General features: G+C 73.7%; 106 protein-coding genes and 1 pseudogene (1 of these 107 running past the window's edge). 42 read left to right on the top strand and 65 right to left on the bottom strand.

What is annotated here, in order from left to right; all coding sequences use genetic code 11:
• Positions 1-451 carry the 5' portion of a hypothetical protein gene (locus AB0I67_RS19465; protein ID WP_357925157.1) on the bottom strand. Its footprint begins 26 nt before the window's first position, so 451 of the gene's 477 nt are visible here — the first part of the coding sequence; its start codon is at positions 449-451; the stop codon falls past the left edge of the window.
• Positions 452-695: 244 nt separating this feature from the next.
• On the opposite strand from AB0I67_RS19465, the gene AB0I67_RS19460 reads away from it, so the two are divergent.
• Positions 696-1346, top strand: a complete 651-nt coding sequence (locus AB0I67_RS19460; protein WP_357925155.1) for an FMN-binding negative transcriptional regulator — start codon at positions 696-698, stop codon at positions 1344-1346.
• An 84-nt stretch (positions 1347-1430) separates the two neighbouring features.
• On the opposite strand, the gene AB0I67_RS19455 is transcribed toward AB0I67_RS19460, so the two are convergent.
• Both AB0I67_RS19455 and AB0I67_RS19450 read right to left on the bottom strand, forming a co-directional pair.
• Positions 1431-2093 (bottom strand): DUF1707 domain-containing protein, encoded by a 663-nt coding sequence (locus AB0I67_RS19455; RefSeq protein WP_357925153.1) that lies wholly within the window; start codon positions 2091-2093, stop codon positions 1431-1433.
• A gap of 134 nt (positions 2094-2227) precedes the next feature.
• Positions 2228-2686 carry a hypothetical protein gene (locus tag AB0I67_RS19450; RefSeq protein ID WP_357925152.1) on the bottom strand — a complete coding sequence of 153 codons (459 nt, stop codon included), beginning with the start codon at positions 2684-2686 and terminating at the stop codon, positions 2228-2230.
• Positions 2687-2775: 89 nt separating this feature from the next.
• Between AB0I67_RS19450 and AB0I67_RS19445 the strand changes: the two genes are divergently transcribed.
• Positions 2776-3456, top strand: a complete 681-nt coding sequence (locus AB0I67_RS19445) for a hypothetical protein (RefSeq protein WP_357925149.1) — start codon at positions 2776-2778, stop codon at positions 3454-3456.
• A gap of 16 nt (positions 3457-3472) precedes the next feature.
• Here AB0I67_RS19445 and AB0I67_RS19440 read toward each other — a convergent pair whose 3' ends face one another.
• From AB0I67_RS19440 to AB0I67_RS19390, 11 genes are read right to left on the bottom strand one after another with little or no spacing between them, the layout of a single operon-like run.
• Positions 3473-4918, bottom strand: a complete 1446-nt coding sequence (locus AB0I67_RS19440) for a carboxylesterase family protein (protein ID WP_357925146.1) — start codon at positions 4916-4918, stop codon at positions 3473-3475.
• A 21-nt stretch (positions 4919-4939) separates the two neighbouring features.
• Positions 4940-5875, bottom strand: a complete 936-nt coding sequence (locus tag AB0I67_RS19435; RefSeq protein ID WP_357925143.1) for a hypothetical protein — start codon at positions 5873-5875, stop codon at positions 4940-4942.
• Positions 5876-5892: 17 nt separating this feature from the next.
• The gene (locus AB0I67_RS19430; RefSeq protein WP_357925142.1) at positions 5893-6834 is read right to left on the bottom strand and encodes a UDP-glucuronic acid decarboxylase family protein; all 942 of its coding nucleotides are present in this window, start codon (positions 6832-6834) and stop codon (positions 5893-5895) included.
• On the bottom strand, positions 6819-7676 hold the full coding sequence (locus AB0I67_RS19425) for a glycosyltransferase family 9 protein (RefSeq protein ID WP_357925140.1): 858 nt from the start codon (positions 7674-7676) through the stop codon (positions 6819-6821). The genes AB0I67_RS19430 and AB0I67_RS19425 overlap by 16 nt, the downstream gene beginning before the upstream one ends.
• The gene (locus AB0I67_RS19420) at positions 7667-8338 is read right to left on the bottom strand and encodes an SDR family oxidoreductase (protein WP_357925136.1); all 672 of its coding nucleotides are present in this window, start codon (positions 8336-8338) and stop codon (positions 7667-7669) included. Before AB0I67_RS19420 ends, AB0I67_RS19425 begins: the two co-directional genes overlap by 10 nt.
• Entirely contained in the window at positions 8339-9706 is a 1368-nt protein-coding gene (locus tag AB0I67_RS19415; protein ID WP_357925133.1) for a PfkB family carbohydrate kinase, read from the bottom strand.
• Positions 9703-10254: an SIS domain-containing protein gene (locus AB0I67_RS19410; RefSeq protein WP_357925130.1), complete on the bottom strand. Its 552-nt coding sequence runs from the start codon at positions 10252-10254 to the stop codon at positions 9703-9705. The genes AB0I67_RS19415 and AB0I67_RS19410 overlap by 4 nt, the downstream gene beginning before the upstream one ends.
• A gap of 2 nt (positions 10255-10256) precedes the next feature.
• Positions 10257-11447: a glycosyltransferase gene (locus AB0I67_RS19405; protein WP_357925128.1), complete on the bottom strand. Its 1191-nt coding sequence runs from the start codon at positions 11445-11447 to the stop codon at positions 10257-10259.
• Positions 11444-12451 (bottom strand): glycosyltransferase family 9 protein, encoded by a 1008-nt coding sequence (locus AB0I67_RS19400; RefSeq protein WP_357925125.1) that lies wholly within the window; start codon positions 12449-12451, stop codon positions 11444-11446. The genes AB0I67_RS19405 and AB0I67_RS19400 overlap by 4 nt, the downstream gene beginning before the upstream one ends.
• Entirely contained in the window at positions 12451-13389 is a 939-nt protein-coding gene (locus AB0I67_RS19395; protein WP_357925122.1) for a glycosyltransferase, read from the bottom strand. The genes AB0I67_RS19400 and AB0I67_RS19395 overlap by 1 nt, the downstream gene beginning before the upstream one ends.
• Positions 13374-15002 carry a carbamoyltransferase C-terminal domain-containing protein gene (locus AB0I67_RS19390; RefSeq protein WP_357925119.1) on the bottom strand — a complete coding sequence of 543 codons (1629 nt, stop codon included), beginning with the start codon at positions 15000-15002 and terminating at the stop codon, positions 13374-13376. Before AB0I67_RS19390 ends, AB0I67_RS19395 begins: the two co-directional genes overlap by 16 nt.
• Before the next feature lie 177 nt (positions 15003-15179).
• Here AB0I67_RS19390 and AB0I67_RS19385 point away from each other — a divergent pair, with 177 nt between their 5' ends.
• Together AB0I67_RS19385 and AB0I67_RS19380 are read left to right on the top strand one after the other, a co-directional pair.
• A complete protein-coding gene (locus tag AB0I67_RS19385) occupies positions 15180-16103 on the top strand; it encodes a glycosyltransferase (RefSeq protein WP_357925117.1) in 924 nt (307 codons plus the stop codon).
• A gap of 28 nt (positions 16104-16131) precedes the next feature.
• Positions 16132-17097: a TIGR03557 family F420-dependent LLM class oxidoreductase gene (locus tag AB0I67_RS19380; protein ID WP_357925115.1), complete on the top strand. Its 966-nt coding sequence runs from the start codon at positions 16132-16134 to the stop codon at positions 17095-17097.
• Between the two features lie 16 nt (positions 17098-17113).
• Here the strand turns inward: AB0I67_RS19380 and AB0I67_RS19375 are convergent, their stop codons facing one another.
• The gene (locus AB0I67_RS19375; RefSeq protein WP_357925113.1) at positions 17114-17848 is read right to left on the bottom strand and encodes a TetR family transcriptional regulator; all 735 of its coding nucleotides are present in this window, start codon (positions 17846-17848) and stop codon (positions 17114-17116) included.
• Positions 17849-17926: 78 nt separating this feature from the next.
• Between AB0I67_RS19375 and AB0I67_RS19370 the strand changes: the two genes are divergently transcribed.
• Positions 17927-18814 carry an alpha/beta fold hydrolase gene (locus AB0I67_RS19370; RefSeq protein ID WP_357925110.1) on the top strand — a complete coding sequence of 296 codons (888 nt, stop codon included), beginning with the start codon at positions 17927-17929 and terminating at the stop codon, positions 18812-18814.
• A 118-nt stretch (positions 18815-18932) separates the two neighbouring features.
• Here AB0I67_RS19370 and AB0I67_RS19365 read toward each other — a convergent pair whose 3' ends face one another.
• Complete coding sequence (locus tag AB0I67_RS19365) at positions 18933-20099, bottom strand: DUF418 domain-containing protein (RefSeq protein ID WP_357925107.1); 1167 nt, start codon at positions 20097-20099, stop codon at positions 18933-18935.
• An 83-nt stretch (positions 20100-20182) separates the two neighbouring features.
• Here AB0I67_RS19365 and AB0I67_RS19360 point away from each other — a divergent pair, with 83 nt between their 5' ends.
• Positions 20183-20788 (top strand): TetR/AcrR family transcriptional regulator C-terminal ligand-binding domain-containing protein, encoded by a 606-nt coding sequence (locus AB0I67_RS19360; RefSeq protein ID WP_357925104.1) that lies wholly within the window; start codon positions 20183-20185, stop codon positions 20786-20788.
• Between the two features lie 54 nt (positions 20789-20842).
• Here AB0I67_RS19360 and katG read toward each other — a convergent pair whose 3' ends face one another.
• The 3 genes from katG to AB0I67_RS19345 form a co-directional block, all read right to left on the bottom strand.
• Positions 20843-23110, bottom strand: coding sequence for a catalase/peroxidase HPI (katG, locus tag AB0I67_RS19355; RefSeq protein WP_357925101.1), 2268 nt, complete (start codon positions 23108-23110; stop codon positions 20843-20845).
• A 15-nt stretch (positions 23111-23125) separates the two neighbouring features.
• Entirely contained in the window at positions 23126-23557 is a 432-nt protein-coding gene (locus AB0I67_RS19350) for a Fur family transcriptional regulator (RefSeq protein ID WP_357925099.1), read from the bottom strand.
• A gap of 168 nt (positions 23558-23725) precedes the next feature.
• Entirely contained in the window at positions 23726-25018 is a 1293-nt protein-coding gene (locus AB0I67_RS19345; protein WP_357925096.1) for an alpha/beta fold hydrolase, read from the bottom strand.
• Between the two features lie 57 nt (positions 25019-25075).
• On the opposite strand from AB0I67_RS19345, the gene AB0I67_RS19340 reads away from it, so the two are divergent.
• The 9 genes from AB0I67_RS19340 (at position 25076) to AB0I67_RS19300 (ending at position 32448) form a co-directional block, all read left to right on the top strand.
• Positions 25076-25612 (top strand): helix-turn-helix domain-containing protein, encoded by a 537-nt coding sequence (locus AB0I67_RS19340; protein WP_357925093.1) that lies wholly within the window; start codon positions 25076-25078, stop codon positions 25610-25612.
• A 50-nt stretch (positions 25613-25662) separates the two neighbouring features.
• The gene (locus tag AB0I67_RS19335) at positions 25663-26157 is read left to right on the top strand and encodes an FBP domain-containing protein (RefSeq protein WP_357925090.1); all 495 of its coding nucleotides are present in this window, start codon (positions 25663-25665) and stop codon (positions 26155-26157) included.
• Positions 26158-26257: 100 nt separating this feature from the next.
• On the top strand, positions 26258-27286 hold the full coding sequence (locus tag AB0I67_RS19330) for a helix-turn-helix domain-containing protein (RefSeq protein ID WP_357925088.1): 1029 nt from the start codon (positions 26258-26260) through the stop codon (positions 27284-27286).
• Between the two features lie 26 nt (positions 27287-27312).
• A complete protein-coding gene (locus AB0I67_RS19325) occupies positions 27313-27699 on the top strand; it encodes a VOC family protein (RefSeq protein ID WP_357925086.1) in 387 nt (128 codons plus the stop codon).
• Positions 27696-28502: an alpha/beta hydrolase gene (locus AB0I67_RS19320; RefSeq protein ID WP_357925084.1), complete on the top strand. Its 807-nt coding sequence runs from the start codon at positions 27696-27698 to the stop codon at positions 28500-28502. The genes AB0I67_RS19325 and AB0I67_RS19320 overlap by 4 nt, the downstream gene beginning before the upstream one ends.
• 124 nt (positions 28503-28626) lie before the next feature.
• On the top strand, positions 28627-29607 hold the full coding sequence (locus AB0I67_RS19315; RefSeq protein WP_357925081.1) for a WYL domain-containing protein: 981 nt from the start codon (positions 28627-28629) through the stop codon (positions 29605-29607).
• 57 nt (positions 29608-29664) lie between these two features.
• Positions 29665-30783 (top strand): epoxide hydrolase family protein, encoded by a 1119-nt coding sequence (locus AB0I67_RS19310; RefSeq protein ID WP_357925078.1) that lies wholly within the window; start codon positions 29665-29667, stop codon positions 30781-30783.
• A 96-nt stretch (positions 30784-30879) separates the two neighbouring features.
• Positions 30880-31581, top strand: coding sequence for a hypothetical protein (locus AB0I67_RS19305; protein ID WP_357925075.1), 702 nt, complete (start codon positions 30880-30882; stop codon positions 31579-31581).
• A gap of 9 nt (positions 31582-31590) precedes the next feature.
• Positions 31591-32448: a helix-turn-helix domain-containing protein gene (locus AB0I67_RS19300; protein ID WP_357925073.1), complete on the top strand. Its 858-nt coding sequence runs from the start codon at positions 31591-31593 to the stop codon at positions 32446-32448.
• Here the strand turns inward: AB0I67_RS19300 and AB0I67_RS19295 are convergent.
• Positions 32424-33107: a TioE family transcriptional regulator gene (locus AB0I67_RS19295; RefSeq protein WP_357925070.1), complete on the bottom strand. Its 684-nt coding sequence runs from the start codon at positions 33105-33107 to the stop codon at positions 32424-32426. The two genes, AB0I67_RS19300 and AB0I67_RS19295, sit on opposite strands and share 25 nt — an antisense overlap.
• A gap of 91 nt (positions 33108-33198) precedes the next feature.
• Here AB0I67_RS19295 and AB0I67_RS19290 point away from each other — a divergent pair, with 91 nt between their 5' ends.
• Positions 33199-34374, top strand: a complete 1176-nt coding sequence (locus AB0I67_RS19290) for an erythromycin esterase family protein (protein ID WP_357925068.1) — start codon at positions 33199-33201, stop codon at positions 34372-34374.
• Positions 34375-34406: 32 nt separating this feature from the next.
• Here AB0I67_RS19290 and AB0I67_RS19285 read toward each other — a convergent pair whose 3' ends face one another.
• The 4 genes from AB0I67_RS19285 to AB0I67_RS19270 form a co-directional block, all read right to left on the bottom strand.
• Positions 34407-34976 (bottom strand): WHG domain-containing protein, encoded by a 570-nt coding sequence (locus tag AB0I67_RS19285; RefSeq protein ID WP_357925065.1) that lies wholly within the window; start codon positions 34974-34976, stop codon positions 34407-34409.
• A 29-nt stretch (positions 34977-35005) separates the two neighbouring features.
• A complete protein-coding gene (locus AB0I67_RS19280) occupies positions 35006-36274 on the bottom strand; it encodes a cytochrome P450 (protein ID WP_357925062.1) in 1269 nt (422 codons plus the stop codon).
• 141 nt (positions 36275-36415) lie between these two features.
• Positions 36416-37360 carry a hypothetical protein gene (locus tag AB0I67_RS19275; protein WP_357925060.1) on the bottom strand — a complete coding sequence of 315 codons (945 nt, stop codon included), beginning with the start codon at positions 37358-37360 and terminating at the stop codon, positions 36416-36418.
• Between the two features lie 228 nt (positions 37361-37588).
• Complete coding sequence (locus AB0I67_RS19270; protein WP_357925057.1) at positions 37589-38173, bottom strand: hemerythrin domain-containing protein; 585 nt, start codon at positions 38171-38173, stop codon at positions 37589-37591.
• Between the two features lie 220 nt (positions 38174-38393).
• Between AB0I67_RS19270 and AB0I67_RS19265 the strand changes: the two genes are divergently transcribed.
• On the top strand, positions 38394-38651 hold the full coding sequence (locus tag AB0I67_RS19265; RefSeq protein ID WP_357925055.1) for a hypothetical protein: 258 nt from the start codon (positions 38394-38396) through the stop codon (positions 38649-38651).
• A 29-nt stretch (positions 38652-38680) separates the two neighbouring features.
• Here the strand turns inward: AB0I67_RS19265 and AB0I67_RS19260 are convergent, their stop codons facing one another.
• A complete protein-coding gene (locus AB0I67_RS19260; protein WP_357925052.1) occupies positions 38681-39682 on the bottom strand; it encodes an NADP-dependent oxidoreductase in 1002 nt (333 codons plus the stop codon).
• A gap of 100 nt (positions 39683-39782) precedes the next feature.
• On the opposite strand from AB0I67_RS19260, the gene AB0I67_RS19255 reads away from it, so the two are divergent.
• Positions 39783-42884 (top strand): BTAD domain-containing putative transcriptional regulator, encoded by a 3102-nt coding sequence (locus AB0I67_RS19255; RefSeq protein ID WP_357925050.1) that lies wholly within the window; start codon positions 39783-39785, stop codon positions 42882-42884.
• Positions 42885-43020: 136 nt separating this feature from the next.
• On the opposite strand, the gene AB0I67_RS19250 is transcribed toward AB0I67_RS19255, so the two are convergent.
• Complete coding sequence (locus AB0I67_RS19250; protein ID WP_357925048.1) at positions 43021-45402, bottom strand: HEAT repeat domain-containing protein; 2382 nt, start codon at positions 45400-45402, stop codon at positions 43021-43023.
• A 76-nt stretch (positions 45403-45478) separates the two neighbouring features.
• On the opposite strand from AB0I67_RS19250, the gene AB0I67_RS19245 reads away from it, so the two are divergent.
• From AB0I67_RS19245 to AB0I67_RS19235, 3 genes are all read left to right on the top strand, one after another.
• Positions 45479-46474, top strand: coding sequence for a hypothetical protein (locus tag AB0I67_RS19245; RefSeq protein ID WP_357925045.1), 996 nt, complete (start codon positions 45479-45481; stop codon positions 46472-46474).
• 49 nt (positions 46475-46523) lie between these two features.
• Positions 46524-46844 carry a hypothetical protein gene (locus AB0I67_RS19240; RefSeq protein WP_357925042.1) on the top strand — a complete coding sequence of 107 codons (321 nt, stop codon included), beginning with the start codon at positions 46524-46526 and terminating at the stop codon, positions 46842-46844.
• A gap of 145 nt (positions 46845-46989) precedes the next feature.
• On the top strand, positions 46990-49251 hold the full coding sequence (locus tag AB0I67_RS19235) for a glycoside hydrolase family 3 C-terminal domain-containing protein (protein WP_357925040.1): 2262 nt from the start codon (positions 46990-46992) through the stop codon (positions 49249-49251).
• On the opposite strand, the gene AB0I67_RS19230 is transcribed toward AB0I67_RS19235, so the two are convergent.
• From AB0I67_RS19230 to AB0I67_RS19220, 3 genes are read right to left on the bottom strand one after another with little or no spacing between them, the layout of a single operon-like run.
• Entirely contained in the window at positions 49241-49810 is a 570-nt protein-coding gene (locus AB0I67_RS19230; RefSeq protein WP_357925037.1) for a helix-turn-helix domain-containing protein, read from the bottom strand. The two genes, AB0I67_RS19235 and AB0I67_RS19230, sit on opposite strands and share 11 nt — an antisense overlap.
• 24 nt (positions 49811-49834) lie before the next feature.
• A complete protein-coding gene (locus AB0I67_RS19225) occupies positions 49835-52486 on the bottom strand; it encodes a family 78 glycoside hydrolase catalytic domain (RefSeq protein ID WP_357925035.1) in 2652 nt (883 codons plus the stop codon).
• A 15-nt stretch (positions 52487-52501) separates the two neighbouring features.
• On the bottom strand, positions 52502-53449 hold the full coding sequence (locus AB0I67_RS19220; RefSeq protein ID WP_357925032.1) for an alpha/beta hydrolase: 948 nt from the start codon (positions 53447-53449) through the stop codon (positions 52502-52504).
• A gap of 94 nt (positions 53450-53543) precedes the next feature.
• Here AB0I67_RS19220 and AB0I67_RS19215 point away from each other — a divergent pair, with 94 nt between their 5' ends.
• The 5 genes from AB0I67_RS19215 (at position 53544) to AB0I67_RS19195 (ending at position 62218) form a co-directional block, all read left to right on the top strand.
• Entirely contained in the window at positions 53544-55064 is a 1521-nt protein-coding gene (locus AB0I67_RS19215; RefSeq protein WP_357925030.1) for an ABC transporter substrate-binding protein, read from the top strand.
• Positions 55061-55999, top strand: a complete 939-nt coding sequence (locus AB0I67_RS19210; protein ID WP_357925027.1) for an ABC transporter permease — start codon at positions 55061-55063, stop codon at positions 55997-55999. Before AB0I67_RS19215 ends, AB0I67_RS19210 begins: the two co-directional genes overlap by 4 nt.
• Positions 55996-59061, top strand: a complete 3066-nt coding sequence (locus tag AB0I67_RS19205; RefSeq protein ID WP_357925024.1) for a dipeptide ABC transporter ATP-binding protein — start codon at positions 55996-55998, stop codon at positions 59059-59061. The genes AB0I67_RS19210 and AB0I67_RS19205 overlap by 4 nt, the downstream gene beginning before the upstream one ends.
• Positions 59058-60296, top strand: a complete 1239-nt coding sequence (locus AB0I67_RS19200) for a hypothetical protein (protein ID WP_357925021.1) — start codon at positions 59058-59060, stop codon at positions 60294-60296. Before AB0I67_RS19205 ends, AB0I67_RS19200 begins: the two co-directional genes overlap by 4 nt.
• A 128-nt stretch (positions 60297-60424) precedes the next feature.
• Positions 60425-62218 carry a hypothetical protein gene (locus AB0I67_RS19195; protein WP_357925018.1) on the top strand — a complete coding sequence of 598 codons (1794 nt, stop codon included), beginning with the start codon at positions 60425-60427 and terminating at the stop codon, positions 62216-62218.
• A gap of 54 nt (positions 62219-62272) precedes the next feature.
• Here AB0I67_RS19195 and AB0I67_RS19190 read toward each other — a convergent pair whose 3' ends face one another.
• The gene (locus AB0I67_RS19190) at positions 62273-62809 is read right to left on the bottom strand and encodes a DUF5666 domain-containing protein (RefSeq protein WP_357925015.1); all 537 of its coding nucleotides are present in this window, start codon (positions 62807-62809) and stop codon (positions 62273-62275) included.
• Between the two features lie 213 nt (positions 62810-63022).
• On the opposite strand from AB0I67_RS19190, the gene AB0I67_RS19185 reads away from it, so the two are divergent.
• Positions 63023-63340 carry a hypothetical protein gene (locus tag AB0I67_RS19185; protein WP_357925012.1) on the top strand — a complete coding sequence of 106 codons (318 nt, stop codon included), beginning with the start codon at positions 63023-63025 and terminating at the stop codon, positions 63338-63340.
• 175 nt (positions 63341-63515) lie between these two features.
• On the opposite strand, the gene AB0I67_RS19180 is transcribed toward AB0I67_RS19185, so the two are convergent.
• Entirely contained in the window at positions 63516-64046 is a 531-nt protein-coding gene (locus tag AB0I67_RS19180; protein ID WP_357925010.1) for a helix-turn-helix domain-containing protein, read from the bottom strand.
• 191 nt (positions 64047-64237) lie between these two features.
• Here AB0I67_RS19180 and AB0I67_RS19175 point away from each other — a divergent pair, with 191 nt between their 5' ends.
• Positions 64238-65056: an SDR family oxidoreductase gene (locus AB0I67_RS19175; RefSeq protein WP_357925007.1), complete on the top strand. Its 819-nt coding sequence runs from the start codon at positions 64238-64240 to the stop codon at positions 65054-65056.
• A complete protein-coding gene (locus tag AB0I67_RS19170; protein WP_357925004.1) occupies positions 65053-65979 on the top strand; it encodes a DMT family transporter in 927 nt (308 codons plus the stop codon). The genes AB0I67_RS19175 and AB0I67_RS19170 overlap by 4 nt, the downstream gene beginning before the upstream one ends.
• Here AB0I67_RS19170 and AB0I67_RS19165 read toward each other — a convergent pair.
• Positions 65976-66704, bottom strand: a complete 729-nt coding sequence (locus AB0I67_RS19165) for a helix-turn-helix domain-containing protein (protein WP_357925001.1) — start codon at positions 66702-66704, stop codon at positions 65976-65978. The two genes, AB0I67_RS19170 and AB0I67_RS19165, sit on opposite strands and share 4 nt — an antisense overlap.
• A gap of 125 nt (positions 66705-66829) precedes the next feature.
• Here AB0I67_RS19165 and folE point away from each other — a divergent pair, with 125 nt between their 5' ends.
• On the top strand, positions 66830-67399 hold the full coding sequence (gene folE, locus AB0I67_RS19160) for a GTP cyclohydrolase I FolE (protein WP_357925636.1): 570 nt from the start codon (positions 66830-66832) through the stop codon (positions 67397-67399).
• 9 nt (positions 67400-67408) lie between these two features.
• Here folE and AB0I67_RS19155 read toward each other — a convergent pair whose 3' ends face one another.
• From AB0I67_RS19155 to AB0I67_RS19145, 3 genes are all read right to left on the bottom strand, one after another.
• Positions 67409-68392 carry a CU044_5270 family protein gene (locus tag AB0I67_RS19155; RefSeq protein ID WP_357924998.1) on the bottom strand — a complete coding sequence of 328 codons (984 nt, stop codon included), beginning with the start codon at positions 68390-68392 and terminating at the stop codon, positions 67409-67411.
• On the bottom strand, positions 68385-68975 hold the full coding sequence (locus tag AB0I67_RS19150; protein ID WP_357924995.1) for an RNA polymerase sigma factor: 591 nt from the start codon (positions 68973-68975) through the stop codon (positions 68385-68387). The genes AB0I67_RS19155 and AB0I67_RS19150 overlap by 8 nt, the downstream gene beginning before the upstream one ends.
• Positions 68976-69063: 88 nt before the next feature.
• Positions 69064-70323: an MFS transporter gene (locus AB0I67_RS19145; RefSeq protein WP_357924992.1), complete on the bottom strand. Its 1260-nt coding sequence runs from the start codon at positions 70321-70323 to the stop codon at positions 69064-69066.
• 120 nt (positions 70324-70443) lie between these two features.
• Between AB0I67_RS19145 and AB0I67_RS19140 the strand changes: the two genes are divergently transcribed.
• Positions 70444-70974 carry a CGNR zinc finger domain-containing protein gene (locus AB0I67_RS19140; protein WP_357924989.1) on the top strand — a complete coding sequence of 177 codons (531 nt, stop codon included), beginning with the start codon at positions 70444-70446 and terminating at the stop codon, positions 70972-70974.
• Positions 70975-70980: 6 nt separating this feature from the next.
• Here the strand turns inward: AB0I67_RS19140 and AB0I67_RS19135 are convergent, their stop codons facing one another.
• On the bottom strand, positions 70981-71673 hold the full coding sequence (locus tag AB0I67_RS19135) for a TetR/AcrR family transcriptional regulator (protein WP_357924985.1): 693 nt from the start codon (positions 71671-71673) through the stop codon (positions 70981-70983).
• A gap of 141 nt (positions 71674-71814) precedes the next feature.
• Between AB0I67_RS19135 and AB0I67_RS19130 the strand changes: the two genes are divergently transcribed.
• Positions 71815-74280: an MMPL family transporter gene (locus AB0I67_RS19130; protein WP_357924982.1), complete on the top strand. Its 2466-nt coding sequence runs from the start codon at positions 71815-71817 to the stop codon at positions 74278-74280.
• Positions 74281-74299: 19 nt separating this feature from the next.
• Here the strand turns inward: AB0I67_RS19130 and AB0I67_RS19125 are convergent, their stop codons facing one another.
• The gene (locus tag AB0I67_RS19125) at positions 74300-74500 is read right to left on the bottom strand and encodes an FCD domain-containing protein (protein ID WP_357924980.1); all 201 of its coding nucleotides are present in this window, start codon (positions 74498-74500) and stop codon (positions 74300-74302) included.
• Positions 74501-74577: 77 nt separating this feature from the next.
• Here AB0I67_RS19125 and AB0I67_RS19120 point away from each other — a divergent pair.
• Both AB0I67_RS19120 and AB0I67_RS19115 read left to right on the top strand, forming a co-directional pair.
• Positions 74578-74942, top strand: a pseudogene (locus tag AB0I67_RS19120) (aldo/keto reductase); the annotation flags it as partial.
• Between the two features lie 181 nt (positions 74943-75123).
• Positions 75124-75696, top strand: a complete 573-nt coding sequence (locus tag AB0I67_RS19115; protein WP_357924977.1) for a TetR/AcrR family transcriptional regulator — start codon at positions 75124-75126, stop codon at positions 75694-75696.
• On the opposite strand, the gene AB0I67_RS19110 is transcribed toward AB0I67_RS19115, so the two are convergent.
• Positions 75693-76088 carry a nuclear transport factor 2 family protein gene (locus AB0I67_RS19110; RefSeq protein WP_357924974.1) on the bottom strand — a complete coding sequence of 132 codons (396 nt, stop codon included), beginning with the start codon at positions 76086-76088 and terminating at the stop codon, positions 75693-75695. The genes AB0I67_RS19115 and AB0I67_RS19110 overlap by 4 nt on opposite strands.
• Positions 76089-76105: 17 nt before the next feature.
• Positions 76106-76930, bottom strand: a complete 825-nt coding sequence (locus tag AB0I67_RS19105; RefSeq protein ID WP_357924971.1) for an MBL fold metallo-hydrolase — start codon at positions 76928-76930, stop codon at positions 76106-76108.
• 623 nt (positions 76931-77553) lie between these two features.
• On the opposite strand from AB0I67_RS19105, the gene AB0I67_RS19100 reads away from it, so the two are divergent.
• Positions 77554-78909 carry an FAD-binding oxidoreductase gene (locus AB0I67_RS19100; protein WP_357924969.1) on the top strand — a complete coding sequence of 452 codons (1356 nt, stop codon included), beginning with the start codon at positions 77554-77556 and terminating at the stop codon, positions 78907-78909.
• A 102-nt stretch (positions 78910-79011) separates the two neighbouring features.
• Here the strand turns inward: AB0I67_RS19100 and AB0I67_RS19095 are convergent, their stop codons facing one another.
• The 5 genes from AB0I67_RS19095 to AB0I67_RS19075 all read right to left on the bottom strand — a co-directional run bounded on the left by AB0I67_RS19095 (position 79012) and on the right by AB0I67_RS19075 (position 84815).
• The gene (locus tag AB0I67_RS19095; protein ID WP_357924966.1) at positions 79012-80424 is read right to left on the bottom strand and encodes a PLP-dependent aminotransferase family protein; all 1413 of its coding nucleotides are present in this window, start codon (positions 80422-80424) and stop codon (positions 79012-79014) included.
• A gap of 40 nt (positions 80425-80464) precedes the next feature.
• Positions 80465-80827, bottom strand: coding sequence for a DUF1801 domain-containing protein (locus tag AB0I67_RS19090; protein ID WP_357924963.1), 363 nt, complete (start codon positions 80825-80827; stop codon positions 80465-80467).
• Between the two features lie 73 nt (positions 80828-80900).
• Positions 80901-82205 carry an aspartyl protease family protein gene (locus tag AB0I67_RS19085; protein WP_357924960.1) on the bottom strand — a complete coding sequence of 435 codons (1305 nt, stop codon included), beginning with the start codon at positions 82203-82205 and terminating at the stop codon, positions 80901-80903.
• A 139-nt stretch (positions 82206-82344) separates the two neighbouring features.
• A complete protein-coding gene (locus tag AB0I67_RS19080) occupies positions 82345-84135 on the bottom strand; it encodes an ATP-binding protein (protein ID WP_357924957.1) in 1791 nt (596 codons plus the stop codon).
• A complete protein-coding gene (locus tag AB0I67_RS19075; protein ID WP_357924955.1) occupies positions 84132-84815 on the bottom strand; it encodes a response regulator transcription factor in 684 nt (227 codons plus the stop codon). Before AB0I67_RS19075 ends, AB0I67_RS19080 begins: the two co-directional genes overlap by 4 nt.
• Positions 84816-84906: 91 nt before the next feature.
• Between AB0I67_RS19075 and AB0I67_RS19070 the strand changes: the two genes are divergently transcribed.
• Both AB0I67_RS19070 and AB0I67_RS19065 read left to right on the top strand, forming a co-directional pair.
• Entirely contained in the window at positions 84907-85656 is a 750-nt protein-coding gene (locus AB0I67_RS19070) for a L,D-transpeptidase (RefSeq protein WP_357924952.1), read from the top strand.
• A gap of 34 nt (positions 85657-85690) precedes the next feature.
• Positions 85691-85942 carry a hypothetical protein gene (locus AB0I67_RS19065; protein WP_357924950.1) on the top strand — a complete coding sequence of 84 codons (252 nt, stop codon included), beginning with the start codon at positions 85691-85693 and terminating at the stop codon, positions 85940-85942.
• 116 nt (positions 85943-86058) lie between these two features.
• On the opposite strand, the gene AB0I67_RS19060 is transcribed toward AB0I67_RS19065, so the two are convergent.
• Entirely contained in the window at positions 86059-86250 is a 192-nt protein-coding gene (locus AB0I67_RS19060) for a hypothetical protein (protein WP_357924948.1), read from the bottom strand.
• Between the two features lie 134 nt (positions 86251-86384).
• On the opposite strand from AB0I67_RS19060, the gene AB0I67_RS19055 reads away from it, so the two are divergent.
• Positions 86385-86972 carry a TetR/AcrR family transcriptional regulator gene (locus tag AB0I67_RS19055; RefSeq protein WP_357924945.1) on the top strand — a complete coding sequence of 196 codons (588 nt, stop codon included), beginning with the start codon at positions 86385-86387 and terminating at the stop codon, positions 86970-86972.
• Between the two features lies 1 nt (position 86973).
• Here AB0I67_RS19055 and AB0I67_RS19050 read toward each other — a convergent pair whose 3' ends face one another.
• The 7 genes from AB0I67_RS19050 to AB0I67_RS19020 all read right to left on the bottom strand — a co-directional run bounded on the left by AB0I67_RS19050 (position 86974) and on the right by AB0I67_RS19020 (position 94130).
• Positions 86974-87936 carry a hypothetical protein gene (locus AB0I67_RS19050; protein WP_357924942.1) on the bottom strand — a complete coding sequence of 321 codons (963 nt, stop codon included), beginning with the start codon at positions 87934-87936 and terminating at the stop codon, positions 86974-86976.
• Positions 87933-88778: an ABC transporter ATP-binding protein gene (locus AB0I67_RS19045; RefSeq protein ID WP_357924939.1), complete on the bottom strand. Its 846-nt coding sequence runs from the start codon at positions 88776-88778 to the stop codon at positions 87933-87935. Before AB0I67_RS19045 ends, AB0I67_RS19050 begins: the two co-directional genes overlap by 4 nt.
• Positions 88775-89176 carry a GntR family transcriptional regulator gene (locus tag AB0I67_RS19040; RefSeq protein ID WP_357924936.1) on the bottom strand — a complete coding sequence of 134 codons (402 nt, stop codon included), beginning with the start codon at positions 89174-89176 and terminating at the stop codon, positions 88775-88777. The genes AB0I67_RS19045 and AB0I67_RS19040 overlap by 4 nt, the downstream gene beginning before the upstream one ends.
• A 71-nt stretch (positions 89177-89247) precedes the next feature.
• The gene (locus tag AB0I67_RS19035) at positions 89248-90108 is read right to left on the bottom strand and encodes an alpha/beta hydrolase (protein ID WP_357924934.1); all 861 of its coding nucleotides are present in this window, start codon (positions 90106-90108) and stop codon (positions 89248-89250) included.
• Positions 90109-90119: 11 nt separating this feature from the next.
• On the bottom strand, positions 90120-91076 hold the full coding sequence (locus AB0I67_RS19030) for an alpha/beta hydrolase (RefSeq protein WP_357924932.1): 957 nt from the start codon (positions 91074-91076) through the stop codon (positions 90120-90122).
• A 60-nt stretch (positions 91077-91136) separates the two neighbouring features.
• Positions 91137-93362: a helix-turn-helix domain-containing protein gene (locus tag AB0I67_RS19025; protein WP_357924930.1), complete on the bottom strand. Its 2226-nt coding sequence runs from the start codon at positions 93360-93362 to the stop codon at positions 91137-91139.
• A gap of 93 nt (positions 93363-93455) precedes the next feature.
• Entirely contained in the window at positions 93456-94130 is a 675-nt protein-coding gene (locus AB0I67_RS19020) for a hypothetical protein (RefSeq protein ID WP_357924928.1), read from the bottom strand.
• A 118-nt stretch (positions 94131-94248) separates the two neighbouring features.
• Here AB0I67_RS19020 and AB0I67_RS19015 point away from each other — a divergent pair, with 118 nt between their 5' ends.
• A complete protein-coding gene (locus AB0I67_RS19015) occupies positions 94249-95559 on the top strand; it encodes an FAD-binding protein (RefSeq protein ID WP_357924926.1) in 1311 nt (436 codons plus the stop codon).
• 15 nt (positions 95560-95574) lie between these two features.
• Here AB0I67_RS19015 and AB0I67_RS19010 read toward each other — a convergent pair whose 3' ends face one another.
• On the bottom strand, positions 95575-96120 hold the full coding sequence (locus AB0I67_RS19010; protein ID WP_357924923.1) for an OmpA family protein: 546 nt from the start codon (positions 96118-96120) through the stop codon (positions 95575-95577).
• Entirely contained in the window at positions 96104-96628 is a 525-nt protein-coding gene (locus AB0I67_RS19005; RefSeq protein WP_357924921.1) for a hypothetical protein, read from the bottom strand. The genes AB0I67_RS19010 and AB0I67_RS19005 overlap by 17 nt, the downstream gene beginning before the upstream one ends.
• Before the next feature lie 104 nt (positions 96629-96732).
• On the opposite strand from AB0I67_RS19005, the gene AB0I67_RS19000 reads away from it, so the two are divergent.
• Positions 96733-97530: an NAD(P)-dependent oxidoreductase gene (locus AB0I67_RS19000; RefSeq protein WP_357924919.1), complete on the top strand. Its 798-nt coding sequence runs from the start codon at positions 96733-96735 to the stop codon at positions 97528-97530.
• Positions 97531-97548: 18 nt separating this feature from the next.
• Positions 97549-97968 (top strand): GNAT family N-acetyltransferase, encoded by a 420-nt coding sequence (locus tag AB0I67_RS18995; protein ID WP_357924916.1) that lies wholly within the window; start codon positions 97549-97551, stop codon positions 97966-97968.
• Between the two features lie 10 nt (positions 97969-97978).
• On the opposite strand, the gene AB0I67_RS18990 is transcribed toward AB0I67_RS18995, so the two are convergent.
• The 8 genes from AB0I67_RS18990 to AB0I67_RS18955 are packed head-to-tail and all read right to left on the bottom strand — an operon-like array spanning position 97979 to position 106367.
• On the bottom strand, positions 97979-98362 hold the full coding sequence (locus AB0I67_RS18990) for a VOC family protein (protein ID WP_357924914.1): 384 nt from the start codon (positions 98360-98362) through the stop codon (positions 97979-97981).
• Positions 98363-98410: 48 nt separating this feature from the next.
• On the bottom strand, positions 98411-99997 hold the full coding sequence (locus tag AB0I67_RS18985) for an AMP-binding protein (protein WP_357924912.1): 1587 nt from the start codon (positions 99995-99997) through the stop codon (positions 98411-98413).
• A gap of 1 nt (position 99998) precedes the next feature.
• Positions 99999-101336 (bottom strand): carboxylesterase family protein, encoded by a 1338-nt coding sequence (locus AB0I67_RS18980; protein WP_357924909.1) that lies wholly within the window; start codon positions 101334-101336, stop codon positions 99999-100001.
• Complete coding sequence (locus AB0I67_RS18975; RefSeq protein WP_357924907.1) at positions 101321-102616, bottom strand: M28 family peptidase; 1296 nt, start codon at positions 102614-102616, stop codon at positions 101321-101323. The genes AB0I67_RS18980 and AB0I67_RS18975 overlap by 16 nt, the downstream gene beginning before the upstream one ends.
• Positions 102613-103413: a carbohydrate ABC transporter permease gene (locus tag AB0I67_RS18970; protein ID WP_357924905.1), complete on the bottom strand. Its 801-nt coding sequence runs from the start codon at positions 103411-103413 to the stop codon at positions 102613-102615. Before AB0I67_RS18970 ends, AB0I67_RS18975 begins: the two co-directional genes overlap by 4 nt.
• On the bottom strand, positions 103410-104273 hold the full coding sequence (locus AB0I67_RS18965; RefSeq protein WP_357924902.1) for a sugar ABC transporter permease: 864 nt from the start codon (positions 104271-104273) through the stop codon (positions 103410-103412). Before AB0I67_RS18965 ends, AB0I67_RS18970 begins: the two co-directional genes overlap by 4 nt.
• Complete coding sequence (locus AB0I67_RS18960) at positions 104270-105496, bottom strand: extracellular solute-binding protein (RefSeq protein WP_357924899.1); 1227 nt, start codon at positions 105494-105496, stop codon at positions 104270-104272. Before AB0I67_RS18960 ends, AB0I67_RS18965 begins: the two co-directional genes overlap by 4 nt.
• Before the next feature lie 10 nt (positions 105497-105506).
• Positions 105507-106367 carry an alpha/beta hydrolase gene (locus AB0I67_RS18955; protein WP_357925634.1) on the bottom strand — a complete coding sequence of 287 codons (861 nt, stop codon included), beginning with the start codon at positions 106365-106367 and terminating at the stop codon, positions 105507-105509.
• A gap of 181 nt (positions 106368-106548) precedes the next feature.
• Here AB0I67_RS18955 and AB0I67_RS18950 point away from each other — a divergent pair, with 181 nt between their 5' ends.
• Positions 106549-107139 (top strand): TetR/AcrR family transcriptional regulator, encoded by a 591-nt coding sequence (locus AB0I67_RS18950; protein ID WP_357924896.1) that lies wholly within the window; start codon positions 106549-106551, stop codon positions 107137-107139.
• Here the strand turns inward: AB0I67_RS18950 and AB0I67_RS18945 are convergent.
• The 3 genes from AB0I67_RS18945 to AB0I67_RS18935 all read right to left on the bottom strand — a co-directional run.
• Complete coding sequence (locus AB0I67_RS18945; protein WP_357924894.1) at positions 107078-108973, bottom strand: hypothetical protein; 1896 nt, start codon at positions 108971-108973, stop codon at positions 107078-107080. The genes AB0I67_RS18950 and AB0I67_RS18945 overlap by 62 nt on opposite strands.
• Positions 108970-110568 (bottom strand): hypothetical protein, encoded by a 1599-nt coding sequence (locus tag AB0I67_RS18940; protein WP_357924892.1) that lies wholly within the window; start codon positions 110566-110568, stop codon positions 108970-108972. Before AB0I67_RS18940 ends, AB0I67_RS18945 begins: the two co-directional genes overlap by 4 nt.
• Positions 110569-110637: 69 nt before the next feature.
• Positions 110638-110954 (bottom strand): substrate-binding domain-containing protein (locus AB0I67_RS18935; RefSeq protein ID WP_357924889.1); only part of this gene is annotated, 317 nt, incomplete at its 5' end.

The raw sequence follows: 110954 nt of genomic DNA, 5'->3' as shown, positions 1-110954 counted from the left end.
CAGCCGGAAGCAGCCGGGGCACGAAGCTGTAGTCGACCTCCGGCAGGCGCCGGATGCCGCTCGCGCTCACCCAGATGAGGGTGATCCGGGCGGCGACCCCGGCCAGCCGGGGCGGGATGGCCAGGTGCCCGTCCCAGCCCTGCCGGCCGTCGGCGGTGAAGGGCCGCCAGGCGAGCAGGAAGGCCGGGTTGTCGCCCCTGGACAGCACCATCGGCGGCAGCCGTAACGGCCGTTCCTCGTCACGGGGGACGGCGCTGTAGTCGGCGCTTCGCAGGCGGGTCAGCTGGGCGGCGGGGGCCCACAGGTACTCCACGGCCGTTCCGGGCCGGGGGATGGCCAGGCGCCCCTCCCAGCCGGCCGCCGTGGATCGGCGCCAGGCCAGCAGGAAGGCGGGGACCTCGCCCGAGTGGAGCACCATGGGCGGCATCTGCAACGGTTCGACAGCGTCCATGCCCGGAGGGTAATCACGCCGACCGACAATTTCGGCGCGCCCCGCGACCTGTCGCGCGTGCGGCCGGCCGTACCCGGAAACCAGCAGGTCAGCGGGCTGACGGAGCGGAGCGCGGCGGCCCGGCCGATGACAGACGATGCGACAGCCGGCATCGAGAGAGCCTCTGGGCGGGGCACCGCCTCCTCGGGGCTCGGAGCTCGCGTTCTACCCTGGGGCCGCACGCGACCGACCGAGGAGGACCCCCATGTTCATCCAGCCCTGGGACGCCGGCCTGGACGAGGCCGAGTGGCAGACCTGGGTCGCCGAGGGGCACGACTTCGGGCAGTTGTGCGTGAACGGCCTGCCGGGGCAGGCGCCCGTGGTGGTGCCCACGCACTTCGCGTATGACGGGGGCGATCTGCTCGTCCATCTCGCCCGGCCGAACCCGGTCTGGAAGGCGATCGAGCACGACCCGGACGTCACGTTCACCGTGATCGGGGACTACGCCTACGTGCCGAGCACGTGGCGGGCGGCGCCGCGGGCCGATGTCGCCGACGGGGTGCCGACCAGCTACTACGCGGCCGTCCAGTTCACCTGCCGGGCGGTCGTGCTCGACGATCCCGAGGAGAAGGCCGAACTGCTGCGCCGGCAACTGGCTCACTTCCAGCCCGAGGGCGGGCACGCCCCGGTGGTCGTGGGCCAGGCGCCTTATGGGCGGATGTTGTCGGGGATTCGCGGGCTGCGGCTGGAGGTCGCCGAGGTGCGGGCCAAGTTCAAGTACGACGACCACAAGCCGGTCGAGCTCCGGGCCGAGGTCGCCGATCGGCTCACCGGCCGCGCCCAGGGCCTCGACGAGCCGACCGCCCGGCACCAGCGCCGCCGCCTCGACCGGATCGGCGCCTGGAAGCCGGCCTGAGCCACGGCTGGGCCGCAGCAGGTCGAGCGGGACACCGATCAACGGCCGGTGCGGGTCAGGGACGTGAACTCGTGCCGGTCCTGCTCATCGGCGTGGGGTCTGCCAGCGGGTCTCCAGGTGGCCGTGCCGGAGCCGGCCGACCAGGCGGACGCGGAGCGTCTCCGGGAGGGCGCCGCCGCCGGCGTCGCGGCTGATCATGACGTGGCTGTGCCGGGCGGACAGCTCGTTGACGTCCACGATCATGCCGGGCGCGAGGATGAGGTCCACCCGGCCGCCGCTGACCTTCAGCTCGATGACGAGCTCGGGCACGGTGCACACCGCTTCGCTCAGGTCGAGGTGCACGTCGCTCCACGAGGTGCGGAGCAGGAGGCGGTGCGGCAGGGTCCAGCGGCCCTCCCGGCGGACCGTGCCGTGGCTCTCCTTGATGGTGAGCAGCTCGGCGGCGGGCTCAGCGGAGTACGGCAGGGCGGTGGTGAGCCCGGCGCCGGGCCTCGGCACGAGGTCGGCGACCAGCGGGGCCAGCGCCTCGACGGTGCGGGCGGCCAGCGCGGCGTCCACCCGCTCGTCGAACTCGACCGGTTCGAGCCGACCGTCGGTCACGGCGGCGCGCAGCACGTCGATGATCCGGTCACGCTCGGCGTCGGACGCCCGGAGCGCGGGCGGACGAGAGGGGTCCACCGGTTCGGGGTGGGAGCCACGAAGCGCGGGGTCCAAGGGCGCGGGCGGGCGGGTGGGGTCTGCCGGCATCCGGCCTCCTCGGGGTGCGGCGGCGGAAGGGGCGTGCCGCCGGCGTTGCGGACAGAGTCGGCCCGGACCGGCGGCGCGAACCGCGCTCCTGTTCTATCTTCACTTGTTTGCGCCGTCAAAGTGGACCTCGACGGCTACCAGCGGTCGGTGCAGCGGCTGGTGCCCTGCTCGCCGGCGTAGGGGAACCAGCCGCACGCCTGGAACCGCAGGCTGGACTGGTTGCTGGTGGGCCACATCTGCGACCAGGCGTCGTACCCGTCGATGCCGATCCGCTGCAGCCGGGTGTAGCAGCTCTGGTCGCCCTTGTAGACCATCATGTAGACCTCGTCGCCGGCCCTGGTGGAGCCGGTGAGCCGGGCCCAGCCGTACTCCTTGCCGTTGAAGCGCCGGGCGTGGAGCTCGACCGCGCGGCCCTCGAAGTGCACGCGGCGGACCACCCGGCCGCGGACGTCGCCGGGCCAGGGGAGCTGGTCGCTGCACTGGGTGACGATCCTGGACTCGTAGGGCTCGGCCGGAGCGGGCGGGTCGGCGGCCGGGGCGGGGGTGAGGAACAGGGCGAGCAGGGCCGGAAGCACTCCGGGAAGCATGATCATGTCCCCGGCCTCCCCGGCCAATGATCATGAGAATCTGATCGCTGCTTCAAGATCGTCCAAGGGCGGTTCCTCCTGCTATGGTCGCCCGCATGCGATCGAGTTACCTCGCCTGGGACGACGCGGTGGCGCTGTTCGAGCGCCGGGGCCTGCCGGAGTCCACGTACGAGAACCTCTACGAGGAGGAGTACATCCTGGTCCCCGGCCCGGCGACGGTGAGCGGTGAGCTGGCGCTCGACGACCACAAGCGGACGCCGTGGCTCGACGGCACCCCCGAGGCCGCCACCGGGTACATCGTGGACGGCGACCTCGACGTCGACGGGAACGTCGTCGACCCCGACTACGGCGACGCCGCCCTGATCGTCCTCGGCGACCTGCGGGCGCGGAACCTCTACCTGGCCGGCGACGCGAAGCTCGTCGTGCGCGGGCACGTGACGGCCGAGGCCGTCGTCGGCGACATGACCGGCACCCTGGTGATGGTCCACGGCGACCTGCGCGCCACCGTCTCGATCTTCTGGAACGAGTTCTGCCCCGACCTGGTCGGCGGCACCCTGCGCGGCCGGACGCTCAAGCCCGGCTACCTCGACCTGGCCCAGGCGGAGATCGGCGGGCTGGCCGATCCGGCGCCCGATATTCCGCTGAGCCGCCTGCTCGTGCCCGAGCTGCTGGTCACCGGCACGCCGGGGCCGGACGACCTGGCCGAGATCGGTGTGCGCGGCGACGTCCTGCGCGAGCGGCTGCTGGCCGGGCTGCCGCTCGTCGTCGCCTCCTGAGCCGCACGCGACCGGGTCAGACCAGGTCGGGCCAGAACGCCGACTCCTCGCGCAGCGGATCGGCCTCCAGGCCGGCGTCCGGCACGTCGAAGACCCGGGCCGCCCCGTGCTCGCCGTACCGGGGCCAGCCGGGGTCGCCGGAGCGCACGAAGGCGGCCCAGGCCCCGTGCATCCGCGCCGCGAGCTCGGCCGGCGGGTGCGGGCCGCACATGCGCTCCACGCCGGGCGCGTCGAGGCAGTCGAAGACGAACGGCAGGTCCACGCAGTGCCCGGCCCCCGTCGCGCCGCCGTTGGCCGGGGAGCGCCAGCGGAAGTCGTACAGGTGCACCGGCCCGGGATGGGCCTGCGCCACCCGCAGCGTCGGCACGCGGAAGAGCCGGTCGGTCAGCACCTGGCCGAGCACCTCCAGCCCGGCCGGCCATCGCTCCTCGTAGAACTCGCGCTCCCGGGGGCCCACGTCGAGCGCCCGCAGCGCCTCGGCGTACTCGGCGGCCTCCAGCGGCCCTCGCTGCGCGCGCAGGACCTCGTTGAACTCCTCGGCCGCGCTGCCGACCAGCAGCGGCACCCCCGCCGCGGTCCCGGACCGGAGCACGTCTAGCGGGTCCCCGGCGACGACCTCGCCGTCGACGAAGGGGTTGAACCCGCGCGTGCCCTCGCCGAAGATCCGCCCCAGCACGCCCTCCCCCGGCCGTTCCAGCCCGGCGTGCGCCTCGGCCGTGGCGCGGGGGTCGAGCGCGGCGAAGGCCTCCCGCGTCGGCGGCACGCCGAGGTGCCCGGCGTAGCGGCGTGCCCAGGCCGTGGCCGACTCGGCGTCCTCCCACGCCACCGATCCGCCGCTCATGTCGATCACGCGGTGGAACAGCCCGGCCGCCGCGGGTACGGCCAGCAGCGTGACGGCCGCCTGGCCACCGGCCGACTGCCCGCCCACGGTGACCGCTCCCGGGTCGCCGCCGAAGGCCGCGATGTTGGCCGCCACCCATTCCAGCGCCCGCACCCAGTCGCGCACGCCGAGGTTGGCCGAGCCGCCGGCCAGGGGCAGGAAGCCCTCCGGGCCGAGCCGGTAGTTCGGCGTGACCAGCACCACGCCGGAGCGGGCGAAGCCGCCGCCGTGGTACCAGGGGCTGGCGTTGCCGCCCGCCGCGAAGCCGCCGCCGTGCAGCCACACCAGCACCGGCAGGCCGGACCCGCCGGGGTCTGGCGTGAAGACGTTGAGGTTGAGGTAGTCGTCGCCGCCGCGCAGGAGTTCGGGCACGCCTTCGTTGTAGTCGGCCGGTGGTTGCGGGGCCGCCGGGCCGTACGCGTGGCAGGGCCGCACGCCCGCCCACCGCGCCGGCGGGCGCGGCGGGCGCAGGCGCAGCTCACCGACGGGCGGCTCGGCGTACGGCAGGCCGAGGAACTCGGCCACGTCGCCGGCCCAGCGCCCGGAGACCCAGCCGTGCGTGGTGCGTGCCTGCGGATCCATGGGGTGTTCCTACCCCGATCCTCAACCCGCGAGGACCTCCGCGGCGGCGGTGACGGGCGGGGCGGCGGCCGCGCGGCGGCGGGCGGCGCACTTGGCCTCGATCAGGTCGAGGATGGGCCGGCGCACGTCGATGCCGTCGAAGCCGCCGAAGTTCGGGAAGGAGTTGGTCTCCAGGATCACCGGGCCGTCGGCGGTGCGCAGCAGGTCGGCGCTCATCAGGTCGAGTTCGGCGGCGCGGGCGGCCTGCTCGGCGACCGCGATCTCCGTCTCGGTCAGCTCGACCGGCCGCGAGACGTCGCCGGGTCCGTTGGAGCGGAAGTCGCCGGGGCGCCCGCGCTGCTCGGCGGCGGCGAAGAAGCGCCCGCCGACCACGAGCACGCGGTGGTTGCAGCCCGCGGCCTCGGCGTAGAAGCGCTGGACGAGCAGGGTGTGGCCGCGCTCGCGGATCGAGGCGGCCTTGGCCGGCAGCTCCGCCGCGTCGCGGGCGAGGGCGACCTCGGCGCCGCGGGCCCCGTCGGGCTGCTTGAGCACCACCGGGTAGCCGAAGGCGGCGGCGAAGGCCCGCAGCTCGCGGTCGTTCGGGCACAAGGCGGTGGCGGGCGTGGGCACGCCGTGGGCGGCCAGCCGTACGTGGGTGGCGAACTTGTCGGCCGAGCGCAACACGGGGTCGGCGGAGTTGAGGTGCGGGACCCGCTCCTCCACCGCCGCCAGGACGGCCAGCCCGCCGAGCGCGTCGGTGGAGAGCTGGTGGATGATGCCGTCGACCACCAGCGGGCGGCCGTTGGCGCACAGTTGCGGGCCGAACTCGTCGAGGCAGACGCTCAGCTCGGTCCAGGGCACCACCAAGGGCCGGTGGCCGCGCTCGCGGGCGCCGTCGGCCAGGTAGGTGATGTCACTGTTGGGCAACTCGGTGCCGTGCACGATAAGAAGAGCCAGGCTCTCGGTGTTGTGTTCCACGCTGGGTCGCTACCCGGTCACTTAGCGTGATATTCCCCGCGAACAGCCGAGAACCAGTCGATCGTTCTGCGCAATCCCTCGATCGGGTCGACCCGCGGCTCCCAGCCGAGTTCGAGCTTGGCCAGCGTGGTGTCGGGCCGGCGGACCATGGGGTCGTCCTCGGGCCGCTCGATGAAGCGGATCTCCGACGACGACCCGGTCAGCTCGCGGATCGTGGTGGCCAGCTCCAGCATGGTCAGCTCGTTCGGGTTGCCGATGTTGACCGGGCCGGCGAAGGTGCTGCGGGCCAGCCGCAGCACGCCCTCGACGGTGTCGTCCACGTAGCAGATGGAGCGGGTCTGCGAGCCGTCGCCGGTGACGGTGATCGGCTCGCCGGCCAGCGCCTGCCGGATGAAGGTCGGGATGGCGCGCCCGTCGTGCGGGCGCATGCGCGGGCCGTAGGAGTTGAAGATCCGCACGATGCCGGTGTCCACGTCGTGGGTGTTGCGGTAGGCGGTGGTCAGCGACTCGGCGAAGCGCTTGGCCTCGTCGTAGACGCTGCGCGGGCCGACCGGGTTGACGTTGCCCCAGTAGCTCTCCCGTTGCGGGTGCTCCAGCGGGTCGCCGTAGACCTCGCTGGTGGAGGCCAGCACGAACCGGGCCGCCTTCTGCCGGGCCAGGCCGAGCGCGTGCAGCGTGCCCAGGCTGCCCACCTTGAGCGTCTCGACCGGGTAGGCCAGGTAGTCGGCGGGCGAGGCGGCCGAGGCGAAGTGCAGCACCAGGTCCACCGGGCCGGGCACGTGCACGAAGCCGGTCAGGTCGCAGTCGATGATCTCGATCCGGCCGAGCAGCCCTTCCAGGTTGTCGGCGACGCCGGTCAGGAAGTTGTCCAGGCAGACCACTTCCAGGCCCTGCTCGACCAGCCGTTCGCACAGGTAGGAGCCGAGAAAGCCCGCTCCGCCGGTCACCACCGCACGCATGAGATCGCCTCCAGGACGTCCGATACCTCGATCCGCAGCAGCCCGGGGTCGACCGAGCGGCCGTGCGGATCTCCTTCCGAGCCTTTCCACAGCACCACGTGCGGCCCATCGGTCAGCGGGCCCCACCGGGCCGGCGGCGTGGGGCCGAACAGCAGCACCGACGGCGTGCCGTACGCGGTGGCCAGGTGGGCCACGCCGGTGTCGCCGCAGATCACCAGCCGGGCGCGCCGGACCAGGTCGGCGAGGGCGGGCACGTCGGTCTCCCCCGCCAGGACCTCGGCCCGCCCGCCGGACAGCTCGGCCACCTCGGCCGCCAGCGGGCGTTCGTCCGCGCTGCCGGTCACCACCACCTCGCCCGGCAGCGCCGCCACCACCTTCGCGAAGCGTTCGGCGGGCCAGCGCCGGGCGGGGTAGGCGGCGCCCGGGTGCACGACGATCGGCCCGCCGCCGAGGTGGGAGCCCAGCCGCAGGTCGAGCGGGTCGGCGGCCAGGCCGTACCACTCGAGCAGCTCGCACCAGCGCCGCACCTCGTGTACCTCCTCCCGCCAGGGCGGGCCGTCCTCGCCGTGGGTCAGCAACCGCCCCGGGCGGGTACGGCGCAGCGCCTCGACGCTCTGCGGCCCCTTGCCGTGCAGGTTGACCGCCACCTCCGGCTCCCGGACCGGGACCGGCCCCGGGCCGCGCACCTCCACCACCTCGTCCACCGGCAGCAGCGGCGCCAGCGAGGCCGGCCCGGCCAGCACGAGCCGCCGGCCCGGGAAGCCGCGCCGCAGCGCCCGCAGGGCGGGCACCGCAACCAGCAGGTCCCCCAGGCCGAGCCCGCGCAGCGCGACTACGGCCACGAGCTCTCCGTCGAGGGGCAGACCACGAGCTCCCGCACCTCGCACCCGGCCGGCTGCGACAGGGCGAAGACGATGGTCTGCGCCACGTTCTCCGGCTTGTTGAGCTTGGCGTCGGGCCCCGGCTTGTACTGCTCGGCGCGGTCGTCGAAGAAGGCGGTGGCCATCCCGCCGGGCACCAGCATGGTCACCCCGACCCGGCCGGCGAGCTCGGCGGCCAGCGCGCGGCTGAAGCCGACCACGCCGAACTTCGAGGCGCAGTAGGCGGTGGCGTCGCTCAGCGCCCGCAGCCCCAGCGTGGAGGCGCAGGTGACCACCCGGCCGTGCGAGTCGAGCAGGTACGGCAGCGCCGCCCGCACCACCGAGGCGGTGCCGAGCAGGTTGACCATGATCACCCGCTCCCAGGCGTCCGCGTCCACGTCGCCGAGCTGCCCGCAGGCGTCCACGCCGGCCGCGGTGACCACGCCGTCCAGCCCGCCCGCGCGCTCGGCCAGCTCGCGGACGGCCCGCTCGGCCTGGGCCCGCTCGGCCAGGTCGGCGACGGCGTGGTCGAACTCCTCGACCGGCCGCACGTCCACCACCAGCGGGCGCCAGCCCGCCTTGGCGACGGCCCGCGCGGTGGCCAGGCCCAGCCCGGAGGCTCCTCCGGTGATCAGCACGTTCATTCAACGCTCCTTCTGTGCGGCGGCGATCAGGTTGGTGGTGGAACGGCCGGGGACGCTGGACAGCACGACCGCCTCGGCGCCGATGCGGTCGAGCACCTCCTGCTCGGGCAGGCGGCGCTCGGAGTAGTCGCCGCCCTTCACCCAGACGTGCGGGCGCACCTGCTCGATCACCGCCTCGGGGGTGTCCTCCTCGAAGACCAGGACGGCGTCCACGCAGCCGAGCGCGCGCAGCACCTCGACCCGATCGCGCTGGCCGACCAGCGGGCGGCCCGGGCCTTTGAGCCGCCGCACCGACTCGTCGGAGTTGACGCAGACGATCAGCGCGTCGCCGAGCGCCCTGGCCCGGCGCAGCAGGCTGACGTGCCCGGCGTGCAGCAGGTCGAAGCAGCCGCCGGTGGCGATGAGCTGGCGGCCGGAGGCGCGAACCAGCTCGGCCACCTCGATGGCGGTGCGCGGGCGGTCGCCCATCTCGGCGCGTTTGAGCCGGATGGCGGCGGCTCCGCCCTCGGCCACGAACCGGGAGGCCTCGGCGACCCCGGCGGCCACCGCCTCCTCGGCCGAGCGGCCGGCGCGCAGGGCGAGCGCGGCGGCGGAGGCCAGCCGGTCCCCCGCGCCGCAGGCGTCCTGCCCGGAGCCGAGGGCGGGCGGCGGCACCCGGGTGTGGTGGCCGTCCGCGCAGGCCAGGCTCGCGCCCTGCGCGCCCATGGTCACCGCCACCGCGCGGGCGCGCAGCAGGTCGGTCAGGTGCCGCGCGGCCTGGTCCGGGCCGGTGTACGGCTCGCGGCAGAGCACCCGGGCCTCGGCCTCGCTCGGCGTGACCAGGGCGCAGCCGGGCACCGGGAGCGCGCCTCGGGGATGCGGGTCCCACACGACCGGCACGTCCAGCCCGGCCAGTAGCTCCCGGGCCGCCTCGGCGACGCCCCGGCCGTAGTCGGAGACCAGCACCGCGCCGGCCCGGCGGAGCACGGCGGCCACGGGCCCGTCGCGAAGCGCCGCGCGGGCCGGGTCGGCGCCGGCCGCCCGGCCGTCGCCGGTGTCGATGCGGACCAGCGTCTGCCCTCTGGCCCGCACCCGGGTCTTGCGCACGGTGGTGCCGCGCATCGGCACCCGGACCACCTCGACCCGCCCGGCGAGCAGGCTGTGCAGGGTACGGCCGGCGTCGTCGTCGCCGAGGGCGGTCACCAGGATCACCTCGTCGTCGTCGCGGGCGGCCAGCAACGCGGCCAGCCCCGCCCCGCCGGGACGCAGTTGCTCGCTCGTCCCCTCCACGACCGGCACCGGAGCGTCGGGGGCCAGGCGCGCGGCCTCGCCCTCCACATCCACGTCGAGCAGGCAGTCGCCCACGACGACCAGCGGTCCCCGCTTCATTGACACCCCTCCTCGACCGACTCGCAGAGCATGTGGATCATGGCGAGGTGCACCTCCTGGACGGTGGCGGTCTCGGCCTCCGGAACCGCCACGGCCTCGTCGCACAGCTCGGCCAGCGGGTTGGGCGCCGGCCCGGTCAGCGCCCAGGCGATCAGCCCGCTCTCCTGCGCGGCCCGGGCCGCGGCCAGCACGTTGGGGCTCGACCCGCTGGTGGACAGGCAGATCAGCACGTCACCGCGGCGGCCGTGCGCGCGCACCTGGCGGGCGTAGACCTCCTCGGCGCCGAAGTCGTTGGCGATCGCGCTGACCGTGGAGGTGTCGGCGTGCAGCGGGATGGCGGCGAACGGCTGGCGCTCGCCCTTGTAGCGGCCGACCAGCTCGGCGGTCAGGTGCTGCGCCTCGGCGGCCGAACCGCCGTTGCCGCAGGCCAGCAGGCGGCCGCCGTCGCGCAGCAGCACGGCGAGCTTGCGGCCCCAGGCCTCGACGGTCGCGGACTGGGCGTCGACCATCGCCAGGGCGTCTCGCAGTCTGGACAGGTGGGCGTGCATGCTCATCCTCCCGCCGGTGCCATGCGGAGCCGGGCTCCGCGGACGACTCGCTGGTAGATCTGCTCGGTGCGCTCGGCGACGCGGGGCCAGCCGTACCGTTCGGCGGCGCGGCGCGCGCCGGAGGCGCCCAGGCAGGCCCGGCGCTCCGGCTGTTCCAGCAGCTCGCGCAGGGCCCGGGCCAGCAGGTGCGGCTTGCGGGGCGGGACGAGCACCCCGTAGCCGGCGACGGTGTCGAGGTGGCCGCCGACCGCCGAGGCGATCACCGGCACGCCGCAGGCCATCGCCTCCAGCGGCACCATGCCGAACGGCTCGTACCAGGGCACGGTCACCAGCACGTCGGCCGAGCGCATCAGCTCGGGGACGCGGTCGCGCGGCACGCTGCCGATCACCTTGACCCGGCCGGTGAGCCCGAGGGTTTCGGCCAGCCGTACCAGCCGGACGGCCTCGGGGTCGGCGGCCGAGCCGCCAGCGATGATCAGCTCGGCGCCGGGCACCTCGCGCAGCGCCCGCAGCACGGTGTCCACGCCCTTGCGCGGGACCAGGCGGCCGATGCTGAGCACCCGGTGGATGCCGGGGCGGGGCGCGATGCGGCCCTGCGGGCGGAACAGGGACAGGTCCACGCCGCAGGGCACGATGCTGAGCCGTTCCTCGGGCACGCCCATGGCGGTCAGCTCGCCGATCTCGTCGTGGCAGGTGGCCAGGACCGCGGCGGCGGCGCGGCCGATCGCCGCCTCGACCTCGACGCGGCCGGCGGGGCTGGTGTCGTCGCGGCCCTGCCAGCGGCGCTTGACGCTGCCGAGCGCGTGGAAGGTCTGCACCACCGGGATGGCGCGGCCGGCGGCGCGCAGGGCGGCCTGGCCGCTCATCCAGAAGTGCGCGTGCGCCACGTCCGGCGGCCGTCCGGCCCAGATGCGGGCCAGTTCGCGGGCGAAGTCGCCCATGTGCGGGAGCAGGTCGTCCTTGGGGATCGGCGCGGCGGGTCCGGCGGTGATGTAGCTGACGCGGGCGCCGCCGGCCAGCGGCAGGCTGGACGGCAGGTCGGGCGAGTGCCGGCGGGTGTGCACGACCACGTCGTGCCCGCGGGCGGCCAGGGCTTCGGCGAGTGCGGCGACGTGCACGTTCTGTCCGCCGGAGTCGACGCCGCCGATCACGGCGAGCGGGTCGGCGTGCTCGGAGATGAGATCGATTTTCATCTGATGAGCTCCCTCACTGCTTTCACCACCTGCTCGGCCGACACGTCGGTCAGGCAGGGATGACCCGGAACGGGACACAACCGCGCGCGGCTGGCGCGGCAGGGGGCGTGCTGGTCACCCAGGAGCACGCTGGGCACTCCGTAGGGGGCCCAGCGTCCGGCGGGCACGACGGGGGCGAACAGGCTGACCACCGGCGTGCCCACGGCGGCGGCCAGATGCGCGGGGCCGGTGTTGCCCGAGACCAGGACGCCGGCGCGGGCCAGGATCCCGGCCAGTTCCGGCAGGCTGGTCCGGCCGCCCAGGTCGAGGCCGTGCGATCCGGCCACCTCGGCGGTCAGCTCACGTTCGCCGGGGCCGCCGGTCACCACCACGGCCAGGCCCTCCTCGGCCAGGGCGGCGACGGCTTCGCGGTGCCGCCCGGCCGGCCAGGCGCGGGCGGGGACGCTGGCTCCCGGATGCACGACCACGTAGCCGGGCGGGCCGGTCAGGTGGTCCGTCCCGGGCAGCGGACGGCGTACGGCGAGGCGGCCGTCGTCGCCGCCGGCGAGGGTGTAGCCCGCCGCCCGGGCGACGGCGAGCATGCGCTCGGCCTCGGGCACGTCGATGCTCTCGTCGACCTGGACCCGCACGTCGAGCAGGGAGCCCGGGTAGTCGTTGCTGATGGCGGTGATCCGCTCGACGCCGTGCAGGCGCAGCAGCAGCGCCAGAGGCAGCGCTGACTGGTGGAAGGAGGTGAGGATGATCGCCTCGTCCACCTCGGGCAGGCCGCGCATCAGCCGGGCCACGTGGTGGGCGCTGACCGGCGGGGCGGCGGCGTCGATCCACGGGGCCCGCCACTCGACGATCTCGGCGACGCCGGGCAGCAGCTCGGCCGCCGCCCGGCCCAGTGGTCCCACCAGCAGCGTCACCCGACCGGCCGTGTGGGCCACCGCTCGCACGGCCGGCCCGGCCAGCAGCACGTCGCCGGCGTTGTCGAGCCGGGCGACCAGCACGTGGCGGCCCATCAGGAGGCGACCTCGGCCGGTTGCACACCGAGGGCGGGCGCCGTCTCCAGCGCCGTGTCGGCCAGCCGGAGCCGCAGCTCGCCCCGGAGCCGGTGGAAGCACGCCGCGGGCGGGATGAGCGCGCTGGTGACCACCATGGTGGCGATCTCCTCCGGCGTGCGCGGCCCGGGCTCGATGCGTTCCCAGGCGAACTTGGCGGTCAGCGCCGCCCAGCCCAGGAAGGCCAGCCGGGACCGGCCGCTCAGCAGGAGCAGCAGGGTGGTCAGGGCGTGCCGCGGCAGCAGGCCGGTGGCGCCGATCATCGAGCGCCACTCGCGTCCGTGCAGGCGGCGCATCAACGCGTCGTCGGCGTTGCCGCGCTGGCGGTGCACGCTGGCGAACCAGCCGTCGTCCCGGACCGGGTGGACGGTCACCCGCTCGCCGCGGGCCAGCCGGAACCCGGCCTTGGCCAGCCGCAACGCGAGGTCGGCGTCCTCCCGGTAGGCGCGCGGGAACCGTTCCTCGAACCCGCCGACCTCCTCCAGCGCGGCGCGCCGGTAGGCGAGGTCCGCGGTGATCCACTCGGCCGTGGCCAGCCCGGCGGTGTTGCGCTCGGCGTCGGTGGGCCGGCGGTCGGTCGGCAAGGGCACCTCGATGCGGCCCTGGCTGCCGTCGATGCCGGGCACGGCCAGGTCGGCGGCCAGCCGTTCGGTCCAGCCGGGGCCAGGAACCACGTCGTCGTCGAGGAAGACCACCCATTCGGTGCCGGCCGCCCGCCAGCCCACGTTCCGGGCGGCGGCCGGCCCGCGCCCGCCCGAGCGCAGCACCCGCACGTGGGCGGGCACGTCGAGCGGCTCGCCCTCGCCGGGGCGGTCGTCGACCACGATCACCGGCAGCCCGTCCGGGATCGCCGCCCGCAGGGAGGCCCGGCCGACGGTCGGAATCACGACGGTGACCATGTGGCCCTCCTGATCACGAACGGACCCAGCACCAGCACGTCCACCGGCGAGGAGCCGAAACATTCGAGCGCGTCGCGCGGCGAGTCGACCATGGGGCGGCCGGCGGTGTTCAGGCTGGTGTTGACGACGACCGGCAGCCCGGACAGCGCCTCGAAGCGGGCCAGGGTGCGGGCCAGCAGCGGGTCGCCGTCCTCGGAGACGGTCTGGATGCGGGCCGTGCCGTCGACGTGGACCACGGCCGGGATCCGATCGCGCCACTCGGGGCGCACGTCGTGCACGAACAGCATGTACGGCGAGGGCATCGGCCCCCGGCCGAAGATCTCGTGGGCGCGCGACTCCAGCACCATCGGCGCGATCGGCCGGAACTGCTCGCGGCCCTTCACGTCGTTGAGCCGCTCGGTGTTGCGCGCGTGGCCCGGATGGGCCAGCAGCGAGCGCCGGCCGAGCGCGCGCGGGCCGTACTCGCTGCGCCCCTGGAACCAGGCGATGATCAGGTCGTCGGCGAGCGCCCGCGCCACCTCCTCGGCCAGGTCGGCGGGCCGGCTGTACGGCACGCGGGCCACGTCCAGCCAGGCGGCGATCTCCTCCTCGCTCCAGCCGCGCCCGAGGTCGGCCCCGGGCATCGGGGCGGCCCGCTCGCCGCGCGTGGCGGCCAGGTGCAGCGCCCCGCCCAGCGCGGTGCCCGAGTCGCCGGCGGCCGGCTGCACCCAGATCTCCTCGAACGGCCCCTCGGCCAGCAGCCGGGTGTTGGCCACGCAGTTGAGCGCCACTCCCCCGGCCATGGCCAGCCGGCGCTGCCCGGTCCGCTCGTGCAGCCAGCGGGCCAGGTCCAGGAGGACCTCCTCCAGCCGCGTCTGCACGGTGGCGGCCAGGTCGGCGTGCTCCTGCGTCCAGCTCTCGCCCTTGCGCAGCCGTTTGGCGTAGATCGCCCAGTCGATCGGCGCGACGTGGAAGCCGCCGTCGCCGGTCGCGGCCACCAGGCGACGGAAGTCGGGCAGGAAGCGCGGTTTGCCGTAGGAGGCCAGCGCCATGACCTTGTACTCGTCGCTGGAGCGCAGGAAGCCGAGGTGCTCGGTGACCTCCTCGTACATCAGGCCGAGCGAGTGCGGCAGCTCCTGGGCGGCCAGCGTGGTCAGCTCGCCCTGGACGTAGACGCCGGCCAGGTGCGAGACCGCCTCGCCGCGGCCGTCGCAGACCAGCACCGCGCACTCCTCGTACGGCGCGGCCAGCCCGGCGCTGGCGGCGTGGGCCACGTGGTGGGGCACGAACTCCACCTGCGCCGGATCGAGGCCGGGCAGCGCGGTGGCCAGGAAGTTGGGCGCGCGGCGGGCGTAGGTGGTGCGCAGGTCCTCCCAGGGTGCGACGGTGTCGCGGACGAGGGCCGGATCGTAGGAGTAGGCGACCCCGTCCAGGTCCTCGGGGCGCAGCCCGTGCGCCTCCAGGCACCAGGCGGCGGCCTGCTCCGGTAGTTCCCAGGCCGAGAAGGGCACCGGACGTTTGCCGTGTTTGCGGCGGCTGAACCTTTCCTCCTCTGCAGCGGCGACGATCTTCCCGTCGATGACGAGAGCGGCTGCCGGGTCGTGGAAAATCGCGTTGATCCCGAGAAATCTCACCGCGCACTCCTTGCTGGAGACCGGGATGGAGACCGGTTAGAAGCGCTACCCAGAGAAGCGCTTCTCAACCCAAGGCCTCCCGAAAAGTGCAGCTCACAGGCATGCAGACCTGCACGTTGTCACGGAGAGTAGTTTTCGCGCGGTTAGGACCCGCCGGGCGCGGGTAACCGCTGCCGTATGCCGGCTCCGCTGAACATCCTGTTCTGGCACGTGCACGGATCCTGGGCCACCTCCTTCGTCCAGGGCGCCCACTCCTACGTCGTCCCCCTGCTCCCGGATCGCGGGCCGTTCGGCCGTGGCCGGGCCCAGACCTTCCCCTGGCCGGACTCGGTGCGCGAGGTGCCCTGGGATCGGTTGCGCCACGAGCGCTTCGACGTCGTCGTCTACCAGCGCATGGAGGAACTCGACCTGGCCCGGGAATGGCTCGGCACCGTGCCGCCCGGCATCTACGTCGAGCACAACACCCCCAAGGGCGACGTGCCCGAGACCCGCCACCCGCTGGCCGGGCAGTCGGCCGTCCCGATCGTGCACGTCACCCACTTCAACGCGTTGTTCTGGGACAACGGGCAGGCGCCGGTGCGGATCATCGAGCACGGCGTGGTCGATCCCGGGCATCTCTACACCGGCGTCCTGGACCGGGCGGGCGTGGTGGTCAACGAGCCCGTGCGCCGCCTGCGGGTGGCCGGGACCGACCTGCTGCCGCACTTCCGGGTGCCGCTCGACCTGTTCGGCATGAAGGCCGGCGGCCTGCCGTACCCCGCCTACGACCTGTCGCAGCGGGAGATGCACGCCGCCCTCGCCGAGCGCCGCGCCTACCTGCACCCCTACCGCTGGACCTCGCTCGGCCTGGCGCTGATCGAGGCGATGATGATCGGCCTGCCGGTCGTCGCGCTGGCCGCCACCGAGGCCGTCGAGGCGGTGCCGCCGGAGGCCGGGGTGATCTCCACCAAGCTGCCGGTCCTCGTCTCCGCCCTGTCGGAGTTCGTCGGCGACCCCGCCCTGGCCCGCGAGTACGGCGAGGCGGCCCGCCGGGCGGCGCTGGCGCGCTACGGCATCGAGCGCTTCCAGGCAGACTGGGACGCCCTGCTCGGAGGGGCATAACGCCTGGTAAAGGGGTATGCCGAGGGGCATGACGCAATTCGGGTACACGATGTTGTGCGAGCAGACGCCGCCCAAACAGCTCATCACCGACCTCGTCGTCGCCGAGCGGGTGGGCTTCGACTTCTCGGTCATCTCCGATCACTACTTCCCGTGGATCGAGGCCCAGGGGCACGCGGCCTACGCGTGGTCGGTGCTCGGCGCGGCGGCCCAGGCGACCGAGCGCATCCCGCTGATGACCTTCGTCACCTGCCCGACGATGCGCTACCACCCGGCGGTGGTGGCGCAGAAGGCGGCGACGATGGGCGTGCTGTCCGACGGGCGCTTCACCCTGGGCGTCGGCGCCGGGGAGAACCTCAACGAACACGTGATCGGGCACGCCTGGCCGGCGGTCCGGGTGCGGCACGAGATGCTCGCCGAGGCGCTGGAGATCATCACCGCGCTCTTCACCGGCGACTACGTCTCCTACGAGGGCGACCACTTCACCGTGGAGTCGGCCAAGCTGTTCGACCTGCCCGACTCGCCGGTGCCGATCGGCGTGGCCGTCTCGGGCAAGGCGTCGGTGGAGATCGCCGCCGAGCTGGGCGACGCGCTGGTCGCCACCGAGCCTAAGGCCGAGCTGGTCCAGGCGTTCGACGCCGCCGGGCAGCCCGGCCGGCCCAAGTACGGCCAGATCCCGGTCAGCTACGACACCGACGCCGAGGCCGCCCGCGAGCGCGCCCACCGGCTCTGGAGCTGGGGGACGGCGGGCTGGAAGGTCATGGCGGAGCTGCCGGCGCCGGTGAACTTCGAGGCGCACGCGCAGACCGTCCGCGCCGAGGACGTGGCCGCCAGCGTCCCGTGCGGGCCCGACGTCCAGGCCTATGTCGAGGCGGTCCGCGCCTACGTGGACGCCGGCTTCACGCACGTGGCCCTCTGCCAGATCGGCGCCGACCGCCAGGAGGACTTCCTGAACTGGGCCGAGGCCGACCTGCTGCCCGCCCTGCGCGAGATCTAGGAACGCAGTCTCATAATCAAATCTCAGATTCTGAAGTTTTGAGATAGCGGTAGACGGTCGCCCTGGACACCTGGAAGCGGGCGGCGATCTCCTCGGCGGCCACGCCGTCGGCGTGCAGGGCACGGGCCTGGGCGGCCTGGGCGGGGCCGAGCAGGCTGGGCCGCCCGCCCCCGCGCCCCCGGGGCCGGGAACGTGCCGGGACCGGGGCCGGTGGCGCGGCCGGAAGCGGGTCGCCGAGGAGGGTCCGGGCCCCGGCCAGGATGAGGGCGCGCAGCCGCTCGGCCGGCTCGTCGCGGAAGAGCACCACGGGGTCGGCCAGGCCGGCGACCACCTGGCAGGCGCGGACCCGCTGCTCCAGGCCGCCGCCCGGGCCGGCCACCAGGTCGTTGGCCAGGGCGATCGCCGCGCGGAACCGGTCGGCGATCGGCGCCTGCACCAGCAGGGTCATGTCCTTGACCAGCATGGTGAGCGTGTGCCGGTGGCGCAGGTGGACGTCGACGTAGCCCTCGATCGCCCGCCACCGCACCCGCTCGGGGTCGTCGCCCGCCTCGGCCTCGGCCAGCACCGCCTCCAGCTCGTCCAGCAGCGGGATGGTGAGGTGCTGGAGCAGGTGCTCCTTGGAGTCGAAGTGGTAGTAGAGGGCGGCCTTGGTGATGCCGACCCGGTCGGCGATGGCCTGCATGGAGGTCGCGCGGTAGCCGCGGGCGGCGAACAGGGCGCGCGCCGCCTCCAGGATGCGCTCGGACGTCATCGGCTTCACTTACCTGCGGTCAGTTCTTGGGCTAGAGTCCCTACCGGCAGTCAGTCTAGACCGGTGGGGTTGATCCGTATGCGTACGAAGGTGTCCTTCCGTTCCGGCGGCGTCGAATGCGCCGGGTACCTGGTCCTGCCGGACGAGCCCGGCCCGGTGCCGTGCGTGGTGCTCTGCCACGGGTTCAGCGGGACCATGGACCGGCTCGTCGAGCACACCGAGCGCTTCGCCGCGGCGGGGCTGGCGGCGCTGGTCTTCGACTACCGCGGCTTCGGCGAGAGCGGCGGGGAGCCGCGCCAGGTCCCGGACATCGACGGCCAGCTCGCCGACCTGCGCGCCGCGGTGGCCTTCGCCCGGGGGCACAAGCGGGTCGATCCGCGCCGGGTGCTGCTGTGGGGCAACTCGCTGGGCGGCGCGCACGCCGTCACGGTGGCCGCCGGCGACCCGCGGATCGCCGGGGTCGTGGCGCAGATCCCCTTCAACGGCTTCCCGAAGAAGGTCGAGGGCCGCTCGGCCTGGGAGACGCTGCGCCTGCTGGGCGCGATCGGCTGGGACGCGCTGCGGGGCCGGCTGGGGCTCCGGCCCTTCTACATCCCGATGGTGGGCCGGCCCGGGCAGCTCGCGGTGACCGCGACCGCCGAGGCCGGGCGGCACATCGAGGCGCTCACCGGGGGCGGCTCCACGTCGTGGGTCAACATGGTGGCGCCTCGGGGGCTGCTCGGCATGATGCGGTACCGGCCCGCCGAGGCGGCCGCCCGGCTGGGCTGTCCTCTGCTGGTGTGCGCCGCGGCGGAGGATCGCGAGACGCCCCTGGAGAGCACCCGGGCCCTGGCCGGGAGCGCCCCGCTGGGGGAGCTGCGCGTCTATCCGGGGACCCACTTCAGCTTCTACACCGATCCGGAGTTGCGGGACCGGGTGGGGGCCGACCAGGTGGCCTTCTTCCACCGGGTCGCCGCGCCCGCGTGAGGCCGGCCCGCTCGGGACCGTACGTCAGCCCGCCCAAGGCCGGCCCACTCGGGACCGTACGTCAACCCGCCCAAGGCCGGCTCACCGGCGACCGTACGTCAGCCTGCACAGGTCCGGCTCACCGGCGACCGTACGTCAGTCTGCGCAGGGCCGCCTCGGCCGGTCCGCGCCGGCCGCGGCCGGACAGCAGCGCGGCCAGCAGTACGGTGACCAGCCAGGTGAGCACGGCGATGCCGGACGCGGCGGCGTCCCCCACCCGCGTGCCGAGCCCACCCGCATAGGGCGCGAACACCGCCACGAAGATCACCGACTGGAGCAGGTAGCAGGTCAGCGACCACTGCCCGCACGCCACGAGCGCCCGCACGACCGGCCCCGGCCGCCCGCGCCGCGTCCGGCCGGCGACCAGCCCGATGATCGCCGCGTAGGCGAGGCCACCGGCGATCCCGGTCACGCTGTGCAGGGCGTAGGCCGAGACCGCGACCAGGTCGGCCGGCGCCCAGAGCCGGGTGTCGATCAGCATCAGCGGCACCCCGCCCACCAGGGCCAGGGCCGTGCCCACCACGGCGACCCGGGAGAGCAGGCGCGGCTCGGGCTGCTCCAGCAGGCGGCGCCGCGCCGCCCAGAGGCCGAACAGGAAGGCCGGCACCACGCTGGCTGCGAAGTAGGTGGGCGTCATCCCGGACCAGCCGATCAGCCGCATGACGATCGCCTCCAGCGGGTCGGCGATGGCGGCCGGGGTGTCGCCCTTGGGCGCCGAGACGGTCAGGAACCCGAAGCCGAACAGCACCACGACGTGCAGCACGACGCCGATCACCGCGGCGCGCAGCACGGCCCGGTCCTCGCGCCGGACGAACCCGACCAGGACCAGCCCGATCAGCCCGTACGCGCCGAGGATGTCGCCGAAGAACAGCAGCAACGCGTGGCAGAAGCCGAAGGCCAGCAGCCACAGGCTGCGCCGGCGCAGCACCTTGCGCACCTCGGGCCAGCTCCGGCCGGTGGCCGCCTGCCGGTTGGCGAGCTGCACCAGGCCGTAGCCGAACAGGGCGGCGAACATGGGCAGGGCGCGCCCGTCCACCAGGAGGATCTGGATCCCGGCGACGAGCCGGTCGAGCCCGCTGCCGTCGAGGGCGTAGCCGCGGAAGCCCGCCTCGTGGCCGGAGAGGTACATGTGCGCGTGGGCCAGCGCGATGAGCAGCAACATGAGGCCGCGCGCCAGGTCGGGAGCCAGGGCGCGGCTGGCGACCGGGGTGGCCCCGGGGAGGGGTGCCGGTGGGGCGATGGACATGGGGGTCCCCTTGGAATTAGATACACGACTGTAGCTATCGGCCAAGGTAAGCTACAACCGTGTAGCTAAGCAAGGGGGTGTCGATGAACGAGCACAACGCCCGGCCGCGCCGCCGCGGTGAGGCACTGATCAAGGCCATCCACGACGCCGCGCTGGAGGAGGCACTGGCGGTGGGGCCGGGACGGCTGACCATGGACGGCATCGCCCGCCGCGCCGCCACCCCGCGCACGACCCTGTACCGCCGCTGGTCGGACCCGGTCGAGGTGCTGCTCGACGCGCTCTACCACCACCATCCCGTCGAGGAGCCCACCCCCGCCGCCGACGACCTGCGGGGCGACCTGATCCGGTCGCTGCGCCTGATGGCCGACTGGGCGCTCAGCCCGGCCGGGCGGGCGGTCAAGGCGATCCTCACCGACCCCAAGAGCATGGCGCTGATGTCGGAGGCGTTGTTCGAGCGCGTCTTCGCCGGCCGCGGCGGCACCTTCACCAGGACCGTGCTCCAGCACTACGCCGACCAGGGCCGCTTCCCCGCCGAGCGGCTCACCCCCGTCGCGGCCGACCTCGGCGAGGCCCTGGTCACCAAGCGCCTCATCGACACCGGGACCGCGCCGTCCGACGAGGAGCTCGCCGCCATCGTCGACCAGGCGATCCTGCCCGCCGTCGGCTTTCCCCCCGCAGCCCCCCGGTGACGCGAGAGCCCGGCCGGACCCGAAGGTCCGGCCGGGCTCTGGGGCAGGCGGAGATCAGCGGAGGTCGAAGCGGTCGAGCTCCATGACCTTCGTCCAGGCCGCGACGAAGTCGGTCACGAACCGCTCGCGGGCGTCCTGGCTGGCGTAGACCTCGGCCAGGGCACGGAGCTGGGAGTTGGAGCCGAAGATGAGGTCCACCACGGTGGCGGTCCACTTCAGCTCGCCGGTGCTCACGTCGAGGATCTCGTAGACGTGCTCCTCCGACTCCGACGCCTTCCACCGGGTGCCCGGGGAGAGCAGGTTGGTGAAGAAGTCGTTGGTGAGCACGCCGGGCCGGTCGGTGAGCACGCCGTGCCGGGTGCCGCCGTAGGTGGCGCCGAGCGCGCGCAGGCCGCCCACCAGGACGGTCATCTCCGGCGGGGTCAGGTTGAGCATGTAGGCCCGGTCGACGAGCAACGTCTCCGGCGGGGTCTTCTCCCCGGGGCGGACGTAGTTGCGGAAGCCGTCGGCGCGCGGTTCGAGCACCCGGAAGGACTCGACGTCGGTCTGCTCCTGGCTGGCGTCGGTGCGGCCCGGGTGGAAGGGCACGGTCACCGGCACGCCGGCCTCGCGGGCCGCCTTCTCCACCGCGGCCGAGCCGGCCAGCACGATCAGGTCGGCGAGCGAGATCTTCGCGCCGCCGGCCGCGTTGAACTCGCGCTGGATGCCCTCCAGCACGGGCAGGACCGCCGCGAGCTGCGCGGGCTGGTTGATCTCCCAGTTGCGCTGCGGCTCCAGCCGGATGCGGGCGCCGTTGGCGCCGCCGCGCTTGTCGGTGGCGCGGAAGCTCGCCGCCGAGGCCCAGGCGGTGGTGACCAGTTGCGCGGTGGTCAGGCCGGAGTCGAGGATCTTGGCCTTCAGCGCGGCGATGTCGTTCTCGCCGACCAGCTCGTGGTCGACGGCCGGCACCGGGTCCTGCCAGAGCTGGGGCTCGGGCACCCAGGGGCCGAGGAAGCGGCTGACCGGGCCCATGTCGCGGTGCAGCAGCTTGTACCAGGCCTTGGCGAAGGCCAGCGCGAACTCGTCGGGGTTCTCCAGGAAGCGCCGGGAGATCTTCTGGTACTCCGGGTCGACGCGCAGCGACAGGTCGGTCGTGAGCATCGTCGGCTTGTGCTTCTTCGCCGGGTCGAACGGGTCGGGGATGATCGCCTCGGCGTCCTTGGCGACCCACTGCTTGGCCCCGCCGGGGCTCGTGGTGAGCTCCCACTCGTAGCCGAAGAGGATCTCGAAGAAGCGGTTGCTCCACTGTGTCGGCCGGTCGGTCCAGGTCACCTCCAGCCCGCTGGTGATGGTGTCCGGGCCCTTGCCGGTGCCGTGGCTGCTCAGCCAGCCGAGACCCTGCGCCTCCAGCGGGGCGGCCTCGGGCTCCGGCCCGACGTGGTTGTCGGCGATGCCGGCGCCGTGGGTCTTGCCGAAGGTGTGGCCGCCGGCGATGAGCGCGACGGTCTCCTCGTCGTTCATCGCCATCCGGGCGAAGGTCTCGCGGATGAAGTGCGCCGCCGCGGCGGGGTCGGCGTTGCCGCGCGGGCCCTCCGGGTTGACGTAGATGAGGCCCATCTCGGTCGCGCCGACCTCGGGCGCCATCGAGTTGTCGGAGACGTAGCGCTCGTCGCCGAGCCAGGCGTCCTCGGGGCCCCAGAAGATCTCCTCGGCCTCCCAGACGTCCTCGCGGCCGAAGCCGAAGCCGAAGGTCTTGAAGCCCATCGACTCCAGGGCCACGTTGCCGGCCAGCACGAGCAGGTCGGCCCACGAGATCTGCTGGCCGTACTTCTGCTTGACCGGCCACAGCAGGCGGCGGGCCTTGTCCAGGTTGGCGTTGTCCGGCCAGCTGTTGAGCGGGGCGAAGCGCTGGCCGCCGTCGCCGGCGCCGCCGCGGCCGTCGTGGATGCGGTAGGTGCCCGCGGCGTGCCAGCTCATCCGGATCATCAGGCCGCCGTAGTGGCCGAAGTCGGCCGGCCACCAGTCCTGGGAGGTGGTCAGCACCTCGGTGATGTCCCGCTTGAGCGCCTCGACGTCGAGCTTGGCGAACTCCTCGGCGTAGCTGAAACCCTGCGGGAGCGGGTTGCTCTTGGAGGAGTGCGCGCGCAACATCGACAGGTCGAGCTGGTTGGGCCACCAGTCGCGGTTGGTGCGCGGCCGGCCGCCGGTCTTCGGGGTCGGCGAGTCGATCGCGGGGTTCTCGCTCTCGCTGCCGTGGGCGGTCACGGAGTCGTGCGCGACCGGGCAGCCGCCCGCTTCACCCGTGTTCTTGGTGTCAGGGAACGCGTCGTGGTTCTCGGTCATGGGAATCCTTCCGAATCAGCTCACGGAGGAACAGTTGCGGCACAAGCCCCAGTAGATGACCTCGGCCTCGTCGATCGAGAAGCCGTGGTCGTCGGAGGCGGTCAGGCAGGGGGCCGCGCCGACCGCGCAGTCGACGTCGGCGACGGCTCCGCACGATCGGCACACGATGTGGTGGTGGTTGTCGCCGACCCGCCCCTCGAACAGGGCCGGGCTGCCCGGCGGTTCGATGCGCCGGATGAGCCCCGCGGCGGTGAGCGCGTGCAGGCCCTCGTAGACGGCTTGGAGGGAGACGTGGCCGACCCGCTCGCGCACTCCTGAGGCGAGCGCCTCGACCCCGAGGTGGTCACCCTTCCGGACGGCCTCGAGCAGCGCGACGCGGGCGGCCGTCACCCGCAGGCCGGCACCCCGCAGTTCCTCGGCGGTGGTCGGCTGCTGAGATGCGGTCATGGTCCCACCGTACACGCTAATAAACATGAATGATTCAAGAAAGAGATTCGCACAAGTATCGACTCGTCATCGCTGCTCGGACGGCCTGCGTCCCCCATCCTCCGCCACCGCGGGCCGGATTCGCGAGGATCTTGGCGGGAGACTGCCCGGCGAGTCGCCGGGCAGTCCTCACGCGCCCGGTTTCCTGGCCGGCTGCGCGTCCAGCCAGGCCGCGACGTCGGCGACGACCGCCGGGTCGACGTGCTGGGGCCGGTCGTAGTCCTCGGGCGTGGACGGGCCGGTCCCGGCGAAGAACAGATGGTCGGCGGCGGCGTGGACGCGGATGGTGACGTCCGGCCGGTGGGCCAGGCCCGCTCGCCAGCGCGCCAGGTCGTCCTCGACGGTCACCTGGTAGTCGCGCCCGCCCTGGAGGATGAGCATCGGCGTGTCCAGGGCCGCCGCGGCCGCGACCGGGTCGTAGCCGCGCAGGTCCAGCCAGTACGCTCCGGACAGCCCGAACGGCAGGTCGGCGGCGGGCGTCGAGGGCGACAGGTCCGGGCCGTCGACGACGGCGGCCTGCCGCGTGATCGCCTCGACCGCGGCCTCGGCGGCCGGGCCCGGCTGGGCCGCGGCCAGGTGCCGGAGCACGCGCACGGCGGCGTGGTGCATGGGCTGGGCGTCGGCGGCCAGCAGCACCAGCCCGGCCACGGACGGCTCGGCGGCGGCCACCCGCGGGGCGACCTTGCCGCCCATGCTGTGCCCGGCGACGTGCACGCGGGCCGCGTCCACGTCCGGATGGCGCTGGAGCAGGCGGACGGCGGCGACGGCGTGCGGGACGTACTCGTCGCTCATCGTGAAGTCCGGGCGCGCGGCCACCTGCCCGGCGTGCGCGTGGGTCACCTTGTCGAAGCGCAGCACCGCGATGCCGTGCCCGGCCAGTCCCCAGGCCAGGTCCTTGAGCGGCTTGTTCGGGCCGGCGCTCCCGTCGCGGTCGAACGGCCCGCCGCCGCCGAGCAGCACCACGCCCGGCCAGGGCCCGCGCCCGCGCCCGCGCGGCAGGCTCAACGTCCCTCGTACGGCCAGCTCGCCGGAGCCCACGGTGACCTCGTGCTCCTCGAAGCGCTCCGGGCGCGCGTACGGCGGAGCGGCCCACGGCTCGGCCGGCGCGGGCACGAGCCGGAGGTCGTGCAGCGAGCCCTGCTCGTCGACCGCCAGGAGCACCCTCAGCTCGCCCCGCTCGTAGCTCACCGGCACGCTCACCAGCACCGGCCCCTCGCCGCCGGGTGCGGGCTCGGCGCTCGGCCCGCCGATCCCGGTGATCGGTCCCAGCCGGGCCACCTGACTCTCCCACGCCAGCCGCAACGTCTCCTCCGGCACCAGCGCCTGGAGAGCGGGCGCGAAGGCCCGCGTGACCTCGGCGAAGCGTCCCTCCCGCGCGAACCCGACCATCGCCACCGCGACCGCTTGCGGATCGTGTCCCATTCGACTCACACCTTTCTCATTTTTGAGAAAGGTAACACAGCATGAGATCGTAGGGTCGTGGACCCGTTGGAGCTTCTGGCACATCCGGTCCGGCTCCGCATCGTGCACGCGCTGCGCGGCGGCCGGACCCTCACCACCTCGCACCTGTGCGCCCGCATCCCTGACGTCTCGAAGGCCACCGTCTACCGGCACATCGACCTGCTGGTGGCCGGAGGCGTCCTGGAGGTGACCGAGGAGCGGCGGGTGCGCGGCGCGGTGGAGCGGCACTACCGGCTCCGGCAGGAGCGGGCGGCCCTCGACCCCGCCGCGGTCACGGCGGCGACGCCGGAGGACCACCGGCGCGTCTTCGCCGTGGCGATGACCGCGTTGCTCGCCGAGTTCAACGCCTACCTCGACCGTGAGCACGCCGACCCGGCGGCCGACCTGGTGGGCTACCGCCAGCACGGGGTCTGGCTCAGCCGGGAGGAACTGGAGGAGCTGATCGCCAGGCTGCGCGAGGCCATCGTGCCCGCGCTGGCCCATCCGCCCGCGCCCGATCGCGCGCAGTACCTGCTCAGCCCGATCCTGTTCCCGATCGAGGAGCCGCCTGCCTAGGGTGGTTAATCATTTGCCTAGAGGTCATAGGAAAAGCTACGGTGAAACGCATGAGAGCGATAACCGAGGCGGACATCCGCGCGTCCTTCGTCAACTGCACCAAGGGCGAGGCCAAGCGGCTGGCCGTCCCTCGCGACCTGGCCGCGCGGCCGTGGGAGGACCTCGACTTCCTGGGCTGGCGCGACCCCGCCTCGCCCGAGCGGGCCTACCTGGTCGCCGAGTCCGGCGACGCTCTGGTCGGAGTGGCGCTGCGGCTGGCCGCGCCGCATGCCGGGCACGTACGGCGCAGCATGTGCTCCTTCTGCCTGACGCAGCACAGCGGGGACGGCGTGGCGCTCATGACCGCCCGCCGGGCCGGGCGCGACGGCCAGCAGGGCAACTCCGTGGGGGCCTACCTCTGCAGCGACCTGGCGTGCTCGCTCTACCTGCGCGGCAAGAAGGAGGTCGGGCCGGGCGGCCGGCTGCCCGAGTCGCTCAGCCTGGAGGAGCAGGTCGCGCGGACCAGCGGCCACGTGGCGGGCTTTCTCACCAAGGTGACCGCCTGACCGCCCCCTCATGACCCGGCCCCGGCCCTCCGCTTGACCGCCGCCTCCGTCTGACCTCGAGCTCTCCGCAGGAGGCCCGCCGGATGACTACAGTTGGTCCGTGGCTGTCCTGATCCGCACGGACGACGTGGCGGCGACCCGCCGTACCGACGCCTGGCTGAGCGTCATCTGCGACACCCTCGGTCCGCTCGACGTGCGCATGAACCGCGACGCACCGCTGGAGGGCGAGATCCACTCCGGCCGGCTCGGCTCGGTCGGCGTCGGCCGCATCCGCACCTCGACGCCGCACAGCGTGCACCGCACCCGAGGGCTCATCCGGGGCGGCGGCCCCGAGCTCTACCGGGTCGTGCTGGTCATGTCGGGCCAGGTCGTGGTCTCCCAGGACGACCGGCAGGCCCGCCTCGGCCAGGGCGAGTTCGCCGTCTACGACTTCGCCCGCCCCTACGACCTGGCCTACAACTCCGGCGTGCACCTGGCCGTCTTCAGCCTGCCGCGCGACATGGTGCACGTGGAGTCGATCGGGCGGCTCACCGCGGTGCCCATCCCCACCGGCGACGGCACCGGCGCGCTGGCCGCGCCGCTGATGCGCCGGGTGGCCACCGACGTGGAGAGCTACCAGCCGGCCAGCGCCGCCCGCCTGTCCACGGTGGTCACCGACCTGATCGGCACCGCGGTCGCCGAGCACGCCGGCCGGGCCGCCGAGGCGCCCGAGGAGTCGCAGACCCGGATGCTGCTGTTCCGGGTGCACGCCTTCATCGAGGACCACCTGGGCGACCTGTCCCTCGCCCCCGCGACGGTCGCCGCGGCCCACCACCTCTCGCTGCGGCACCTGCACCGGCTGTTCGCCACGCAGGACACCACCGTCTCGGCGTGGATCCGGCACCGCCGGCTCGAACGCTGCCGCCGCGACCTGGCCGACCCGGCCCTGCACGACACCCCCGTCGCCGCCATCGCCGCGCGCTGGGGCTTACCGGACTCCGCGCACTTCAGCCGCCTGTTCCGCGCCGCGTACGGCCTGCCGCCCTCGGAGTACCGCCGGGCCCGGCTGCTTCGTGGCACGGATCGGCAAGCGGGTGGCACGCAGATGCAAGCCCCGGCGGGCGCCTCCGGACCATCCTGGTGGACATAAGCCGACCACTCCGAAAGGAAGCGGAAATGTCCTACACGCTCTTCGTGAACCTCCCGGTCAAGGACCTCCCCCGTTCCAAGGCCTTCTTCACCGACCTGGGCTTCCAGATCTTCGGCATGATGGACGACATGGCCTCGGTGGTCATCAGCGAGCGCACCCAGGTGATGCTCCTCACCGAGCCGGCCTTCGCCGGGTACGCCCGCAACGAGATCGCCGACCCGGCCAAGTCCACCCAGGCCATCCTCGTGCTCGGTCTCGACGACCAGGGCCAGGTGGACGAGCTGCTGGACAAGGCGATCGCCGCCGGTGGCACCGAGATCGGCGAGCCGGTCACCGCCGGTGGGCGCTACTCGCGCAGCTTCGCCGACCCCGACGGCCACCACTGGGCCGCCCTGTGCCTGGTCCAGGCGTGAGCCCTGATCCCGTGAGCGGGTACGTCACCTCGGCCGACGGCACCCGGATCGCCTACGACCGATGCGGCAGCGGGCCGGTGGTGATCCTGGTGCACGGCGCCTTCACCGGCCGGGACCACCCCACGCTGCGAGGGGTGGCCGCCGCGCTGGCGCCGTGGTTCACGGTGGTCAACTACGACCGCCGGGGCCGGGGCGGCAGCACCGACACGCAGCCGTACGCGGTCGAGCGCGAGGTCGAGGACCTGGTGGCGCTCGTCGAGGCGGGCGGCGGGCCGGCGCTGGTGTTCGGCGGGTCGTCGGGGGCGGCGCTGGCGGTGCGCGCGGCGGCCTCCTGCCCGGCGATCGGCAAGCTCGCGCTCTGGGAGCCGCCCTACCACGTGGACGACAGCGCGCCCCGCCTGCCGTACGGCCTGGCGGGCGAGCTGGAGGCGCTGGTGCGCGCGGGCCGGCGCGGCGACGCGGTGGAGGCGTTCATGGTCGCGGCGGTCGAGCTGCCCGCTGAGGCGGTGGCGGCCATGCGGGCGCACGAGTCATGGGGCGGCATGGAGGCACTGGCGCACACGCTCGCCTACGAGGCGCACGTCATGGGGCCGGGCAACCGGCTTCCGGAGGCGCTGCTCGGCCGGCTCGACCGGCCGGCGCTGGTGCTCAACGGGGAGCTGAGCCCGGGGTGGATGAGGCTCGCCGGGCTCGCCGTGGCGAAGGCCCTGCCGCACGGGGTGCATCGCGTGCTGGAGGGACAGGCGCACAACGTGGAGCCGCGGGCGCTGGCGCCGGAGCTGCTGGAGTTCTTCACCGCCTGACGGGGTGACCGGTGCTTCGCGGCCAGGCGGCCTGGCTACGGGGTGACCGGTGCTTCGCGGCCGGGCGGCCCGGCTACGGGGTGACCGGTGCTTCGCGGCCGGGCGGCCTGGTTAGGGTCTTCTCATGCGCGCCGACCGGTTGGTCTCGCTGGTCCTGTTGTTGCGGCAGCACGGCCGGCTGTCGGCGGCCGCGCTGGCGCGGGAGCTGGAGGTCTCCACCCGGACGGTGCTGCGCGACATCGAGGCGCTGTCCGCGGCGGGCGTCCCGGTCTACGCCGAGCGCGGCCGGCACGGCGGCTTCGCGTTGCTGCCCGGCTTCCGTACCGAGCTCACCGGGCTGAACCACGACGAGGCCCTCGCCCTGCTGATCGCCGGTTCGCGGCGCGGCGCGCAGGCCTTCGGCCTGGGCTCGGCGCTGGCCTCGGCGATGCTCAAGGTGGTGGACGCGCTGCCGGAGAGCTATCGCGTCACCGCGGCCGGCGCGGCCGAACGGCTGCTCATCGACCCGGAGACCGACCTGCTCTCCCGGCGGACGAGCCCCGAGCAGGAGGTGCCGGACGCGGTGGTCGCGGAGATCCGGCGGGCGGTGCTGGCCGGGCACCGGCTGCGCATCCACTACGCCGCCTCGGGGCAGGGCGCGGAGTGGCGCACGGTGGACCCGATCGGCCTGGTCACCGTCCGCGACCAGGGCTACCTGCTGGCCACGAGGTCCGGCGAGGACCGCACCTACCGGCTGTCGCGGGTGCGGGCCGCCGAGGAACTGCCGGAACCGGCCCAGCGGCCCGACCGGGTGGATCTGGACCAGGCCTGGCGGGACCGCAGCACCCGCTTCCGCACCGGCGGCGAGCAGGTCGTCGTGCGGGTGCGGCTGCATCCGGGGCAGCGTGAGGCCCTGGTGACGACCGCGCTGGCCGTGCTTTCCGAGGAGGCGGAGGCCGACGGCCGCCTGCGCATGGAGGTGAGCTTCCAGGACCGCCGGCATGCCGAATGGGCGTTGTGGCAGCTCGCGACCGGTGCCGAGGCGCTGTCGCCCGAGTGGTTGCGGACCCGTCTGCGCGAGCGTGCCACGGCCATCGCGAACACTTACGCCGCCCCTATGGAATGAAGCATTCCGTTCTGCTATTCTGGAACAGAACAAGCCGTTCCGAAGAGGGAGCCTCCCATGATCCGCGACTTCCAGGTATCCATCCCGCAGGCCGACCTCGACGACCTCCGCGACCGGCTCCGCCGTACCCGCTGGGGCACGGAGATCCCCGGCCAGGGATGGAGCCGCGGCGTACCGGTCGACTACCTCAAGCGGGTGGCCGCCTACTGGGCCGACGGCTTCGACTGGCGGGCCATGGAGGCCCGGCTGAACGAGCTCCCCCAGTTCGTGACCGAGATCGACGGCCAGGACATCCACTTCGCGCACATCCGCTCGGCCGACCCCGACGCGGTCCCGCTGCTGCTGGCGCACGACTGGCCCGCCTCCTACGTCGTGTTCCTGCCCATCGTCGAGCTGCTGAGCGAGCACTTCCACCTGGTCATCCCGAACGTCCCGGGCGTCGCCTTCTCCGGCCCGCTCACCGAGGCCGGCTGGAACACCGGGCGGATCTCCGCCGCCTTCCTGGAGCTGATGGACCGCCTCGGCTACCCCCGCTTCGGCGTGCAGGGCCAGGGCGGCGGCGCCTGGTACGCGGTCGAGATGGGCCGCCTGGCGCCGGAGCGCGTCATCGGCGCCCACGTCAACGGCTACGTGACCTTCCCCTCCGACGACCCGGCCGACTTCGCCGGCCTGACCGAGGACGAGCAGGCGCGGCTGGCCCGGCTGCAGCACTTCCGCGACGACATGATGGGCTTCAACGTGCAGCAGTCCACCCGCCCGCAGACCCTCGCCCACGGCCTGCACGACTCCCCCACCGGGCAGCTCGCCTGGATCGCGGAGAAGTTCAAGGAGTGGACCGACCCGGCCGCCGAGCTGCCCGAGGACGCCGTCGGCCTCGACCTGCTGCTGGCCAACGTCAGCCTGTACTGGTTCACCGGTACGGCCGGCTCCTCGGCCAACCTCTACTTCGAGAACGCCCACGACCCGGGCGCCTGGGCGCCGAAGCCGGCCAGCACCGTCCCGCTGGGCGTCGCGCTGGCCAAGAAGACCGACATCACCATCCGCCGCTACGCCGAGCGCAACGCGCCCGTGGTGCACTGGAGCGAGCTGGAGGAGGGCGGCAACTTCCTGCCCGCCGAGCAGCCGGAGGCCTTCGCCGCCGACGTGCGGGCCTTCTTCGCCGGGCTCGGCCGCTGAAGCTGGAGCCCCGAATTCCCGGCGGCGGCGAACCAAAGGGCCTGGCGCGGCATCCAAACAGATCACGGCAGCGGAAGGGGCTTTTGTGATCATCTGGTGGAGCGCCACGCCCCCGGCGGGCGCGGCGTGAAGATCCGCAAGCGCGCCCCTCGCCCGAAGCAGCGGATCGACGTGGGCCGCCTGCCCGAGGAGGTCGTCGCGCTGATCGACGCGCTCGGGCCGGGCGAGACCCTGGTCATCACCAGGGACGAGGCGTCGATCGCGACCGTCGCCAGCACCGTCGCCGTGGTCGAGGGCGCGGTCGTGGGCCTCGAGGCCGCCGCCGAAACCGCTCCGGAGGAGGAGCCGGTGAAGCTCGACGGGGTGACCGTCGTCGCCACCGCGATGGAGCTGTCCCGCGCGGCCCGGGTCGCGCTGTCGGACCAGCTCGGGGACGACTACGTGGTGCTCGACCTGCACGCCGCCCCCAAGACCACCGACGTGCTGCTGGTCCCGGCGGGCAGCCCGCAGCTGATCGGCGCGCTCCGGGCGATGTTCCCGAAGGCCCGCGTGATCATCACCGAGATCGAGGACGACGAGCTCGGCGTCCAATACCACGGCCCGGTCCGGCGGCTGCTCGACGCCGGGGCCGACGCCTACCTGCCGCCGGCGAGCCTGCCGATGCTGGCCCGGCAGCTCGACTACACGCTCACCCAGGGGCGCGAGCTCGCCGCCGGCCGCGGCACGCCGCTCCAGCTCACCCCGGCGGCCGAACCCGAGGACGCGACGGATCGGCCCGGCGGCGGCGCGGGCGCCTAGCATGGAAGGGTGTCCTCCTCCCAGGTGGTGTGGGACGTCGCCCGCCCGGCGCGGCCCAGCCGGATCCCCGGACTCACCATGGCCGGTTTCGGGGGTCTCGCCCGCACTCCGGCCGACCTGCCGCTGATCCCGCACCCGGCGGTGACGCTGGCCGTGGTGTTCGGCGGCGGTACGGTCACCGTCACCCGGCCGGGCACGAGCGGGCTCAGCGGGCTCGAGGTTCGCGGCAGCCTGGCGGCCGGGCTGGGGCTCGGTTCGGGTCCGGTCCGGGTACGGCACGCCGACGCGTTCGGGTGCGTGCAGATCCGCCTGTCCCCCGTGCTCGCCCACGCCCTCCTCGGGACCGGACTCGACGAGCTGACCGGCCTGGAGCAGGTGTGGGGCCGCTCGGCCGGGCACCTGGCGGAGCGGCTCGCGGAGGCGCCCGGCTGGGCCGCCCGGTTCGCGCTCACCGAACAGGCGTTGCTCGCCCGCCTGGACGGCGTCCGCGCCGACCCGGAGGTGGCCTGGACCTGGCGGCGGATGCGGACCGGCGGCGGCCTGGTCAGGGTCGACGAGCTGGCCGGCGAGGTCGGGTGGAGCCGCAAGCGGCTGTGGTCACGCTTCCGGGCACAGATCGGGCTGGCGCCCAAGCAGGCGGCCAGGCTGGTGCGGTTCGACGTCGCCGCCCACCGGCTGGCCGCCGGGGTGCCGGCGGCGCGGGTCGCGGCGGAGTGCGGCTACAGCGACCAGTCCCACCTGCACCGCGACGTGCTGGCCAGCACCGGGCTCACCCCCACGGCGCTCGCCGTCGCTCCGTTCCTGGCGGTGGACGACCTGGCCTGGTCTTCGAGGCCGGTTCGTCAGGACTCCAGGGCGTGCAGGTAGGCGTCCAGCCCGGCCGCGCCCTTGAGCATCGCGCGTCCCCAAGCCGACAGGCGGGCCTGCCAGTCGGCCAGCGTCGACTCCAGCGGGGCCACGCCCCCGGCCGAGCGGACCTGGGCGATCAGCGGGGCGATCTGCTCCAGGAGGTAACCGCCGCGCCGCAACTGGTGTGCCAGCCGTACGTCCCGGACGTCGGCCGCGCTGTAGACGCGGTAGCCGGTCCGCGGGTCACGGGCGGGGCGGATCAGGCCGGCGTTCTCCCATTTGCGCAGCGTCGCCGGCCGCAGGCCGAGCCGCCTGGCCAGCGGCCCGATGAAGGTGTCGCCGCGCTCCTGCGGCACCGGGGCCAGGTCCCGCAGGGCGGCCTCGACGGCCTGGAGGGTGCGCCGGTCGTCGAGGAGCTGGCCGTGGCTCTCGTCCACCAGCCGCAGCGCCTGCTCGACCTCGCCCCGGTTGACCGCCTGCATGATCGCGGTCGCCGTGGGGTGACCGTACCCGGGCACGAGGGCGAGGAAGGCCCGCAGGGCGTGCGCGTGCAGCGGCGTGTAGGCGCGGTAGCCGCTCGCGGTGCGGGCGGCGGCGGGCAGGATGCCGGCGTCCTCGTAGTTGCGGACCGCCTGGGTGGACAGGCCGTGCTCGCGCGCCAGGTCCACGGGTCTCATGCCTGTCCTGCCGTTTGAAGGTTTACACCGGCTTCATCCAGCCTGATCAGGGCCAAGTTTACACCGGTAGTTCAACGATAGCGTTGAAGGCATGGACATCAAGGACTTTGCCCGGCCGTTCGACGGCGCGGGCGTCTCGGCCTTCCTGCGCTCCCTGCCCGCCGCCCCGCGGCTGCTCGGCCTGGGCGAGGCCCGGCACTTCGTGGGCGAGCTGGGCGAGGCGCGCAACGAGCTCTTCCGCCACCTGGTCGAGCACGAGGGCTACCGCTCGTTCGCCCTGGAGAGCGACTGCCTCATGGGCCAGGTGGTCGACCGCTACCTCGCGACCGGCGAGGGCGACCTCGACGAGGTCATGGAACGCGGCTTCAGCCACGGCTTCGGCGCCTCGCCCGCCAACCGGGAGCTGGTGCGCTGGATGCGGGCCTACAACGCCGAGCACGGCACGCGGCTGCGCTTCTTCGGGTTCGACGGGCCGCTGGAGTACTGGGCGGCCAGCCCGCGCGAGGCGCTGACCGGCCTGTACGCGCTGCTCGACGGCCCGCTCCTGGCGGCGATCGTCAGCGCGGAGACCCTCGACGAGCTCCTCGGCGCCGACGAGCGGTGGTCGAACGAGGCCGCGGCCATGGACCCGGCCCGGTCGATCGGCCGCTCCCCCGAGGCCGAGCGGCTCCGGGTGATCGCCGACGACCTGGTGGCGCTGCTGGAGACGCGGACGCCGCAGCTCGACCCGGCCGAGCGGGAGCAGGCCGAGCTGTATGCGCGCACCGCCGTGGGCCTGCTGCGTTACCACTACTGGATGGCCGACGCCTCGCCGCAGCGCTGGGGCCGACTGTCGGCCCTCCGGGACGCGATGATGGCCGCCAACCTGCGGGCGCTGGCCGCGCACGGCCCGGCCCTGATCTACTCCAGCAACCTGCATCTGCAGCGCGACCAGAGCGTGATGGCGCTGGGCGAGCAGTCGCTGGAGTGGTGGAGCGCGGGCGCGCTGGTCTCGGCCGCCCTGGGCGAGCAGTACGCCTTCCTCGCCTCCGCCCTGGGCACCCTGGACGGCGACGCCCCGGCCCCCGGCACCGTCGAGGCCCTCCTGTCCGGCCTGCCGTGGGACGCCGCGCTCGTCGACGCGCGCCGCCTGGCCGAGACCGCCGGCCAGGCCGACCGCCGGGTGACCGGCGACTTCGCCTACTTCCCGGTGGACCCCGCGCGGCTCGGCCGGATCGACGGCCTGCTCTTCCTCAGGCGCGCCGACGACGTCAAGCGGCTGGGCTGACCCGGGATCTGCTGGTACGGCAGGCGGGCCGGTCAGGGGGCGGGCCAGTGGCGGAGCATGGCGTCCAGGGCATCGAGGCTGCGCGCCCAGGACGCCTCGACCTCACGCTCGGTCCGGCTGAACCCGCCGGCCGTCTCCAGGCTGACGTAGCCGTGGAAGGTGCTGTGCAGCAACCGCACCGCGTCGGTCTCGGCCGGCTCCGGCAGCGCGTAGCCCCGCAGGAGGGCCCGCGTCATCTCCGAGTGCCGCCGGGCGGCGCTGGCCTCGGCCGTGGCGTCGTCGAGCTCCATCCGGGCCGCCGCGTACCGGCCGGGGTGCGCCCGGGCGTAGTCGCGGTAGGCGTTGGCGAAGGCGACCAGCGCGTCCTTGCCCGCCCGTCCGGCCAGCGCCGTCGCCACCTGGTCGGCGAGCTCGGCGAGCGCCAGGAGCGCCACCCGCACCCGCAGGTCGTGGGCGTTCTTGACGTGCGAGTACAGGCTGGCGTCCTTCACCCCGAAGCGGCGGGCCAGCGCCGAGATGGTCACGTTCGCGAACCCGACCTCGTCGGCCAGGTTCGCGGCCTCCAGCGTCAGCCGTTCGGCGCTCAGCCCGGCTCGCGCCACGCAGCCCTCCCAGGGTGTCGACGGTTTCCCTAGACCTTAGAGGACCTCAGAGGTACGGCCCGCTCCCGGGAGATCCGCACGCCGGTGATACGGAAGCCGCTGCGCGGCAGGGTGGGGATGCGGTTCAGCGGGATGCGCAGGTCCTGGTCCGGGACGGTGTAGCTGAGCCGCGCCAGCCGGACCGCCAGCGCGCGGAGCACGCCGACGGCGACGGCCTCGCCGGGGCAGCGGTGGCCGGTGTGCGGGTCGCCGCCGCCCTGCGGGATCAGGTCGTCGCGGCCGATGCCGACGTCGAGGAAGCGCTTGGGGTCGAAGGAGTACGGGCGGTCCCAGCGGGCCTCGTCGTGGTGCTGGCCGTACAGGTCGAGCAGGACCAGCGCGCCCTCGGGGATCTGCTCGCCCCGCCAGCTCAGGTCCTTCACCGCCTGGCCGCCGACGTAGGGGGCGAAGGGGTAGAAGCGCCGCACCTCCTGGGCGAACGCCTCGGCGTAGGCCGGGTCGCCGCCGCTCAGCCTCGCACGGTTGTCCGGCCAGCGGTGCAGGGCGTGCGCCGCGAACGCGACGTACCAGGCCACTGCCACGGTGGGGCGGATGATGTTGAGCAGTTCGACCGCGGCGAGCTGCGGTGTGAGTTGCTCGCCGTCCTCGTCCCGGTGCCCGGCGACGAGCGCGGCCACCGAACCCGGTGCGACGCCGGCGGGTTCGGAGAGGAGCCGGGCCAGCCGCTTCTCCAGGCGGACGCGGGCGCGCCTGGCCCGCCAGTGACGGGCGCCCAGCGTGCCGAAGCCGTCGACCAGGGAGACCAGGTCGCGGGCGGTTCCGTCCACGTCGGCCGGGTCCAGCGGGACGCCCGACCAGCGGCAGACCGCCTCGGTGATCGCGCGGCCCGCCTCGTCGAACATCACCACCTCCCGGCCGTCCGCCCAGGTGGCGGCGCGGGCGTCCCAGCACTCGCCCACCTGGTCCACCAGGTCGGCGACCCGTTCGGGGTCGGCCAGCACGGAGAGGAACATCGCCTTGCGGGAGCGGTGGGCGGGGCCGTCCAGGGTGTGCACGGCGCCCTTGCCGGTCAGGGTCGCCTGGACCGGCTCGGGCAGGGCGCCTGCTCTTCGGACGTGGCGTTCGTCGTAGAAGAATCTGGCGGCTTCGGGGCCGCGGATGGCCACCGCCGGCTTGCCCATCACCCGGAGCCGTGCGGGCGCGCCGCCGGTGTGGCGCAGGAGGCCGGGCAGCCAGGCGTAGCCGCGGGCCAGCATCGACAGGGTGCTGTCCACCATGGGGAAACGTCGGATCGTCATTCGTGACGCTTGCCCCGCGGGCCGGAACCGAAACCGGGGCTCTGGCCTGGTGAGGGGGTTGAGGGGGTGGGCTGCGTCACTCGGCGCGGGCAGGATCCGTCGCCGTCCCCGAGCGCTCCGCAGCCCGCAGCGGAGTGTCGGTCAGTTGCTGAACGAGAGGGCTACGCACCCCGCCGCCCCTGGGGTGCCGTCGTGACCGCTGCCCTGGGTGCCGCTGTCCTGGGTGCTCGTGTCCTGGGTGCTGGTGTTCGGGGTGGCGCCGGTCTTTCCGGCGGTGGGGTTCCCGTCGCCGCCCTTGCCGCCGTCGCCTCCTGTTCCGGCGTTCGCCGGGCAGGCGGTCAGGGCCGTGGCCGACCGGGCCTTGCCGCCGAGTCCGCCCGCTCCGCCGTACCCGCCTGTGGCCTCGGCGCCGGGCGTGCCCGGGCGGCCGGCGGGCTGGACGTGGATGATCGAGGTGCCGACCCGGCAGGAGACCCCACCGCCCTTCCCGGCCGCCCCGCCCACAGCGACCGAACCGCCGGCCGTACCACTGGTGCCGTCCTTACCTGTGCCTGCCGTACCCGGGTCGGACAGGGCGGCGGCAGGGGTGCCGGGGCCGCCGCCGGTGGTCCCCTCGGCGGTGACGGAGCCGAGCTTCCCGGCGGGCCCGTCGAAGGTGACGCTGGTGACCTCGGGCGCGGCACCGGGCTGGGCGCTCACGGCGGAGGTCCCGCCCTTGCCACCGGCCCCACCCGCGCCGACCTTGATGACGATGTCCCCGCCGGCGCGGTAGGGCCCGCTGCAGACGAGGGCCCCGCCGGCCCCTCCCCCGCCGCCTCCGCTGCCACCGGCCCCACCGTGCCCGGCACCGCCACCCCCACCGCCACTACCGGCGCCGATGAGCGTGACGGTCAGGATGCGATAGCCGGCCGGCCCGGTGCAGGTGAAGGTGCCGGGCTCGCGGTAGGTGGGCGACGCGTCGCTCGTCCCGAGCGGGCACACCGCCGGGGCGGCGGAGGCGTAGGCGGGGGTGACGGCCCAGAGCAGCCCGCCCATCAGGGTGACGGCGGCCCCGCCCAGGGCACCCCACCTGTTCGTCGACAGCACAGAAGTCCTCCTCTCGGCTCCGCGAAGCCGGGGCGCGCAGGAGGACTCGCCCGGAGGCGCCGAGGTCGGTCCTGGTCCTCGGGCGGCCCGGTTCCGCGCACCGAACCTAACCGCGCGGCCACGGGGAGTGACGTTCCGTGCACGACATGTGGAGCGATCTTGACCCGCTCTCGAACCGGAGCCGACAAGGCCGGGCGGGCGCCGAGTCACGTCCGCCCGGAGGAGAGGTCAGGGCCGCTTGCCCAGGGCTTGGCGGATGACGTCCCGAGCCCGGTCCATCATGGCGACCGGGGTGCCGACGAGGAGGTTCTTGATCGCCGACTCGGTGCCGGGGTGCGGGTGGGTGGGGGCCAGGGCCTCGGCGGCCTTGACGCCGGCGGCCATCGCCCGCCGCTCCGCCACGCTGGTGTGCTGGATGATCTTGTTGAACTCGTAGCGTTCCTCGCTGCGCGCGTGGGCCTCGACGGCGGCCCGCAGCGTGAGCAGGTTCTTGGTGAAGTCGGGGTCGTCCGGCCCCGCCTGGTCCATGTGCTGCAGGAGCTCCTTGGCCTCGCGCTCCTCGGCCAGGCGGTCGTCCACCAAGCCGTCGCCGCCCTCGATCTTCATGCGGGCGAACGGGTGCACGATCTCCTCCTCCGCGGTCTCGTGCACGGCCAGCAGCCGCACGAGCCGCGTGAACGCCTCCGCCCGCCGGTCCGGTGCGGCCTGCTCGACCTCGTCGAACAGGTTCCGGATCATGCCGTGCTGCGCCAGCAGCAGCTCGATGACGTCGGTCTCCTGCATCGTCTCCGGCTTGGTATGGCCGTCTGCCATGGTCGGCTCCTTCCGTGGAGCCCTCGGGCTACCCGGGGGCGGCCCCGTTAAGCGGGGGCTCGCTCGCACCATGCTGCGGAAACGGCATCTGGCGGCCGTCGCGCGGCAGGTTGGTGCCTCGTCCCTGGGGCTCCCGCCGGGTGGCCCCCTACTGTCGAGACACGCCCCCCGCGACGCTCATCTCCCCGGGGGGCGGCCACTCTCGTCTGAGGAGACCTTCATGCGATACGTCCTTATCGGCCTGCTTTCCGCCAGTGCGTTGCTCGTGAGCGTTCCCAGCTTCGCCGACACCCGCGCCCCCGAGCAGAGCAGCGCCGGCTGGCCGGGCCTGGGGCCGAGCTGCCCGGAGCGGGCTCCGGAGGGGGCGCGGTTCGTGCGGCGCGTGCAGCCGCCGCTCGGCCTCGGCTACGACCTGTACGTGGTGACCAACGCCGACGGCTCGGAGAGCTACATCCCGGTGTACTGCTTCGGCCGCTGACCCGGCCGGCCGGAGGTGCGGCCGGGTGTTCAGAGCCGCACCAGCATCTTGCCCACGTTGCCGCCCCGCATCATCTCCAGGAAGGCCGCGGGCGCCCGCTCGATGCCGTCCGCCACGGTCAGCTCGGTGTGCAGCGAGCCGTCGGCCAGCCAGCCGGCGGCCTTGCCGATCCACTCCGGGAACAGGTGGAAGTAGGAGTTGACCAGCATCCCGCGCAGCGTGGCGTCCTTGGCGGCCAGCTCGAACAGGTTGCCCGGGCCGGGGGCCGGCTCGGTGGCGTTGTAGGAGCTGATCGCCCCGACCAGGGCGATGCGACCGCCGGGGCGCAGGGCGTCGATCGCGGCCACCAGGTGGTCGCCGCCGACGTGGTCGAGGTAGACGTCGACGCCGTCGGGGGCCGCCTCGGCCAGTTGCCCGGCGAGCGAGCCGGCGCGGTAGTCGATCGCTGCGTCGTAGCCGAAGTCCTTGACCAGCCGCTCGGTCTTCACCGGGCCGCCCGCCGAGCCGATCACCCGGGAGGCGCCCAGCTTGCGGGCCAGTTGGCCGGCGATGCTGCCGACCGCGCCGGCCGCCGCCGAGACGAGGACCACGTCGCCCTGCCGTACCGGGGCGACCTCGGTCAGGGCCGCGTAGGCGGTCAGCCCGGTGGTGCCCAGGACGCCCAGCCAGGCCTCGGCCGGGGCCAGGCCCGGGTCGGCGACGGTCGCGGCGGCAGCGTCCACGACGGCGTACTCGCGCCAGCCGAGGAAGTGCACGACGGTGGTGCCGACGGGCAGTTCCGGGGCGCGCGAGAGCACGACCTCACCGATCGCGGCCCCCTCCATCGGCTCGCCGAGCCGGAAGGGCGGCAGGTAGGACTCGCGCGGGTCCATGCGCCCGCGCATGTAGGGGTCGACCGACATCCAGGTGTTGCGGACCAGGACCTGGCCTTCGGCCGGTTCGGGCATCGGGGTCGTGGCGAGCGTGAAGTCCCGCGGCTGCGGCTCGCCGACGGGGTGCGCGGCGAGGTGGATCTCACGGTTGACGGTCATGACGTGCTCCTCGGCGAGGGGTGTGCGGTTCGTTGCGTGCTCCACCTTCGGCCAGGCCGCGCACGATCGGCTGACGATCGGCTGCGGGTACCATGGCCTGGTGCGATTCGGGGTTCTTGGACCGTTGGCGGTGTGGACGGACGAGGGCCGGCCGGTGCGGGTGCCCGAGGCGAAGGTCCGGGCGCTGCTGGCCGTTCTGCTGGCGCACGAGGGCCGCACCGTCTCCGCCGACCGCCTGGTCGAGGACCTGTGGGGCGACGAGCCGCCCGGCAGCCCGGGCAACACGCTGCAGACCAAGGTCTCCCAGTTGCGCCGCGCCCTGGAGCAGGGCGAGCCGGGCGGGCGCGAGCTGGTCGCCTTCCAGGCCAGGGGGTACGTCCTGCGCGCCGCCGACGTGGACGCCGCGCGGTTCACCGACCTGCTCGCGCGGGCGCGCGCGAGTGCCGCACCGCAGGAGAAGGCCGCCCTGCTGGACGAGGCGCTCGGGTTGTGGCGCGGCCCCGCCTACGCCGACTTCGGCGACGAGGAGTTCGCCCGCATCCCGGCCACCCGCCTGGAGGAGCAGCGGCTGACCGCGCTGGAGGAGCAGGCGGAGGTACGGCTGGCGCTGGGCGAGCACGACCGGGTGGCCGACGAGCTGGGCGAGCTGGTGGCGGAGCACCCGCTGCGTGAACGGCTGCGGGCCGCGCACCTGCGGGCGCTCTACCGGTCCGGACGGCAGAGCGAGGCGCTGAGCGGTTACGCCGAGCTTCGCGAGCGGCTCAGCGAGGAGCTGGGCCTCGACCCCGGCCCCGAGCTGTCGGCCCTGTACCAGGCGATGCTCCGGCAGGACCCCGGACTGGACCCGGTGACGCCGCCGCGCGGGCCGCGCACCAACCTGCGAGCCCCGCTCACCGAGCTGATCGGCCGGGAACGGGACGTGACCGAGGTCCGCACGCTGCTGGACTCGACCCGGCTGCTCACCCTGACCGGCCCCGGCGGGGTGGGCAAGACCCGGCTGGCCCTGGCCGCCGCCGAAGGGCTGGGCGCGGCCTTCCCCGACGGCGTGTGGCTGGTCGAGCTGGCCGGGGTCTCGGGCGGCCCCATGGCGGTGGCCGAGACGATCACCGCCGAGCTGTGCGTGCGCGACGAGCCCGCCACCGGCGCCCGTCCCGGCGTGCGCCCGGCGGAGCTGGCGCACCGGCTGGCCGACGCGCTGAGCGGGCAGCGGCTGCTGCTCGTGCTCGACAACTGCGAGCACCTGGTCGAGCCGGTCGCCGAGCTGGTGGCGTCGGTGCTCGGCGCCGCGCCGGGGGTGCGGGTGCTGGCCACCAGCCAGGAGTCCCTGGCCCTGCCCGGCGAGACGCTCTACGCGGTCGCGCCGCTCGGCCTGCCGTCCCCCGGCGCCGCCGGCCCGGACGAGCTGGGGCAGGCGGCGGCCGTGCGGCTCTTCGTGGCCCGTGCCTCGGCCGCCGCGCCCGGTTTCGTGCTGGACGCCGAGAGCGCGCCGTGGGTGGCGGCCATCTGCGCGCGGCTCGACGGGCTGCCGCTGGCCCTGGAGCTGGCCGCCGCGCGCATGCGGGCCCTGGGCGTGCGGGGCGTGGCCGAGCGGCTGGACGACCGCTTCCGGCTGCTGGCCGCCACCGGCAGAGGACGGCCGGCCCGCCAGCGGACGTTGCGCGCGATGATCGACTGGAGCTGGGAGCAGCTCACCGAGCCCGAACGCCTGGTGCTGCTCCGCCTGGCCGTCCACCCGGGCGGGTGCACGCTGGAGGCCGCCGAGCAGGTCTGCGCGGAACCCGGGCTCGACGTCGCCGACCTGCTGGACCACCTGGTCGCCAGATCGATGGTCGAGTCGCTGGGCGGGACCCGCTACCGGCTGCTGGAGTCGATCGCCGCCTACTGCCTCGAACGGCTCGACCCCGCCGACCCGGCCTTCGCGCGCCGCGACCGCTACTACACCGAGCTGGCCGAACGCGCCGAACCCCGGTTGTACGGCAGCGCCCAGCGGGAGTGGCTGGAGCGCCTGGACGCCGAGGCGCACAACCTGCGGGCCACCCTCGCCCACCTCACCGACGGGGCCCAGGCCGCGCGGCTGGCGGGCGCGCTGGCGTGGTACTGGTACCTGCGCGGCAGGCACCGGGAGGGCCAGAGCGCGCTCGCCCGCGTCCTGACCCTGCCCGGCGGCGACTCGCCCCGGACGGCCGCCTGGCACGCGGGGTTCGCCATGCTCACCGGTGACGGCACCGACCTTCTGGAGCGCACCCGGGCGGTGGCCGGCTCCGCCGGGGCGGGCGATCCGCGCTCGCTCTGGTTCCTCGCGCTGGCGCACCTGACCTTCGGCGACGCCGCCACGGCCGGTGACCTGCTCGACCGCGCGTTGGCCGGTTTCCAGGCCGCGGGCGACCGCTGGGGCGAGGCGGCGGCGCTGGCCGGGCAGGCCAAGCAGGCGGTCTTCCAGGGCGAGCACGACCGCGCCGCACGGGCCGGCCGCCGGAGCATGGAGCTGTTCGAGCAGCTCGGGGACGGGTGGGGACAGCTCCAGGCCGCCGACCTGCTCGCCTACGTCGCCGAGATCGGCGGCGAGTACGGCCTGGCCGAGCGTCTGCACCGCACCGGCCTGCGGCTGGCGGAGGAGCTGCGGCTGTGGGTGGACGCGTCCTACCGGTGGTCCGGGCTCGGGCGGATCGCCCTGCTGACCGGCGACCTCGAGCGGGCGCGGGAGTGCCACGAACGGGGGTTGCGGCTGGCGGGCGAGCAGTCCAACCGGTTCGCCGAGGAGTTCGCCCGCGTCGGGCTGGGGCTGGTCGCGCGGCGGGCCGGTGACCTGGACGCGGCCGAGGCGTACTTCCTGGAGTCGCTGGCGTGGAACGGGCGGCTGGAGGCGGACTACGGGGTGCCGTTCTACGGGGTGACGTTGCTGCTGTCCGAGCTCGGGTTCGTGGCCGAGCAGCGGGGGGCCCTCGGGCCGGCCCGATCCTGGCACGAGCAGGCCCTCGCCGCCGCGCTGCGGCTTGGCGACTCGCGGGCGGTGGCCCTGGCCAAGGAGGGCCTGGCCGGCGTCGCCGCGGCCGCCGGCTCGTTCGCGGAGGCCGGCCGGCTGCTCGCGGAGGCGGAGGATCTCCGTGCGTCAGTGGGCGCGCCCCTCCCACCCGGCGAACGAGGCGACGTCAACCGCATCCAGGCCGCCATCCACTCAGCCCTGGACGCCCCTATTCACTGACCCTCCGCTCAGTCTTGGCCCCCCATCCACCGCCCCTCCACTCGGCCCTGGGTGCGACCGATCGCCTACCCTCCACCCGGCTCACCCACCTGGGTGGGGGCGCGCCCGTCCCCTGGTCCTTCGCCCGGGCGTTTCCCTAACGTGCGGCGGCGGTGAGGACGGCGTGGGCGGCGGTGCGGAGGGCCTCGTCGTCCTCGACGGAGCGCCAGTGACGACGCTCGACGGGCCGCCAGTTCCGGTAGGTGTACGGGCGTTCGTCGGTGTCGACGAGCGCGCGAAGCCGGGGCAGTGCGGGGGCGACACCCTCGGGGTCGGCGGCGGCGATCTCGGCGAGCAGGGCCAGCGGCTCCAGCCGGGTGGGCGGCCGCCAGCCGCTGGGCTCGGTCACCTGGTCGACCAGGGTCATCAACGCCGGGACGACCTCGTCGGCACGGCGGCTGTGCTGCCACAAGGCGCGGGCCACGCCGAGGGTGCGCTCGTGACCGAGGGACCGGGCCCGGTGGATCAGGGCGCGGAGGCGGTCCAGGACCTGGCCGGTCGGGGCGATCTCGCACAGGGTGAGCAGCGCGGGGACGGTGTCGGAGGCGGCGGTGGCGGGTGCGGTCAGCGACAGCAGCGCGGGGACCACCTCGGCGGGGTCGCCGGTGACTCGCCACAGGGCCCGCAGGTGCCGAAGGGCCAGCGCAGGGCGCAGCGTCCGTAGCTCCTGCCGCAGCCACTCCGCTCCCCCGGCCGCCGCCGGTCCCAGCTCGGCGTAGATCTCGGCGCGGTACCAGGCCGGGGTGGGCCCGGCGTCAAGGGCGGTGAGGACGGGTCCGGTGTCCCCGGTGAGCCGCCAGTAGAGGAGCGGGTCGAGGCGCTCCCGGTTCCGGCCGCGGGGGTCGAGGGGGCCGAGGAGCGGGCGCAGCCTGTGCTCCCGGCCGACCGCCACCGGGCCGGGGGCGATCACCGTGAGCGCGTACGCCGCCCAGATCGCGTACTCGGTGTCGAGCAGTTCCACCAGGTCCGGCACCACGGGAGCCCCGGCGTGATGCCAGGCGGCCAGGACCTGGGGGTAGTGGAGCCGGTCGTGCCGGGCCGCCATCTTGACCAGCAGAGGGGTCAGCAGGTCGCGGTGGTGTACGGCCAGCGGGGCGAGCAGCTCGCAGAAGTTCAGCTCCAGGTCGCTCCAGCGGCCGACGTTCGACAGCGGCAGCCAGTCGCGGAAGCCGTCCCGCCGTTCCCGGCGCGGGCCTGCGGACATGCGGGCGGCCAGCACGGGGACGCATCGGGGGTCGCCCATCTTGCCCAGGGCCCACAGGGCCTGGGTCCGGACCAGGGGGTCCGGCTCGTCGTCCGAGGTCGTGTGCGCGGCGACCGCATCGGCCCAGGGGCGGGAGGCGGTCGCGCACATGGCCAGGATGCGCAGGGCCAGGGCCCGGTTCGCGGGCAGGGGGTCGTCGACCAGGCCGGCCACCTCGGGCAGCAGAGCGGGAACCACCGAACGCCGGTCGGCCAGCAGGGCCGCCGCCAGCTCCAGGCCGCCGGTGCGGTGCTCCGGCCGGGGGTGGCGCAGCAGGCCGCGGGTGAGCGCCAGCCGCCCGCCCAGGTCCCCGCCCAGCAGCTCGCCGACCTCCCGCACTTCGGAAGCCTGCAGGTCGAAGAGGTCGGGGCGGGCGGCCGAAGGATGGTGGCCGGGGTCCGGGGAGGAGGGGGCGGAGCGGGCGGGTGAGGGGTGCCGGGTGGGGTCCAGGAGGACTTCGGCCGCTGTTCGGGCGTAAATCGGGTCGTCGTGGGTGGGGAGGACGCGGCGCAAGGCTCGCAGGGCGGCCACGCGGAGGTCTGGCCGGCCAACGTCCATCCGGGGCAGGTGGGCTCGGAGCCAGGTCAGGAGGTTCTGGCGGTGGGGGCCGCTGGTGTGGAGGGTCAGCTCGGCGATGGAGGCGACCATGCGTTCGGCCGCCACGGCGTCGGGTTCGGCGTCGCAGCGGGACTGGAGGAGGCGCGTGACCTCCTCGGCCCGGGCGGTCGCCTGCGCCAGGGCGGCGGCGGTGCTCCGCCGTACGGGCGGGGAAGGGTCGTCGAGGAGGGCGCAGAGGTCGGTGACGGCGCGGTCCCACACGGTGGGCCAGGTGGCCGCCGGGAGCGAGCGGATCTGGGAGGCCGGGGACGGGCCGGGGCCGGTGCGGAGGGAGGCCATGGCGGGCAGCCGCATCTCATGGCCGAGGGCCTGGGCTCGGGCGGCGGTGGCGGCGATCTCTCCGACCGCGTCGATGAGCGGGGCCCGGACGGGCACGGACGGGTCGGCGGCGGCCAGGGTCAGGAACGGGAGCAGTTCGACGGCTGCCGGGTAGAGGTACTCGCCCTGGGCGCACACCCGCCGCAACGTCCGGACCGCCGCTTCGGCCGCCTCCGGACGCCACAGGTCCGTGACGAGCGCCGGGCCGTGGCTCGCGGCGGTGGCGGGGGTGAGCACCACCGGCCAGTTCACCGCGGCCAACCGCGCCTGGATGTCCTGCCTCTGCTCTCCGCCCTTCATCCAGGCGAGTCTGGCGGATGGCGGTCACGGGAGCAGAGGCGGGGGCCGTGGAAGACCCTCGCTAGGATCACCCGACATGACTCACGACGATGCCCAGCTCCGCGAGCTCGTCCGCCGTTTCGCCGGCCTGGACCTGGCCGGGTGGGACGATGCCGCCTTCGACCGCGCCCGGGAGCACCTCGGCTGGCAGCCGGCCCGTTACACGCCTGAGGAGGAGGCCCTGCGGACGCGGTTCCCCCGGCTCTACGGGGAGGAGTACGACACCGGCCTGGGCGGCGAGCGCGGGACGTTCGCGCGGCACGGCGCCGATGACGTCCGCACCCAGATCTCGCTGCGCGTGGGGAAGGGGGACGAGATCTTCCTGGCCCTGCGTTCGCTGCTGGAGGAGGTCCTGGGGCCGCCGTCGCTGCTGCGCGGGCCGGGGCCGATGTTGCGCTGGCGCCACCCGGTCCGGTTGCTGGAGCTCGAACGGTTCAGCGGCACCGCCCTGCTGCGGGTGTGCCCGGCCGTGGCGGTGGAGAAGGACGAGTACCAGGTCGCGCAGTGGGCGGAGGCGGAGGACGGGCTCGGGCAGCTCGGCTACTGGCAGATGATCAGCCGGCGGCCGGAGGCGACCGACCTGTTCATCCCGGGCGGCTACGTGGCGAACGACTGGGCGGAGCTGGAGGAGCGGCTGGCCGAGACGCTGCGCTCGGTGGTGGCCGATTTCGCGCTCCTGGACCCGTCGAGCCACTTCACCGCGGTCATCCGAACGCCGCGCGAGCGCGCCTTCGCGCAGTGGACCACGGACGCGGAGTGGGGTCTGGAGATCCAGGCCGGCATTCCCACCGACGCCGGCTCCACTTGGGAGGCGGACCTGATCGCCCTGGGCTGGTCGCCGCCGCGATCGCCCGACGACAAGGGCCGGCTGATCCGGCACTTCCCGGTGCTCGGGCGGGAGGAGGCCGAGACCGCCGCCCGGCTGCTGGTCGCCGCGCTCCGCTCGTACGGCGTGCCGTACGCCGGCCTGTCGCATCTGGTGATCTCGCCCCCGGTGCACCTGCTCGGGATCGGCCTGCCCCTCGCCCCCTGACCGGACACCCCCGGCGTATCACGATTTTCCGGCCGTAACATGATCTGTCATGAAGATCATGACTCTGGCGGCTTCCCTGGCCGCCGCGGCGTTCGTGCTGGTCACCCCCGGCGTGGCGAACGCCGAGCCGCTTCCGACGGGTTGTTCGAGCGGTTTCGGCTACCCGAAGAACGGCGTCTACGTCTACACCTGGGCCAAGTGCACGGGCGGCGGCGGCTACGTCCAGGCGATCGCCACGTGCAGCAACGGCTCCACCAGGACCACCGTGCGCGGCCCGTGGGCCTACGTCGGCAGCTACTCGACGACGGGGCACTGCCCGAGCAGCCACCCCAAGGCCGTGGCGCACACCTACGCCATCAAGAAGTACTGACCCTTCGATGATCCCGCTGTGAGCCGGCGGGATGCGGTGGACCGCATCCCGCCCGACCGCACAAAAACCTACCGACTGATTGGTAGTAGGGCGATGAGCGGGTTATCCTGCCGACTGACAGGGAGTTCTGACCGAAAGGGTCCCCATGCCAGACCGCGTCCTCGCCCGGCTCACCCTCGCCGAACGTGCCTCGCTCACCTCGGGCCAGTCGCTCTGGCTGACCCAGGCGATCGACCGCGCCGGGGTGCCCTCGATCACCCTGAGCGACGGCCCGCACGGCGTGCGCCGCCAGCCCGCCGGGGGCGACCACCTGGGCGTCGAGCACAGCCTGCCGGCCACCTGCTTCCCGCCCGCGGTCGCGCTCGGCTCCTCCTGGGACGCCGATCTCGTCCGCCGCGTGGGCGAGGCGCTCGGCCGCGAGGCCAGGGCCATGGACGTGCAGGTGTTACTCGGGCCGGGGGTGAACATCAAGCGTTCGCCGCTGTGCGGGCGCAACTTCGAGTACTTCTCGGAGGACCCGCACCTGTCCGGCGTGCTCGGCGCCGCGCTCGTCTCGGGCGTCCAGTCCCAGGGCGTCGGCGCCTGCGTCAAGCACTTCGCCGCCAACAACCAGGAGACCGACCGGCTGCGGATCAGCGCCGAGATCGACGAGCGGACGCTGCACGAGATCTACCTCCCGGCCTTCCACCACGTGGTGACCACGGCCCGGCCGTGGCTGGTGATGAGCGCCTACAACCGGCTGAACGGCGTCTACGCCTCCGAGCACCCGTGGCTGCTGACCGAGCTGCTGCGCGAGCAGTGGGGCTTCCGCGGCGTGGTCGTCTCCGACTGGGGCGCGGTCGACGACCGGGTGGCGGCGTTGCGCGCCGGGCTCGACCTGGAGATGCCGAGCTCCGGCGGCGGCACCGACGCCTCGCTGGTGGCCGCGGTCGAGTCCGGCCGGCTGGACCCCGAGGTGCTCGACGCCGCCGCCGGCCGCGTGCTGGACCTGGTGGAACGCGCCACCCGCCACGCCGCCGAGCCGGCCCCCACCGGCTGGGACGCCGGCGGCCACCACCGGCTGGCCCGCGAGGCCGCCGCGCAGTGCGCGGTGCTGCTGAAGAACGACGGCGTCCTGCCGCTGCGGCCCGCCGATCGGGTCGCGATCGTGGGCGAGTTCGCCCGGACCCCACGCTACCAGGGGGCGGGCAGCTCGCACATCGTGCCCACCCGGCTGGACGACCTGCTCACCGAGGTGCGCGCGCTGGCCGGGCGGGAGCCGGCGTTCGCCCCCGGCTACCGGCCGGCCGAGACCGGGCGCTGCCCGGAACTGGAGGAGGAGGCCGTCCGGGTGGCGGGCGGGGCGGAGGTGACCGTGGTGTGCCTGGGCCTGCCGGCCGCCGACGAGTCGGAGGGCTACGACCGCACCCACCTGGAGCTGCCGGCCAACCAGCTCGCCCTCCTGGAGCGGGTGGCCGCGACCGGGACCCGCGTCGTGGTCGTGCTGTCCAACGGCGGCGTGGTACGGCTGGCGGGCTGGGACCACCTGGCCGCGGCCGTCCTGGAGGGGTGGCTGCTCGGCCAGGCCGGCGGCGGCGCGCTCGCCGACCTGCTCTACGGCGTGGCCAACCCCTGCGGCCGGCTGGCCGAGACGATCCCGCTCCGGCTGGAGGACACCCCCTCCTACCTGACCTTCCCCGGCGAGCTCGGCGCCGTGCGCTACGGCGAGGGCGTCTTCGTCGGCTACCGGCACCACGACGCCGTGGGCGGCCAGGTCGGCTACCCCTTCGGCCACGGCCTGTCCTACACCCGCTTCGGCTACGCCGACCTGGAGCTCGACCAGCAGGGCACCGAGGAGGACCTGGTGGTGCGGGTCTCGGCCCGGATCACCAACCTCGGCGAGCGGACCGGCCGCGAGGTCGTGCAGGTCTACGTCGGCGCGCCCAGCACCCAGGTGCGCCGCCCCGAGCGGGAGCTGCGGGCCTTCGGCAAGGTGGAGCTGGCACCGGGCGAGAGCGCCGTCGTGCGCTTCACCCTCACCGCCCGCGACTTCTCCTTCTACCACCCGCTGCGCCGGCGCTGGACGCTGGAGCCGGGCACCGCCGTCGTGCACGTCGGGGCCTCCTCCCGCGACCTGCGCCTCAGCGGCGAGGTGACGTTGACCGCCGAACCGCCCCGCGTGGTGCTGACGCCGGAGTCCCCGCTGGCCGACTGGGCCGCGGTGCCCGGCGGGCTGGAGGTGCTGCGCCGCGAGATGCGGCCGCCGGCCGAGACCGGCCAGCCGCACTCCCGCTTCCTCAGCGACTCCGGCCTGCGCATGGCCGGCTCGGTGCCGCTGCGCCGGCTGGCCCGCTTCCCCGGCGCCTACCTCGACCCCGACAAGCTGGAGCGGCTGGCCGCCGAGGTCAACGCGTTGCTCAGCCGGTGATGGAGTCGAGGTAGGACTCGAGCGCGGCCAGCAGGTCGAAGTCCGGCTCGATGAGCCACTGGATCTGCAGGCCGTCCAGCACCGCGACCAGCGCGGGGCCGGCGACCGGGCGGGTGACCTCGCCGGCCTCCCGCGCCTTGGTCACGGCCTCGTCGAACAGCTCCCGGCTGGTGCGGTAGCGCTTGACGAAGAAGTCGTGGGCCGGGTGGGCGGGGTCCGTGGCCTCGGCCGAGAGCGTGGTGAACAGCCGCATCACCCCCGGCTCGGCCATGTTGCGCACCATCAGCTCGCGCAACGCCAGGCGGAAGCTGCCCAGTTCCTCCCAGGTGGCGTAGAACCACGGCACGTCGACGTCGGTGCGGTGCTGGAGGACCTCGGCCAGCAGGTCCTCCTTGGTCGGGAAGTAGTGCAGGACCCCGGCCAGCGTCAGCTCGACCTCGGCCGCCACGTCCCGCATCGACGCGCCGCGGTACCCGCGGACGCTGAACAGCTCCCGGGCCGCGCGCAGGATCTGCTCGCGGCGGGCGATGCCGATGGCGTACGGCTTTCGCGAAGGCATGCGATCACCCTAACAACCCACCGATCAGTCGGTGGCTTTGTCCACCCGAACCGAGACCGGAACCGAGACCGGAACCGAGACCGGAACCGAGACCGGAGCCGGAAGGCCGGCCGGGACCGGAACCGTCCACCGGTGCCGCCCTGACCCCACCTCGAACGGCTCACCGCCCGGCAGGTGCACCAGCGCGCTGGTGTTCGGCGGCACCACGGCCGTCACCTCCAGCTCGCCGTCCAGCTCGCCGTCCAGCTCGCCGCCCTGCTCGCCGGCCTGCTCGCCATCCAGCCGCCAGGCCGCCTCGGCCGGGCCGTACGGCGTGCGGAGCGCGGCCCGCGCCCGGGTGAGCCCGCCACCGGGCCGGGGCCGGATCAGGAGCCTGCGGTAGCCGGGCGCGGCGGGCGCCAGCCCGGCCACGCAGCGGTGCAGCCAGTCGGCGACCGCGCCGAGCGCGTAGTGGTTGAAGGAGGTCATCTCGCCCAGGTTGACCGTCCCGTCGGGCCGCAGGCTGTCCCAGCGTTCCCAGATCGTGGTGCCCCCCATGGTCACCGCGTACAGCCACGAGGGGCACTCGCGCTGCAGCAGCAGCCGGTAGGCGGTCGCCACCTGCCCGGCCTCGGTCAGCGCGTCGCACACCAGCGGGGTGCCGAGGAAGCCGGTGGCGATGCGGTGGCCGCCCTCGGCGATCACCTCGGCCAGCCGCCGGCCGGCGAACTCGCGCTGGCCGGGTTCCGGCAGGAGGCCGAAGGTGAGGGCGAGCGCGTACCCGGTGGCCGAGTCGCCGAGCACGGTGCCCTCCGGCCGGACGTAGGCGGCGGCGAACGCCTCGCCGACCGCGGCGGCCAGGGCCTGGTAGCGCTCGCGTTCGGCGTCGCGGCCCAGGACCTCGGCGGCCCGGGCGAGCACCCCGGCCGAGTGGGCGAGGTAGGCCGTGGCGACGACCTCCTTCGGGGTGCGCCCGGCGCCCGGCCGGTCGGGCGGGGCGGCCGGGTCCAGCCAGTCCCCGAACTGGTAACCCTCGGTCCACAGCCGCGACGGCCCGGCCAGCTCGGCGACGTGGTCGACGTAGCGGCACATCGCGGGGAAGCACCGCTCCAGCAGGCCGGCGTCGCCGTAGCGCCGGTAGAGCGTCCAGGGGACCAGCACGATGGCGTCGCCCCACCCGGCGGCGGCGAAGACCGAGCGTTCGCCCAGCACGTTCGGCACCGCCACCGGGACCGCGCCGGAGGGCGCCTGCTCGGCGGCCACGTCGGCCAGCCACGACTCCAGCAGGCCCGCGCAGTCGTACAGGAAGGCCGCGGTCGGGGCGAAGACCTGGAGGTCGCCGGTCCAGCCGAGGCGCTCGTCGCGTTGCGGGCAGTCGGTCGGCAGGTCGAGGAAGTTGCCGCGCATGCTCCACACGGCGTTCTCGTGCAGCCGCTCGACCAGCGGGTCGGAGCACTCGAAGCGGCCGGTGCGCGGCATGTCGGTGTGGCAGACGACGGCTCTCACCAGGCCGGGGTCGGCGGGTCCTTCGACGCTGGCGTAGCGGAAGCCGTGGAAGGTGAAGCGCGGTTCCCAGACCTCGGGGCCGCCGCCGCGCAGGACGTAGACGTCGGTGGCGGCGGCGGTGCGCAGCAGCCGGGTGGCCGGCTCGCCGTCCTCCAGCACCTCGGCGTGGCGCAGCACGACGCGCTCGCCCGCCGCGCCCTCGGCGGTGATGCGCAGCCGGCCGACGAGGTTCTGGCCGAAGTCGAGCACGGTCCGGCCGGAGGGCGAGGTCAGCACCTCGACCGGGGCCAGTTCCCCGGTGCGGCGCACCGGCGGGCCGGTGGGCGCGACGAGGGTGGCGAGGTCGTGCTCCACCACCTCGACCGGCCGCCAGGTCGCGGGGTCGGGCGGCGGCGCCGGGGACGACCAGCCGGGCACCTCCAGGCGGGCGTCGTGGGTCTCGCCGTCGTAGATGCTCGCGGCGATGAGCGGCCCGGCGGCGCATCTCCAGCCGGGGCCGGTGCCGAAGGTCCGGGTGCCGCCGTCGGCGAAGGTGAGCTCCAGTTGGGCCAGCAGGGCGAGCCGGTCGCCGTAGATGCCGGTGGCCCCGCCCTCGAACCCGAGCCGGCCGCGGTACCAGCCGTCGGCGAGGATCGCGCCCAGGGTGTTGGGGCCGGGCCGGATCAGGCCGGTGACGTCGAAGGTCTGGTAGCGCAGGCGGTGGTGGTAGCTGGTCCAGCCGGGGGCCAGGACGTGGTCGCCGACCCGGACGCCGTTGAGCTCGGCCTCGTAGACGCCCAGGGCGGTGACGTGCAGCCGGGCGGCGGTGACGGCCTGCCGTACGGTGAAGTCGCCGCGCAGGAGGTGCTCGTCGGCGGGCGGGGAGACGAAGCGCGCCGACCAGTCGGCGGGGTGCAGGAGCCCGGCCTCGAAGGCGGCGGGCGGGCTCCAGCCCGACCAGTCGCCCTCGGCCGAGCGCACCCGCACCCGGACCTGGACGCGCTGGCGCGAGGTCAGCGGGGCGAAGGGCCACGGGACCAGCACGGATTCGGCCGATTCCGCGGTGAAGCGCTCGGTGCCGGCCTCGATCTCGTAGGCGCTCTGCCGCCAGCCCGGCCGGTCGGTGGCGGTGGTCCAGGACAGCCGCGGGCGGCTCTCGCCGAGCCCGAGCGGGTCGGTGCGGTGCTCGGCGCGGGGTGCGGTGACGTGCACGGCGGGCACCCGGCCTCAGCGGCGGACGGCCGCGGCGACCGCGTTCACCACGAGGGAGCGCCACTCCCGTGCCGACGGCAGCAGCCCGGTGAGCAGATGGGAGCCGTGCACGTGCCCCTCGAACTCGCGGAAGGTGACCGGCACGCCGGCCGCGGCCAGGCGGGCGGCGTAACGCCTGGCGTCACCGGCGACCGGGTCGCACTCGGCCGAGACGATCAGCGCGGGCGGCAGCCCGGTCAGGTCGGGGGCGTGCAGGGGCGAGGCGATCGGGTGCGTGGGGTCCTGGCCGTCGAGGTAGGTGTCGATCACCCACACCAGTTCCGCCTTGGTCAGCACGTGGCCGACGGCGTAGGTCTCCACGGTGGAGGAGGCGCGGGTGAGGTCGAGGGCGGGGATCTCCAGCACCTGGAGCACCGGCATCGGGCCGCCGCGTTCCTTGGCCAGCAGGCACACCGCGGCGCTGAGGTTGCCTCCGGCGCTCTCCCCGCCGACGGCGATGCGCTCGGGGTCGTAGCCGACGCGGCCGGCCTGCTCGGCCACCCATTCCAGGGCGCGGTAGCAGTCCTCGGCCGGGATCGGGAAGGGGTGCTCGGGGGCGAGGCGGTAGTCCACGTTGACCACCACGACCCCGGCGCCCGCCGCCACCGCGCGGGACCTGCGGTCGGCGTCGTCGAGGGTGCCCATCACCCAGCCGCCGCCGTGCAACTGGACCATCGCGCCGGCGGGCGGGCCGTCCGGGCGGTACACCCGGACGGTGATCTCCCCGTCGGGGCCGCTCACCTTGATCTTCTCCTCGACGATCTCGGCGACCTCGGGCTCCTCCTGGACGTAGTCGGCGTAGGCGGTCTCGCCCGCGGCCTTGCGCGCGGCGTTCAGGCGGCGGCGCCGGACGGCGTCCTGCGGCGCGGGGGGCGCGGCGTGGATCATCGCGACCAGCGGGGCGATCTTCGGGTCGACAGGCATGTGAACTCCAGGGATCGGCGACGTCAACGAAAGCCTACCAATTGATAGGTAGTTTTTGTTAGCCTCGCCGCATCCCGAACCCGAGGAGGTTCCGATGCCGAGCTCTCGCGTGGCCGCCGCCACCCTCGCCCTCGTTCTCACCGCCACCGCCTGCTCCTCCGGCGCCTCCGGCCCGGCCGGCACGGCGGAGCCGACCCTCACCCTGGCCGTCGCGGCCGACGTGTCGACCTGGGACCCCGCCGTGGGCGCCGGCGGCAACTCGCTCGGCTACCTCCAGGCCGTCTACTCCTCGCTGACCACGCTCAACCCCGACTTCTCCGTCTCGCCCGGCCTCGCCACCAGGTGGGCCTACGACGCGGCCAAGACCACCCTGACCCTGACGCTGCGCGAGGGCGTCACCTTCTCCGACGGCACCCCGCTCGACGCCGAGGCGGTGCGCGCCAACCTGCGGCGCGGGCTGGACACGCCCGGCGCGACCCAGTCGGCGCTGGCCGGCATCGCCGACGTCCAGGCCACCGGGCCCGCCGAGGTCACCATCACCCTGAAGAAGCCCGATCCGGGGCTGCTCTACCAGCTCTCCATGGTGCCGGGCATGATCGCCAGCCCGAAGGCGTTCGCCACGCTCAAGACCCACCCCGTGGGCAGCGGGCCGTACGTCCTGGACCTTACGGCCAGCACCCGCGGCACCTCCTACACCTTCGTGCGCAACCCCCGGTACTCGCTGCCCACGCCCTACGGCTTCGGCAAGGTGGTCATGAAAGCGCTCCCGGACACCAACGCGATGGCCAACGCCGCGCTCAGCGGCCAGGTCGACGCCGGCGGCGTGCCCATGGCCACGCTCCCCCAGGTCGAGGCGGGCGGCCTGGCCCACCGCACGATGCCCGGGCTGATCATGGGCATGTGGATCGTCGACCGCGCAGGCAAGCTCGCGCCCCCGCTGGCCAAGCAGAAGGTACGGCAGGCGATCAACCACGGCCTCGACGCCGAGGGCATCCTCAAGGCCGTCGACAAGGGCCATGGCAGCCGCCGCACCCAGATGTTCGCCGCCGGCACCCCCGCCTACGACGAGACGCTCAACACCCGCTACCCCTACGACCCGGACAAGGCCCGGCGGCTGCTGGCCGAGGCGGGCTACCCGGACGGCTTCGAGCTCACCCTGCCGAGCGAGAACACCTACGTCCCGGCGCTCTACCCGATCGTCGCCCAGCAGCTCGGCCAGATCGGCATCAAGGTGACCTACAAGCCGGTCACCAGCAACCTCATCACCCAGCAGTACCTCGCCGGCACCTACCCGGCGTTCATGTACACCTATACGGCCACCGAGAACTGGCTGGACGCCTCGCTGTTCCTGGCCAAGGGCGGCGTGTTCAACCCCTTCCACACCGAGGACGCCAAGGTCGAGGGGCTGCTGGACGAGATCTCGGTCGCCGACGACGCCGCGCGCGGGCCGCTGCTGCGCGAGCTCAACGCCTACGTGGTGGAGCAGGCGTGGTTCGCCCCGCTGTACGCCTCGCGAAACCTGCTGGTCTGGAAGAAGGACAAGGTCAAGGTGGAGGCCGCCGCCGACCAGCTCTTCGTCTTCCTGCGCGACTACCGGCCGGTGAGCTCGTCATGATCAAGCAGTTGTCCCGGCGGCTGCTCGGCGCGGCCGTGCTGCTGCTGGCGATCACCGCGATCACCTCGCTGCTCACCGCCCTGGTGCCCGATCCCACGCACAACCTGCTCGGCCCGACCGCGACCGCCGAGCAGATCCTCGCCAAGCAGCACGAGCTGGGGCTCGACCGGCCGGCGGGCGAGCGCTACCTGGGCTGGCTGGCCGGCGCGGTCCGCGGCGACCTGGGCGTGTCGTGGTTCACCGGGCTGCCGGTGGCCGAGACGATCGCCGCGCGGCTGCCGGTGACCGCCTCGCTCGCGGTGGCCGCCACGCTGGTCTCGGCCGTGCTCGGCATCGCCTTCGGCCTGGCGGCGGCGGTCCGGCGGGGCGCGCTGGACCGCCTGCTGCAGGCCGTGGCGGTGCTCGGCTTCGCCGTGCCCGGCCTGTGGGTGGCCCTGCTGCTGATCATCGTCTTCGCGGTGCAACTGCGCTGGCTGCCCGCCACGGGGTACGTGGCCTTCGCCGAGAGCCCCGCGGGCTGGGCGCGCTCGCTGGTCCTGCCGGTCGCGGCGATCGCCGCCGGATCGGTGGCGGCGGTGGCGGCGCAGACCCGCAACGCGGTGGCGGCCGTGCTCGCCCGGGACTACGTCAGGACGCTGCGCGGGCGCGGGCTGCCCCGGTGGCGGCTGCTGCTGCGGCACGTGCTGCGCAACGCCGCCCCGACCGCGCTGACCGTGGTGAGCCTGCAGTTCATCGGCCTGCTCGGCGGGGCGGTCGTGGTGGAGCAGATCTTCGCCGTCAACGGCCTGGGCAGCCTGGCCGCCGCCTCCGCCAGCCGCGCCGACATCCCGGTCGTACTCGGCGTGGTCGTCGTCGGGGTGCTGATCGTGCTGACCGTCAACCTGATCGTGGACCTGCTGGTGAGCTGGCTCGACCCCAAGGTGCGCACCCGATGAGGACCGCTCTGCTGCGGCCGGCTGCGCTCCTGCCCGCCGCCTTCCTGCTGCTCGTGGCCGTCGCCGCGGTCGCCGGCCCCTGGCTGGCGCCGTACGGGGCCGATCATGTGGACCTGACCGCCGCGCTCGCCGGGCCGGGCGGCGCCCACCCGCTAGGCGGCGACGGCTCCGGCCGCGACGTGCTCAGCCGGCTGCTGCACGGCACCGGCGCCACGGTCGCCGGGGCGCTGCTGGCCACCGCGGTCGCGCTGCTCCTGGGCGTGACGGCCGGCACGCTGGCCGGATACTTCGGCCGCTGGGCCGACGCCGTGGCGAGCTGGGTGTTCAACCTGCTCATGGCGTTGCCGGCGTTCATCGTCGTGCTGGCCTTCGTCGCGGTCCGCGGGCCCGGGCTGGTCGGCACCATGGCCTTCGTCGGCTTCCTGTCCTCGCCGTCGATCTACCGGCTGGTCCGCACCGCGACCCAGCGGGTGCGCGGCGAGTTCTACATCGACGCCGCCCGCGTCTGCGGCCTGTCCGACCCGCGCATCGTCGGCCGGCACGTGCTCCCGGTGGTCCGCTCGGCGATCCTCGTGCAGGCGCCGCTGCTGTTCGGCGCCGCGCTGCTCATCCAGGCGGGCATCGACTTCCTCGGGCTGGGCGAGCCCGGCGCGGCGAGCTGGGGCTCGATGCTCAACGACGCGGCGGCCAACGTCTTCCGCGCGCCCTGGCTGTCGCTCTGGCCCGGGCTGGCCATCGCCGGCACGGTCCTGGCCGTCACCCTGCTCGGCAACGCGCTCGGCGACTCCCCCGCCGGCGCCTCGGCCGATGCCCCGGCCCGGCGGCCCGCCGTCCGAACCGCTGCTCCCCGGCCCGGGTCCGTCGCGCCGCCCGAGGACGCGCTGCTGGCCATCGGCGGGCTGACCGTCACCCACCGCGCCCCCGGCGGCGAGGTCACCGTCGTGGACGGCGTCGATCTCCACGTACGGCCCGGCGAGGTGGTCGGCCTGGTGGGCGAGTCCGGATCGGGCAAGACCCAGACCGTGCTGGCCGCCCTGGGCCTGCTGCCGCCCAGCGGCCGGATCGCCGCCGGCGAGGTGCGCTTCGGCGGCACGGACCTGGCGGCCCTGGACGAGCGGGGCCTCACCCGGGTCCGCGGCGCGCGCATCGGCTACGTCTCCCAGGAGCCGATGTCCAACCTCGACCCGAGCTTCCGCACCGGCAGCCAGCTCACCGAGCCGCTGCGGGTGCACCTCGGGCTGTCGCGGCGGGCGGCCCGGCGGCGGGCCCTGGAACTGCTGGCCCGGGTGGGCGTCGCCGACCCGGAACGCATCTGCCGCGCCTACCCGCACGAGATCTCCGGCGGCACCGCCCAGCGGGTGCTCATCGCCGGGGCCATCTCGTGCGACCCCGAGCTGCTGGTGGCCGACGAGCCGACGACCGCGCTCGACGTGACCGTGCAGGCCGAGGTGCTCGACCTGCTGCGCTCGCTGCAGCAGGAGCGGCGGATGGCCGTGCTGCTGGTCACGCACGACCTGGGGGTGGTGGCGGACATGTGCGACCGGGTGGCGGTGATGCGGGGCGGGCGCGTGATCGAGGAGGCCGGGACGCGCGAGCTGTTCGCCCGGCCTGCTCAGCCGTACACGCGGGCGTTGCTGGCGGCCAACCCGCACCACGCCGAGCCGCGCGAGCGGGCGGCCGTGCCGGGGCCGCCGCTGCTGGAGATCGACCGGCTGCGGGTGTCCTACCCCGGGCGGGGGCTGGGCCGGCCGCCGCTGCCGGTGCTCAGGGGCGTCAGCCTCACCGTCGCCGCGGGCGAGACGCTCGGCCTGGTCGGCGAGTCCGGCTCGGGCAAGACGACGCTCGGCCGCGCGGTGCTCGGCCTCGCGCCGGTCTCCGGCGGCGGCATCCGGTACGGCGGGCATCCCCTGCCCGGCCGCCGCGAGCGGGCCCGGCTCATCCAGGCGGTCTTCCAGGACCCCTACAGTTCCCTCAACCCGGCCATGAGCATCGCCGACATCCTCGCCGAACCGCTGCTCACCCAGGGCGGGCTCGGACCGGCCGAGGCGTCGGCCCGGGTCGCCGCGCTCCTGGACCGCGTCGGCCTGCCCGCCGGCACCGGCGCCCGGCACGCCCGCGAGCTGTCCGGCGGCCAGCGCCAGCGGGTGGCCATCGCGCGCGCCCTCGCGCCAGGACCGCGCCTGATCATCTGCGACGAGCCCGTGTCCGCGCTCGACGTCTCCACCCAGGCGCAGGTGCTCGCCCTGCTCGCGGAGATCCAGCGCGACAGCGGGGTGAGCTACCTGTTCATCTCGCACGACCTGGCCGTGGTGCGCTCCCTCTGCGACCGGGTGGCGGTGATGGCCGGCGGCGTCCTCGTCGAGACCGGTCCCGCCGCCGAGGTCACCTCGGCCCCGCGCGATCCGTACACCCGCCGGTTGCTGCTGTCGGCTCTGGTCCCCGACCCTGAGGAGCAGGCGCGCCGCCGGGCCGTCCGGCTGAGCATGGGTCCGGGCCGGGATTCAACACTTTCGCGGGCGGCCGCGTCAGGGAGGGGCAGACCGAGGAAAGGTGACAGGTCATTGGACGACGACTCCCGTTTCGCGGACTTCGTCGCCGAGCGGGCGGACGCGCTGTTGCGGTACGGGTACGTGCTCAGCGGCAACGCCCACGACGCGGCCGATCTGACGCAGGAGGCCCTGGTCAGGCTGCACCGGGCGTGGTCGCGGGTACGGCACAAGGGCGACCCGGAGAGCTACACCCGGGTGATCATGGCCAGGCTGCACGTGAGCGTCTGGCGGCTCCGGCGGCGCGAGCGGCTGGAATGGGAGCTCCCTGAACAACCGCACGTGGACGTGCTGCCCTCCGACGTGGAGCGGCGGCTGTGGCACGCGCTCGAGGACCTGCCCAGGAAGCAGCGGGCGGTGCTGGTGCTCCGGTACTACGAGGAGTTGCCCGACGCGGAGATCGCCCGGGTGCTGGGCGTCTCGCGCGGGACGGTGCGCAGCCATGCCTCGCTGGGCCTGAGCAAGCTCCGGCTCACCGTGGCCGACCTCATGACGAGCAACGGGAGCGCAGGATGACCGGGAAGTGGGAAGACGACCTCCGCGACGCCCTCGTCCACGCCGCCGAGGCCGCCCCGCGGGCGCCGCGGGAGCTGCCGGCGCTCGTCGCGTCCCGGTCCAGGCGGCGCAGGGCGCGGAGGCAGGCCCTGCTCGCGGCGGCCATGGTGGCCGTGATCGCGGGCGGGGTGGCGGTCGCGGTCCGGGAGAGCGCCGGCCCGGCCGTGGAGCACGCGGTGCAACCGGCCCGGCCCGAGGAGAGCCGGTCGGCGGCCGGGGAGACCTCCCAGCCGGTCCCGCGCCGGCCCGTGATCACGGCCGCGGACCCGGTCGGCGAGGTCTGGCCGGGCGCGGTGTGGAAGATCCCGGCCAAGCTGCCCGGCGGGCAGAAGCTGCGGCCCCTGCTCTTCCTCGACGACCGCACCCTGCTGGCACAGACGTGGGAGAGCTTCGAGAAGGCCGACGCCATCCACGCCTACGACCTGGAGACCGGCGACAGCCGGAAGATCGCCGACATCCGCACCCCGAAGGGTGTCCACGCCTCGGAGTTCGCCGTGGGCTCGGGGCGGATCGTCTGGCAGACGATCAAGGTGGCCGGGCGGCGCGGCACCTCGGAGTTCTGGTCGGTGCCGGTCACCGGCGGCACACCGGAGGCGATCGCCACCGGCCGCCCCGTCAAGGGTCGCGGCGACGCCCTCGCCGTGGTGGGCGACCGGCTGGTCTTCTCGCTGCTGGAGGGCGGCGTCCACACCGTGCCGCTGGCGGGCGGCGAGGTGAGCGCGGTCGCCGGAGCCGAAGGCCACCACCTGCTGAGCTGGCCGTGGGTCGGGACGCCCGGCGAGTACACCCCGGACAACGAGCCGAGCTTCGCGAAGCTGCGCAACGCCGAGACCGGCGAGACGAGCGAGGCGGTCGTCCACCCGGGTGAGAAGTTCGTCCGGTGCGGCGTGCTGACCTGCACCGGCGTGCGGCCGGACCAGACGCCGTTCCAGCGGCGGCGTGACGGGTCCGGGGAGCGCGTGCTGCCCGAGGAGGCGCCGCACGGCCTCGCCGCCGACCGGTTCATGACCGTCCATCTGCCGAAGGGCGGTCAGGTCCTGCACGACCTGGTCACCGGGAGGTCGGGCGATCTGGGACTGCGGCCCGACAAGCTCGGCCGGTCGGTCAGCGTCCAGCCCGCGCTGGGTGACGGCAGGCTGGTGCAGTACCCGCTGGGGAAGGAACTCGTGGTCATCGACCTGGCCAGGATCGAGTGACCCTGCTGGAGCCGATTCCGCCGGACGGAACATCGCCGGTTCCGTGAGGCGGAACTCGGCATTGGGCTGCGGCCGCACCAGCCGCCACGCTAAGCCGCAGCCCAGCACCCCCAGCCAGAAAGGTCGCGATGCGCCACCTTCTCCGCAACGCCCTGGTCACCTCAGGCGCGCTCGGCCTCCTGCTCACCTCCGGCACCGCTGTCTCCGGCGCCGCCGTACGGACCGACGGGAGCGACGAGAACATCCCGTCGGTCTGCGGCGACCGCCGCCCGGACGACCCCGGCCCCGGCACGTACGGCATGCAGCTCGACGGCAGCTTCCGCCACCCCGACCTCACCCCCGCCGGTGAGGAGCGCTTCTCCTTCCCCGGCGGCGCCAAGGACCTGTTCCCCAAGACCAAGGGCTACGACCCGGGCTCCTACACGGAGGGCCCGATCAAGGTCGAGGCCGCCTACCGTGGCCCGCAGTTCACCCCCGACTACTTCCACACCTGGCAGAACATCGTCGACTTCGACGGCCGCCGCTACCTCTTCCAGTACGACCGCAGCGCGGGCCGCGTCTACGACGTCACCGACGTGCGCAAGGTCAAGATCGTCGAGAGCCTCAGCCGGGACGACGTCAAGGTCGAGTACGGCGAGAACGTCGAGCTGCACAAGAGCAAGGACTGGGACGCCTACGACTACTGGGGCGCCTCGACCATCCAGTGGAGCCCGTCGCTCAAGGCGTACGTGATGGTCCAGTCGTTCGAGCAGAAGCGCCAGGTCGGCGAGCTCGGCGACAGCGTGGAGCACTCCAAGTTCCACAATGCGGACGGCGTGAAGAAGCTGCGCGAGCAGACGAGCTTCAAGGGCTTCAAGGTCTACCGGCTTGACGGGCCGCGCAAGAAGGACTGGAAGCTGCTGTCCACCGTCACCACGGACGCCAGCTACGCCGACCCGCTGAACGCCGCGCCCGGCGCGCACCAGGGGTCCGGCTCGCTGGACGTGCCGTACTGGACCGGCGGCAAGTACATGTTCATCGCCGCCGCGCCGCTGGACACCTGGAGCAACACCGAGGCGCCGACCTACCTGTACTCGGCGGGCTACCAGGCCTACGACATGTCCGACCCGGCCAAGCCCCGCAAGGTCGGCGAGTGGCACCGGAAGGGGCAACTCGCCTCGGAGTCGGCCGCCTACGCCAAGAACCCGCGGTGCGGCAACCAGACCTCGTGGATGGGCGCGCGGATGCCGCTGTTCATCCCGAAGCCGGTCGAGGAGGGCGGCAAGTACGCCTTCGCCGCGCTGGGCGGGTTCGGGCTGTCGGTCCTGGACATCTCCAACCCGGCGGACATGAAGGAGATCGCGCACCTCGAACTGCCGATGTCGGTCGGCGGCACCGAGGCCGACAACGTGGACGTCTCGCAGTACGAGAAGACCGGCATGGTCTACGTCTCCGGCTACCCGCTGGGCGAGGACTGCCACGAGCCGTACAAGGACGTCTTCCAGATCGACGCCCGCGACCCGCGCGCTCCGCGCATCGTCGGCGCCCTGCCCAGGCCGAAGCCGGTCGCCGGGGCGAAGTTCGCCGACTACTGCCAGCGGGGCGGCAGCTTCGGGCCCAAGCGGTCGGGCGCCTACACCTCGCCCGGCGACCCCGCGCAGGGGCTGCTGCCGTACGCCTTCTACAACGCGGGCGTGCAGTTCTTCGACACCACCGACCCGCGCAAGCCGAAGATCGCCGCGCAGTTCGTGCCGTCCGGGTTCAGCAAGGGCGTGCCGGACTACGCGCTGGGCAACCAGACCCACGCCATCTACGTGGAGTGGGACCGGAAGCTGGTGTGGGTCTTCACCAACGACGGCATCTACGCCGTCTCCAGCAAGAAGCTGCTCGGCGCCCCGACCCTGACCGGGCCGGCCGCGCCGTTCCGCAACAGCGCCCGCTAGGCGGGCCTGCCGGAGGCCGGGCCCGACAGCGGCGCCCGGCCTCCGGAGTGCGCGTCACTGCGCGTCCTTCACCTCTTTGACCAGGTTGTCGAGCGTCGCGACCGGGTCGCCGATGAAGCTGGCGGTGCGGTCCTCGCCCTCCTTGACGACGCCGGCCACGGCGACCTGGTCGCCGGACTTGATCGCGTCGAGGTTCTGGTCGCCCATGCCGACCTGTGTCTCGTCGTTCACCACCCAGGTCCAGGAGGTGCCGTCCGCGCTCTCCACGGTGAGCGAGGTGTCGGAGACGCTGTCCACCTTGCCCCACTGGGTGCCGACCTTGACGGTCTTGCCCTCGGTGCCGCGGATGGTGGTCTCGCTGTACAGCGCGCCGACTTCGTTGAGCGCGCCCGGCTGGCCGGTGGACGTGTCCGTGCCGGTGTCCGTGGGACTCGGCGACGGCGACATATCCGTGGCGCCCTCCGAGGGCGCCATATCCGTGGGGCTGGGCGACGGCGACATGATCGATGCGGTGCCGGCCATCGCGGGTGTGGCGAACAGAGCACCCGCGACAGCGCCCACGGTCAGGGCGGTGACGAACTTGCTGCTCACGTGATCTCCCACTTTGAGGAAACGGACAAATGACATTCAATGCCACGAACCGTCAGGGCAGTGCGATGGCGGTGTCGGCGTTGGGCAAGGGAACGGCCTGGAAATCGGCTGGTAGGTAAGCCGGGGTTCGGGCGTCTTGCCCGCTCTGTCCGGGAGGGCTAGCCTGATCGCCGTTCCGAGCGGGGCGGGCGAGCTATTCCTGGGGGGCGCAGCATGGGCGCGGAAGAGGATTTCCAGCAGGTCGGGGCCGAACTGGCCGACCTGGGGGTGCGGGCCTCCAGGATGATGGGACGGCCCGCGTTGAAGGATCAGGCCGGCAAGGTCTTCGCCAGCCTGCAGCGCGACGGCGCGATGGTCTTCCGGCTGGTCCGCGACACCCCCGAGCACACCGCCGCGCTCGAACTGGCCGGGGCCCGCCTCTTCGACCCGACCGGGCAGGGCAGGACGGTCAAGGACTGGGTGGTCGTCCCGCACACCTTCGCCGAGCAGTGGACCGACCTGGCCGAAGCCGCCCTCAGCCGCCCCCGCTGACCTCTTTCGTCGGCCCGGATCGGGACCCGGGCGGAGCCTGATCAGCGAGCGCGCGACCCAGTCATCGACGGTAACCGCGCTCTGTGCCCCTGACCGGCTCCTAGTTAGACGCCCATCCACACTTTCGACGGCCACCCTCCCCAGCCCAGGCCGGCTGCCGGGACGAGGGGGACGGTCAGGGGCGGGGGCCTGCGCCGTGGAGCAGGGTGTCGATGATGCGGGCCGCGAGGGTGTCCGGGTCGGCGTCACGGTCGGCGCCGCCGTGCAGGGACTCGCCGATCAGGGCGTAGTAGACCCGGCGCACCCAGTCGAGGTCGGCCGCCTCGTCGATGAGCTTGCTTTCCTGGGCACGCCGCAGGACGGCGATGCAGCGGAGGGCGACCTCCTGCTGCAGCTCGGCGGCCTCGCTGCCGGGTTCGGCGGGCAGGGACAAAGCGAACGCCCAGGCGCTCTTGACCTGGAGCACGTTGGCCGTGATGCGGTGCATCGCCACCAGGGGCGGCGCGGTGTCCGGACGGCCGTCGTCCACCGCCTGGGCGAGCTGGCGGGCCGCTGAGGAGGCCAGCGCATCGGTCAGGGCCTGCCGGTTGGCGAAGCGCCGGTGGATGGTGGTGCGCGCGACGCCCGCGGCGGCGGCGATCTGTTCCATGGACGCGCCCGGGTCGGCGGCCAGGACCTGCTCGGCCGCCTCCAGGATCGCCCGCACACTCCGTTCCGCGTCCGCGCGTAGCGCTCGAGTGGTCGTGTCACCCATAGGGCCTCCTGTTATCTCATTTCTCGCGTCAGACGATACATGCTCGATGCGACCGAAGCTCTAACTGCATCATCACTGTTGCAGTTTCGCGGATTACTGGTACGGTCTCATCTCAGTTGCTCCACCGACTGAAGGAGAAGACCATGAACAGCACCGCTTTGATCACCGGCGCCTCGTCCGGGCTGGGCGCCGAGTTCGCCGCCCAGCTCGCCGCCCAGGGACACGACGTGATCCTGCTGGCCCGCTCCGGCGACAAGCTGGCGGCTCTCGGCGACCGGCTGGCCGCCGAGCACGGCGTGCGCGCCCACGTGCTGGTCCAGGACCTCGCCGAGCCGGACGCGGGCCGCCGCGTCGCCCGGGAGTTGGCGGCCCGGGGGCTGAGCGTCGACGTGCTGGTCAACAACGCCGGGTTCGGCACCTGCGGCCGGTTCGAGGAGATCTCCACCGCCCGCGACCACGACCAGCTCATGGTCAACGTGGTCGCGCTCGTCGATCTGACCCACGAGCTGCTGCCCGCCATGCTGGAGCGCGGCCGCGGCTCGGTGATCAACGTCGCGTCCAACGCGGGCTTCCAGCCCTCGCCGTACTTCGCGGTCTACGGCGCGTCCAAGTCCTTCGTGCTGAACTTCGGCCTCGCGCTGCGCCAGGAGTACCGCCGCCGGGGCATCCGCGTGCTCACCCTGTGCCCCGGGCCGGTCGAGACCAACTTCTTCGACACCATAGGCACCCGCCGGGCCGCCGTCACCGGCTCCATGACCACCGCAGAGCCGGTCGTCCGCGCCACCCTGAAGGCGCTGGAGCGCGACCGCGGCTACGTCGTGCCGGGCTTCGGCAACGCCCTGGGCGCGCATCTGACCCCGCGCCGGCCCCGCAAGCTGGTCGCCGCCATCGCCGAGCGCGTCACCCGCAAGGTCCTTTCCCCTGCCATCACCTCGTCCAAGACGCCGGAGCACGCCGCATGAGAACCTCGGCCGCCCCCCTCGCCGCCGCCTCGGCCATGCTGCTCGTCGGCACCTCGACCGCGGTCTCCGCGATCATCGCCGGCTACCCGGTCTTCACCGGGCAGGCCCTGCGCTACGCGCTCGCCGCGGTGATCCTCCTGGCCGTGGTCCGCTTCCAGCGGCTGCCGCGCGTCCGGCTGACCCTGCGGGACCTTCTGCTCCTGCTCGCGCTGGCCGCCACCGGCCTGGCCGGGTTCAACCTCTTCCTCGTCGAGGCCACCCGGCACGCCGGCCCGGCCATGATCGGCACCGTGATCGGCGCCGTCCCCCTCGTCCTGGCGCTCGTCGGGCCCCTGATCGAACGCCGTCGGCCCGCCGCCCGCACCGTCGGCGCCGCGCTCGTCGTGGCGCTCGGGACGGCGGTCGCCGCCGGGCTCGGCTCGGGCAGCCTGCAGGGCCTGTTGCTGTCGCTCGGTGCGCTGGCCGGCGAGGTGGCCTTCTCGCTGCTGGCCGTACCTCTGCTGCCCAAGCTCGGCCCGCTGCGCGTGGCCGCCTACCCGGCGGCACTCTCCGTGCCGATGTTGCTGGCCGCCGGTCTCGTCCTGGACGGTACGGCGGCGCTGCGCCTGCCCACGCCGGGCGAGGCGGCGGCGTTCGGCTACCTCGGCGCGATCGTCACCGCCGGGGCCTTCTTCCTCTGGTACGACGCGCTGCGGCGGCTCGGTGCCGACCGCGCGGGGTTGTTCGCCGGACTCGTCCCGGTCGGCGCACTTCTCACCACGTTCGTGCTCGGCCTCGGCCGGCCGGGTCCCGCCGACCTCATCGGCGCCCTGCTCGTCACCGCGGGCGTCGTCGCCGGGATGCGCCGGCCGGCACCCCGACCGCCGGCGGCGGCCGGTGAGCGCCGAGGCGCTCTTGCGCTCGTGAGCGCGACGCGCCGCTAAGGGAGCGGCGTGCCCGGCGCCTGGGCGTGCCGCAACTGCACGCAGCAGTCGCCGGGACGAGGGGCGAGCACCGCCTCCACCGCCGTGGCCCGCAGCCCTTCCACGTATCCGCTCAGGAAGGCGTGGTTCATGCCGCAGACCAGGTCGGGGGCCTGAGCGGCGAACGGGTGGAAGGGGCAGTTGCGCAGCCGTACCCGATCGGGAGCTTCGCGGGCGGGCTCGAAGCCGTGCTCGTCCAGCATCTGCTCGCACAGGGTCAGCCCGCGCTCCGCGCCGAGCCGGCCGGGGCGCAGCCGCTCGCGGTCCCGGTCGCCGAGCTCGCGCCCGTGCTGCCCGGCGGTCCGTACGGCGGCGCCCGGCGCGCTCTCCCCCGCGCCCGCGCCCAGCACGGCCCGCAGGAGCAGCGCCGCCAGCAGCTCGTGGCGGCGCTCGGGGATGCTGATCTGGAGCGTGCGGTCCGCCGGCTCGTAGACCTTGGGCTGCCGGCCGACCTTCCGCATCCCGTCCGGCGCCGGGTACCGCGTGCCGAGCAGGCCCGCGTCGACCAGCTTGTCCAGGTGGAAGGCGGCCAGCTTGCGGGAGATGCGGACCTCCTCCGCCACCTCCTCCCGGGTGACGGGCCGGTGGGCGCGGCGGACGAAGGCGAAGATCTGCCGCCTGGTGCCCTCGCCGAGCACGCTGAGGGATTCGAGCTTGGCGTCCGCCGGGCTCATGTCGGAGGTCACACCCCCACGATAGCGCCAGCCCCTGTTGCCGGACAGCTCGTCACGGCCATTTCACCAGTTCTGCTTGACCGCCTGTCTTAATAAGACCAAAATTCGTTGGTGAAAAGGAGGTGGCTGTGACGACTGTGTCCCCCATCCGGCAGGCGCCCGACCTGGCCGCCGCCGAGGAGGCCGCCCGGACGTTCCTCGCGGCCCTCGGCATCAGCACCGAGTCCGAGAGCCTGCGCGGCACCCCCGGCCGGATGGCCCGCGCCTACGCCGAGCTGTTCAGCCCGCGCCCCTTCCACCTGACCACCTTCCCCAACGACGAGCAGTACGACGAGCTGGTCCTGGCCCGCAGCATCCCGTTGCGGTCGGTCTGCGAGCACCACCTGCTGCCCTTCGTCGGCACCGCGCACATCGGCTACCTGCCGGGGCAGCGGATCCTGGGGCTGTCGAAGCTCGCCCGCGTCCTGGAGCACTTCGCCTGCCGCCCCCAGGTGCAGGAACGGCTCACCAAGCAGGTCGCCGACTGGCTCCAGGACCAGCTCGACCCCAAGGGCGTCGGCGTCGTCATCCAGGCCGAGCACACCTGCATGACGCTGCGCGGGGTGCAGGCCACGGGGACGACCACCATGACCTCCACCCTGCTCGGCACGCTGCGCACCGACGCCCGTTCCCGCAGCGAGTTCCTCGCCCTGACCGGCCTGTGCTGAGGATTGCCCTCAGCCCCGGTCGCCGGGGCGGTCGACGATCGTCGAGGCCACCAGGGCCGTGCTCCACACCGAGCCCTTGGGCAGGGCGGGCACGTCCTTCCGCCCGAGGAACTCGTCCCGCAGCCAGACGGTCCGGGTGCCCCAGTAGCGGTAGGTGACCGGGTCGAGGACGGTGTAGCGGCGGCTGGGCCGGTCCTCGTCCGTCTCCAGCCAGACGCCCAGGCCGGCGCGGCCCGCGGCGTCGCGCACGCCCTGCTCGATCCGGACGCCGGGGATCAGCGCCAGGGCACGGAACATCGCCGATTCCAGCCGGGGCGGCATCGAGCCGTACCGGCTCAGGTAGAGCATGATCACGTGGTAGCCGCGGATCGCGGCGGGGGGCACCCGGTGGGGCACGCCCTTCTCGCGGGCTCCCCTGATCCAGTGCGGGTCGGCGGTGATCTTGGCCAGCAACTTCACCGGATCGGTCGGCAGCGCGCGCAGCTTGGCGTCGTACTGCTGCGGGGACAGGTCGTCGTCGCCCGGGTCGCGGGGGTCGCCTTCCGGGCCGACGGACAGGTCGCCGTTCTCGTCGTAACTGGCGGCCTGGCGGCCGTCGTAACGCAGCCACTGCTCGACGGTCTTCGTGGTGTCGGCGTTCGGCTGCTTGTCCAGCGTCCTGGTGTAGTGCCACTGCGTGGGCAGCGGCACCTGGGCGCTCTCCCGGCCGCCCGCCACCTCGGCGGCCCGCGCCAGCACCACGCCGGAGTCGAGGCGCACGATCGGCGCCGTGCTCACGATGCCCGGGACCTCTACCTGCGGTTGCGGCCGCAGCACGACCACGGCGAGCGCGGCGGCGGTCCCCAGCGCCCCGACGACGAGCAGGCGGCGGCCCAGCGTCCGCCGGCGCTCCCGCATCCGGGTCAGCAGCCGCCGCCGTTCCGGGACGACCCATTCCGGGCCCGGTTCGGGGACCTCGGCGCGCCAGGCGCGCAAGGTGCGCAGGTCATCCATCGAGGGACTCCTCTCGGGTCGTCACGGGGTTGGAGCCGCCGAGGGCCAGACGGGTCCTGGCCCTGGCCCGGTGCAGGCGGGAGCGGACCGTGCCGAGCGGGATGCCCAGCGCGCGGGCCACGTCCTCGTAGGTCATGTCGGCCCAGGCCACCATCAGCAGGACCTCCCGGTCGCCCGCCGACAGCCCGGCCAGGGCAGCCGCCAGCCCGGCCTGCTCCGCGGCCACCCGGTCGTCGACCCGCTCGGCGTACGGCTCGGCGATCTCGTCCACCCCGGTGCGGACCAGCGCCCGGTAGAAGCGGATCTCCACCCGCCGGTGCCGGCTGATCAGCCGGGCGGCGATGCCGTACAGCCAGGGCCGCGCGTCCGGGTGGCCGCTGTCGTAGCGGTCGCGCCGCCGGAAGGCGGTCAGGAAGGTGTCGGAGACGACGTCGTCGGCCAGGGAGGGCCCCAGCCGCCTGGCCACGTAACGCCGCATCGCGGGTGCGTGCCGGTCGAAGAGGCCGGCGAAGGCCTCCGGGTCTCGCCGCGAGCGCCGGATCAGTTCGGCGTCGTCGATGCTGCCGAGATCTTCGGCGATCACATGGTGCTCCCGTCCCTGCGCGTCGGTTCGTTCGACGGCTTTCGCCCGCTGGGGCGGCCGGGGTTCGCGGACGGGGACGTGACGTGCGTCACAGCGAGGGTTCGGGGGCGTCGGCCGCCGCCAGCGCGGCCGGGGTCGCGGTCCTGAGGAACGGCACGACGGTGGCCAGGGCGGCGACGGCGAACAGGGCGAAGGCGGTGCGGATGCCGAGCCACTGGGCCAGCACGCCGACCAGGCCCGCGCCCAGCGGCATCGCGCCCCAGCTGAACAGGCGGGCGGCGGCGTTGTAGCGGCCGAGCAGGCCCGGGTCGACGAGGCGCTGGCTGATGGTGCGGGAGTTCACCGTCCACAGGATGCCGCCCATGCCGCCGAGGAAGGCGCCCGCGCCCACGATCCACAGGTTGGTGGTGAACACCGGCGCGGCCACCATGGCGGCGGTGCCGACCAGGTCGGCGAGCATCGACCAGCGGCGGCCCAGCAGGCGGTTGACGGTGGTGACGGTGAGCGCGCCGACCAGGCCGCCCGCGCCGAGCGCGCTGAGCAGGAGGCCGTACTCGCGCGGGTCGAGGTGCATGAGCTGGGTGGCGACGAGCGGGATGAGGGCGAGCCAGGCGCCCCAGCAGGCGCTCAGCACGGTGAGGGCGAGCGCCATCAGGCGCAGCAGCGGCTGCTGCCACAGGGTGCGGAGTCCTTCGGCGATGCGCTGGTTGACCGTGCCGGACGAGGTGGACTTCTGCGGCTTGAAGCGGCCGGCGAGCAGGATCAGGATCAGCGTGCCGAGCAGGTAGCCGAGGCCGGTCCAGCCGAGGGCGACACCGACGCCGGCGGCGATGAGCAGGCCGCCGGCGAAGGGGCCGCAGAACTCGTTGCAGACCGTCTCGGCTCCGGCCAGCCAGGCGTTGGCCCGCTCGCGCCGCGCCGGGGCGACGGCGGTGGGGACGAGCGTGGCCGCCGAGGTCAGGGCGATCACCTCGGCGACGCCGAGCGTCAGGCCGGCGAGGTAGAGGGCGGGCAGGGTGACGCCGTCGCCCACGGTCAGGGCGATCAGGCCGGCGACGACCAGCAGGCGGGCGCCGTCGGCCAGCCACAGCAGCAGGCGCCGGTCGAACCGGTCCACCAGGACGCCGACGTGCAGGGCGATGAGGAGCCACGGCAGCGTGAGGGTGAGCCCGACCCCGGCCACCTGGGCCGGGGAGCCGGTCAGCCGGGTGGCCATCAGCGGCAGCACGACCTTGGTCACGCCGTCGGCCAGGTTGGTGATCGCGGTGAACCCGACCAGCACGACGGTGTTGCGCCCGCTGCGGTCCGCCGGCGCCGATCCGGCGTCCGGCTCCAGCACGCTCGTCATCACTAACCTCCTAAAGGCGTTTGGTGGTCAGTATGCGCACACTTCCGCCGTGAGCGCCACCAGGAGGGATAACTGGTAAAGTGCTTTCGCAGGTTGATCCGTTGCGGAAGGTGGCACGAGATGATCGAGCCTTCACCGGCCGCGCGCCTGATCGAGGCGTTCGTCAACACCGTCGACCTCGAGAACGGTGAGGACGACGTCGCGACCCCGGACGAGCTGGCCCGCTGGCTGGCCGGCCAGCAGGTGGCCGACGGCTCGCTCCGGCTCACCGCCGGGCAGCACCGCGCCTTCCTCGACCTCCGTGCCGGATTCCGCGAGGCCCTCGACCCGGAGCATCCCGTCTCGCCGGACCACCTGGCTCCGGCCGAGGCGATCCTGGCCGGGGTCCCGCTGCTGGCCGCGCTGGGCCGGGAACCGCTCGTCCCCTCCCCCGCGCTGCCCCCGGCCGAGACCGCGCTGGCCCGGCTGGCCGTCGCCTGGGCCACCCTCGTCCTCACCGGCCAGATCCACCGGCTCAAGCGCTGCGCCGAGCACACCTGCCGCGGCGCCTTCTGGGACTCCTCCAAGAACCACAGCCGCCGCTGGTGCTCGATGCGCCTGTGCGGCAACCGCACCAAGGCCCGCCGCTACGCCGCGCGCCAGCGCCGGTAGCGCCGGTCAGCGCTCGCCTTCGCCGAGGTGCGGAGCGCCCGCCCAGCGCCGGCAGATCGTCAGGATCTGCGGCTCGGTGGGCTGCTCGACCAGGGGCGCGTTCCCCGGCCAGGCCCGGAGCCCGTCGAGGGCGATCTGCAGGTAACGGCGGTAGAGACCGGGGTGGACCTGGACGGAGTGCTGCGCCAGGTCGGTGACCAGCCAGAAGATCATCATGATGTCCTGGCCGACGACCCCGTCCCGCAGGTCGCCCTCGGCGCGTGCGCGGTCGAGCAGGCGCCCCATGACCTCGGCGACCACCTCGACGGCGGTCCCGCCCAGGCGCCAGCCGCCACCACCGAGCGCCACGTCCCGCAGGCCGAGGTTGTCCACCAGGAGTTCGGTGATGCGCTCCAGGAGGAGGGTGAGGCCGTCCCAGGCGCGCTCGGCCTCGCCGGCGCGCTGCGCGACCTGCGTCAGCTCGCTCAGCGGCTGTTCGAGGGCCGCGTGGATGAGCTCCTCCTTGTCGGCGAAGCGCCGGTACACCGTGCCGACGCCGACGCCGGCGTGGTGGGCGACCTCGTTGAAGCCGACGGCTAGGCCGCGCACGGCGAAGAGCTCCTGGGCGGCGCGCACGATGCGGTCCCGGTTGCGTTCCGCGTCCCGGCGCAGGGAGCCGCGCTGGGCCGGCTCCTGGGTGGCAGGGGGTCGCGGCGTCACCGTCCCAGGGTACCGACTGGCGGCCGGATGGGATCAACATCACAGAGCAAACGGATGAGTGCTATCCACTTCTGATTAGACTGCAGATCCGGATATGTCATATCCGCTTGCGGCCCCCGAACCAGAAAGCGAGCCCTCACCATGGCCGAACTGCTCTACCGGCTGGGCCGGTTCTCCGCCCGGCGGGCCTGGTGGGTGATCACCGCCTGGGTCGTGGTTCTGGCCGTCGCCGTGGGGTCGTTCCTGGCGTTCGGCGGCGCGATGAGCACGACGATGACCATCCCCGGCACGCCCACGGCGCAGGTGACCGACCGCCTCAAGACCGAGCTGCCGATGGCCAGCGGCGGCACCGGGCAGATCGTGCTGCGCGCCGGGACGGAGTTCACCGCCGCCCAACGCGAGGGCATCACCGCCGCGCTGCGCAAGGTCGCCGACCTGCCCGGGGTCGACCAGGTCGCCGATCCGTTCGTCTCCGACGCCACGCGCGCCGAGCAGGCGAAGAAGATCACCGACGGCCTGGCGAAGGTCGAGGGCGGCCGCGCCCAGCTCACCAAGGGCCAGGAGCAGCTCGACCAGGCCCGGGCCCAGACCGAGGCCGGCCTGCAGCAGGCCGCCGACGACCCCCGCCTCAAGGCGACCCTCGCCCAGCTCGACACCAAGCAGGCCGAGCTCGACCAGCAGAGCGAGGTCCTGGAGCGGTCCGAGCGGCAGTTGCAGGCCGGCCGCGACCTGCTGAGCATGGCCGAGGGCATCCGCACGGTCTCCGCCGACGGCTCGACCGCGGCCGCCACGGTCGTCTTCGACCTGCCGCAGCAGGAGATCACCCCCGAGACCAAGGAAGCCGTCACCGAGACGGTCGCCGCCGCCCTGCCGGGCGGCGTCAGCGCCGACTACTCCGTGGAGATCGCCCAGGGCGAGGTGCAGATCGGCGGCGTCGGTGAGGCGGTGGGCCTGGTCGTCGCGGCGATCGTGCTCATCGTCATGACCGGCACCCTCGTGGCCGCCGGGCTGCCGATCCTCAACGCGCTGCTCGGCGTGGGCGTGGCCGTCGCCGGTGCCATGGCGCTGTCCGGCACGATCGAGATGACGTCGGTGACGCCCATCCTGGGCGCCATGCTCGGCCTGGCCGTCGGCATCGACTACTCGCTGTTCATCCTCCACCGCCACCGCCGCCAGTTGAAGGCGGGCATGACGGTCAGCGAGTCCGTCGGGCTGGCCAACGGCACCAGCGGCAACGCCGTCGTCTTCGCCGGCAGCACCGTCCTCATCGCGCTGCTGGCCCTCAACGTCACCGGGATCCCGTTCCTCGCGCTGATGGGCACCGTCGGCGCGGTCGCCATCGCGGTCGCGGTGATCCTCACCGTGACCCTGACCCCGGCGGTGCTCGGCCTGCTCGGGCACCGGCTGCTCCCGCGCCGCGAGCGCAGGGCCGTCGCGGCGAAGGCCGCTCCCGCGGCGGCGCCGAAGCACGTGCTGCCGACCACCAACGGCCGGGCCGTGCTGCGCATCCTGGTCGGCGTCAGCGCGCTGGCCCTCATCGCCATCCCCGCCGCCTCCATGCGGCTCGCCCTGCCGACCGGCGCGTCCGAGGCCGCCGACTCCACGCAGTACCGCGCCTACACCGCCATCACCGAGAAGTTCGGGGCCGGCGCCAATGGGCCGCTGGTCGTGGTCGCCGACCTCGTGCACGGGCAGACGGGCGACGACCTCGTGGCGGCGCAGGCCGCGCTCGGCAAGCAGCTCATGGACGTCGACGGGGTGAACGCGGTCGCGCCCGTCGGGGCCAACGCCAAGGGCACCGTGCTGGTCTTCCAGGTCGTCCCGACCGGCGGGCCGACCTCGGAGTCCACCGCCGATCTCGTGCACGATCTGCGGGGCCGTACGTTGGAGCTGGGGTCCGACGGCGTCACCCTGGCGGTCGCGGGCAGCTCCAGCGCCAACATCGACATCTCCGAGAAGCTCGCCGACGCGCTGCCGACCTACCTGGCGGTCGTCGTCGGCCTGTCGCTGCTGATCCTGATCATCGTGTTCCGCTCGCTGCTGGTGCCGCTGATCGCCACCGGCGGCTTCGTCCTGTCGCTGTTCGCGGCGCTCGGCGGCGTCGCCGCGGTCTACCAGTGGGGCTGGCTCGGCGCCCTGTTCGGGGTCACCGACCCGGCGCCGATCCTCAACTTCCTGCCGACGCTGCTGGTGGGCATCCTGTTCGGGCTCGCCATGGACTACCAGCTCTTCCTGGCCTCAGGGATGCGGGAGGCCTACGCGCACGGCGTGCCCGCCCGGCAGGCGGTCACCGAGGGCCTGCGGGCCGGCCGGGCCGTCGTCACCGCCGCCGCGGTCATCATGATCTCGGTGTTCGGCGGGTTCATGTTCTCCCACATGACGATGATCCGGCCGATCGGCTTCGCGCTGGCCTTCGGCGTGCTGGTGGACGCCTTCGTCGTGCGCATGCTGATCGTCCCCGCGGTCATGCACCTGGCGGGCGACAAGGCGTGGTGGCTGCCGCGCTGGCTCGACCGGCTCCTGCCGGACGTGGACGTGGAGGGCGCCAAGCTGGAGCGGAACCACCAGCCGGCGCTCGCCCGAGAGCACGAGCCCGCAGGCCGCTGACCTGCGGGGGCCCGCCCGGTCAGGGGATGCCCAGGCGGGCTCGCGCCTGGTCGATCAGCGGGGCGAGGTGGAAGTCGATCGACCGCGCGACGCGGTCCTCGATCGCGCCCTCGTCGGGGCCTCCGGCGAGGACCGCGAGCCGGGCCAGGTCTTCGGGCGTGTGCCGCTCGGCGGCCTGCCAGGCCGCCTCCACCTCCAGCCCGCGCCGTACGGTCGCCATTTCGAGCACCCCGGCCCGCACGTAGGTCCCGTCGCCGTGCCGTACCTCCAGCCGGCCGCCCCGAGTACGGCTCCGAGGAACGCGTGCTCGGCGAGGCGCTGGCCGGGATGCGGCGCGCGTCGGTCGGGATCTTCACCAAGGTGGGCCTGCCGACCGGCACCGGCCCCGACGACAAGGGCCTGTCGCGCAAGCCCATCACCGACAGCGCAATCTCCGCATGGACGACATCGACCTCTCCCAGGCGCACCGCTTCGATGAGGAGACGCCGCTGGAGGAGACGATGGCCGCGTTCGCGGATCTGGTACGGCAGAGCAAGGTGCTCCACCTCGGCGTCTCCGAAGGGCGGGCCGACCAGATCGAGGCCGCCACCGCCCTCCCGGGCAGGCCGACCCGCAAATACCGGCCCGAACAGCAGCAGCCGCCCGCCGAGAGCCGCGCCACCAGTTCCCTCGGCGGCCGCGGCGACCTAGCCGAGCACGACAGCGGCAAGGTCGCAGCCCGTTCGACGTGATGCGGCCTGGAAGTCCTGAGCGTTCCGCCCTCGCCTCCGAACCGGTCATGACCGGACAGACACACCACCGAGGTTGCGATCCGGTGACCGCTGCTGCACGTAGAGTCACCCTATGGATGAGGAGCGGATCATCGCGGTCGCGACCAGGCTGTTCGCGGAACTCGGGTACGACGAGTCGACCCTCAGCCTCATCGCCGGGGCGGCGAACGTGCAGCCGGCCGACATCGTCGCGCTCTTCGGCGGCAAGCAGGGGCTGTACCAGGCGGTGATGCGCCGGGTCGACGCGGTGGAGCGGGACGCGCTGCGCACGGCGCTGGCGGGCTTCTCGCCCAGCGCCGAGTCGAGCAAGCGGCTGGCCGACGCCTACCTCGACCTCATGGCGAGCAACCCGCACATCCCGCTGCTGTGGATGCACCGCTGGATGGGCGACGCGTCCGACTCGCCGGAGATGGAGGAGGGCTACACCCGCCCGCTCGTCGACGACATCGTCGCGGAGATCGAGCCGCTCATGCCGCCCGGCGTCGATGCCCGCTACTTCGTGTGGACGATCGTCTGGTGCGTCTTCGGGTTCCTGACCGGCGGCGTGCTCGACCGGCCCCGCGTGGACCGCGAGGTACGGCCGGCGGAGCTGGCCAGGTTCCGGGCCCACCTGCACCAGATGATGGACCGGATGCTGATGACCTAGCCCGCCTGCGCCGGGCGGTCCGGCTCGGAGAGGTCGCCCAGCGGGCCGAAGAAGCCGACGATCCGGGTCAGCCGGCCGTCCGCGCCGACCTCCGCGAAGTCCAGCCCGTCCGGCAGCGCCGTACCGTCCGGGAAGATCAGCCGCCAGGCGAACCGGGCCAGCCCGTGATGGTCGTCCACCCGGCTGACCCGCACGACCCGCGTCCCGGGACGGGCGCTTAGCACCCCGTCGATGTGGGCGAGCAACGCGTCCAGCCCGGCGGCGTGCACGGTCGGGTCGGTGTAGGTCGCCCCGTCCGCCCAGACCTCGGACAGCAGCGCGCGCCGCCGGTCGGGGTCAGGCTCGCTCCAGGCGGCGCAGTACGTGTCGATGAGAGCAGTGAGGTCGGCCATTTCGCCATTCTCCCGGCTCATCGGCCTCCGTGGGTGATGAACGGCTCGGTGAGGTGCGGCGTCGCCAGGTGCAGCGTGGTGCCGGCCGCGTGGTCGAGCAGGCGCTTCCTGGAGCGTCCGGCCGCCTCGGCGTCGACCTCGTGCGCGTAGACGAGGTCGGGGTTGAGCAGTTGGAGCGCGTGCACCAGGAGGTCGCCGGTGACGAGCACCTGCTCCCGTCCGCCGGTGACCAGCACGCTCTGGTGGCCGGGTGTGTGACCGGGGGTGGCGATCGCCCGGCCGGTGCGCAGGGGCGTGTCGCCGTCGAGGAGCCGGAGCCGGCCGGCCGCCGCGAGCGGGTCGGTGAGTGCCTCGCGCAGCACCGGGTTGAGCGCGTCGATGGCGTCGTACTCGGCCCGCTGGAGCAGGTACTCGGCGTTCGGGAAGTAAGGACGGCGGCCGTCCGCCTCGTCGGTCACGACCGCCCAGCCGACGTGGTCGGTGTGCAGGTGGGTGAGCACCACGGTGTCGACGTCGGCCGGGTCGATGCCCGCCGCGGCGAGCGACGCGGGGAGGACGCCGGGCACGGGCGCCCAGGCGCGGGCCGGGCTGTCCGCCGGCCCGATCCCGGCGTCCACGAGCGTGAGTCCCTGGTCGTTGCGGATCGCGTAGGCCCGGAACTGCAGCCACCAACGGCCCTCGGCGTCGACCGAGCCGGGGTCGAAGCGGTCCGCCTCGGCCCACTGGGCGTCCGTGGCCTCGGGAAAGGCCTCGGCGCGCGGGGCGAAGAAGGGGCCCTCGGCGTCGGGGAGGGCGATGATCTCGGTCGAGCCGATCCGGAGGCGGGCCACACTGTGGGACATGGCCGCGATCCTGCCATCCCCGCCACGCCCGTCGTCACCCGCCCCGGCCGGTCAGTCCCGGGGCGGGAGGGGGCCGAGGTCGCGGGCGACCTGGGCCAGGGATGGGATCGTCTCGTTCTCGGTCTCGGTGCGCCAGACCATGGCGTACGGCAGTGGCCCCAGGTCGGTGACGGGGAGGTAGGTGATGTCCGGCCGTCGGTGTCCTGCACCAGCGGGCCGCGCTCGATCAGGCGGCCGCGGCCGGTCTCGCGCGGGATGACGGCTTCGTACCAGTAGCCGGGCCGGGTGTCGGACTGCGGGTGCTGGAAGCCGGCGGCCATCTCCAGCGACACCGATGACCGGCCGCCGACGTCGCCACCCATGCCCTCGACGGCCTCGCCCAGGGACAGCCCGAGATCCTCGCCGACGACCTCACCCGCCAGATTCGCCGCAGCCTGTCCCAGGGCCCGCGGCCCGGCCCGCCTCGGCTGACCTGTCCATGATCGCAGGCCGACGGTACGGTGACCGGGAGGTACTCCCCTCGCGCGACGCCCAGCCATGCACCGGAAACCGCCGGATTGGTCCTCCATCACCCCGCGATTTTGGACCTCAGGCCGGGTACCGATTCCTGTCAGGCTGAAAGCATGACAACCACAGCAACCCGCTTCGACGGGCAGGTCCTCACTCCCGCCGATCCCGGGTACGACGCCGCTCGCACTGTCTGGAACGCCATGGTCGACCGGCGGCCGCGCATGATCGTCCGTGCTGCGGGCGTGGGTGACGTGGTCGCCGCCGTACGGCTGGCGCGCGAGCTCGGGCTGGAGATCGGGGTGCGGTGCGGCGGGCACAACGCGGCCGGCTTCGCCGTACCCGAGGACGGGCTCATGATCGACCTGACGCCGATGGGCGGGGTCCGGGTCGACCCGGTCCGGCGGCTGGCCCGGGTCCAGGGCGGCGCGCTGCTCGGGGCGCTGGATCGGGCGGCGCAGGCGTACGGGCTCGCCACCACGGCGGGCAACGTGTCGCACACCGGCGTCGGCGGGCTGACCCTGGGCGGCGGGATGGGGTGGCTGGCCCGGCAGTACGGGCTGGCCTGCGACAACGTCGTGTCGTACACGGTGGTCACCGCCGACGGCGAGGTGGTGACGGCGAGCCGCGGCGAGAACCCGGAGCTGTTCTGGGGGCTGCGCGGCGGGGGCGGCAACTTCGGGATCGTGACCGAGTTCGAGTTCCGGTTGCACCACACGGGCACCCGGACGCTGGTGGCCGAGTTCGACTTCCGCGCGGAGGACGCCGTGCCGGTTCTCGAGGGCTGGCGGGATCTGAACGCGGTCGCGCCCCGGCAGGCGACGTTCACCGCGGATGTCGGCAGTGGTCCCGGCGGGCCGATCGCGACCGTGGGGTTCGTGTGGGTGGGCGAGCCGGAGGAAGGACGCCGGTTGCTGCCCGCGATGCGGGCGCTTGGGCGGCCGATCGGGGCGCGGGTGACGACGCCGTCCTACCTGGAGCTGCAGACGCGGAACGACACCACGGGCGGGCACGCCTACCGCCGGTACTCCAAGGGGCTCTACCTGCGGCGGTTCCCGGTCGAGGCGATCGAGGCGTTCCTGTTGCGTGGGGGCTCCGATCTGAGCGACGACCCCTTCCTGCCGGCTTCCGGGTTGCAGGCGCACGGTGGGGCGATCGACGACGTGCCGGATGCGGACGCGGCGTTCAGTCATCGGGGCACGATGGTGGAGTTCGGTGCCGGTTCCCGGTGGAGTGACGCGGCCGAGGACGAGGCCCGGATGGGTGCCGCGCGTGCGGCCGGGGCGGTGCTGGAGCCGTACGCGAGCGGGGTCTACGTCAACTCGCTGACCGCCGACGAGCTGGCCGACGGGCGGCGCGGTGTGCGGCGGGCGTACTCGGCCGAGAAGCTGGCCAGGCTGACCGCGCTGAAGACCGCCTACGACCCGGCGAACGTGTTCCACCTGAACCAGAACATCCGCCCGTCCCAGTGACGTGGAAGGGTCACGTGGAGGACAGTGGCGCCGGCCGGGAAGGCGCGCCGTCTCCCGCCCGACGTGGAAGGTGGAGCCGGGTGGGAAGGCCGTGGCGCGGGGTCAGGTGTCTCGGAGCTCTCGGATGGCCGCGGCCAGCAGGGTGACGCCCTCGGTGATGGCGGTCTCGCCGAGGATGGCGTAGCCGAAGATCAACCCCCCGGGCCCGGGGGCGAGGCGGAAGGTGCCGACACCCTGGAGGCCGAGCCCGCGCCGGGCGGCAGCCGCCACCACCGCCGCCTCGTCGAGGCCGGGCGGCAGCCAGGCCACCACGTGCTGCCCGGCGGCGATCCCGGCCGGCCGCAGCTCCGGCAGGTGGGCACGCAACGCCCCCAGCAGCACGTCACGACGACGCCGGTACACCGGCCGCATCCGGCGGAGGTGCCGGTCGAACTCGCCCCGGCCCAGGAAGTCGGCGAAGGTGAGCTGGTCGATGACCGACGAGCCGCGGTCGGCCAGCAGTTTGGCCTCGGCGACGTCGGCCACCAGGTGGCCGGGCAGCACCATCCAGCCGAGCCGCAGCCCCGGCGCGAGCGTCTTGCTGGCCGTACCGCAGTAGACGACGTGATCGGGCGCGAGACCCTGCATGGCGCCGACCGGCGCGCGGTCGTAGCGGTACTCGGCGTCGTAGTCGTCCTCGATGACGAGCGCGCCACGCGCCCGCGCCCAGCGGATCACCTCGGCCCTGGCCGCCGCCGACAGCACCCCGCCGGTCGGCCATTGGTGCGAGGGCGTGAGGATCAGGGCGTCGGCCTCGCCGAGGGCGTCGACCAGGATGCCGTCCGGGCCGACCGGGATGCCGATCACGTCCAGCCCGGCCGCCCCGGCCAGCACGCGGGCGTCGTCGACGGACGACGGGTCCTCCACGGCGATCCGCCGGGCCCCGCGCCGCGCGAGCACCTGGATCAGCAGCGAGACGCCCTGCCCGTAGCCGTTGCAGATGACCACGTCGTCGGGTACGGCCAGCGTGCCGCGCACCCGGTTGAGGTAGTCGCACAGGGCCTGCCGCAGCTCGGGCACGCCACGCCCGTCGAGGTAGGCGAACCGGTCGTTGGGCGTGGTGGTGAGCACGGCCCGCACCGAGCGCAGCCAGGCGGCCCGCGGGAACTGCGACACGTCGGTGCGCCCGTATCCGAAGTCGACCTTGAACCCGGCGGCGGGAACGGCCCGCCGCGCGACAGGGGGCTTGGCGGCGGGCGGCGGCGCGGCGACCTGGGTGTAGCCGCCGGACCGGCTGGCCAGGTAGCCCTCGGCCACGAGCTGCTGGTAGGCCTCCACGATCACGCCGCGCGAGACGCCGAGCCCGGCCGCGAGGGTGCGGGTGGGCGGCAGCGACGCACCGGCCCGCAACCGCCCGTCCCGGATGCCCGCGCGGATGGCCGCCTCGATCTGCCGGTGCAGCGGCACCCCGGCGTCGCGGTCCAGCTCGATGAGCAAGTCCTCGGCCGGGCCGGAATTGGTCCCCGAACGCCCCACGGGGCCGACCTTACCGGCGGGGACCAATTCCCGCCACGGATCAGCCGTCCGAGGCGTCCAGCGCGACCGCCTGGCCGACGTAGCCGAGCAGGGCCTGGTGGTGGGCGGCCAGGTCCTCGGCCTTCTTGAGCTTGACGTGCCTGGTCTTCTTGCCGACGCCGGTGAGCAGGCCGGCGGCGTCCTCGAACTCGGCGCCACGCTCGAAGGCGAAGGTCACGTGGGTCTTGCTCACGCTGATGACGGCCAGGATCTTGTTACCCCGCCAGGCCGGCGAGCCGTACGTGAGCACCTCGCGCGCCTCGGGCGCGCCTTCCGCCATCAGCGCGCGGATCCCGCGCACGAGGTCCTTGTGCTGGTCCGGCACCTTGTTCTCGATGAAGTCGTCCACGTCGGGGTTGCTCATCCCGGGCTCCTCATGATCGGTGGCAGGTGGCGACCATAACGCGCACGACGCCGCGAAGGGTACCGTTTCGGCGTCAGGCGGCCCTGCCCCGGGCGAGGTAGAGGCTCATCGCGGTGAAGTCGACGGTGACGGAGTACGGCTTCCAGAAGCAGTGCGAGAACCAGCCCATGGTGTCGAACCCGGTCCCGTACGGCCAGGGCACGTTGACCTGCTGGTTGGGGTTGGAGTAGCAGTAGACCCCGCGGGCGGCGGCGTGGCCGAGGCGGATCTCCTCCGGGTAGCAGGGGTGGACGACGGCCGGGTGGCTCTGCGCGAAGGTCCCGATCTGCCGGTCGCGGTCGGTGCGGATGCCGAGCTGCTCGGCGGTCTTGCCGCGCAGGCCTGCGGCGATCTCGCTGCCGCCGCCCAGGTTCACGCCGACCACGCCGGTGCGGGACCCGGCGGCGCCGGTGAAGCTGCCCGTGCTGTGCAGGTACTGCTCGCGGGCCAGCCACAGCGGGAGCCGTTCGGCGCCCGCCCGGGCCTTGGCCGCCGCTTCCGGGGTACGGCGGCGCAGGATCAGCTGCCGGCCGGCGTAGTCGAAGGTGGTCAGCAGGTGGTAGAAGACCCACGTGCCGATCAGCCCGTCGCTGTCGGCGTCGTCGAGGTCCTCCCCCGACTCGGTCGCCGACCAGCCCACCGGGACGTTGCGCAGTTCGAGGCCGCCCAGCCTGAAGGAGTCCAGGATCCCGTAGTGCGCCCAGAAGGGGCCGCTCCCGAAGTCGACCTTCTGGCTGGTGACGGGCTTCACCCCGGCTTCCTTGGCCACCGAGGCGCGCAGCCCCAGGTTCGGTGCGCCGGTGTAGAAGGTGAAGCGCTTGGCCGGTCCGCCGTTGACCGAGGCCTCCACCAGCGGGATCGGGTCCACCTGCGTCCACGGCACCCGGGCGCTCTCGCCGTGGATCTGGTACGCCTCGCCGCGGACAGCCGCGAACCACGCGGCGTAGCCGTCCTCACCGGCGGCCTTCCAGTGCGGCGCGGACGGGCCCAACTTGTCCTGCCGGAGGTAGCAGTCGGCCAGCAGGTGGTTGGCGTGCCTGTCGCCGGGAGCCAGACTCAGGGCCAGCTTGAGGTACTTCTCGGCGTCGGCGAACCGGTTGCCCAGCAACGCCACGTAGCCGCGCTGGCGGGCGGCGTGCAGGTTCTTCGGGTCCTTCTTCAGGAGCTCCTCGTACGCGCGGCCGGCCTGCTCGAACCGGCCGGAGGTGAACAACGCGTCGGCATCGCCACCCGCCGACGCCGCGGTCGTCTCACCCAGCAGCGGCACCGTCGCGGCGCCCGCCAGTACGGCGGCGCCCCTGAGCACCGAACGCCGATCCCACCTGTGGCCCTCGGCCATGGCTTCTCCTTCGTCGCAACGTCTCGTCACGGCGGCTCCGGGACTCGCCCACCGTCCGACCCGTCCACTGTCGGGCGGCGGCGTCCTCGCCTCGTCCCGGTCGTGTCATGGTTGCGTCACGACAAGATCGGCCCGGCGCTCAGGGGCGGGACGGCAGGCGCAGGGTGAAGGTGGTGCGGACGCCCGGGACGCTGACGGCCGAGGCGGTGCCGCCGTGCGCCTCGGCCAGGTCGCGGACGATGGCCAGGCCGAGGCCGCTGCCGCCGGTGAGCCGGTTGCGGGACTTGTCCGCCCGCCAGAACCGGTCGAAGACGTGCGGCAGGTCGTCGGCGTCGATGCCGCTCCCCGTGTCGGTCACCTCGACGAGCACGTGGTCGCCGTCCTGGCGGGCGCTCAGCGTGATCCGCCCGCCGGCCGGCGTGTGCCGCAGGGAGTTGGCCACCAGGTTGCCGACCGCCTGGCGGAGCCGTACCGGGGCGGCGGTCAGGCCGGGCGCGCCGGTGACCTCGGTGGTCAGGGTGAGCCCGGCGGCCTCGGCCCGGCTGCGGTGGGCGGTGGCGACCTGGTCGAGCAGGTCGCCGAGGTGGACCGGTTCGAGGTGCAGGCGGAGCTTGCCCGCGTCGGCGAGGGCGAGGTCCTGGAGGTCGTCGACGATGTGCTGCAGGAGCAGGATCTCCTCGACCAGCGAGGCGATCAGCGCCGGGTCGAGCTCGGCGACGCCGTCCTGGGCCGCCTCCATCCAGCCCCTGAGGTTGCTCAGCGGGGTGCGCAGCTCGTGCGAGACGTCGCTGACCATGGCCTTGCGCTGCTGCTCCATGCGTTCCAGGTGGGCGGACATCTCGTTGAAGGCGGTGGCCAGCTCGCTGATCTCGCCGGTGGTCCTCACCTGGACGCGGGCGGAGGTGTCCCCGTCGCGCATCCGCCGGGTGGCGTGGGTGAGCGCGTTCACCGGCCCGACCAGACGCCTGGCCGCCATGACGCTCACGCCGACGGTCAGGATCAGCACGAGCAGGGCGGCTCCGGCGATCGAGGGCAGCGGGATGCGCTGGCCGGTGGCCTCGGCGGGCGAGCCTATGTACAGGTAGGCGGCCGGGGCGACGTACGGGTCGAGCTGCTGCTTGCGGGCGGAGACGACGCACGCGGAGATCGCCTGGTCGGGTTCGCCCGCGGGCCGGCTCCGCTCCGGGACCCAGGTGAAGTCGAGGCCGACCGAGCCGCCCTCGACGCCGGTGCCCTTCAGACACCGGCCGACCAGCGTGTTGAGCTGCTTCAGCGCGGCCTTCTCGGTGCGCGTCGGCGTGGTGAAGATGGTGGCGTCGCAGGGACCGGTGACCTCCGGGGCCGGGGCCGGGCTCGCCTCGGCCGGTTTCGCCTCGGCCGGGACGCCGCCCTCGCCGGTGGTCGTCACGAAGGTCCGGCCCGTGGCGGAGACGGTCGTCTGGACGGTCTGCCCGGTGCGCCGCAGGCAGGTGGCGTAGGCGGCGGCGGCCTTCGTCAGCCGGGCGCGGTCGCGCTCGGGCAGCAGGAACGGCCCCACCGCGCGGGGATCGATGCGGTCCTTGGCCGCTCCGGGCACCAGGGTCACGTCCACGGTCAGCGGGTCGACCACGGCCGACACCCGGGACGGCAGCGGGGTGTCGGCGGCGGCCGAGTCCGCGATGACCGTGCCCTGCTCGGTGGTCAGCGCGACGCGGCGGCTGTGCCGGGCGGCCAGGTCGCGGACGGTGGCGGCGACGCCCGACCAGTCCGGATGGCGGGCGGCGTAGCCGAGCAGCGCGTTGTTGATCTGCGCGTCGCTGGCCAGCGTCTGGCCCTGCTCCCGCTCGATCGCGCCGGAGGTGCTGCTGGCGGCCAGCCAGGCCGTCGCCGAGATCGAGCAGACCGCCACGACCGCCGAGCTGGTGAGCAGCCGGACGAACAGCGACCTCATGCCTGGATCAGCTTGTAGCCGACGCCGTACACGGTCAGCAGCCGGACCGGGCGGCGCGGGTCGGGCTCGATCTTCCTGCGCAGGTTCATCACGTGCGCGTCGACGGTGCGTTCGGTGACGTACCCGTCGAAGCCGTGGATGCGCTCCAGCAGTTGCTTCCTGGTGAACACCCGCTCCGGCTCGGCGGCCAGCGTCTCGATGATCCTGAACTCGGCGAGCGTGCAGTCCACCGGCGTGCCCGCCGCGGTGACCGTGTGCCGGACCGGGTCCACGACCAGGTCGCCCGCCCGCAGCAGCCGCCCGCTCTCCCGTGCCTTCCCGGTACGGCGCAGCAGCGTCCGCACGCGGGCCATCAGCTCGCGCGGGCTGTACGGCTTGGTCACGTAGTCGTCGGCGCCCAGGTCGAGGCCGAGCAGCAGGTCGTCCTCGGTGGAGCGGGCGGTCAGCATCAGGATCGGCAGGTCCGACTCGGCGCGCAGCACCCGGCAGACGTCCAGCCCGTCCACCTTCGGCATCATCACGTCGAGCAGCACCAGGTCGGGCTCGCCCTGCCGGGCCCCGTCGATCGCCGAGCGGCCGTCGTGCACGACCAGGACCTCGTGGCCCTCCCGCTCCAGGTAGCGGCTGAGCAGCTCTGCCTGCTTGGGGTCGTCCTCGGCGACCAGCACGTACGCGCACATGGCCCCGAGACTATGCCCAGGCCAGGGGTGCAAACGGGATCCGCATGACAGGCGAACAGGATCCTCACATTCTGCTGCCAGGCTGCGCCGCGTGAGAACCAACCGGACCCCGCTCCGCACGGCCGCCGTGACGGCACTCGCCTTCCTGCTGACCGGCTGCGCGGGGAGCGCAGGCGGCGCGGACGGCGCGGGCGGCGCTCGGACGGCGGCCCACGCCGTACGGCAGGCCCCGCCGAGCGGCGTCACCGCTTCGAAGATCGCGAGCGTCAAGGGGGCACGGATCGCGATCCACCAGGCCAAGGACGGCCCGGTCCAGCGGACGATCAAGAGTCCCAACGGCTACGGCGCGACCCGCGTCTTCCTGGTGGAACGGGACGAGGGCGCCTGGCTCCAGGTGCTGCTGCCGATCCGGCCCAACGGCAGCAAGGGCTGGATCAAGGCGGCCGACGTCACCCTCACCGAGACCACCCACCGCGTCGAGATCGACCGCGGGGCGTTCAGCTTCACGGTCTTCGACGGCGACCGGGTCGTCAGGACGGGCAAGGTCGCGACCGGCGAGGCGGGCACTCCCACTCCCCCGGGCCGCTACTACTTCACCGAACTGGTCAAACCCGCCGGCGCGGGCGGGGCCTACGGGGCTTACGCCTTCGGGCTGAGCGGCTTCTCGCCGGTGCTCAAGACCTTCGCCGGCGGGCCCGGCCAGCTGGCCGTCCACGGGACCGACGACGCCTCGGCCATCGGCACGCGGGCCAGTCACGGCTGCGTCCGGGTCAGCAACGCCGACATCACCTGGATGGCGAAGAACCTGGCGATCGGCACCCCGGTCGTCGTCAAGGGCTGAGGCCCTAACTCCTGAAGAAACAGAGGAACCCGTTATGAAGATCAAGGCCACGCTCCTCGGCGCCTGCGCCGCCCTGGCCCTCGCGGCAGGCTTCACCGGCCTGTCCGGCCCGGCCGCGGCCAACCCCTCGAAGCCCGCCCCCGTCTCCGCCACCGACCCCGCCCCGGCCCCGGCCGAGAAGCCGGCGGTGGTCTCCACCGACGAGCCCGCCCCGGCTCCCGCCGAGAGCCGTCCCTCCGCCGCCCCGGGTGAGCCGGTCGTCGCCAACCCGTCCTACACCGGCTGACCCACCCCTCATCCGCCGCGGCGTCCTGCTCCGGCCCGCCGGTCGCCCACCGCGACCTGGCCATCGCGGGCCGGAGCAGGACCGCGGCCACGTTCGCCCTCCGCCCGTCCCCGTATCTACTTGCGAAGCCGGGTCGCCACGAGGAGCACCACCTCCCCGGCGAGCACCGCGAGGGCCGCCCACGCCCACCCCTTGGCCGCACCGAAGTCCGCCGGAGGCGTCCCCGACCTGGTGCTGAGCGCCTTCTCCAGCTCGCCCCACCACAGCAGCAGGGCGACAAGGAGGCAGAACACCGGCGCGACGGCCATGAGGCACCCCGAACCACAGCCAGATCTCATAGAGCGGGATTATTCGCGACGAAACCGCCCGCGTCAGGAGCTCGGTGAGCCGCACGCAGGGCCGGTACGATTGTGTGCGCTGCATACATCGGAAGGAGCGGCCCGTGTCCCACCCCGGCACCTCGTACCACCACGGCGACCTGCGGGCCGCCTGCCTGCGGGCCGCGCGGGAGCTCCTCGAGGAGGACGGCGGCGCCGGGCTGTCGCTGCGGGCGGTGGCGCGCCGGGCGGGGGTGTCGCCGACGGCGCCCTACCGGCACTTCGCCGACCGCGACGCGCTCATCTCGGCGGTCGCCGCGGAGGGGTACCGCGACCTCACCGAGCACCTGGCCGCGGCCCACCCCGCGCCGCCCCGCACGCCCGACGACCTGGCCGACATCGCGGTGGCCTACGTGCGGTTCGCCCTCGACCGGCCGGCGATGTTCAAGGTGATGTTCGCCGAGCCCTGCGACCCGTCCAGCGAGGAACGGGCCGCCGCGATCGCGGCCATCTCCGCCTACCTCCACGCCCTGGTGCGCGGCGCCTTCCCGGGCCGCGACCCCGAGCCGCTGGCGACCGCGGTCTGGGCGCTGGTGCACGGGCTGGCCTTCCTGCATCTGGACGGGAAGTTCGACACCTCCACGCCGGAGCAGGCCGCCGACCGGGTCCGCTCCGCCGTACACGCGCTGTTTCCGGCGGGAGCGACCGCCTAGGTCAGCCGGGCCGGCGGAGGGTCCGGCGGACGGCGAGGCCGCCGAGGGCGGCCGACAGGAGCACCAGGATCCCCGCGTCGGTCCACTGGAACCGCCAGAACCGGGACGGCGGGTGGTAGTACACCGCGAACCGGTACCCCTCGGCGAACAGGCACGCCTGCCAGGCCTCGGTGTTGCGTCCGCTCTGCCCGACGTCCACCCGGCGCGCGCAGCCGCTGCCGGCCGGCTCGGCGACCTCCCTGCCGGACGGCTCCACCCAGGCCGCCCGCACCAGCCGCGCGTCGGGATCGTCCAGCACCACGGTGCCGGTCAGCTCGGTCCGCGCCGGCTCGGCGTAGTGGTCGCTCACCTGGAACAACACGAACATCGTCACCGTCACCCCGGCCACGACCAGCGCCATCGCGGGCAGCGTGCGGCGGAACAGCGCGCCGGCCAGGGTGCCGAGCGCGAAGGCGTACAGCCACCACGCCGCCGGAGCCACCCCGACCATGTTGAACACCCCGAGGTTGCCGAAGGTGGAGTCGACGCCCTCGCGGAACACCGGCCGCCACAGGCTCACCATGATCGACAGCAGCAGCCCGCCGGCGACGACCGCGCCGCCCAGGACCGCCAGCTTGACCGCCAGCCACCGCCACACCGGCACGGCCTGGGTCCAGGCCAGGCGGTGGGTGCCGCGCTCGTACTCCCGGCCGAGCAGGGGCGCGCCCCAGAACGCCCCGATCAGCGCCGGTGCCACCAGCGGCATCCAGCCGAACACCGAGTAGACCGCGTCGTAGCGCCGCGCGAGCGCCACGGCCACCTCGTCGCAGGTCGCGGCCGGTCCGGTGCAGCCGGACGGGGCCCGCTCGGCCACGTACGAGCTCGCCTCCAGGGCCGACCCGAGCAGCAGCGCCCCGAGCAATGCCAGGAGGCCCGCCGTGACGAGGATCTGCGCCCGGTGCTGTCGCCACGTCACCCAGATCACGCGCCCACCCCCGTCAGGTACGGCAGCGCCGCCGACTCGGGGCTGCGCAGGTAGCCCATGACGAGCTCGTCCAGCCCGGGGTGCCGCACCCGCCAGCGCGGATCGGGCGGCGGCCCGCCCCTGACCAGCAGGGTGACCTGCCGGCCGGTACGGCTCGCGGCCACCACCTGGAGTCCCGCCGCCGACGCCTCCTCCGGCCCGGTGAGCACCAGGTGCCCGGTCAGCAGGTCCTCGATGTCGCCGCTGACCTGCAGCCGGCCCCCGTTCAGCACGATCAGCCAGTCGCAGGTGTCCTCGAGGTCGGACACGACGTGCGAGGAGAGCAGCACGGTCAGCTCGCGCCCGGCGACCTCCGCCATGATCGAGCGCATCACGTCGTGCCGGGCGAGCGGGTCGAGGTTGGCCAGCGGCTCGTCCAGCACGAGCAGGTCGGGGCGGGTGGCGAGCGCCAGCGTGACCGCGACCTGCGCCTGCTGGCCGCCGGACAGCCGGCCCACCTTGCGCCGGAGCGGGATGCCGAGCCCGGCCAGGCGATCGGCGGCGGCTTCGCCGTCCCAGCGGGTGTTCATGCGGCGGCCGAAGGCGAGCATCTCGGCGACGGTGAAGGTGTCGTACAGCGGCTTGTCCTGCGCCACGAAGGCCGCCTCGCCGGTCACGCGGACGCTGCCCAACGCGGGCCGGAGCAGGCCGACGGCCGCGTGCATGAGCGTGGTCTTGCCCGCGCCGTTGGGCCCGACGAGCGCCGCCACGCGCCCGGCGGGCACGGCCAGCGAGCAGTCGCGCAGCACCCAGGTACGGCGGTAGCGGACCGCCAGGCCGGTCACCTCCAGGGCGGGGCTCATGCGACCTCCTCCTTCGCGGCCTCGGCCAGCACCACGGCGAACAGCGCCCGCAGGTCCTCGTGGTCGAGCCCCGCCGAGCGGGCCTCGCGCACCCACCCCTCCAGGCCGCGCCGCAGCCGGGTGTGCTCGGCGAGCGTCGCCCCCGCGATGCCCTGCCGGACGAAGGTGCCCATCCCCGGCCGGCCCTCGACCAGCCCTTCGCGCTCCAGTTCCCGGTAGGCCTTGAGCACGGTGTTGGGGTTGATGGCCAGGCTCTCGACCACCTCGCGGGCGGTCGGCAACTGGTCGCCGGGCCGGAGCGTGCCCAGCCGGAGCGCCTGTTTGACCTGGTGGACGAGCTGCAGGTACGTGGAGACGCCCGAGCCCCGGTCCAGGTTGAACTCGATCAACCGAAACACCCTTTCACTATTCGAATAGTGAAAGGGTGTTGGATCAAGCCGCCGCTTGTCAACCGGCGACCGGCCCCGGGTCAGACGAAGCGCCGCACGAAGGCCAGGGCGGTGTCGCAGACCTCGCGCCAGCCGCTGTCCACCGTCAGGGAGTGGCCGCGGCCGGGCATCTCGACGATCTCGGTGACGTGGTGCTCGTTGCGGGCCTGCTTCTTGTAGGAGGCGTTGGCGATGGCCCAGGGCACGGTGTGGTCCTTCTCCCCCGAGATGATCAGCAGCGGGCCGCGGTCGCCGGCGGTGCTGTCGACCTTGGTCTCGCTCCACGGGTTGAAGTTGGCCACCGCCGCCTGGAACAGCGGCGCGCCCGGAGCCGGGACCGCGAACGTCTCGTACAGCTCCCGGGCCTCCTGCTCGCTGACCGCGTTGGCGAAGGAGTAGCGGAACTGCTCGTAGGTCAGCGGCACCGCCCGGTGGATGTTGGCCGGGTTGCCCAGCACCGCCGAGGCCGCCCGCAGCGAGGAGAACGGCAGCGGCAGCACACCCTGGAAGGGGGCCGGGTCGATGGCCACGCTCGCGCAGGCCAGGCCGCGACCGGCGAGGATCTGGGCCAGCAGGCCGCCGAAGGAGTGCCCGACGACGACGGGCTTGCGCTCCAGCTTGCCGATGAGGTCGGCGAAGTGGTCGGCGACCTGGCCGACGGTCTTGTGCGCGAAGACCTCGGGGTGGGCGTTGGCCTCGGCGACCGTCTCGGGGTCGTCCGGCCAGCCGGGCAGGACCGGGGCGAACCCGGCCTCGGCGAAGACCCGGGCCCAGCGGTCCCAGCTCGTGGGCAGCAGCCACAGGCCGTGCACGAAGACGGCCGGGATGCGCCCGTCGGCGTTGGCGCGCTCGATCTGCGCGAGGTCGCGGGCGTAGGAGGCGTCGGATACGGGAGATGACATGGTCACAGTCCTCAGGGGTTCAGGGCGCGGCGGAGGGTGTCCACGGCCAGGCTGATCGCCGATTCGGCCGCGCTCGTCTCGCGCAGCGCGTTGAGCATGACGAAGTCGTGGATGATGCCGAGGTAGCGCACGGCGGTGACCGGGACGCCGGCGGCGCGCAGCTTGCCGGCGTAGGCCTCGCCCTCGTCGCGCAGGACGTCGGCCTCGGCGGTGATGACCAGCGCGGGCGGCAGCCCGGCCAGGTCCTCGGCGGTGGCGCGGAGCGGGGAGGCGGTGAGCTCGGCCCGCTGGGCCTCGTCGGTGGTGTACTGGTCCCAGAACCACCGCATGGCGTCGCGGCGCAGGAAGTAGCCTTCGGCGAACTGGTGGTAGGAGCCGGTGTCGAAGGCGGCGTCGGTGACCGGGTAGAACAGCACCTGCTGGCGCAGGCTCACCCCGCCGCGCCGCTTGGCCATCAGGGTGAGGGCGGCGCTCATGTTGCCGCCGACCGAGTCGCCGGCCACCGCGACCCTGGCCGGGTCGAGTCCCCTGGCCGGGCCTTCGGCGACGATCCACTGGGCGACCGTCCAGTTCTGCTCGATCGCCACCGGGTAGCGGTGCTCGGGCGACAGGTCGTAGTCGGGGAAGACCACCGCGGCGCCCGCGCCGACCGCGAGCTCGCGCACCAGCCGGTCGTGGGTGTGGGCGTTGCCGAACACCCACCCGGCCCCGTGGATGTAGTGGATGACCGGCAGCACGCCCCCGAGCCCTGCCGGGCGGACGATCCGGACGCGCACCTCGCCGGTGGGCCCGCCGGGCACGGTCACCCACTCCTCGTCCACGTCCGGTCTGGCCACCGGCCCGGACTGCACCTCGTCAACGATCTTCCGGCCCTCCTCCGGCGGGAGCTGGAAGAGGTAGGGCGGCTGCGCGGTCGCCTCGGCGAATGCTCGCGCCGCGGGCTCCAGAACTGGTTCGACAGTGTTCACACCAGAAACGGTGCCAGCGCGCCGGGCCGGGCTCCAGGCAGGAAACCGGCAGGAAACCGCTCAGCCGCCGAGCTTGGCGCGCAGCTTGGCGGCGTCGGCGTGGTCGAGCGGGACGAGCAGGTCGAGCGCCTGCCGCCACGCCGCGGCGGCGGCCTCCGCCTCACCCAGGGCGTGGTGGGCGTCGCCGAGGTGATCGAGCACCTCGGCCTCCAGCTTGGGGCGGCCCGTGTGCCGGTACAGCTCCAGGGAACGCCCGAAGCTCGTGACGGCCCGCCCGTGCTCGCCCTGGTGGTGCTGGATGTAGCCCAGGGTGTCCCACGCGGAGGCCTCGGCCGCGGTCATGTTCTGTACGGCCAGCAGCTCGATGGCCTGCTCGCAGGAGGCCAGCGCCTCGTCGTAGCGGCCGAGCAGCGCGGCGTACCAGGCGACCGAGGCGAGTTCCCGGGCCTCCCCCGGCAGGTTGCCCGCCTCCCGGTAGCGGTCGAGCGCCTGGCAGGCGTGGCCCAGGGCCACGTCGTGCTCGCCGAGCTGGCCGTGCAGCCAGCCCAGGTCGTGGTGGACGCGGGCCTGGTCCAGGGCGGGGCCGGCGGGGTCGAGCAGGTCCAGGAGCCGGGCCTTGGCCTGGTCGGAGCGGCCCATCTGCTGTTCCTGGACCGCCACCCAGTTCACCACCGCCGCCGCGTGCCGTACCCCGGCCGGGTCGCGGCGCACCGCCTCGGCGGCGCGGGTGAGGAAGGCCAGCGACTCCCGGCCGAGCGACCACACGTGGCCGGAGAAGGCGTCCACGGTGGTCCAGGCCAGTTGCCACAGGTGGGTGTCGAACCCGCCCAGCACGGCGGCCTGCCGTTGCGCGGCCCAGACGACCGGCAGCTCGCGGGCCGCCCAGGCCGCGGCCTCCTCGCGGTCGGCGAAGGTGTCGGCCACCGTGCCCGGCTGGGCCGCCACCGGCTCGATGGGGGTGCTGACGACGGGGTTGATCACCTGGTCGGCGGCGTGCGCGCTGTGCAGCAGGTGGTCCAGGAGGCGGTGGAAGGCCTGGCGGCACCCGGCGGGGCCGTCGTGCTCGTCGGCCAGCTCGGCGGCGTACGCGCGGAGCAGGTCGTGCAGCCGCCAGCGGCCCGGCGCGTGCTCGACGACCAGGTGGGCGGCGGTGCACTCCAGCAGCAGCGACCGGACCTGCCTGGCGGGCAGCCCGGCGAGGGAGGCGGCGGCCGCCAGCGTGACGTCGGGCCCCGGATGCACGCCCAGCAGGCGGAACAGCCGGGCGGCCTCCGGGGTCAGCGCCCGGTAGGACCAGGAGAACGCCGTCCGCGGGTCGGCGGCGTCGGCGACCTGGAAGGCGTCCAGCGTGCCGTCGGCCGCGCCCAGCTCGGCGGCGATGTCGGCGAGCGCGAAGGCCGGCCGGGCCGCGGCCCGCGCGCCGATGACCGCCACCGCGAGCGGCAGGTAGCCGCACAGCTCCAGGATGCGCGCGACCGCCTTCGGTTCGGCCGCCACGCGTGGCGCGCCGAGCCGCAGGGCCAGGGCCTGCTCGGCCTCGGCGGGCGTCCAGACGTCCAGCGGCAGGCTGCGGGCGCCGTGGGCGGCCAGGCCGTGAAGCTGGTTGCGGCTGGTCACGATGGTCAGGCAGCCGGCCGCGGCGGGCAGCAGGGGGCGGACCTGCTCGCTGTCGCGGGCGTTGTCCAGGACCAGCAGGATCTGGCGGCCGGCCAGCTTGCTGCGGAACAGCGCGGCCCGCTCGTCCGTCCCGGCCGGGACCCGGCTCTCGGTCACGCCGAGCGCGCGCAGGAACCCGCCGAGCACCTGCCCGGGGTCGGCGACCTGCCCGCCGCGGTCGAACCCACGCAGATCCACCCAGAGCTGCCCGTCGGGGTAGCGGTCGGCGACCCGGTGCGCCCAGTGCAGGGCGAGCGTGCTCTTGCCCACGCCGGCCATCCCGACGATCGTCCAGACCTCGGCGGTCCGCGGTCGCCGCTCGCCGAGCGCCTGGCCCAGTTCGGCCTCGCGGCCGGTGAAGGCCGCCAGGTCGGCCGGGAGCTGGGCCAGCGCACCGGCCCGCGACCGGGACTTGACCGCGGCCAGGAAGGCGGTCCGCTCGGGCTCGGCGAGCCGTAATCCGTCGGCCAGCGCCTCGGCGGTGCGGCGCTGCGGCGAGGCGACCTTGCCGCGCTCCATGTCGCCGATCGCCCGGACGCTGACGCCGGAGGCCTCCGACAGTTCCTCCACCGTCAGCCGCGCGTCCGTGCGCGCCTGGCGCAGCAGGGAACCGAACTCCCGTCCAGTCACTGGCCACCCTCACCTGTGCCGATCCGTCAAGCCCCGATCATCACATGCCGGCGTCCCGGCCGCCCAGCCGGTCTCAGCTCCTGGGATCCGTGCTCAGTCGAGGCGGGCTCGCCGCGCCCGGCGGGAGCCGTCGTAGGCCGCGCGGCGAAGGCGCTGGAGCACTCCGGCGGGTGGCATCGCGGGGGCGCTGTTGACGACCGGGTCGAACGCGACGTCCGGGCCGGCGAGCACGTCGCGCACCTCCAGCGTGGCCAGCGGGCGGGCGAACTCGTGGCCCGGCACGCCGTACAGGCGGAAGACCAGCGGCCCCCGCTTCAGCGCAGGCTCCAGGAGCGCCGGGTCGGCGGGCACGCTCAGGCCGTGATCCGGTACGGCCAGCAGCCGGAACAGCCCCGACCGGTGCCGGTAGGAGGCGAGGCTGGAGTAGGGCCCGGCGGTGAAGCCGGCCCGCGGCCAGGGCAGCCACGCCACGGCCCCGCACGTGGACAGCAGCAGGTCCACGTGCCGCCCGCCGGTGTCGGGCAGGCGTACGGCCAGCCCGAGCACGTCGGGCAGCCGCCCCGGCAGCCCGGTCCCCTTGGACAGCCGGACGACCACCTCGGTGCGGCCCGGCCGGTCGAACACCTCCAGCCCCAGGGGACGGCCGGGCGCCGCCGCGACCACGAGCGTCGCCGACAGCAGCACGCCGCGGTTGTGCAGCGCCCGCCCGGAACGGACCCGTCCGGCCAGGTGTCCGAGCATGCGCACAAGCGCTTCAGGTGACGACATGCCGGAATCCTGCCCAGCTTCCGGAGAAGTATTTCTAGCAGCGCTAGACGTCGTGTCACTGACACCGCTAGAGTCGCTAGCGCACCTAGCGCTGCTAGCGACATTGAAGGAGACCGCCATGACGCTCAACCACTTGCCCGACGTCCTCAAGGGACGTGTGATCCTGCCCGGTGACGACGGCTTCGACCAGGCCACCATCGCCTGGAACCTGACCGTCAGGCAGCCCGTGGCAGCCGTGGTGGAGGCCGCCGACGCCGAGGACGTGGCCGCGCTCGTGCGTCACGCACGGCGGGCGGGCCTGACGGTGACCGCGCAGCCGAGCGGGCACGGCGCCTCGGGAGACGTCGAAGGCCTGATCCTGCTGCGCACCGGCCTGCTGAACGACGTGGAAGTGCGCCCGGAGGAGCGCGTGGCCCGGGTGGGCGCGGGCGCGACGTGGGGGCAGGTGCTCGCGGCGGCCGGCCCGTTCGGGCTGACCGGCCTGGCCGGCAGCGCGCCGGGGATCAGCGTGACCGGCTACACCCTGGGCGGGGGTGTCGGCTGGTTCAGCCGCAAGCACGGCCTGGCCTCCAGCGGCGTGCGGGCGATCGACATCGTGGACGCCGACGGCGAGCCGGGCCGGGTGACCGCCGAGTCCGACCCCGACCTGTTCTGGGCGCTGCGCGGCGGCGGCGGGGACTTCGCGATGGTGACCGCCCTCGAACTCGACCTGTACCCCGCGCCCGCGCTGTACGGCGGGCGGGTGATCTGGCCGGAGCACCGGGCCGGGCAGGTGTACGACGCCTTCCTGGAGATCACCGCTGAGGCGCCGCGCGAGCTCAGCGTGTGGATCAACCGCCTCCAGCCGCCCGGCGCGCCGCCCATGGTGACCCTGGACCTGGCCTACCTGGGCGAGGAGGCGCAGGCGAAGGAGCTGCTGGCACGCCTCGACCGGATCGCGGACGCGATCTCCGACAACCGCGGCCTCATGCCGGTCGCCGACCTGGGCGCCATCGCGGCCGAGCCCACCCAGCCCGCCCCGCCCATCGCGCGGGCGGAGCTGCTCACCGGCCTGGACGCCGGCGCGGTGGAGATCCTGCTGGCCAAGCCGGTGGCGCCGCTCATCAATGTGCAGATCAGGCACCTGGGCGGGGCGCTCGCCGAGCCGGGTGACGGGGCGGGCGCCGCCGGGGCGGTGGCCGAGCCGTACCTGCTCGGCCTGGTCGGGCTCGGCCTGCCGCACGCGGCCGAGGCGACGCGCGCCAAGCAGGCCGAGGTCGTGGCCGACCTGGCGGCCCACATCAGCGGCCGCAAGCCGTACACCGTGCTGTCCCCCGGCGAGACGGCGGCGGCGGCCTTCTCCGGCAGCACGCTGGCGCGGCTGCGGGAGATCAAGCGGGCCCGCGACCCGCACCGGGTGTTCCGCGCCAACTACCCGGTGCTCGGCTAGGCGTCGAGGGCCTGGTCAGCGGCTGAAGGTGACCTCCACGCGGCGGTTCTTGGCCCGTCCCTTCGGGTTGTCGCCGCCGTCGGGCAGGGCATTGGGCGCCACCGGATCGGCCTCGCCGTGCCCGGCCACCTCGAAGGTGACGCCGGGCACCAGCCGCGCCAGCTCCTTGCGCACGGCTTCCGCCCGGCGGCGGGACAGCTCCAGGTTGTAGGTGTCGGAGCCGTGCGCGTCGGTGTAGCCGTCGATGCGCGCCCGGTCGACCCCGGCCTCCTTGAGCAGGCCGGCCGCCTGGGTGAGCCGGGAGCGGGCCTTGCCGGTCAGCTTGGCCTGGTCGAAGGCGAACAGCACGTCGGCGGCGAAGGTGAGCTTGCGCTCGCCGCCCCGGCTCTGGTCGGTCAGCGACTCGTCCAGGTTGGAGATGCGGTCGCCGATGTCGAGCACCTTGCCGGTGATGTCCACGACGGCCCCTTGGATCGGCCGCACGCCGGAGTCCGGGACCGGCGTGGGGGTCGGCGGGCTCACCAGCAGCAGCGCCGCGGCGAGGCTAGCTGAGCGGAACATCGGACAGGGTCCCGACCAGGGGGATGTGCACGGTCATGGCGGTGATGTCCGGCGGCGGGGCGGTGAAGGTGGCCGACAGGGTGATGGTGTCGCCGGTCCGGAGGTAGACGGCCCGGGTGGAGCTGCACACGCAGCGGCCCTCGCTGTCGACGGCCGTCAGGTGCTTCTTGGCGTTCTTGGTGTCGATGAGGTAGACGCCGTCGATGGTCGGCTGGTCGTTCGGGACGGCGGAGAAGTTGTTGTGCACCGACCAACCGATCGCCCCGCTGCCGTGGATGGCGGTGAGGCGGAAGCTGAGCTGCACGAACCGGTCACGCCGCCGGAACTGGACCACCTCCGCCTTGATCTCGCTCTCCTCGAGGGTGAACTTCCGCTCGACGATGACCCGATCCGGCTCGACCGACGCAACGGCCGTCGCGGGCGCGGGCGTGGTCGCGGCGGCGCTGGACTGCGCGGTGGTGCTCGGCGTGGGAGCCGCCTGGCACCCCGCCAGCAGCGCACCGATCACGACTAATGGAGCTACATATCCCCGTTTCATAAGATCGGGATCCTAATGGAGCACATGTCGGCTCTCTGAGTCTTTTCCCCTACGGCGCGGGGATACTGAGGATCATGACTGTGGAGAGCGTTGTCCTCACCGGTGCCGCAGGGCAGGTCGGGTCCGTGGTGCGCGAGCCGCTGCGGCGGCGGGTTGGCCGGCTCCTGTCCGTCGATCGGGTCCCGCTCACCGCCCAGGGCCCAGGGGAAGAAATCCGCCAGGTCGAGGTGACCGGGATCGACGACGCGATGGCGATCGTCGAAGGCGTCGACGCGGTGGTGCACCTGGCCGGGGTGCCGGACGAGGCGCCGCTCGCCGACCTCCTGACCGGCAACGTGCTGGGCACCCAGCACGTGCTGGAGGCGGCGCGGCGCACCGGGGTGAAGCGGGTGGTGCTGGCCAGCAGCAACCGGCTGACCGGCTGCTACCCGGCGGCGCGGACGGTCACGGCCCAGGAGCCGCCTCGCCCGGACGGGCTGTACGGCGTCAGCAAGGTGGCCGTGGAGGCGCTGGGCCGGCTGTACGCCGACAAGTTCGGCCTGGAGGTGGTGTGCCTGCGCATCGGCAGCCTCGAAGCCGAGCCGAGCGAGCCGCGGCACCTGGCCACCTGGCTGAGCCCGCGGGACTGCGCCGGCTTCGTGTGGGCCGCGCTGAGCAAGCCGGACGTCACCTTCACCGCCGCGTACGCGGTCTCGGCCAACACCCGCCGTTACTGGGAGCTCGACGACCAGCTCGGCTACACCCCGCTCGACGACGCCGAGGCCTACGCCGGCCGCATCCCCGGCGTCGCGGAGTACTTCGCCGGCGACCCGCTGCAGGGCGGCGGCTTCGCCACCCCCGGCTACACCCTGCGCCACGGCCTCGGCGAATAGCATCCTAGGATGTAAGGCATGCACGCCACCGCTGACCCTTACACCCTGCGCGCGACCCTCCCCTCCCCCGAGACCTACATCCGCCTCCGCACCACCGCCGGGCTCAGCGCGAAATCCGTCGAGGCCGCCGAGCTCGGCCTCCCCCAGAGCTGGTACTGCGTCGTGCTCTTCCACGGCGACGAGCCCGTCGGCATGGGCCGGGTCATCGGCGACGGCGGCTGCTTCTTCCAGGTCGTCGACATCTGCGTCGCCCCGGAGCACCAGGGACGCGGCCTGGGCAAGCGGATCATGGGCAACCTGGTCGAGGAGCTCGAACGCCGCGCCCCCGCCGGCGCGTACGTCTCGCTGATCGCCGACGGGGACGCCCAGTACCTCTACGAGAAGTTCGGCTTCCGGCACACCGCCCCGAAGTCGGTCGGCATGGCCCGCACCGTCTGAGCTGGGCGGGTCAGGCCGAGGTCGCCGCCCGGTCGGAGGCGCTGCGCAGGACACAGAACTCGTTCCCCTCCGGGTCGGCGAGCACGGCCCAGCCGGTGCCGTCCGGGTCGCGCCGGTCGGCGACGAGGGTGGCGCCCAGGCCGAGCAGCCGGTCGACCTCGGCGTCGCGGGAGGTCTCCGGGCGCAGGCACAGGTGCACCCGGTTCTTGACCACCTTCGGCTCCGGCACCTGGTTGAAGTAGAGCACCAGGCCGCTCGGGAGGGTGACCTCGGTCTCCGCGTCCCCGGGCCGGTCCTCCGGATGGCGGGTGCCGCCGGTCGCCGCGCACCAGAATCCGGCCAGCTCATAGGCGTCGGCACAGTCGATCGCCACGTTCTGCACTGTCGAGACCATGCGCAGGAGCTTGTCCGAACGAGACCCCCGGCCGCAACTTCCCCCGGGTCACAGGCCGAGCAGCCGCACCCCCTCCTCGCGCATCTCGACCTTGCGGATCTTGCCGGTGACCGTCATCGGGAACCCGTCCACGACGTGCACGTAGCGGGGGATCTTGTAGTGCGCGAGCTTGCCCGCGCAGAACGCCCGCACGGCCTCGGCGGTCAGCGGCGCGGCGCCCTCGCGCAGGACGATCCAGGCCATGAGCTCCTCGCCGTACTTCTCGTCCGGCACGCCGACCACCTGGACGTCGGCGATGTCGGGGTGGCGGTGCAGGAACTCCTCGACCTCTCGCGGGTAGACGTTCTCGCCGCCCCGGATGACCATGTCCTTGATCCGGCCGACCACGTTGACGTAGCCGTCGGCGTCCATGGTGGCCAGGTCGCCGGTGTGCATCCAGCGGGCGGCGTCGATGGCCTCGGCGGTCTTGGCCGGCTCGTCCCAGTAGCCGAGCATCACCGAGTAGCCGCGGGTGCACAGCTCGCCGGGCTCGCCGCGCGGCACGGTCAGCCCGGTCTCCGGGTGCACGATCTTGACCTCGACGTGCGGCATGACCCGCCCGACGGTCTCGGTGCGGCGCTCCAGGCTGTCGTCGGAGCGGGTCATGGTCGAGACGGGCGAGGTCTCGGTCATGCCGTAGCAGATGGCGACCTCGGCCATGTTCATCTCGGTGACCACGCGCTTCATCACCTCGACCGGGCACGGCGAGCCCGCCATGATGCCGGTGCGCAGGCTGGACAGGTCGTACTGCCCGGCCAGGGCGAGCTCGGCGATGAACATGGTCGGCACGCCGTACAGGGAGGTGCATCTTTCCTGCTGTACGGCCAGCAGCGTGGCGGCAGGGTCGAAGCCCGGCGCGGGGATGACCACGCACGCGCCGTGCGAGGTGGCTCCGAGGTTGCCCATCACCATGCCGAAGCAGTGGTAGAACGGCACCGGCAGGCAGACCCGGTCGTGCTCGGTGTAGCCGAGCCCCTCCCCCACGAAGAAGCCGTTGTTGAGGATGTTGTGGTGCGAGAGCGTCGCGCCCTTGGGGAAGCCGGTCGTGCCGGAGGTGTACTGGATGTTGATCGGGTCGTCGGCGCTCAGCGACGCCATCCGCTCGCGCAGCCGCTCCTCCGGGGCGGTCCTGGCCAGCAACCGGTCCCAGCCCGGATCGTCCAGGTAGACGACGTCGGCGAAGCCGATCTCCTCGACCATGGCCCGGTAGTCGCTGCCCTTGTGGGTGAGCGCGCTGATCAGCAGGCGCAGGCCAGACTGCTTGACCACGTAGTCGAGCTCGTGGGCGCGGTAGGCCGGGTTGACGTTGACCAGAATCGCGCCGATCTTCGCGGTGGCGTACTGCACGATCACCCATTCGGCCCGGTTGGGCGCCCAGATGCCGATCCGGTCGCCCTTGGCGATGCCGGTGGCCAGCAGCGCGAGGGCCAGCCGGTTCACCTCGGCGTCGAGCTCGGCGTAGCTCCAGCGGCGGCCGGTGGGCACGTCCACGAGCGCCTCGCGCTCGCCGAAGCGGCGCACGGCCCGCTCGAAGTTCGCGCCGATGGTCTCGCCCAGCAGCGGGGTCGAGGCGGTCGCGCTCGAGTAGGACTCCATGTCAGAACCTCCAGAGATGATCGAGTGGCCAGCCCGGGTCGCCGGTGCGGGCGAAGCGCACCCAGGCGGCGTGCATCGCGTCGGCCAGGGCCTGCGGCGCGGCCGGCCCGGCGGTGCGCCCGACGCCGGGCGCGTCGAGCAGGTCGAAGACGAAGGGCAGGTCGAGGTTGTGCACCGCGCCCACGCGCCCGCCGCCGACCGGGCTCTCGACGGGCGACTCCCACCGGAACTCATAAGCGTAGGCGGGCCTGGCCTCGCGGATCCAGCGGGCCTCGCGGGTGAACAGGTGCTCGGTGAAGGCGCGGCCGACGCGTTCGGCGGGCGTGAGGCCGGGCTCGTCCACCTGGACGCCGAGGTGGTCGAGCAGCGCCTGGGCTCCGGCCGCGTCCACGTCGGCGGCGAAGCGGCGGACGAACACGTCGGCCTCCTGGGTGGTGCACCCGACCAGGAGCGGGATGTGCGCGCTCGAGCCCAGGGCGGCCAGCGGGACGGCCGGGACGAGGTCGCCGTCGACGACCGGCTTGATCGGCACCGACGCGCTCAGCCCGCCGGGACCGCCGGACAGCGGCGGCGGCTGCTCGGCGACCAGCGCCGCGGGCGACAGCCGGGCGAAGGCGGACCGGGTCGGGTCGATCCCCAGCCGGGCGGCGAGCGCCTTGGCGTGGTCGCGGGCCTCCTGCTCGGTGGCGGCCAGGGTGGCCGAGCCGCTCATCACGACCGCCCGGTGGAAGAGCCCGGCGGCGCGCGGCATGCTGAGCAGGGTCGCGACCGCCGCGCCGCCGGCCGACTGCCCGGCGATCGTCACGTTGCCGGGGTCGCCGCCGAAGGCCGCGATGTTGTCGCGCACCCAGGCGAGCGCGGCCAGCCAGTCGAGCACGCCCCGGTTGAGCGGCGCGTCCTCCAGGGCCAGGAAGCCCTCGAAGCCGAGCCGGTAGTTGATCGCGACGCAGACCACGCCGTCGCGGGCGAAGCGGTGGCCCTGGTGCCAGGCCGCGCCGTTGCCGCCGATGGCGAACGCGCCGCCGTGGATCCAGACCAGGACCGGCAGCCCGGCCGGGCCGATCATGGGGGTGCGGATGTCGAGGTTGAGGCAGTCCTCCCCGGCCTCGAAGACGTCGGGCGCGTACAGCCCGATGTCCTCGCCGGGCGCCTGCGGGGCGGCCGGGCCGTGGGTGAGGGCCGGCCGTACCCCGTCCCAGGAGACCGGGACGGGCGCGGCGAAGCGGTGCTCGCCGAAGGGCGGGGCGGCGTACGGCACGCCGAGGAAGGCGAGCACCCCCGCCTCGGCCTTGCCCCGCACCAGCCCGGAGGTGGTGCGCACGATCAGCTCCGGCGCCATCCGGCGGTCCCTTCCACGATGCGGACGGCCGCCCGGCTGAGCGGCTCCAGGCCGGCCTCGTGCACCTTGTCGAGGGTGTCGGCCGAGTCGAACAGGTACATGGGCGCCGACAGGAAGTGCACCAGCGGCACCCCTTCCGGATGGAAGAAGGCGCCGTCGGTGGGCGGCATCGGGGAGAACACGTCGGGCGGCAGCACGAACGAGCGGCGCAGGTCCTCGGCGACGAGCGCCCGCGCCACGAGGTCCTCCAGGCCGGGCGAGGTGAACCACCAGCCGGGTTCGGGGTCGTCGGTGGGCACGAGCCGGCCGTCCACGACCTCGCACCGGCGGGCGGCGTGCTCCAGGTGGAGCTGGAGCACGACGTCGCCGAGCAGGTCGCGGTGCTCCTCGATGAAGGCCCTGGTGCCCGCGGCGTGCGCCATGTGGCCCGCGGTGAGCAGGAAGAGCAGGTTGTGCGGCCGTTCCTCCTGCGGCACGCCCGCCCAGTGCCGGGCGGCGGCCAGCACCAGCGCGATCCCGGTGGCGTCCTCGACCGCCGAGGCCCAGGGCGCGTCGTGGTGCGAGCCGATGATCACCCACTGGTCGGAGGCGCCGGGCAGCGTGCCGAGCACGTTGTGCGAGAGCGCCGGGCCGGTCTCGGCCTCGACGGTGAGCGTGCCGGTGCAGGGCCCCTCGTCCACCAGGGCCAGCACCCGCCGCGCGTCGCCGCCGGACAGCCAGACGGCCGGCAGGTCGCGGTGCACCGCGTCGTAGGGCACGTAGTAGTCGCGCGTCTCCCATGGCACCCCGGTCAGCCCGCCGGCGAAGCCGGCCGCGCCGCCGTCGATCGCGCCCTGGATGACGTCGAGGTAGTCGAGCTGGAACGGCAGCGTCTGGACCAGCCCGTCGAAGACGCCCTCCGGGTCGTGCACGGCCTTGGCCAGGTCGCGGACGTAGAACTGCGGCAGTTCGGTGAAGGCGTACTCGGGCACCACGATCGCCCCCGGCACCACCTCGCGGGTGACCGGCGCGGTCACGACCGCCTTCGGCCGGCTGTACGGCAGGGCGAACGCCGCCACCCGGACCGCCCGGGCCGGGTCGGCGTCGAGGCGCACCTCCAGCGACGCCGTCACCGGCCGCCACGCCGGCAGCTCGACCGGCGCCAGCCGTACGTCCTGGAGACCGAACTCGGTGAAGCGCTCGGCGGCCCACGCGGCGGTCCAGTCGTCGGCCGGGTAGCCGGGACGCCGGATGCCTCGCGAGACCACCGTCTCGATCCAGTCCATCATCATGGCTCTCATCGCTTCAGCCCTCCGAAGGTGAGCCCGGCCACGTAGTAGCGCTGCAGCGCCACCATCAGGATGAACGGTGGCACCGCCGTGACCAGTGCCGCGGTGGTGGTCAGGTGGTAGGTGAGGCCGACCTCGCTCTGGAAGTTGGCCAGCCCGACCGGCAACGGCCACAGCTCCTGGTCGTTGGCCACGATGAGCGGCCACAGCAGGTTGTCCCACTGGGCCAGGAAGTGCACCAGGAACAGGGTGATCAGCGCCGGCTTCAGCAGCGGGACGGCGATGCGCGCGAAGATGCGGAACTCCCCCGCGCCGTCCACCCGCGCGGCCAGCAGCAGCTCCTTGGGGATGCCGAGGGCGAACTGCCGCACCAGGAAGACGCCGAACGCGCTGATCATGCCGGGCACGATCATGCCCTGGAAGGTGTTGACCCAGCCGAGTTCCTTGACGATGAGGAAGACCGGGATGACCAGGACCATCGGGGTGAGCGCGAGCGTGCCGACCACCAGCGCGAACAGGACGCGGCGGCCGGGGAAGGCGAGGTGGGCCATCGCGTAGCCGGCGGCGGCGGAGAAGATCACGTCCAGCAGGCCGGTGCCGAGGCACAGGATGAGGCTGTTGCGCAGGTAGGTGGGCAGGTTGCCCTCGCCGAACAGCGTCCTGAGGTTCTCCGGCAGGTGGAAGCCGTTGAAGACCAGCCCGCTCAGGTCGGTGTCGTCGGGCGCCGAGGCGACGACGACCATGACGTAGACGGGCAGCAGCATGAACCCGACCGCGACGATCAGCCAGGCGCTCCGCAGCACGGTCATTCGTCGTCTCCCTTCAGGAACCCGAACTGCAGCGCCGAGACGATCACCATGGCGGCGAGCAGCACCATGCCCATCGCGGCGGCGTAGCCCATGTGCTCGTAGGGGAAGGCGTTGGCCCAGATGTAGTACGGCAGCACCTGGGTGGCGTCGGCGGGCCCGCCGCCGGTGAGCAGGAAGGCGGGCACGAACGCCTGCATCGAGCCGGCCACCGAGATGACCAGCACGAACAGCAGGGTCCGGCGCAGCAGCGGCAGGGTGATGCGGGTGAAGGTGGTCACCGGGCCGGAGCCGTCGAGGGCGGCGGCCTCGTAGACCTCGCCGGGCAGCGCCTGCAGCCCGGCGGTCAGGATGATCGCGAACAGGCCGAGGCTCTTCCACACGACCATCACGACCAGGGCCCAGATGGCCAGGTCGGAGCTGGTCAGCCAGGACTGCGGCGCGATCCCCGCCAGGCCGAGCAGCGTGTTGGCCAGGCCGCCGTCGGAGTAGATGATCACCCAGACCATGGACGTGGCCGCGAGCGGCATCACGGCGGGGATCATGACGAGCGCCCGGAGCCAGCGGTTGAGCCGGCCAGGCCTGCTCAGCGGCACGGCCACCAGCAGGGCCAGCACGATCGTGGGCACGACCGTGCAGACGGTGTAGACGACGGTGATCCAGGCCGAGTTGAGGAAGCCGGGGTCGGCGAACATGCGCTCGTAGTTGGCCAGGCCGATCCAGGTGGGCGTGCCGGCCATCTCGTAGTCGGTGAAGCTGAGGTAGACGGCGGCCAGGAACGGGACGAGCCAGAACACCACGAAGAACACGGCCACCGGCAGGGTCAGCGCGACCCCGGCGGTGGCCTGCGGGCGAGCGTTCACCGGATCTGCCGGACCGCGGCGTCGAAGGTGGCCGCGGCCTCGGCCGGGGTCGCCTTGCCGTGCGCGACGGAGTCCACGGCGCCGGCGGCGGCCTTCGCCAGTTCGACGGTTCCGGGGATGATCGGGCCGAAGTCGACGTGCGGGAGGCTGTCGGCGACGAGCTTCATGATCTCGGACTTGCCGCGCGGCCCGGCCTCGCGCCAGCCCTTGGTGGGGATGATGATGCCGTTGTCGAGGTTGGCCGCCACCGACCGGGCGCCCTGGAGGTAGTTGACCAGGTGCCAGGCGGTGTACTGGTTGGGCGAGTCCTTGGCCACGCCCCAGCCCCAGGTGTAGGCGGGCACGACGGACCGGCCGCCGTCCCAGGCGGGCATGGGGGCCACGCCGTACTGCTTGCCGAAGGTGAGTGTGTTCTTGCCGAGCTTCTCCAGCGCGGGGCCGAGGAAGGCGCCGCTGACGACCATGGCGGCCTCGCCGGAGTAGAACAGGCCGAGCGCGCCCAGCGGGTTGGACAGCTTCGGGTTGCCGAGGCCCTTCATGTAGGTCAGGGCCTCGACGAGCGCCGGGTTGCCGCCGAGTTCGCCGCCCTTGCCCTTGATCAGCGCGGTGAGCATCATGAGCGCCCACTGCGGGTCGCCGTAGAGCCACTGCAGGCCGACGCGCCTGCGGTCGGCGGAGGTGAGCCTGGCGCTGTAGTCGGCGACCTCCTCCCAGGTCGCCGGGGGCCGGTCGGGGTCGAGCCCGGCCTGCTCGAACCGGTCCTTGCGGTAGTAGAGCAGGCAGGGGTTGAAGTCGATGGGCACGCCGTAGGGCACGTCCTGGTAGGTGAGCGGGGTGGTCGTGCCCGGCTCGTAGGCCTGGAGGGGGAGCGCCTTGGTGTCGATCGGCGCCAGCCGGTTCTTCTTGGCGTGCGCCGGGAAGCTCCAGTGGCCGATCTTGAACACGTCGGGCGGCGTGCCGCCGGTGAAGGCGGTGAGCAGCTTGGCGTCGAGCTGGCCCACGGGCAGGTAAAGCAGCCGCACGTCCACCCGGAACTCGGCGATGTAGTCGTGCACGAGCGCCTGGAACTGCTCGCCGGTCTCCTGCGAGCCGTGCAGCCAGACATTGACCTCGCCCTGCGGCTTGCCGGCGGCGACCTGCTGCCGGGGCTGGTCGTCGCCGCACCCGGCGAGCAGGGTGAGCGCGCCCGCCGCTAACAGCCCACGCCGCGTCAGTTCCGCCATGGTGGTTCTCCTAGGTGAGGTTCTTGAGGGCCTGGTTCTGCCAGGCGGTGTTGGTGGGGAGTTCGGGGGCGGGGCCGGCGAAGGCGGCGCGGGCCTGGGCGTCGGCCATGAGGCGGTAGCGCAGCCAGGCGGTCACGTAGCCGAGGAAGGCGCCGCCGCTGTTCTGGACGTCGTTGTGGCCGGCGCCCTTGAGCAGGGCCTTGCCCGCGCCGGCGGTGGCCTGGTCGTAGTAGCCCTGCAGGGTGGCCGCGGAGGAGATCAGCCAGTCGTTGGCGCCGCTGAGGAAGAGCACCGGGACGGTCAGGTCGGCGACGGAGAACTCGTCCCCGGGACTGGCCATCCAGGCCGCGGGCGTGGCGATCGGCACGACGGTCCTGATCAGCCCGGCGGAGTCGTTGGCCGCGTTGATGGATCCGCCCGCGCCCTGGGAGTGGCCGACCGCGGCGACCTGGGCGGTGTCGAGCTTGCCGTGGAAGGCGCTGGCGGGATCGCCGTTCAGGGCGACGAGGTGCTGGGCGGCGGCGAGGATCTCCGCGCCGGTGCCCGTGGTGGTGTCGGTGGAGGCGATCACCGCGAAGCCCCAGGAGGCCAGGTGGGTGAGCAGGCCGGGGTAGTTGTCGGGGGTGGCCCAGGAGCCGTTGCCCCAGGTGACGATCGGGTGGGTGACGCCGCCCGAGCCGAGGGTCGCGGGGTGGTACAGCCGGTGGCCGCCCGAGGTGCCGGTGGCGACCGGCCACGGGCCGGGGGCCTTGTAGACCGTCTCGATCGCCGAGGCGGCGTGCGCCTCGGTGGTGGTCAGCGACAGGAATCCGGCCGAGGCGAGGCCGAGGGCGCCGGCGCGCAACGCCTGCCGGCGGGTGATGTTCTGCATGGTCACCTTCGTAAGCTATTTGGAGACGTGAACGTCTCCTAAGGAAGGGAAGTACGATCGACCAGCGATGTCAAGACATGACCAGAAGGAAGTTCCGGGAGCGCAGCCACTCCCCCGGGGACGGCACGGGCTGTCTCCCGACACGGTCCGAACCTCCCAGCGCGACCGCCTCGTGGAGGCCATGCTGAGGCTCGTCGCCAGGCGCGGGTACGCCGCCACGAGCGTGCCGGACGTGATCGCCGCCGCGCGGGTCTCGCGCAACGCCTTCTACGCCCAGTTCGCCGACAAGGAGGCGTGCTTCCTCGCGGTCTGCGAGCGCGACCTGCCCGAGATGGTCGACACGATCTACACCGCCGCGGCCGAGGCGGGCGAGGACTGGCGCGAGGGGCTCTGGCTCGGCCTGCACGCCTACCTGCGGTGGTGGCAGGAGCGGCCGGAGTACGCGCAGGCCTACTTCGTGGAGCTGCCGAGGGCCGGCGAGCGGGCGGTCGGGCAGCGCGACGCCGCCTACCGGCCCTTCCTCGACATGCTCGCCGCGCTGGGCGCGCGGGCCAGGCTGGAGGACCCCTCGCTGCCGCCGCTGGCCGCCTCGGTGCCCCGCCTGATCGTCTACGGGAGCACCGAGTTCATCGCCGCGGAGGTGCGCGCGGGGCGCGCCGCCGGCCTGGTCTCGGCCGCCGCCGACCTCTACCGGTACGCGGTCACCCTGCTCACGGCATCGCGGCCACCCCTTCCGCCTGGACCCGCCAGCCCGCCGGGAAGCACCGGGTAGCCGCCAGGTGGGCCACGGCGGCGAGCAGGCCGCCGTTGCCCGGCAGGTAGAGCGGCAGCAGCCCGGGCCACTGCTGGTTGTGGCCGTCCGGCAGGTAGGTGTTCTTGGGCGTCTCCAGCAGCAGCGCGTCCACGGCGGTCTCCGGCTCGCCGAGCCGGGCCGCGCACAGCGCCAGCAGCGGGTAGTCCCAGCCCCAGGTGCTCTCCAGGTCCCAGGCGGCCAGCACGTCGTGCAGGGTGGCCCGCATGATCTCGGGGTCGATCAGCGGCGTGGGCGGCACGAACCCGAGCGCCCCGACCATCGAGGGATGGTCGGTCCTGATCGTGTACGGCTCGACGCCGATGGCCGTGTACACGCCGTCGCGCACCAGCGGCCGGGCCAGGCCGTCCATGACCCGCGCCCACTCCGGCTCCGGGTCGAGGCCGAGCAGGCCGCGCCAGCGCTGGGCGGTCTCCAGCCCCCACCACCAGTAGGCCAGCTCGAAGGTGGGATCACGCACCGTCCGCCTGGACTCGTAGTAGGACTCCTGCGCCGGGACCAGCGGCGGCCCGAGATGCCCGCCGGCGGCGAAGGAGGCCATGAACTCGGCCGTCTCGAACACCAGGTCCTGGTAGTCGGCCAGCGCCTCCGGCCGGGCCCGGCGCAGCAGCTCGGCGAAGTAGATCAGGTGCGGCTGCTGCCAGACGATGAAGGCGCCGATCTCGCTCGGGCTCTCCCGGCCCTCCGGCCCCACCTGCTTGGGCCAGCGCGCGCCGCGAAAGCCCTGCCGGGCGGCCGTCTCCCTGGCCTGCGGCAGGATCGAGCGGTACCACGGCAGGCTGCGCTCCAGCAGCTCCGGCCGGCCCCACAGGACGAAGTGGGCGGCGTGCCACCAGTGCATCTCCAGGTGGAACTTGCCGCTCCAGGAGTTGACCACCAGCCCGGTCTCCTGCGGCGGGGTGGAGCCGGCGCAGTTGACCGCGGTGAGGTACTGCGACAGCACCACCCGGCGTTCGAGCTCGGGGGCCCGCGGGTCGGTGCTGCCCTCGAAGCTCACCGCGCCGCCCTCGCTCCAGAACCGGTCCCAGTGGGCGGCGGCAGCCGTACGGACCTGGGTGAAGGACGGCAGCGCGCCGACCGGCTCGCGGGCGAACCCGACGACGAGCTCCAGGTCCTGGCCGCGCAGCAGGTAGACGTGGCCGCCGGGCGCGCTGAGCCGCGCCGCTCCCGCCCACTCGGCGGCCACGTGGTAGCGGTCCGCGTCCAGGACGCGGGTGAAGTCGCAGCGCGAGCCGGACACCGTGTGCGTGGTGGTGTGCCGCTCCGGCCGGTCCCAGTCAGCGGTGGTGTGCCAGCCGTCGCTGGCGTAGGGGAAGGCGATCCTGATGCCCGCGGCGCCGCTGACCCGGACGGCCAGCAGGTCCCGCTCCGGGTGGCAGACCGTCTCCACCTCGTACGGCAGGCCGTCCAGCTCGAAGGAGCTGGACAGCAGGCCGGTCCACAGGTCGAGGGTCTGCGCCGAGCGGCCCAGCGCGGCGCCCTCCGGCACGTCGAGGCCGATCCGGCCCAGGTGCAGCCGGTGCGGGTTGACGTGCAGCCACCCGCCCGCCTCGGTGGCCGGGTACAGGTCCGGGTACGGCACGCCGTCGTAGTCGGTGCACGCGTCGGCCGGCTCGTGGCCCTTGGGGTTGGGCATCGTGTGCCAGCCCCACTGCGCCTGCGTGCCCAGCGGCGCGAAGGTCTGCAGCCCGGTCGCGTCGGCGGTGAAGGCGAACTCCCCGTTGCCGACGGTCAGCGGCCGGCCGGCGTCGACGACGGTGTGCCGGCGCACGAGCGCCTTCCGGTCGATGCTCACGCGCACCCCGGCGTGCCGGAGGCGCGCATCTGGCGCATGGAGGTCACATCCCCCGCGACGGCCGACTGGGCCATCGGCCCGAGGTCGAGCACGACGTCGGTGAAGGCGAGCGACGCCTTGCGCATCGCGGCCAGGTCGATCGCCTCGGCGCCGAACTGCGGCGAGAAGAGCGTCTTGGGCGCGGCGATGGGCGCGATGACCGGCAGCAGGTGCTGGTTGTACGGCGTGCCCTCGCCGCCGAAGGAGCAGTGCCGCGGCACGGTGGCCAGGTCGGCCGCCGACAGGCCCTTGAGGATCGCGGTGCGGCGCACGTCCCAGTACTGGATGTGGCCCTTGACCAGCTCGCGCAGCGGCGTGCTCTCGCTGACCGGGACCAGCAGCAGCTCGGTGAGGCTGGAGCTGGCGACGAGCTGCTTGCCCGGCAGCCCGTTGGGCCGGGCGACCGCGTCGTAGCGGCGGGCGCCGAGGTGCTCCAGCACCACGACGGAGGAGACGCCGCCCTGGTCGTACTCGGCGTCGAGCTGGGCGGCGAGCTGGCCGGCGCCGCCCTCGCGCACGTCCGGGCCGGTGAGGTGCTGGTAGAGGTGGCCGGTCACGAAGGCGAACTGGACGGTGCGCGGGCGGCAGGCCACCGGCAGCGACGACAGGTACCGGGCCATCTCGATCATGGTGAGCGGGCCGTTGTCCCAGACCGGGCTCATGCCGTCGGTGTGGCTCTCCACGACGATCTTCTGGGCGCTCCCGCCGGGCAGCGTGGCGAGCAGGGTGCGGGTGGTGGTCGGCGTCCAGGCGGCGTTCACGGTCAGCGCGGCCTGGACCGGCTGTCCGGCGGCCAGCGCGCCCTTGATCTGCTTGCCCTGGTCGGCGCCGACGTAGGCGCCCGGCACGCCGTACGGCAGGCCCTCGTAGGGCGCGTACATGCCCTGGATCTGGGCGTGCGGGAGCTGGCTGACCTCGATCACGCCGAGCGCGCCCGCCGCGGCGGCGGCCTTGAGGTCGGTGTCGGCGGCGGCCGGGGCCTCCATCGACTCCGAGCCGAGCAGGTTGATGGTCAGGCCCGGGTCGTACATCGAGTAGCCGAGGGTGGGCGGATAGAAGAGCAGGTTCGGCACGTTGGTCCAGGGCAGGTCACGCACGACGATCTTCCCGGCGGCGTTGGCCGCGGTGATCGCGGTGCCCGCGGGCACGTGCACGAGCGGCGCGGTGACGCCGCCGGGGCCGGTGGAGGCGGAGAACGGCACCGGGGCGGCGACCTGCACCGCCGTACCGCCGACGGTCAGGCCGGTGGCGAGGTTGTCCCAGCGGTCGATCTCGTAGGGCAGCGAGGAGAACTGCAGGCCGGGGATCGCGGCCAGCTCGTCCTCCAGCCAGTCGACGTAGCCGGTGTGCGCGGCGGAGCCGGTCGGCCGGGGGCCGAAGGTCTCCTGCTGCTCGGCCAGGGCGCCGAGGCGGGCCTCGGAGGCGAACGCGGCCGGATCGACCCGGACCGGGCAGGTCGCGGCCGTGTTCCCGGCGGAGGTCACGGTCTGGGCGGCGGCCGGTTGCGCGGGCGCGGCCAGCGGGAGCAGAAGGGCGAGCAGAGCTAGTCGTCGCACGTGGGGGTCCTTCCATCGAATCGTTTTAATCCAAGGCCCGCGGCAGTCCCCCGATGCGCGCGGCCGGTCTCAGGGGCGGGGCGGTCCCGTGGTCCCGCGGACGATCAGCGTCGGCGACACCGACGAGGTCACCGACCGGGTGCGCCCCTCGATGCGCTCGACGAGCAGGCGCGCGGCGGTCGCCCCGATGACCTGCCCGTCCTGGTCGACGCTGGTGAGCGAGATGCGCTTGAGCGAGGCGATGCCGATGTTGTCGTAACCGGCGACCGACAGGTCCTCCGGCACCGACAGACCGGCCTCGTCGGCGGCGCGCAGCACGCCGAGCGCCGCGATGTCGGCCCCGGCGAAGATCGCCGTGGGCCGGTCGGCGCGCGCGAGCAGCTCGC

This window comes from Nonomuraea sp. NPDC050310 (assembly GCF_040655795.1).
Classification (GTDB): Bacteria; Actinomycetota; Actinomycetes; order Streptosporangiales; family Streptosporangiaceae; genus Nonomuraea.
This window is presented reverse-complemented; position numbering and strand designations above follow the sequence as displayed.

Coding starts and splice junctions, on each gene's coding strand:
- AB0I67_RS19270 (WP_357925057.1), bottom strand. CDS start 38,173: ATGGCAGACGGCCATACCAAGCCGGAGACGATGCAGGAGACCGACGTC.
- AB0I67_RS19450 (WP_357925152.1), bottom strand. CDS start 2,686: ATGATCATGCTTCCCGGAGTGCTTCCGGCCCTGCTCGCCCTGTTCCTC.
- AB0I67_RS19375 (WP_357925113.1), bottom strand. CDS start 17,848: ATGACGTCCGAGCGCATCCTGGAGGCGGCGCGCGCCCTGTTCGCCGCC.
- AB0I67_RS19100 (WP_357924969.1), top strand. CDS start 77,554: ATGACAACCACAGCAACCCGCTTCGACGGGCAGGTCCTCACTCCCGCC.
- AB0I67_RS19110 (WP_357924974.1), bottom strand. CDS start 76,088: ATGGCCGACCTCACTGCTCTCATCGACACGTACTGCGCCGCCTGGAGC.
- AB0I67_RS19130 (WP_357924982.1), top strand. CDS start 71,815: ATGGCCGAACTGCTCTACCGGCTGGGCCGGTTCTCCGCCCGGCGGGCC.
- AB0I67_RS18955 (WP_357925634.1), bottom strand. CDS start 106,367: ATGCAGAACATCACCCGCCGGCAGGCGTTGCGCGCCGGCGCCCTCGGC.
- AB0I67_RS19085 (WP_357924960.1), bottom strand. CDS start 82,205: ATGGCCGAGGGCCACAGGTGGGATCGGCGTTCGGTGCTCAGGGGCGCC.
- AB0I67_RS18970 (WP_357924905.1), bottom strand. CDS start 103,413: ATGACCGTGCTGCGGAGCGCCTGGCTGATCGTCGCGGTCGGGTTCATG.
- AB0I67_RS18980 (WP_357924909.1), bottom strand. CDS start 101,336: ATGGCGCCGGAGCTGATCGTGCGCACCACCTCCGGGCTGGTGCGGGGC.
- AB0I67_RS19195 (WP_357925018.1), top strand. CDS start 60,425: ATGCGCCACCTTCTCCGCAACGCCCTGGTCACCTCAGGCGCGCTCGGC.
- AB0I67_RS19440 (WP_357925146.1), bottom strand. CDS start 4,918: ATGGATCCGCAGGCACGCACCACGCACGGCTGGGTCTCCGGGCGCTGG.
- AB0I67_RS19020 (WP_357924928.1), bottom strand. CDS start 94,130: ATGTCGTCACCTGAAGCGCTTGTGCGCATGCTCGGACACCTGGCCGGA.
- AB0I67_RS19315 (WP_357925081.1), top strand. CDS start 28,627: ATGCGCGCCGACCGGTTGGTCTCGCTGGTCCTGTTGTTGCGGCAGCAC.
- AB0I67_RS19350 (WP_357925099.1), bottom strand. CDS start 23,557: ATGACCGCATCTCAGCAGCCGACCACCGCCGAGGAACTGCGGGGTGCC.
- AB0I67_RS18950 (WP_357924896.1), top strand. CDS start 106,549: ATGCTGAGGCTCGTCGCCAGGCGCGGGTACGCCGCCACGAGCGTGCCG.
- katG (WP_357925101.1), bottom strand. CDS start 23,110: ATGACCGAGAACCACGACGCGTTCCCTGACACCAAGAACACGGGTGAA.
- AB0I67_RS19430 (WP_357925142.1), bottom strand. CDS start 6,834: ATGCGTGCGGTGGTGACCGGCGGAGCGGGCTTTCTCGGCTCCTACCTG.
- AB0I67_RS19170 (WP_357925004.1), top strand. CDS start 65,053: ATGAGAACCTCGGCCGCCCCCCTCGCCGCCGCCTCGGCCATGCTGCTC.
- AB0I67_RS19200 (WP_357925021.1), top strand. CDS start 59,058: ATGACCGGGAAGTGGGAAGACGACCTCCGCGACGCCCTCGTCCACGCC.
- AB0I67_RS19140 (WP_357924989.1), top strand. CDS start 70,444: ATGATCGAGCCTTCACCGGCCGCGCGCCTGATCGAGGCGTTCGTCAAC.
- AB0I67_RS19345 (WP_357925096.1), bottom strand. CDS start 25,018: ATGGGACACGATCCGCAAGCGGTCGCGGTGGCGATGGTCGGGTTCGCG.
- AB0I67_RS19280 (WP_357925062.1), bottom strand. CDS start 36,274: ATGACGATCCGACGTTTCCCCATGGTGGACAGCACCCTGTCGATGCTG.
- AB0I67_RS19365 (WP_357925107.1), bottom strand. CDS start 20,099: ATGTCCATCGCCCCACCGGCACCCCTCCCCGGGGCCACCCCGGTCGCC.
- AB0I67_RS19310 (WP_357925078.1), top strand. CDS start 29,665: ATGATCCGCGACTTCCAGGTATCCATCCCGCAGGCCGACCTCGACGAC.
- AB0I67_RS19250 (WP_357925048.1), bottom strand. CDS start 45,402: ATGAAGGGCGGAGAGCAGAGGCAGGACATCCAGGCGCGGTTGGCCGCG.
- AB0I67_RS19220 (WP_357925032.1), bottom strand. CDS start 53,449: ATGCCTGTCGACCCGAAGATCGCCCCGCTGGTCGCGATGATCCACGCC.
- AB0I67_RS19060 (WP_357924948.1), bottom strand. CDS start 86,250: ATGGCCGTCGCGCCGGTGTTCTGCCTCCTTGTCGCCCTGCTGCTGTGG.
- AB0I67_RS19445 (WP_357925149.1), top strand. CDS start 2,776: ATGCGATCGAGTTACCTCGCCTGGGACGACGCGGTGGCGCTGTTCGAG.
- AB0I67_RS19335 (WP_357925090.1), top strand. CDS start 25,663: ATGAGAGCGATAACCGAGGCGGACATCCGCGCGTCCTTCGTCAACTGC.
- AB0I67_RS19205 (WP_357925024.1), top strand. CDS start 55,996: ATGAGGACCGCTCTGCTGCGGCCGGCTGCGCTCCTGCCCGCCGCCTTC.
- AB0I67_RS19290 (WP_357925068.1), top strand. CDS start 33,199: ATGGACATCAAGGACTTTGCCCGGCCGTTCGACGGCGCGGGCGTCTCG.
- AB0I67_RS19400 (WP_357925125.1), bottom strand. CDS start 12,451: ATGGGCCGCCACGTGCTGGTCGCCCGGCTCGACAACGCCGGCGACGTG.
- AB0I67_RS19370 (WP_357925110.1), top strand. CDS start 17,927: ATGCGTACGAAGGTGTCCTTCCGTTCCGGCGGCGTCGAATGCGCCGGG.
- AB0I67_RS19260 (WP_357925052.1), bottom strand. CDS start 39,682: ATGACCGTCAACCGTGAGATCCACCTCGCCGCGCACCCCGTCGGCGAG.
- AB0I67_RS19265 (WP_357925055.1), top strand. CDS start 38,394: ATGCGATACGTCCTTATCGGCCTGCTTTCCGCCAGTGCGTTGCTCGTG.
- AB0I67_RS19155 (WP_357924998.1), bottom strand. CDS start 68,392: ATGGATGACCTGCGCACCTTGCGCGCCTGGCGCGCCGAGGTCCCCGAA.
- AB0I67_RS19385 (WP_357925117.1), top strand. CDS start 15,180: ATGCCGGCTCCGCTGAACATCCTGTTCTGGCACGTGCACGGATCCTGG.
- AB0I67_RS18975 (WP_357924907.1), bottom strand. CDS start 102,616: ATGAGAGCCATGATGATGGACTGGATCGAGACGGTGGTCTCGCGAGGC.
- AB0I67_RS19010 (WP_357924923.1), bottom strand. CDS start 96,120: ATGTTCCGCTCAGCTAGCCTCGCCGCGGCGCTGCTGCTGGTGAGCCCG.
- AB0I67_RS19075 (WP_357924955.1), bottom strand. CDS start 84,815: ATGTGCGCGTACGTGCTGGTCGCCGAGGACGACCCCAAGCAGGCAGAG.
- AB0I67_RS19210 (WP_357925027.1), top strand. CDS start 55,061: ATGATCAAGCAGTTGTCCCGGCGGCTGCTCGGCGCGGCCGTGCTGCTG.
- AB0I67_RS19065 (WP_357924950.1), top strand. CDS start 85,691: ATGAAGATCAAGGCCACGCTCCTCGGCGCCTGCGCCGCCCTGGCCCTC.
- AB0I67_RS19395 (WP_357925122.1), bottom strand. CDS start 13,389: ATGGTCACCGTCGTGATTCCGACCGTCGGCCGGGCCTCCCTGCGGGCG.
- AB0I67_RS19295 (WP_357925070.1), bottom strand. CDS start 33,107: ATGAGACCCGTGGACCTGGCGCGCGAGCACGGCCTGTCCACCCAGGCG.
- AB0I67_RS19420 (WP_357925136.1), bottom strand. CDS start 8,338: ATGAACGTGCTGATCACCGGAGGAGCCTCCGGGCTGGGCCTGGCCACC.
- AB0I67_RS19080 (WP_357924957.1), bottom strand. CDS start 84,135: ATGAGGTCGCTGTTCGTCCGGCTGCTCACCAGCTCGGCGGTCGTGGCG.
- AB0I67_RS19360 (WP_357925104.1), top strand. CDS start 20,183: ATGAACGAGCACAACGCCCGGCCGCGCCGCCGCGGTGAGGCACTGATC.
- AB0I67_RS19045 (WP_357924939.1), bottom strand. CDS start 88,778: ATGAGCCCCGCCCTGGAGGTGACCGGCCTGGCGGTCCGCTACCGCCGT.
- AB0I67_RS19090 (WP_357924963.1), bottom strand. CDS start 80,827: ATGAGCAACCCCGACGTGGACGACTTCATCGAGAACAAGGTGCCGGAC.
- AB0I67_RS19145 (WP_357924992.1), bottom strand. CDS start 70,323: ATGACGAGCGTGCTGGAGCCGGACGCCGGATCGGCGCCGGCGGACCGC.
- AB0I67_RS19325 (WP_357925086.1), top strand. CDS start 27,313: ATGTCCTACACGCTCTTCGTGAACCTCCCGGTCAAGGACCTCCCCCGT.
- AB0I67_RS19455 (WP_357925153.1), bottom strand. CDS start 2,093: ATGCCGGCAGACCCCACCCGCCCGCCCGCGCCCTTGGACCCCGCGCTT.
- AB0I67_RS19410 (WP_357925130.1), bottom strand. CDS start 10,254: ATGCACGCCCACCTGTCCAGACTGCGAGACGCCCTGGCGATGGTCGAC.
- AB0I67_RS18985 (WP_357924912.1), bottom strand. CDS start 99,997: ATGGAGTCCTACTCGAGCGCGACCGCCTCGACCCCGCTGCTGGGCGAG.
- AB0I67_RS19240 (WP_357925042.1), top strand. CDS start 46,524: ATGAAGATCATGACTCTGGCGGCTTCCCTGGCCGCCGCGGCGTTCGTG.
- AB0I67_RS19105 (WP_357924971.1), bottom strand. CDS start 76,930: ATGTCCCACAGTGTGGCCCGCCTCCGGATCGGCTCGACCGAGATCATC.
- AB0I67_RS18995 (WP_357924916.1), top strand. CDS start 97,549: ATGCACGCCACCGCTGACCCTTACACCCTGCGCGCGACCCTCCCCTCC.
- AB0I67_RS19125 (WP_357924980.1), bottom strand. CDS start 74,500: ATGGCGACCGTACGGCGCGGGCTGGAGGTGGAGGCGGCCTGGCAGGCC.
- AB0I67_RS19405 (WP_357925128.1), bottom strand. CDS start 11,447: ATGAAAATCGATCTCATCTCCGAGCACGCCGACCCGCTCGCCGTGATC.
- AB0I67_RS19035 (WP_357924934.1), bottom strand. CDS start 90,108: ATGTCATCTCCCGTATCCGACGCCTCCTACGCCCGCGACCTCGCGCAG.
- AB0I67_RS18990 (WP_357924914.1), bottom strand. CDS start 98,362: ATGGTCTCGACAGTGCAGAACGTGGCGATCGACTGTGCCGACGCCTAT.
- AB0I67_RS19245 (WP_357925045.1), top strand. CDS start 45,479: ATGACTCACGACGATGCCCAGCTCCGCGAGCTCGTCCGCCGTTTCGCC.
- AB0I67_RS19000 (WP_357924919.1), top strand. CDS start 96,733: ATGACTGTGGAGAGCGTTGTCCTCACCGGTGCCGCAGGGCAGGTCGGG.
- AB0I67_RS19175 (WP_357925007.1), top strand. CDS start 64,238: ATGAACAGCACCGCTTTGATCACCGGCGCCTCGTCCGGGCTGGGCGCC.
- AB0I67_RS19235 (WP_357925040.1), top strand. CDS start 46,990: ATGCCAGACCGCGTCCTCGCCCGGCTCACCCTCGCCGAACGTGCCTCG.
- AB0I67_RS19185 (WP_357925012.1), top strand. CDS start 63,023: ATGGGCGCGGAAGAGGATTTCCAGCAGGTCGGGGCCGAACTGGCCGAC.
- AB0I67_RS19460 (WP_357925155.1), top strand. CDS start 696: ATGTTCATCCAGCCCTGGGACGCCGGCCTGGACGAGGCCGAGTGGCAG.
- AB0I67_RS19415 (WP_357925133.1), bottom strand. CDS start 9,706: ATGAAGCGGGGACCGCTGGTCGTCGTGGGCGACTGCCTGCTCGACGTG.
- AB0I67_RS19215 (WP_357925030.1), top strand. CDS start 53,544: ATGCCGAGCTCTCGCGTGGCCGCCGCCACCCTCGCCCTCGTTCTCACC.
- AB0I67_RS19015 (WP_357924926.1), top strand. CDS start 94,249: ATGACGCTCAACCACTTGCCCGACGTCCTCAAGGGACGTGTGATCCTG.
- AB0I67_RS19230 (WP_357925037.1), bottom strand. CDS start 49,810: ATGCCTTCGCGAAAGCCGTACGCCATCGGCATCGCCCGCCGCGAGCAG.
- AB0I67_RS19380 (WP_357925115.1), top strand. CDS start 16,132: ATGACGCAATTCGGGTACACGATGTTGTGCGAGCAGACGCCGCCCAAA.
- AB0I67_RS19115 (WP_357924977.1), top strand. CDS start 75,124: ATGGATGAGGAGCGGATCATCGCGGTCGCGACCAGGCTGTTCGCGGAA.
- AB0I67_RS18960 (WP_357924899.1), bottom strand. CDS start 105,496: ATGGCGGAACTGACGCGGCGTGGGCTGTTAGCGGCGGGCGCGCTCACC.